Raw genomic sequence first — 115,343 nt, 5'->3', positions numbered from 1 at the left:
GCGGGCGTTCGTCCAGCTGCCCCTGCCCTCGCGGTGCATGCCGGCACGCAGCCGCGCGAACAGCGAGGCCACGTCCTGCGGCACGGCCCACGAGCGCGAGGTGCCGTCCTGCAACCGCAGTTCGGACTCCAACTCGAAGTAACGGCCGGTGGCCCGGTAGTGCGCGATGACGCTGCGCCAGTCTTCCGGGGCGGCCCGCATGAGAGTCAGGCCGATCTGCTTAACCAGAGCGTCCTGCTCTGTAGGGTTCAACGGCTTCGGCTCGGACACGCCAACATCTTCCCCCGCAACTCGCCGGATCGCACACGTCCCCCGCTACTGCGCCGAACGGTGGAGGCCCGACCATAACGCGGTGCACGGGCCTGGTTAAAGCTGATCAAGAACACCCCTGTCTCGGCTGGAGGAGCTTTTGTCACGGTCCGCGCAGGTGACCGGCGGTCTGCTGGCGGCGGTCGGAGGCGTGGCCATCGCGGTCCAGGCGCGCGTCAACGGAACGCTGGCACAGTCCTTGCACAACGGTCTGCTCGCGGCGTTGATCTCGTTCGGTGGCGGCTGGTTGGTGCTGATGGTGGTCGTCCTGTCGCGACAGTCCGGACGGGACGGGCTGGCGCGGTTGCGCGACGCGTTGAGGCAGCGGCGCATCCGGTGGTGGGAGTGCGTCGGCGGCATCAGCGGCGCGGTGCTGGTGGGCTCGCAGGGGCTCGCGGTCGCGACCATCGGTGTGGCGGTGTTCACGGTCTCGGTCGTGATCGGACAGGTCGTGAGCAGCATGGTCATCGACCGACTCGGGGTCGGGCCGGGCGAGCCGAAACCGTTCACATCCACTCGTGTCGCTGGAGCGGCCGTCGGTGTTATCGCGGTCACAGTCGCCGTGTCGCACCAGTTCACGTCGCCCGGCGCGTTGTGGCTCGCGGTGCTGCCGCTGATCGCGGGCCTGTTGATGGGCTGGCAGCAGGCGGTGAACGGGCTGGTGCGCGAGGCCGCGGCGAACTCCGTGGCGACGATCCTGGTCAACTTCACCGTGGGCACGGCCGCGTTGTCGCTGGTCAACCTGGTGGCGTGGGGCGGAGTGCCGGGCGCGTTCCCGTCGGGTTGGTGGCTCTACCTCGGCGGGTTGCTCGGCATCGTCGGGGTGGGCGGCGCGATCGTGTCCGTGCGGTTCATCGGCGTGCTGATGGTCGGGCTGTGCGGCGTGAGCGGGCAGCTCATCGGGGCTGTGCTGCTGGACGGGGTGAGCGGGCACCTGGCGTTGCCGACGGTGATCGGCGTCGTGCTGACGCTGGTGTCGGTGGGCATCGCGGCGCTGCCCAATGGGAGGATGAAGACGTGACTGCGACGCTGCTCAACGGCAAGGAAACCCGGGACGCGCTGTTCGAGGACCTGAAGGTGCGGGTCGCCGCGCTGCCGGTCCAGGTCGGTCTGGCCACCGTGCTGGTCGGCGACGACCCCGGCTCGCACTCGTACGTCAAGGGCAAGCACTCGGCGTGCGCGAAGGTCGGCATCAAGTCGATCCGCCGCGACCTGCCCGCGGAGACGACGCAGGAGGAGCTCGAGGCCGTCATCGACGAGCTGAACGCGAACCCCGAGGTCACCGCGTACATCGTCCAGCTGCCGCTGCCCAAGCACCTCGACGCGAACGCGATCCTGGAACGGATCGACCCGCGCAAGGACGGCGACGGCCTGCACCCGGTCAACCTGGGCAAGCTCGTGCTCGGCGAGGAGGCCGCGCTGCCCGCGACGCCGCGCGGCATCGTTGAGCTGCTGCGCCGCTACGACGTGCCGATCGCCGGCCAGAACGTCACCGTGGTCGGCCGCGGCGTCACCGTCGGCCGCCCGATCGGCCTGCTGCTGACCCGCCGCACCGAGAACGCCACCGTGACGCTGTGCCACACCGGCACCAAGGACCTCGCGGCCGAGGTGCGCCGGGCGGACATCGTGATCGCGGGCGCCGGCAGCGCGGGCCTGATCACCAAGGACATGGTCAAGCCGGGCGCCGCGGTGATCGACGTCGGCATCACCCGCACCGACGCGGGCCTGGTGGGCGACGTGGCCCCGGACGTCCGTGAGGTCGCTGGCTGGCTCGCCCCGATGCCCGGCGGTTCCGGCCCGATGACCGTCGCGATGCTGCTGACCAACACCGTCGAAGCCGCCGAGCGCGCCAATGCAGCGGTCTGACGCCGAGGCGCTCATGTCCGAACAGCGCTGGCGCTCCGGTCCCGGCAAGCACCTGCCGTTCGCGCTGGTGCTCGGGATCAGTGCGCTCGGGCTGGTGCGGATCTTCCAGTACCACTGGCGCCAGGGCGCGGTCCTGCTGGGCGTGTCGCTGCTGGTCGCGGCCGTGCTGCGGATCCTGGTGAGCGACGAGCAGGCGGGTCTGATCAAGATCCGCGGCCGTGGCATGGACGCGTTCCTCTACTCGACGCTGGGCATCGTGGTGATCGCCGTGGCGCTGACGATCACCGGCGGACCGCTGAGCCGTTAGTCCGGGCCGATAGCGCGGTTCACCAGGACCTCGATGAGTTCGTCGAGGTCCATCGGTGCCACGACGTCCGGCAGCGTGAGCCGTTCGTAGATCAACCCCGTCATCGCGAAGTACAGCGAGACGACGGTCATCCGGTCGCCGGGCAGCTTCGACTCCTCGTTGAACGCGACGTTGAAGTCGAGGTTGTCGGCGATCGTCTTCGTGAGCGCGGTGCGCAGGTCGGGCCGCCGGGTGGCCTCCAGCCGCAGCTCCATCATCGCCAGGTAGCAGGCCTTGTCGGCGTCGGCCCGCTTGATGATGTCGTGCATGAACTTGAGCGTGAGCTGCTTGTCCCTGGGCATGGCCAGTGACTCCGCGACCGACTCGTCGGACGGCATGAGCCGCTGGTGCACCCGTGTCGCCACCTCCGACATCAGGTCGTCGCGGTTCGCGAAGTAGTTCGACGCCGTGCCCGCGGGCACCCCCGCCTTCGCGTCGATCGCGCGGTAGGTCAGCCCTCGCGCGCCCTCCTCGGCCAGGACGTCGATCGCCGCGTCCAGCAGCTGCGCACGCCTAGCTTCGTTCTTCGCCACGCTTCCTCCTTGCAACCACTACAGCCATAGTACTACAGTTGTCGTGGTTGAACTGGTTCTGAGGGGATGATCTGCATGCGAAAGCTCGTTTACTACGTGGCCGTCACGCTGGACGGTTTCATCGCGGCGGAGGACGGGACCTTCGACGGGTTCATCTTCGAGGGCGACCACATGGCCGGCATCAACGCCCATTACCCGGAGACGCTGCCCACCCAGTTCCGCGACGCCCTCGGGTTCACGGACACGCCGAACACCAAGTTCGACACGGTGCTGATGGGCCGCCACACCTACCAGGTGCCGGGCGGGCTGGCCTCGCCCTACGCGCACCTCCGGCAGTTCGTGGTGTCGTCCTCGCTGACCGACACCCCGGACGACGTCGAGGTGATCCGCGAGGACGTGGCCGGCCGCGTGCGGGAGCTTAAGGAAGAGGACGGCCTCGACATCTGGCTGTGCGGCGGCGGCAAGCTGGCCGCCGAACTCCTGCCGCAGATCGACGCACTGCTGCTGAAGATCCACCCAGTGGTGTTCGGGCGCGGTATCCCGTTGTTCGACGGGAAAGCCGACATCACGACGTTCCAGCGCACCGATGCGCGGCTGTTCGAGAGCGGAGTTTCGTTCATGACTTACGAACGCCGTTGAATAATGATTGACGCCGAGCCAGGCCGCCCGTAATACTTGGACCACACCACGAGCCGAAGGGGAACGCCATGACGAGCCAGCCGCAGCGCCGACGCTTTAGCAGCGTCAGCTTCGCGCGACCGTCATCGCGACCGTTTTCGCAGGTGGGCTCCTTGTAGTGGCGTAGACGTCACACGCAGGGAGCCGCCCCTCGGGAAACCGAGCAGGGCGGCTCTCTCTATTCAGCGATTTTATTTTTACCCTTGTAGCTCAATGGAAAGAGTGCGGCGCTACGAACGCCGAGGTCCAGGTTCGACTCCTGGCAGGGGTGCTGACCGGTGCGAGGGAGACGGCAACCCACCTCATTTGGGATGAGGACACACCGCGTTCGACTCGCGGGCATCGGACGAAAGGCGCTTTCGGGCGCACTGATAACGCAGGACAAAGGAGGGCTGGCCGAGTGGTAAGGCACCGGATTGCTAATCCGTGGTCCGGGCAACACGCCCGGCGCGCGTTCGATCCGCGCGCCCTCCGCCGCACCCTCGTGGTCCAACGGACACGACACCGGCGTCCGAAGCCGGAGACGCAGGTTCGACTCCTGCCGGGGGTACTACGGTTGAACCGCGTCGAAGAGCTGCTTCGCCACATCGCGGGCACCTCGACGGCACTCCTCGCTGCGCGGGTCCTGCTTCTTGCCGGAGTTGTACCACGTGACCATCACCGCGTTCTCGTCGAGAAACTCCAGCCGGCAACTGGCGGCTACGCCGGCATCCGGCCAGCGGGCCTCAGACCCTGGGTGCACGCCGGTGTCCTTCACCCCGCCCGCCTGGGCGCCGTTGGTGAATGCCAGCTTCGCGCGCTCCGCGCCGGACGAGTTCTGCTGGTTCTCGTAGAGGATGACGTCCAAGGTGATCATCGGCGTGCCATCGTTCTTCGACGCGGTGAAGGTGCACGTCAGCCCGAACTCGCCTGAGCCGAGGGTCGGCTCGGCCTTCAGCGCGGGCGGCAGGCCGGGAACCTTCTGCTGGATTTCCGGACAACTCCGGAAACTCGCGGAGGCGTACTTGACCGGGCCTGGGGCCGGGGTGGTGGTCGACACCGGGGCAGTGCTGAAAGTGACAGTGGGCACCGGTGTGGCGGTGCAACCACCAGCGAGGGCCATGGTCGTGATCGTCACCCCGATGATCCGGCGTGGCCTCATCCTGTCACCGCCTGCGGCCAGGTCCCGTTCTTGAACTTGGAATCGGACATCTGGCTCATGAGGTCACGCACCTTGCTGAGCGCCTCCATGAACCGGTTGGCGATGGCCACCAGGGTCCCCAGGTACTTGCCGACGAGTTCTCCGATGGCGCCCGCCAGCGCGTCCACGGCGAACGGGATCTCGACGACGGTCGCCGCCTCGATCGCGGCTCCGACCAGCCCGCCCAGGAAGTCGGTCACCATCTGGGCCAGGTTGACCATGTACTCGACGTTGTACTTGGCGATGTCCATGAGCCACTTGCTGACCATGTCCGCCTTGGTCGCGACCGCGGTGATCGCGTCGTTCTGCACGGTGACCTTGTCCTGGTAGGCCTCGCTGGCCTCGCCCTCCCAGTCGTAGGCCAGGTGGGTCTTGGCGTGGACGAGGTTGTTCACCGGTTGCTGCACGTCGCTGAGCCAGTTGAAGGACTGCCGGATCAGCGAGATCACCGGCAGCTGGTGGTCCACGGCCGTCCTGATCAGCTTGAAGACCTTGTCCATGAACTCGCGGATCTTGTCGAGCGCGGGACGGATGACGAGCATCGCCGGGCCGAGCAGGTACCGCCAGTCGTTGATGTGGTGGACGGCCTTGTTGAAGCTGTCGGCGCAGCCACGAGCCTTGTCCTCGAGGCCGTCGAAGCACTTGTTCAGGTGTTCTTCCTGGACAGGGGCAGTCATGCGGGTGGTCAACTCCTACACGTGGTAAGTCTTGTCGAGATCGAGCTTGTTGACGCTCTCGGTCCGGTCGTACTCGTCCGCGATCTTGCGCAGGGTCGCGTCGATCTGGCCGAACTCGATACCCGCGCCCGTCAGCAGTTTTTCGATGTACGTGCGGAATTCGTTGTACTGCTTGGACTCCGCGTCGGCGTTGATCATCCCCACGCCGAGGGTCGCGAGATCGCCCACGAAGAACGCCGTCGACGCAAGCCACGCGTTCTGCACCGCTGACACGATCGGCCTGGTGTCGTCCACGCGCTTCTGCCAGATCTTGGCCTCGTCGCGGATCTTCTGAGTGACGACCTTGAAGTCATCGTTACCCATTCCAGTCCCTCGCCCTCAAGACGTTGAAATCCGAGAAGTACTCGTCGTCCGTGTCGCTGCCGCCACCACCACGGGGCTGCGCGGGAGGTCGTTCTCCCGGGTCGATCCCGAGGCCCGCCCGGACGAACATCTGCAGGGCGTCCTCGGACAGCACGGTGTCCGACGGGTTGTCCAGCGCCTGGGGGTCGCCGTGGATCGCGACCGGGCCCCCGGCGCGCACGTGCAGGGTGAGGTAGCCGAGCGGACTGCGGATGTCGGTGACCTCCAACAGCTTCGGTTGTTGCTGCTGGCGGCGGATCGCGTCGTACTGGTCGGCCATCGCGTTGATCCTGGCCGCGGTCCTGGCTTCCCACTCCTCCTGCGACAGGTCGGCGGGGTCCACGAAACCGGCGTCTGGAGCGGGTGCGGCCGGCTGGTCGGGTGGCCGGTGCGCGAACTCGACGGCGAACGCTCGCTGAACCGCGGTCACATAGGTGTTGTAGAGCGCGGCCGGAAAGTGCTCAGGCCGCAGGTGTTCGTACCAGCGCGCCCGAATTCGAACATTCGTCACCTTGCGGTCCTTGTTCACGGTGACGATGACGAATCCGCTCGGGTCCCGTGCCTCGTACGTGTCGGCGGGTTCCAGTTCACGGCCGCCGGGACGCGTGAGTTCGGCGAAATGCGCGCGCGTTCGCGGATCGTCGGGTACGTCGAGTTCGGCCAGCTCAACGTGCTCAAGCGGCACGATTCCCCCAGATGTGCTCGATGTCGCTCCTCATGGAACATAGCGGTGACCAATGGATCGCGCAGCGCAATCGAACAATCACCAAACGTTGCGGAGAGGAACTCAGCGGAAGTCGCGCGACTTCGACGGAATCCGCAGGTCGAGGTGCTGCAACCGGTCCGCCATCAGGCTGACCACGCCCTCCGCCGACTCCACCACGCCCCGCACCAGCATCGCCCCGCTGCTGCGTGCCACCCGCCGGTACCGCGCCCACAACCCCTGCGAGCACACGACGTTCACCATCCCGGTCTCGTCCTCGATGTTGAGGAACGTGACCCCGCCCGCGGTCGCCGGTCGTTGCCGATGGGTGACCGCGCCGCCGATGAGCACTCGGGTCCCGCGCTCCACCGACGAGAGCGCGGCGGCGGGCAGGGCACCCATGGCGTCCAGTTTGGACCGGACGAACTGGGTCGGGAAGCTGTCCGGCGACAGGCCAGTGGCCCACACGTCCGCCACCGCCAGTTCGACGTCGTCCATGCCCGGCAACGAAGGCGCGTCCACGCCGACCGTGGTGCCGGGCAGGCGGTCCGGCCTGATCGCGGCGACCGCACCCGCCGCCCACAGCGCCTCGCGGCGTTCGAGGCCGAAGCAGGAGAAGGCACCGGCGGTGGCGAGGGCTTCCACCTGGGCCGTGCTGAGCTGCACGCGCGAGCCGAAGTCCTCCATGCCGTGGAACGGTTGTGCCGCAACGATTCTCTCGGCGTCCGCGGCACCGATCCCGCGCACCGCCTCCAACCCGATGCGGACGGCGTTGCTGCCCTCGAACGGTTCCAGGCCCGCGTGCGGGAGCGACAGGTTCACGCACGGGCCGTGCACCGTCACGTCGTGGCGGCGGGCGTCGGCCACCAGGGACTGCGGGGAGTAGAAGCCCATCGGCTGGGCGCGGAGCAGGGCCGCGCAGAAGGCCGCTGGGTAGTAGAGCTTGAACCACGCGCTCACGAACACCAGGTGCGCGAACGACAGGGCGTGCGACTCCGGGAAGCCGAAGTTCGCGAACGCCAGCAGCTTCGCGTAGATGCGGCCGGCCAGTTCCTCGCCGATGCCGTTCGCGGAACAGCCTTCGTAGAAGCGGTCGCGCAGGCGTTCCATCCGGGCGGTCGAACGTTTGGCACCCATCGCGCGGCGCAGTTCGTCGGCCTCGGCGGCGGTGAAGCCGGCCACGTCGACCGCGATCTGCATGAGCTGTTCCTGGAACAGCGGCACGCCGTAGGTCTTGCGAAGAGCGTTCTCCAGCAACGGATGGTCGTAGTCCCACTTCTCGACCTCGTTGCGGCGCCTGATGTACGGGTGCACCGAGCCGCCCTGGATCGGGCCGGGCCGGATCAGCGCCACCTCGACCACCAGGTCGTAGAACGTGCGCGGCTTCAACCTGGGCAGCGTCGCCATCTGCGCACGGCTCTCCACCTGGAAGACCCCGACGGAATCGGCTTTCTGCAGCATCGCGTAGACGCGCTGGTCCGCCAGGTCGATCTTGCCCATGTCGACGTCGACGCCTTCGTGGTCGCGCACGAGGTCGATGGCGTAGTGCAACGCGGAGAGCATGCCGAGGCCGAGCAGGTCGAACTTCACCAGGCCGATGGACGCGCAGTCGTCCTTGTCCCACTGCAGAACCGTGCGCTTGTCCATGCGCGCCTTCTCCACCGGGCACACCTCGCTGACGGGGCGGTCGCAGATCACCATGCCGCCGGAGTGAATGCCGAGGTGGCGCGGGAAGTTCTCCAGCTGCGCGGACAGCTCCAGCACCGGGCGCGGGATGTCGCAGTCGTCGGTGGTGGTGTTGAGCGGGCCCCACCTGTCTATCTGCTTGCTCCACGCGTCCTGCTGGCCCGGCGAGTGACCGAGCGCGCGGGCCATGTCGCGCACCGCGGAACGGGCGCGGTAGGTGATGACGTTCGCGACCTGCGCGGCGTGCCGGCGGCCGTACTTCTCGTAGACGTGCTGGATGACCTCCTCGCGCCGGTCGGACTCGATGTCGACGTCGATGTCGGGCGGGCCGTCGCGGGCAGGAGCCAGAAACCGTTCGAAGAGCAGGTCGAACCGGACCGCGTCGACGTTGGTGATGCCGAGCGCGAAGCACGCCGCGGAGTTGGCGGCGCTGCCCCTGCCCTGGCAGAGGATGTCGTTCTCCATGCAGAAGTTCACGATGTCGTGCACGACGAGGAAGTAGCCGGGGAAGCCGAGCTGTTCGATGATCTTCAGCTCGTGCTCGATCTGCCGGAACGCCTTCTCCTCGTTGTCGGAGCCGGAGTACCGGCGGTGCGCGCCCTCGTAGGTGAGCTTGCGCAGCCAGCTGCTCTCGGTGTGGCCGGGCGGCACGTCGAACGGCGGCAGCTGCGGCGCGACCAGCCTCAGGTCGAACGCCAGCTGCATGCCGAGCAACGCCGCGTTGTGCACGGCGCCGGGGAAACGGCGGAACCGGTGGAACATCTCCTCACCACTGCGCAGGAACGCGGCGGGTGACGGCGGCAACCACCCGGCCATGTCGTCGAGACTGCTTCGCGCACGCACGGCGGCCATCGCGGCAGCGAGCCGGCCGCGGTTCGACGTCGCGTAGTGCACCGCATTCGTTGCCACGACGGGAAGTTTGAGCTGCTGCGCCATCGCGTAGAGGAGGTCGTTGCGCTTGCTGTCCTCCGGCAGGCCGTGGTCGGTCAGCTCGACGTGGACACGGCCTTTGCCGAACAGATCGGTGAGCCTGACGATCTCCTGGAACGCCGCCTCTGGACCTTCCCTGACCAGCGCCCTGCGGACGGTTCCCTTGCGGCAGCCCGTCAGCACCACGACCTCGCCCTTGGTGTCCGCCACGATCTGGTCGACGTCGTAGACGGGTTTGCCCTTCTCCGCGTCGTCCTCGAGGTGGCCGGTGGTGAGCGTCCGGCACAGCGCGTGGTAGCCCTTCTGCTGTCGTGCGAGAAGAAGCAGGTGATCGCCTTCGGGGTCCGGTTCGCCGTTGGCCGGCTTGCTGAGCCCGATGCTGAGTTCGGCACCGAACACCGTGTGCATCCCGAGTTCCTTGGCCGCCTCGGCGAACCGCACCACGCCGTACATGCCGTCGTGGTCGGTGATCGCGATGGCGTCAAGCTTGAGCCGTTGCGCCTCCTCGACGAGCTCCTCCGGATGGCTCGCGCCGTCGAGCCAGCTGAAGTTGGAGTGGCAGTGCAGCTCCGCGTACGGCACGCGCTTGCGGGTGACCGCCAGCTCGTCCACGCGCAGCTCGAAACCCGGCGGCGCGGTGTACCGGTCGCGGTGTCTTCCCCACCCCGGACCGTCGCCGCCGTCGGGCTTCTGTTCGTAGGGCTTGCCGGAAAGAGCCCGTTCCAGCTCCTTCCAGCGGACCGGCGGGTTATTCCAGCCCATTGGCTTCCTTGCGCGGCAACGGGATCAGGGTCTCCAGCAGATCCCAGTAGTCGTCTTGCATCAGTCGTACACCCCTTCCAGAAACCACCTCTGGTCCCTGCGGATCAGCAGGAACGCCTGGTCGTTCGTCTGCACCTGGATGCGCGCGGCCCGGTGCGGATCCGGCGCCCACCACCGTTCGTCGACCGGCCACGGACCGGCCCACGCGGTGATCTCCTGCGCTTTCCCCTTGACGGTCAGCTTCTTCGGCTGCGCGGTGAGTTCGAGGCGGCCGGTCACCCCGACCTCGTCGCCCTGCTCGTCCTTCAACTCGGCGGGGTCGTCGGCGAGCGTCGCCGGTGCCCTGGTGAGCCGGCCGGGCCACGGGTGGTCCGGGTTCTGAGTCGGGACGCGCTCGTCACCCCACGGCACGAGCCTGACCTGCTCTTTCGGGCCTCTGCCGCCGTCGAGCACCGGGGTGAGCACGCCGTCCGGCCCGAGCAGGCCCTGGACGTGCAGGAGAGCCCGCACCGCGCGTTCGTCGTCGTGGCCCCACAACCCGAGCTGCAGCGCGGTGCCGTTGACCACCTCGACGGGTTCGAGCGTGAGTGTCCTGATGCCGGACGTGAGGCGCTCGCGGGTGAGCCAGCCGTCGAGCTGCCAGCGCACGCGGTCCGCGATTCCCCGTGGTGTCAACGGTTCCGCGGCCCGCCAGACCCGCTGCAGTTCCTCGTCGTTCTCGGTGCGCGCGTGAATCCCGAGCCGCGTGCAGGCGAGACTTCTGGCGGCGAGGTTCTCGTGCAGCCGTTCCGAGAGGATCTTCGCGGCGAACGCGGCCGAGTCGATGCGGTCGACCGGTTCGTCGAAGGTCTCCGACACGGCGAGTTCCGGCGCGGGCCGGCGCTTGTCGAGCGGACGTTCCGGCAGCCCGCGCGCCAGCCGGTGCTGTTTCGTGGCCGGTCCGCCGAACCTCGACGCGACAGCGTTCTCCGGCACCGCCGCGAACGCGCCGAGCGTCTTCAAACCCAGTCTGCGCAACAGGTCGACCAGTTCGGGGGCGTCGAGTTCGTGCACGCCCAACGGTTCGAGGAACTTCGCGGTCTCGTTCGGCGGCACGATCACGCCGCGGTGCGCGGCTTTCGTGGCGGCGAAGAGACTGTCGGCCACGCCCACCTGGGCTTCCGTGTTCGTGCGCGCGGCGATGTGGTCGACGATGCGTTCGGCTGCCTGCTCAGCGGACTTGAAGTACCCGACCGGCCCCCGCGCCGGCACCGCGACCAGACCGGGCTGCACGACCTCGATACCGGGCGCGATCTCCTCCACGGCCTCCGCGACCGGCTCGAAGAACCTGGCATCGCGCTGCGGATCGTGGTCGAAGGTGATCAGCTCCGGGCACATCGACTCGGCCATCCGCTTGCGCATCGCCCGGCGAATCCCCTCGGCGCGCGCCACGGCCGAGGTGGACACGATCTCGTTGCCGTCGACGACCGCCACCGGCACGTGCTGACCGGTGCCGGTGGCGGTGCAGGCGGCGACGACGGGCCAGTCCGGGCACCAGACCACGAGAAGACGGGGATCCTTCACGCAGGACGCCCTCTGGGTGTAGCCCGCTTGGCGGCCAGCTCGTCGCCCCGGTCCGGACCGGCATCAGCCGGCTCGTCGGACCCGGGCGGTTCACCGGTCACCAGCGGGAGTTCGATCTCGTTCTCGCCGAACGTCAACAGCACCTGCCGCGGCTTGCCCGCCGAGCCGCGACCGTTGCTGCGCACGCTGATCTCCTGGCGCCGCAACGTTTCCGCGCCGTCGTCGAGCGGGTTCCAGCGCACGGACTCCGCGGTCAGCTCCACGTCGGGCGAGGGCCAGGAGCCGAAGGCGATGAGGACAGCGCGGCGCTGGCGGGCGCGAGCGGTCAGCCGGCGCGCCAGTGAGGGAGGTAGTGGGCAGGCGACGGCCACCAGGTCCAGGCCGTCCAGCAGGGCCGCGATCACCGGGCCTGGATCGGAGCCGGGGTGTGGGACGAGTGCCAGCCGCTGCACCGAGACCCCGAGTTCGGCCGCGGCCAGCACCCCCACCTGTGGCAGGCCGACCACGGCTGCCCAGCAGCCGTCCGCGGTCGCACCCGCCAGCAGAGCGAGCAGCAACGATGTCGATCCGCCCACCGACACCGTGCTGCCTCGCCGCAAGCCGCCCCACGGCAGCAGGCCCGCCAGTTCCCCGCGAACTGGCAGAACCCGCCCCGTGGTGTGGTCGGTGGTGGTGCTGGTCAGCTCGCTGGCCGGGTTCACCCCGAGCGCGGCCAACGACGCCGTTGCCGACCTGGTCACTCCACCCACCTCCCCGTCTCGGGCCGTGCGCACCCCTGTGCACGGCCGCCGCGGGAAGTTCGGCGACTTGCTTATTCGAACTCTTGTTCGAACGAACGAGATGATCGTAGCGCGCGTGCGCACCCCTGTGTCAATGCCAGAGCGTCACCCTTTTGGTGGACAAGCCCACACGGGTCCGGAGGGTCCTCTACGGTGGCCGGATCGCCATGAGGTCTGCAGGGAACCATCAGGTGAGCGCACCGGAAACAGCGCGCGGCACGGGCAGGGCGCCGATGTTGACGATCGTGGGAATCGTCCTCGTACCCGGCGGCATGACGGTCGGCGCCGTCCACCTGATGGCCCAACGCGACGACGTTGTGGCACAGCGCAACCGGACGTGCCCGGTCTCCAGGCGATGAGCCGCGCAATTCTCGACGAAGTACTGGGGAAGCCATGAACCAACCACCACCACACGGCTGGCACCAGCAGCCGCCCGCACCCGGATGGCCGCAGCAGCCGCCACCCCACCCGAACTGGCCGCAGCCGCCGAAGAAGAACAAGGCACCGCTCGTCGTCGGGATCATCGCCGGTGTGCTGGTGCTCGGCGCCGCTGTGACGTTCGGGTTCCTGTACCTGGGCGCGAACTCCGACGGCGGCAGCCCCAGACGTGGCGGCACGATGCCCGGCGTGTGCGCGGACGTGGACCAGGCGGCGCTGGCCAAGGCCCACACCACGAACGGCAATCCCGCGATGTCGCGGGAGCGGAAGCTCGCCGATCACACGCAGACGTCGTGCGCGTGGGACCAGACCAAGGGCGAGGACGGTTCCGGGCTGCGCAACACCGACGCCTACTTCGTCGTGGGCGACGCGGGCCGCGAGTACGAGCGGCGCGTGTCGCAGTCGAAGCAGAACAACCAGGGCACGATCAGCGAACGGCCACTCGAGGGGCTCGGTGACGAGGCCACGGCGGTGCTGGTGGACGGCAAGTCGGCCTTCCTGCAGGTCGACGTCATCGTGCGCAAGGGCGACACCGTGGTCGAGGTCGAGTACACCGGCTGGGACGCGGGGATGTTCGGCAACGAGCGGCCGGACGTCACGGAGTTCGAGGCCGCGGCACGAGGTGTCGCCGAGGCGTTGCTCGCGCAAGCATGAAGAGGCCGCTACCCCACTGACCTGGAGGGGTAGCGGCCTCTGCTTCTGATGAAATCAGTGAGCGAAGTGGCGCGTACCGGTCAGGTACAGCGTGATGCCCGCTTCCTCGGCCTTCGCGATCACCTCGGGGTCGCGCACCGAACCACCGGGCTGCACGACCGCGCGCACGCCGGCCTCCAGCAGCACCTCGAGGCCGTCCGGGAACGGGAAGAAGGCGTCCGACGCACCGACCGCGCCCTTGGCCCGCTCACCCGCGCGCTTCACCGCGAGGTGCGACGAGTCGACCCGGTTGACCTGGCCCATGCCGACGCCGACGGTCGCACCGTCGTTCGCCAGCAGGATCGCGTTCGACTTCACCGCACGGATGGCACGCCACGCGAACTCGAGGTCCGCCAGCGTCTTCTCGTCCGCGGGCTTGCCGGCCGCCAAAGTCCAGTTCGCCGGCGAGTCACCGGACGCGTCGATGGCGTCGCGCTGCTGCAACAGCAGGCCACCGGACACCGGACGCATCTCGGCGCCACCGCGAGCAGGCGGCTCGGCCACCAGGATGCGCACGTTCTTCTTGCGCTGCAACACCTCCACCGCACCGTCCGCATAGGACGGAGCGATGACGACCTCGGTGAAGATCTCCGAGACGAACTCGGCCATCTCGATGGTGACCTCGCGGTTCGCCGCGATGATGCCGCCGAACGCGCTGACCGGGTCGCACTCGTGCGCCTTGCGGTGCGCGTCCGCGATGCTCAGCTCGGACACCGCGATGCCGCACGGGTTCGCGTGCTTGATGATCGCGACGCAAGGCAGCTCGTGGTCCCACGCGGCACGCCACGCGGCATCGCCGTCGAGGTAGTTGTTGTACGACATCTCCTTGCCGTGCAACTGCTTCGCCGACGCCAGGCCCACACGGCCGTCGCCCTGCGTGTAGATCGCGGCGCTCTGGTGCGGGTTCTCGCCGTAGCGCAGCACGTTCGACCGGTTCCAGGTCGCGCCGACCCAGCCGGGGAAGCCGGAACCCTCGTCGTCCGGCGCCAGGGCGTTGCCCATCCACGAGGCCACAGCCACGTCGTAGGAAGCGGTGTGGCGGAACGCGTCCGCGGCCAGGCGCTGACGGTCGGCCAGGGTGAAGCCGCCCTCACGGACGTTCTCCAGCACCCACTCGTAACGCGACGGGTCGACGACGACCGCGACGTTCGCGTGGTTCTTCGCCGACGCGCGCACCATCGCGGGGCCGCCGATGTCGATCTGCTCGACGCACTCGTCGGCGTCGGCACCGGACGCGACGGTCTGCGTGAACGGGTACAGGTTCACGACCAGCAGGTCGAACGGCGCGATGTCCATCTCGCGCAGCTGCTGGACGTGCGAGTCCTTGCGCAGGTCAGCCAGAAGCCCCGCGTGCACGCGCGGGTGCAGCGTCTTGACGCGGCCGTCGAGGCACTCGGGGAACCCGGTCACCTGCTCGACCGGCGTCACCGGGACGCCCGCGTCGGCCAGCACCTTCGCGGTGCCGCCGGTGGACACGATCTCGACTCCGGCCGCGTGCAGGCCGGTGGCCAGTTCCAGCAGGCCGGCCTTGTCGGAGACCCCGATCAGGGCCCGGCGGACCGGTCGCCTCTCGGCAGGAGTGCTCACGGAATGCTCACCTTTCGTCCGTTCACGGTGCAGCCCTCACGGGCGAGCCGGCCGACTGTCTCGACGAGCAGCCGGCGTTCGACGACCTTGATGCGTTCGTGCAGGGTCTCTTCGGTGTCGTCGGGTTCGACGACAACGGCCTCCTGCGCGAGGATCGGCCCCGTGTCGACGCCCGCGTCGACCAGGTGCACCGTCGATCCGGTGACGTGCACGCCGTAGTCCAGCGCGTCACGCACCCCGTGCGCGCCGGCGAACGCGGGCAGCAGCGCGGGATGGGTGTTGATCATCCGGCCGCCGAAGCGCGCCAGGAACGCCGGACCGATGATCTTCATGAAGCCGGCGGACACCACGAGGTCGGGCTCGAACGACGCCACCGCCTCGGTCAGCGCGACGTCCCAGGCGGCTCGGTCCGCGTGGTCGCGCAGCTTCACGGCGAAGTGCGGCACTCCGGCGCGTTCGGCGCGCTTGAGGCCCTCGATGTTCTCGCGGTCGGCGCCGACGGCGACCACCTCGATCGGGAGGTCGGCGTCCAGCAACGCCTGCATGAGGGTTCCGGAACCGGACACGAGTACGACGACGCGCGCCGGGGTGGGAAGCCGAAGTTCGGTGCTCAGCGTCTACTCCTGGTCGTTGCAGCAGCTCAGGAGCAGCCTATGACGTCACCGTCCGGCCTTGCCGTCCAGGTCCTCCTCGGACTCCATGCCGAGCATCTCGTCGAACTCCGCGTCGAAGTCTTCCTCTTCTTCGCGGTCCTCTTCCCGGTCCGGCTTCGCGTCCTCTTCTTCTTCGTCCTCAACGTCTTCGTCGTCGAGGTTTTCCTCGTCGACAACGTCCTCGGGCTCTTCGGGGTCGTCCTCGTCGTACTCGTCTTCGTCGTAGTAGTCGTCGTCCTCGAGGTCTTCCTCGACCTGGAACTCGTCTTCGTCCACGACCTCGAGCTGCTCGAACTGGTCGGTGAGCTCGTCGTCCTCGAACACGACGTCGGGGTCGGCGACCTCCTCGTCGTAGTCCGGCTCGACGAACTCGGCGTCATCGGCCGCCACGGCCTTCGTGCGGGAGCCGGCGAGCCAGGCCACCAGCGCACCCGGCACCAGCACCCACAGCGCCACCATCAGCGCGAGCAGGCCGGCGGGCACCGTCACGGGGTCGAACGCGCCGGACGCCAGCCGTCCACCGGCCGTCGCGGCGAGCACCAGGCTGCCCACGGCCGCGGTGACCGCGGCGACCAGCACCGCGCGGATCCGCGAGGTGGGCCGTTCGGAGACCTTGCGGCAGGTCCAGCCGACGAACACGCCGATCAGCGCCGCGCCCACCAGCACCACCGGGCTCCACACGAACGAGTTCTCCGGCATCGCCGCCAGCAGCGGCACCGAGGGCACCGGACCTCCGACGAACCGCATCGGCGTGACCTCGACCCCGCCCAGCGAGAACCCGGCACCGACGACGTACGAGAACCCGGCGATGATCGCGTTCGGCAGGTAGCCGAGGCACAGCAGGAACACGCCGAGCCCGACGCCGACCGACGGACCGGCACCCGCGAACAGCTCGCTGGTCCTCGGCCACGAGGCCGCCAGCCCGGCCGCCAACGCCAGCGCACCCACGCTGACCAGCGCGAACAACGCCATGAACCCGGCGCGCAGACCGTGCAGCGCCACCGGATCGAGCTTGTCGAACACCACCTCGACCAGGCCGCAGCGGCGGGCGACGCCAATCGTGGCCGCAAGACCGGACACGGCGGCACAGCCGAAGAACGCGACGGCCGGTGTGGCACGCACGACGCCGTCGCCCATCACCAACGCGATCGCGCCGCCGACGACGGCGTGCGACCCCGCGATGCTCAGCACGACACCGCGCGCCTGAAGTGGTTCGTAGAGACCGAGCCGGTCAGCGGTACCCGCGGCGGTGCGGCCGACCAGCAGCATCAGCAACGCGGTGGGCAGCAGCGGCAGCACGCCGAGCTGGCCCGCGTCGAAGCGCAACGGCACGTGGTGCGCGGCCAGCCAGGCGGGCGCGGCCGCGCTGAGCACTCCGGACGTGGAGAAGTCGGCGTACGTGGCGGTCGCGGAGACCAGCGCGAGAACGGCGGCCACCGCCGCGTAGCTGACGACCACCGACCCGGCAGCGGCCGCGACGAGCACGCGCATCCGTTCCGAACGCGAGAACTCCGGCGGGCGCACGGTGGTGACCTCGCGGGTCACATCGCGTTGCAGCACGGGCACTTCTCCACTGTGTCAGGCCGGCTGAGCCATTCGGGTCAGGCACGCCGGGCTACACGACAGGGGTGGCGCCGGAGAACACCGGCACCACCCCTGAAGTCGAACGGTGTGCGGACTTACTGCTGCGGTCCGCCGAAGCCACCGGGCGGCGTGCCCGGCGAGCCGAACTGGCCGGGCTGCGGCATGAAGCTGGTCTGCTGCGGCGGCTGACCCGGCTGTGCGGGCTGCTGCGGCTGCTGACCGAACTGCTGCTGCTGACCGAATCCCGGCTGCTGCGGAGCCTGCTGCTGCTGGGGCGCGCCGTGCTGGCCGTGCTGCGGGTGCTGGCCCTGCTGCGGGAAGGCGCCGGACTGCGGGTTCCAGCCACCGGGCTGGCCCTGGGGCTGACCCGCGTACGGGTTCGCCGGCTTCGGCTCGAACTTCACGATGCCCTCGGCGAGCAGGAAGGCGAGCACGACCGCCGCCGTCTCCAGCAGCGCGACGATGAGCAGCACGATGTCGAGGCCCTGCACGGACGGCGACTTGATGATGCCCTGCAGCTGGAGCAGCGTCTGCACGGCAGCCAGGACCGCGGCGACTGGGACGAAGCCCTTCGGGATGCTCGGCAGCACGGAAAGACCGGCGAGCAGACCCGCGGCGAGCAGGTAGGTGACGTTGCCGCTGACGTCGTCGGCGAACGCCACGAGGTATGCGACGAAGCCGAGACCGGCCGCGACCAGCGGGAGGATGAGTCCCAGGTTGATGTTGTTGGCGCCGGGAGCGCCAGGGGCCTGAGGTGCCTGGTGCTGTGCCGGACCCGGCGGCTGCTGTTGGGGTGCGCCGTAAGGCACGGACATGTCTAGGTCTCCTCCAACCGAGTGATTCTCAAAACGCTAGCCGACTCACGCACTGAGACGATGACCGGATCAAGCCGGTTCCGCCATCCGAGCGAGGGCCGACCCCGAAACTACTCCGCTCAAGAACGCACGCGGGGACCTTTCGTACTCTCGAAAGGTACGAAAGGTCCCCGCGTGCGGTTCAGGCTCAGAGAGCCTTCATGATCTCGCGCATCAGGTCGGCCGTCTCGGACGGCGTCTTGCCGACCTTGACGCCGGCGGCCTCGAGGGCCTCCTTCTTCGCCTGCGCGGTGCCCGCCGAGCCGGAGACGATGGCACCGGCGTGGCCCATGGTCTTGCCCTCGGGAGCGGTGAAGCCCGCGACGTAGCCGACGACCGGCTTGGTCACGTTCTCCTTGATGTACGCGGCCGCGCGCTCCTCGGCGTCGCCGCCGATCTCACCGATCATCACGATCGCGACGGTCTCGTCGTCGGCCTGGAAGGCCTCGAGGGCGTCGATGTGCGTGGTGCCGATGATCGGGTCGCCACCGATGCCGATCGCGGTGGAGAAACCGAAGTCCCGCAGCTCGTGCATCATCTGGTAGGTCAGCGTGCCGGACTTCGACACCAGACCGATCTTGCCGCTGCCCGCGATGTTCGCGGGGATGATGCCGGCGTTCGACTTGCCGGGGCTGATGATGCCGGGGCAGTTCGGGCCGATGATGCGGGTCTTGTTGCCGGTCGCGACGGCGTGCGCCCAGAAGTAGGCGGTGTCGTGCACCGGGATGCCCTCGGTGATGACGACGGCCAGCTCGATCTCGGCGTCGATCGCCTCGACCACGGCGGCCTTCGAGAAGGCCGGCGGCACGAAGATCACGGTCACGTTCGCGCCGGTGGCCTCCATGGCCTCCTTGACGGTGCCGAAGACCGGGAGGACGGTGCCGTCGAAGTCGACCTTCTCGCCCGCCTTGCGCGGGTTCACGCCACCGACGATGTTCGTGCCGGACGCGAGCATGCGCTTGGTGTGCTTGGTGCCCTCGGCACCGGTCATGCCCTGGACGATGACCTTGCTGTTCTCGTTGAGGAAGATAGCCATCGTTCAGACCCCCGCAGCCGCGAGCTCGGCGGCCTTGGCGGCCGCGTTGTCCATCGTGTCGACAACGGTCACCAGCGGGTGGTTGGCCTCGGCGAGAATCGCGCGGCCCTCCTCCACGTTGTTGCCGTCGAGGCGGACGACGAGCGGCTTGGTGGCCGAGTCGCCGAGGATCTCCAGCGCCTTCACGATGCCGTTGGCGACCGCGTCACACGCGGTGATGCCACCGAAGACGTTGACGAACACCGAGCGGACGGCCTCGTCGCCGAGGATCACGTCCAGGCCGTTCGCCATCACCTCGGCGGACGCGCCGCCGCCGATGTCGAGGAAGTTCGCGGGCTTCACGCCGTACTGCTCACCGGCGTACGCCACGACGTCCAGAGTGGACATCACGAGACCGGCGCCGTTGCCGATGATGCCGACCTCGCCGTCGAGCTTGACGTAGTTGAGGCCCTTCTCCTTGGCCTTGGCCTCGAGAGGGTTCTCCGCGGCCTTGTCGACCAGCTCAGCGTGGGCGGGGTGGCGGAAGTCCGCGTTCTCGTCCAGCGTGACCTTGCCGTCGAGGGCGACGATCTTGCCCTGCGGGTCGCGGACCAGCGGGTTCACCTCGACCAGCGTGGCGTCCTCGGAGACGAAGGTCTCCCAGAGCTTCACGATGGTGTCGACGACCTGGTCCTTGACCTCGGCCGGGAAGTTCGCCGCGTCGGCGATCTCCGTGGCCTTGGCCACGTCGACACCCTTGATGGCGTCGATGGCGATCTTCGCGAGGGCCTCGGGCTTGGTCGCGGCGACCTCCTCGATGTCCATGCCGCCCTCAACGCTCGCCATGGCGAGGAAGGTGCGGTTGGCACGGTCGAGCAGGAAGGAGAAGTAGTACTCCTCCGCGATGTCGGAGGCGGGCGTCACCAGAACGCGGTGAACGATGTGCCCCTTGATGTCCAGGCCGAGGATGGCCTTGGCCTTCTCCTCGGTCTCCTCGGCGGTGGAAGCGAGCTTCACACCACCGGCCTTGCCGCGGCCGCCGGTCTTGACCTGGGCCTTGACGACAACGGCCTGGCCGAACTTCGCGGCGATGGCCTTGGCGTCTTCGGGGTTGGTAGCCACATCGCCCGGCAGTACCGGGACGCCGTGGGCGGCGAAGAGGTCCTTCGCCTGGTACTCGTACAGGTCCACTCGGGTCTCCTGCGACGTCGGTGTCGGAACACCGCGCCTGGGTGGTCCTCAAGGGGCCAAGCGAACCCACTTGACGCGGCTGGGCCCAGACACTATCGAGCTGCACGTACTGCTCGCACGCCACACCTGGTGAGGTCGGTCTCAACGGCGGTGAGGTCGATCACGCGTGCGCGCGTATAGAGGAGAACACGTGTGAAGTAACACTTTCACCGCGTTGCCCGAGCTCCCATCAATCCCGCCGCGACCAACAACGCCGCACATGCCGCCAGCGCGAGCCACGTGCCCGGCGCGGCGACGGCGCCCTCCACCTTGTCTCCCGTCAACGGCAGCTCCAGTGCGCGCACGCCGAGCAACAACACAGCGCCCGCGAGGATCCCGGCACCGCGAGCGGGGCGCGAGCGAAGTGCGACCACCAGGCCGATGATCAGGAAGAGCAGAGAGCTGAGCAACGCCCACGAGACCGCGGGATCAGCGTCCGGCAGCAGCGTCGGCGCCGTGTAGTTGTCACCGCGCACGGTCGGCAACGCGAAGGCGCCCGCCGCGAAGAGCCCGGCCAGCAGCACCGCACCCAGCTCGGCCATCGGCAGCTCCTGCTTCCTGCCGACGTCGGCGTTCTCCCGCTCGACGGCACCGGCGAGGCCCGCGCAGGTCAGCGCGAGCAGGCCGAGGGGGAACTCGACGATCATCAGCCAGAAGCCGGCACCCGGCTGCGCGATGCCGGCCTGGCTGGCGGCCAGGACCGGCTGGGTCGCGCCCGCCGCGGCGAGCTGCATCGCGAGGTAGCCGAACAACAGGGCGGGACGCACCGCCGTGGCGATGGACGGCACGAGCAACGCGAGCCCGAGCAGGCCGAACGCGATCCCGGCCGGCCAGAGGAGGTTCGCCGACGCCAGCTCCGGTGCCTCGCCACCGGTGGTGAGGACGAGCTGCGGAACGGCCGCGCCGACGAGCATGAAGACCGCGGCGAACACGCTGAGAAGACCTGCCGCCACGTGCATGCGGCGAATCGACGGCAACGCCAGGTCGTACGTCTCGTCGCGCTTGCCCAGCAGCAGCCGCACCAACCGGGCCTGCAGGGGCAAGGTGGGCAACGCGAGCGCGGCGAGCAACGCGAGGACCGGGCCCGCGGTGATGGTCAGCCCGGACACCACGGTGCCCGCCACCAGCGGCGGCAGCACCACGGCGAGCAGGGCGAGCGACACACCGAGCACCCCGCCCTGGCGGGTGTCCGGGTCGGGAGAGCTGGCCGCGAGCGCGGTGGCGAGCGGCGCGGCGAGCGCGACCAGCAGGCCTCCGGTCAGGCCGATCACCGGCAGGTCCCACGGACCGCGGTCGAGCTGGAACGGGTCCGCCGAGGTGAACGGCTTGCCCAGCAGCCCGATCGTCGCCCAGGCAGCGATGATCACGTGCAGGGCCACCAGGCCAGGGGGCTCCGACGCGTCCGCGGGCATGCCGGCGCGACCGGCGGCGAGCAGCCCGCCCGCGATCACCAGCACGTGCCCGACGAGCAGCAGCCACACACCCGCCGACGGGGTGACCGCGATGAGCGTGGCCGGCCGGAACAGCTCGGGCCGCGCCACCGCCATCGCGTCGACCACGATCTGGAAGTCGCTGAGCAGGCGGCCGAAGGCGAAGACGCCCACCGCGGCGATCAGTCCCGCCGCCACGAACGGCCTGCCGCGCATCAGCAGCACACCGGCGACGGCCGGCGGCAACAGCGCGAGGAGGGCGAGCAGCGGCCACGACGTGAAGGCGGGTTCCGCCCCGTCGACGACGCCGAGCAGCGGGCCTGCCGCGAGGAGGAGGGAGCCTGCGGCGGCGAGCGCCCACGAGGTGCGCAGCCGGGCGGCGGCCGGGGTCTGGTTCTCGAGCTCGGTTCGAGTCATCGCGGGCGAACCTAGCAAGTGAGAGGTGAGGTCCTGTTTCACGTCCTATGACCTAGTGAGACGAAATTCGTTCGCATGTGGAAAACATCCGCCGGGTACTCCTAGCCGGTGACTTCATCACTTACCGTCGCTCATATGAGCGACGACGGCCGGTCGTGGATGACGCGTCTGACTGACGCCGTTCTCGATCGCGCCGACTGGGGGGTGCACACCGCGCGAGATGTCGCCGAAGAGGTCAAGGTCGCGCTGCGCGCCATGGCCACGCCCGGCGGGATGCGCGGTGTCGCGATGGAAGCGGCCTGGCTGACGGCGCACGCGGTGCTTTACCCGTGGGGCGCGATCACCGAACAGCTGCGCCAGGACGGCCAGTTCCGGCACTACCGCACCGACGGCCTGCCGCCCCGCCAGCGCGGCCTGATGGTTTCGGCGATGGACGCGGCGGGCACCCCGATCGTGTTGGTGCATGGCATCGGGGACAACCGCTCCGCCTTCGCGGTGCTGTCGGGGGCGCTGCGAAGGCGGGGCTTCGGGGTGGTCCATGCCATCAACTACAGCGTGCTGACGGCGTTGACCGGTGACGTCCGCCGCTCGGCCGCCCTGCTCGGCGCCCACATCGAGCGGATCTGCGAACAGACCGGTGCGGATCAGGTGCATGTCGTCGGCCATTCACTCGGCGGGCTCATCGCCAGGTACTACGTACAACGACTGCACGGCGACTCACGCGTTCGCACACTCGTAACACTGGGAACGCCACATCGCGGCACGCTCGCCGCCTATCTGCTGCCGACCCCGCTGACCAAGCAGTTGCGCCCCGGCTCCGAGCTTCTCGAGGAGCTCGCCGAGCCCTGCCGGTCGTGCCGCACGCGCTTCGTCGTCGTCTGGTCGGAGATGGATCAGATCATCGTGCCGCAGCGCAACGCCCGACTGGAGCACTCGTCGTTGCTCGTCGAAGAACATCAGATACGTGATTCAGGTCACCTTTCCCTGCCGGTTGACACGAGGACTCTTCACGTAGTTGTGACTGCCATCACCCGATCGGATGACTCCTTGGGTCACCCCATCGCCCCTGGCGGCGAGGCGTGTCGGCCGCCCGAAGTGACCGACGGTCACAGTTGACAGTTGAAACCTGCTGGTTGCCGCCCGTTAGGACGACATAACGAACTGGGGTTTGCCCTCCGAGCCTTCCCGCCGTTACTGTCCCCCGGTCCGTTGTCACGGTCTGGTCACAGAAGGACACCGAGTCAGAACCCCGAAATCTGACTCACCGGGAATCCCCCGCCCGGCAGTCCACCCGGCCAGGCTCCCCGAAGGCGGAAGGGCAAGCTTTGAGTCACCACCGCTCCCCCGGCGGCCATGAACGCAGTGCTGCGCTTGAAGAGGCAGTCGACCGCGCCTCCGTGCGCACCGTCAGCTCCCACCGGCTCCCCCCGCCCCCGTCGGCGCTTCGCGGACGCATCGTCGTCGCCGCCGTCGCAGTCGGTGCTTTCGCCGCAGCAGGCGCAGGTCAGACCCTGCAGGCCGCGTCGGACGACAGCAACGACGTCAAGCTCACGAACCACGCAGGTGGCGCCGCCACGTTCGACGGCGTGGGTGGCGACACCGCCTCCGCACCGCAGATCCTCGCGGTCTCCAAGACCACGGCTGAAGGCTCCACCGAGGCCGCCAAACTCCTGCGCAGCCAGCAGCTCTCCACCCAGCGCGACGCTGTCGAGGCCGAGAAGAAGCGGCCCAAGTTCGTCCGCCCCGCTGCCGGTGACTTCACCTCCGGGTATGGCGGCCGCTGGGGCACCATGCACCTGGGTATCGACATCGCCGGCCCGATCGGTACACCGATCCTGTCCGCCGCCGACGGCCGCGTGATCGAGGCCGGTCCCGCTTCGGGCTTCGGTCTCTGGGTTCGCGTCGAGCACGCGGACGGGACCATCACCGTCTACGGCCACGTCGACACGTTCAACGTCCGCGAAGGCCAGGTCGTCAAGGCCGGCGAGCAGATCGCCCGCATGGGCAACCGCGGCTTCTCCACCGGACCACACCTGCACTTCGAGGTCTGGAACCCCGGCGGCCAGAAGATCAACCCGCTGACTTGGCTGAACGCTCGCGGTGTGACCGTCTGATTCGGTTCTTGTTGAACTACGGCTCAGTAGCTTTCTCGCGGGCTGGGGTCGTCTGACCCACCTTCCGGTGTGGGTACGGGCCCGTTGGGCGCCTCAGGGGCCTCACAAGCCTCTAACGGCACTTGTGTCGCGGGTATTCCGCGCTCAGACCGGACTCATGGCCCGCTCAAGCCGGGCTCGTCGCGGATGGCGTTGTGGTCGTCGCGGATGAGAGTTCGTTGCGGATGAAGTAGTGGGCCGCTACTCGCCAGACTGAGCACATGTGGCGGCGCCAGCGCGGGCCGCAGGCCTTGCAGGCCCCGCTCTCGGTCGGCTCGTGGAGGCCGAGGAGGGTGCGCCAGGCTTGGGCCAGCCTTGCCGTCTCTGGAGCGGCGGCTGGGGATTCCAGCTGGCTGAGGATTGCGAACACGCGTTCGTGCAGCACCTGGGCGAATACGTGATCCATCTCGAGCTCTCCCGCCGGGTTGATGACCTCATGCGGTTGATGATGCTCGGTGGGTCTGACAATTTTTGAGCGATCGCGTCTGACCTGGGCCGATCTGGGCCGATACCTGAGCCGGTACCTGGGCTGATCTGGGCCGATGGGTGCCGATCAGGGGGTTGTAGCGCGGCCGGACTGCTCTCCCGTTCAGTCCGGCCGCACCTTCACCGCGAAGTTCTGGCCCCCGCCGTCCCTTCGCTCCCCTTCGTCTGCAGGCTGCTCCCCTTTGCCTTGGACCGCCCCGAACGTTCCGCTGGCTGTGCTGCTTGCGACACCCACATAGACGTACGTGGTGGCGGGTCGTTGCGCTGGTTTTGGGAAGTTTTTTGAGGTTTTTTCGGAGACGGCAAAGGTGCTGGTCAGAGGGGGTTGGGGTGTCCGGTTCGTGTCGGGACGGGGTGGTTCCGTAAGTGGTTGCGTTGCTCAGGGTGGGTTGCGATTTAGGGATTTCGGGGCTCCGCCCCGGACCCCGCCAATCTGATCAAGGACCAGCCCCACGCCACACGCGGGTTGATGGCACGCCAGTTGCTTTGGGCGGCGGCGCGTTGCGTAGGTGGTGCGGTTCGGGTGGGTGGTCCCGTCACAAGCCGTACCCGAGCGCGCCACAACCAGGCAGGGATGTCAAACGGACGAAAAGCGTGTCCGTTTGACATCCCTGCCTGGTTGCAGCAAGAGCTGAGGCACGACTCGTGACGGGACCACCCACCGGAACCTCCCGTTTCAAGCGGAAGGAGCCTCGGCTTCGCCTTCGGGGCGCCTCGCCTGCGGCATCGGCGTGCGTGGGTCTGGGTTGGTCAGATCTTGGTCATGGGGACGCTGCCGATGAGCATCAGGCGGACTGTGCCGGAGCCGCCGAAGTCGATCGTTGCGGTTGCTCGTAGGCCCGCGCCGTCTACGGCTACTACGCGGCCCAGGCCGTACTTGTCGTGGGTTACTCGGTCGCCCACTTCCAGTTTCATGGCTGGGGCGTCTTTCCAGCCCGCTTTGCCTGGGGCTGGGCGGGAGAGGCCTCGGGAGGCTATGCCGCTGCCCGAGTTGGCTGAGCGGCCCCAGGTGGTGGCGGCGGCTGGGGCGGAGCGGGAGGGTTCTACCCGGCGCCAGTCCAGTAGGTCTGGGGGGATTTCGCCCAGGAAGCGGGAGGCCGGGTTGGCCGAGGGTTGGCCCCAGGCTGAGCGGACCAGGGCCCTGGAGAGGTAGAGGCGGCGTTGGGCCCTGGTGATGCCCACGTAGGCGAGGCGGCGTTCTTCTGCCAGTTCGGCTGGGTCGCCTAGCGCTCGCATGTGGGGGAAGACGCCGTCTTCCCAGCCTGTGCTGAAGACGACCGGGTATTCCAGGCCCTTGGCGGTGTGGATGGTCATGAGGGTGACCACGCAGTCGGACTCGGCGTCCGGGATGGAGTCGGCGTCGGCCACCAGGGAGACGCGTTCCAGGAAGGCTGGGAGGGACGGGACCGGGTCGGCGCCTTCTGGGAGTTCCAGTTCGGTGAACTCGCGGGCGACTGTCACCAGTTCGTTGAGGTTTTCGACCCTCGTGTGGTCTTGAGGGTCTTCGCTGGCTTCCAGTTCGGTGCGGTAGCCGGTTTGTTCGAGTACTGCTTCGAGGATGTCGGCCACGTCGTCTTCGCGCTCCACCATTTCGCCCAGCTGGTCCATCATTTCGACGAAGCCGGCGATCGCGTTGCGGGAGCGCGGGTTCAGCATGGGGACGCGGTCGTGCACGGCTTCGCGGAGGGCTGAGGCGAAGCTGATTCGTTCGCGTTCGGCGTAGGCCGAGACGCAGGCCTCCGCTCGGTCGCCGATTCCTCGTTTGGGGACGTTGAGGATTCGGCGGAGGGAGACGGTGTCTTCCGGGTTGGCCAGTGTGCGCAGGTAGGCGAGGGCGTCGCGGACTTCCCGGCGCTCGTAGAAGCGGACGCCGCCGACCACGCGGTAGGGGAGGCCGAGGCGGATGAAGATTTCTTCGAAGACGCGCGACTGGTTGTTGGTGCGGTAGAAGACGGCGATCTCGGAGTTGTTGACCTCGCCGCCGTCTACGAGACGGTCGATTTCGTTGGCGACGAAGGCGGCTTCGTCGTGTTCGTTGTCGGCGACGTAGCCGACGATCTTCTCGCCTTCGCCGAGGTCGCTCCAGAGCGTTTTGTCGCGGCGGTTGGGGTTGCGGGAGATCACCGCGTTGGCGGCGGTGAGGATGTTCTGGGTGGAGCGGTAGTTCTGCTCCAGCAGGATCGTGGTGGCGTCGGGGTAGTCGCGCTCGAATTCCACGATGTTGCGGATGGTGGCGCCGCGGAAGGCGTAGATGGACTGGTCCGCGTCGCCCACCACGCACAGTTCTGCCGGGGGGAGTTCGCCTCCGGCCTTGCCCACCAGTTCGCGCACGAGGGTGTATTGCGCGTGGTTGGTGTCCTGGTACTCGTCGACCAGTACGTGGCGGAAGCGGCGGCGGTAGTGCTCGGCCACGTCCGGGAAGGTCTGGAGGAGTTCGACGGTCTTCATGATGAGGTCGTCGAAGTCCAGCGAGTTGGACTCGCGCAGGCGCCGTTGGTAGACGGTGTAGACCTCGGCCACCCGGCGTTCCAGGTCGTTCGTGGCCTGGGCGGTGGCGGTCTCGGGGTCGATGAGCTCGTTCTTGAGGTTCGAGATGTGCACGGCGAGGGTGCGGGCCGCGTACTTCTTCGGGTCGAGATCGAGGTCGCGCGCCACGAGCGTGACCAGGCGGCGGGTGTCGTCGCTGTCGTAGATCGAGAAGTTCGACGACATGCCGAGGGTCTTGGCGTCGCGGCGCATCACGCGGACGCACATGGAGTGGAACGTCGACACCCACATGGAACGGGCGCGGGCGCCCACCATGTCGGCGACGCGCTCCTTCATCTCCGCGGCAGCCTTGTTCGTGAACGTGATGGCCATGATCTGGCCGGGGTGCACGTCACGTTCCGCGAGCAGGTACGCGATCCGCCTGGTGAGGACGCGCGTCTTGCCGGAGCCGGCGCCCGCCACCACGAGCAGCGGTGAACCGGCGTGCTCGACGGCACGGCGCTGCGCGGGGTTCAGGTCGTCGAGCAGGTGGCCCGCGCGGGAAACGGGGGGACTTGAGGGCAAGTCGAACAAGGCGCTCATCGTCCATCCACGGTACCGGGCGGCACCGACAAATTCGGAGCCACCCGACCATGTGTTCGACGGGCGTGTTCGATCGGGGTGTCCTGAACCGGACGTCCCACCTGGTGAGCCCGTTCGCCGTGCGGGCTTGGCGGGCGGCGGCGGTTCTGTGCAACACTGGATCCGTGCGCGCGACGTTCTTCGAGTTTTTCTACGGGATCCGGACTCCGGCTCCCGTGGTCGCATAGCGCTGAAAAGCCACCACGAAGCCCCGGAGTCCTCGGACCCCGGGGCTTTCGTTGCTTCCGGGCCAAGGACTCGAAGAGTCGAGAGGTCGTCAAAACGATGGACACCACCACTGAGCCGGACATCAACGAGCTGCGCGAGGAGATCGACCACCTCGACGCCGAGATACTGCGCCTCGTGCAACGGCGCGTAGAGGTATCCAAGATCATCGGCGCGGCCCGGATGGCGGCCGGCGGCACGAAGATCGTGCACAACCGCGAGATCGACGTGCTCAACCGCTACAAGCCGCTGGGCACCGAGGGCAAGGACCTCGCGATGATCCTGCTCAAGATGGGCCGCGGCCCGCTCGGCAGGTAGGCCACGAGCCAGGGCCCGGCGTCACAGCACGCCGGGCCAAAAAGGCTTCAGGGCCGCCAGAACGCGCTCGAAGTCCGCGTCGACGAGCTGGGTGTCGTCCGGCACGTAGGCCAGCGGGTCCTCGAGCAGCGGTTCCGGCAGCCGCAGCAGCCCCTCCACCAGCGCGTGCAGGCACAGCGCTGAGTATCCGCGCAGGTAGCCGCCCTCCTGGGTGAGCACGACGCGCGGTCCGAACGACGCCACCCGCCGGCCGATCTCGCGGTAGCCGGCAGCGGTGAGGTTGTGCCGTCCGTTGGGATCGAACGCCGATCCGTCGAACCCGGATGCGCACACCAGCAGGTCCGGCGCGAACTCACGCAGCAGTGGGAACGCGATCTCGTCGAGCGCGCGCAAGTACGCCGTGTCGCCCGCACCCAACGACAACTCGATGTTCACGTTCCGCCCGTTGGCGCCCACCTCCGAGGGTGCGCCCGTCTGCGGGTGGTTCGTGCCCCACGAGCCGTGCCTCATGTGCACCGAGATGGTCAGCACGTCCGGCCGGTCGTGGAACACCTCCTGCGTGCCGTTGCCGTGGTGCACGTCCCAGTCCAGAACCGCGACCCGCATCCCTTGGCGCCGCGCGGTTTCCGCGACCAGCGCCGCGTTGTTCACGAAGCAGTAGCCGTCCGCCATGTCCGGCTGCGCGTGGTGGCCGGGCGGCCGCACGAGCGCGTACGCCAGCGGCGCACCGGATTCCAGCGCTGCCAACGAAGTCCCCGCCGCCGCGCTCGCCGCACGCCACGTTTCCGGCCCCACGACCGTGTTCACTTCCAGCGCCACACGCGTCGACACACGCAACGAGTCCAAGTACCCCGCCGTGTGCACGCGCAGAAGCTCGTCAACGGACGCGTGCCGCCCTTCGTGCCACCTCAAGTGACCGGCCACAGGGCCGTGCGTCAGCGCGTGCCGGAACGTGCCCAACCGCGCGGCGTTCTCCGGGTGCGGTTCGGCGACGTCCAGCCACGGCCAGGAGCCCGGCAGCTCCCACAGGCCCTCGCCGGCGTCGTGCTCGAGGCAGTCGTCGTGCCAGAACATGTCCACCCGAATCGGATATCAGGGCGATCACGGATGGTCCAACGAAAATATCTGGAGGCACACTGGAGACATGGGCCTCATCGCCGCACTGATCGCCATCGCCGGCCTGCTCGCCGCCTTGGCGCACGACGCATACCTGGGCTTGCTCGGCTCGGCCGCGAACAAGAAGGGCCTCGCCGGAGCACCTGTCTCGCAGTTCGTCCGCAGCCGCTGGAAGATCGCCATCCTGACCACCGCGGGCGCGGCGATCGGTCTGCTGATCACCAACGGCGATTCCCTGGGCGCCGACGTGGTCGGCGCGCTGATCGCGGGTGGCAGCGGTCTGGCCGCCGTCAACGGCGTGCAGAAGACGCGCAAGCAGTTGAACAGCGGGCAAGCACAACTCCCGCCCCGCTGACCGACCCCTCGGACGGGTGAATCACGGCGCCCGGCCCCACGTCCTCACCTCAGCCAGGTGGGGTGCGGGGCCGGTGTCGTGAGGCGTCCTGCCGAGGAGTTGAAGCGGCGGTGAAGGCCGGTGGCCGCCGCGCACCTTTCACACAAACGAGTGTCACTCGTCCTGAACACCCCCTTTTGGTTGCTTCGGCACCTCCGGACGGCCCTACGCTGATTGCGTCGCAGAGGGGTGTCGGGATGGAAGAACAGCCGGGCAAACATCGCCTCGACGGCGGTCTGGCGCCAGAGCAGCCGCGCCCCGTCGTCGGTGGTGACCGCATCCCGCTGCCCCGCCGCCGCCCGATCGACCCGCTGCAGGACACCGACGGGCTGCGCAAGTTCAACATCGGCCTGGTGCCCGCCTCGGTCACACCGCCGCGCACCTGGAAGCGCGCCGCCTGGTTCGCCGTCGTCTCGTCGGTGCTCGTGCTGGTCGCGCTGAGCGTCGCCGCGGCCAAGCTGGTCGGCGGTGGCGGTGCCGTCGAGACGGTCGGCCTGCCCGGCTACCCGTCGGACGTGCCGATCATCTCCGCGCTGCCCACCGGCGGCACCAGCCCGTCGGCCACCGGCACCAAGCCCTCGGCCGCGAACACCGGCCGGGGCGCTCCGGTGCCCGGCACCAGCGCCACACCGGGCACGAGCGGCCAGCCCTCCGCCACGAGCGCCAAGCCGTCCGGGACCGCGCCGCCCGTCATCACGACGGTGCCGGTCACCCAGGCGCCGGTCGTCGACGGCTCCAAGATCGCCCAGCAGACCGAACACTTCTACAAGGCCATGGCGACGAACGCGGACACCGCGCTCGCCATGACCACGGACACAGTGCGCTCGAACGCCGGCGCGCTGCTGGAGGGCCGGGTCGCCGACATCTCGCTGATCGAGGTGAAGGAGATCGTGGTCGACCCGAGCAAGGGCCTCACCGTCAGCCTGCTGCAGGTGACGAAGAAGGACGGCTCGGTCAGCACGGAGAAGCGCGAGCTCAGCTTCACTATCGGCGACCTGCCGCTCATCAACGGTGAACGGTTGAAGCTCGGCGGCTGAAGCGGCTAAAGGTCACGGCCCGAGCTACCGACCGTAGTAAGTAGCACCTTCGAGCGAATCCACAGCACCGCTGAACGCCACGGACGGATGAAGTCCGTCAAGAAACTGGCGTTGTCGCGCGAGGCCACGGTACGTCTTCTGGTGACCACGGACAGTACGGAGGGCGAGACCAGTGCAGCGTCCCGCGACGACCGGCCGGAGACACACCCGCGCCGGCTCGATCAGCGTGGCTGAGCTGATCAAGCAGCAGCCGGTCCCGATCCGCATCCTGTCGAACGAGGAAGCCGCCACCGACGCTCTCGTCACGTCACTGCTCGGTCCGACCGAGAACATGACCGCCACGACCGCGGTGATCCCGGTCGTCCCCGGCCGCCGTCGCCGCACCAGGACGAACCGCGCCGCCAAGGTCGCGGGCCTGCTGACCGGCGCGGTCATCCTGGTCTCGTCCGTCGCGGGCGCGGCGGTCCTGGCGGGCAAGCGCCCGGCGAACACCGGCGTTCCTGCCTCCGAACGACCCATCGCGCTGTCCGGCGCGAGCGCGCTGCGCCCGGACGTCCTCTCGGCCCAGCTGCCGAACGAGAACCCGCCGCCCCCGCAGACCACCGCCGACATCCCCCAGCCGCAGCCGTCCGCACTGCTGCTGGAGGCGCCGGAACCGACCACCCCGGAGGTCTCGGTCGGCCCGCAGCCGCAGGTGGACGTGGTGAAGCGGTTCTACGAGCTGCTCATCACCAAGCCGAACTCGGCAGCCAAACTGCTGTCGCCCGACCTGGTCGGCGCGAACCCCAAGGAGTTCGTCAAGTCCTGGGGCATGATCAAGACGCTCAACGTCGACCAGACGTCGCTCCGGCCGGACGGATCGGTGCTCGCGGTGGTGTCGATGCAGGAGCGGAACGGCAGCTGGCTGCGCATCGAACAGCTCTTCTGGCTCACCGACACGACCCAGCCGCGGATCATCGGCACCGAGGTCCTTTCGGCGCAACGGAGTTAGGCCGCGCCCAACTGGGATCGCCGTTCGCAGTCGAACGGTGACCGCTCGTCGCGAAAACCTAGTTCTGATCGTGAAAATTCCCCCGAAGGGGTTACATCTCGGGTCACGATTCGGTATCCATGTTCCCGCCAGTGCGCACACGCGAACTTGGAAGGGTGAACGAGCGGTGTCGATTGAGGACCATCGTCGGCGGTTGAACGGATCGGCCGAGTCGACCGGCCAGCTGTCCGTCGCCGAGCTGATCGCCCGCCGCGAGGCGGAAACCGTGGAGATCCCGGTGATCACCGACGACATCACCCCCGAGGCGTTCGAGCCGACGATCAAGTTCAAGTCGGTGAAGGCACCAGGCAGCAAGCAGAAGAAGCAGCCCATGAAGGAGCTGCACATCACCGAGCTGCTGCGCCGTGAGGGCAGGGCCGACGACACGCAGAGCGGCGGGTTCACCGTCGGCAAGCTGGCCGTCGCCGCCAGCGGTGGCGTGATCCTCTGCGGTTCCGTGGCCTTCGCCGCCTCCTCGTGGCTGTCCTCGCCGGACGAGCGCCCCCTCGCCGAGGTGCGGTTCGACGAGCGTGCGCAGGCCCGTGGCGCGAGCGCCGGCACCGAAGGCGTCGTGAAGCTGCCGTCGAACAAGAGCCCGCAGGCCGACGCGACCGAGACCCAGCAGGCCGAGACGAAGCAGGCGGACCCGACGACCCGGGTCGCCCCGTACGTCCAGACCCAGCAGCCGCAGCGCCCGACGCAGCAGACGCAGACCCAGACGCAGACCCAGCCGCCGGCGCAGCAGCCCACCCAGACGCAGGCGCCGACCACGACGCCTCCGTCCACGTCGACGGAGACCAGTCAGCCGAGCACGCCGCCGTCGAGCCAGACGCCCGCGCCGCCGAGCTCGTCGACCGCGCCGCCGCCGAGCAGCAGCACCCCGCCCGCCTCGAACCCGCTGCCCACGCCGTCCAACCCGGTCGACGTGAGCATCGACCTCGGCATCCTCGACCCGGTGCTCAACACCGTGGGCGACACCGTCGGCGGCTTCGACTTCTTCGCCCCGGTGAACTGACGAGCGACGGGTAGCTCAACGGCGGCCTCCGACAGGTACCCTGTGCGGGCATTCCGGACGGACCGCTGACTACCGCACGAGGAGCACGAGCGTGGGACCTGCTGCCGCAGCCGCAGTCTCCCCATCGCCGCGCGACAGGGGATCACTGTCGCGCAACGCCGAGGTGGACTTGTGACGGCGTCCGACACCTCGGACGGCCGCCTGATCGCCGACCGCTACCGCTTCCTCGACCGCATCGGCTCCGGTGCGATGGGCATCGTCTGGCGCGCCCACGACGAACGCCTCGGCCGTGAGGTCGCCATCAAGCAGTTGCTGCTGGCGCCCGGCCTGGACGAGGCCGAGCAGGACGAGGCCATCCAGCGCGCCATGCGCGAGGGCCGCATCGCCGCCAAGCTGCACCACCCGAACGCCATCGCCGTGTACGACGTCGTCGAGGAAGACGGCGTCCCGTGCCTGGTCATGGAATACCTGCCGTCCTACAGCCTCGCGGACGCGCTCGCCGAGGGCGGGCCGATGGACCCGGTCGAGGTCGCCAGCATCGGCACCCAGTGCGCGGCGGCGCTGGCCGCGGCCCACGCGGCGGGGATCGTGCACCGCGACGTGAAGCCCGGCAACGTGCTGATCGCCGAGAACGGCGTCGTCAAGATCACCGACTTCGGCATCTCGCGGGCCTCCGACGACATCACGGTCACCAAGACCGGCCTGATCGCCGGCACCCCTGCGTACCTCGCGCCGGAGATCGCGCGGGGCCAGGACCCGACGCCGGCCTCCGACGTCTACTCGCTCGGTTCGACGCTGTTCGCCGCGATGGAGGGCGAACCGCCCTACGGAGTGAGCGAGAACACTCTCGGTGTTCTGCACGCCGTCGCGGCCGGGCGGATCAACCCGCCGACCGTCGACCACCCGCTCTCCGACACGCTGCTGTACCTGCTGAACTTCGAGCCGGACGACCGGCCGACGATGGCGCAGGCACGGGACATCCTCAATGCGGTCGCACACGGTCGTTCGCCGTCGTTCAGCGGACTGCCGATTCCTGTCGGACCCGATCCGACGGCTATCGTCGAGCCGGACCGGACCCGCGTGGTTCGTCCGGTGGCTCGCACTACCGCGCCGCCTCGCACCGCACCGCCGATGGCACCCGCGGGCAGGCAGCAGGACAACAGGCCACTGGTGATCGCTGCAGTGGTTCTGGCGTTGTTGCTGGTCATCGGTGGTTTGATGGTCGCGCTCGGGGTCTTCAACAAGCAGAACGAGAACCCGATCGTGCCGCCGGCGAGTTCTTCTTCGGTGGTGACACCGACGTCGTCGACTCCCGAGGTGACGACGACCACGCCCGAGGCAACGACAACGCGCGAAACGACGTCTAGCACTACGACGACTACAACTACGACCACCACAACGACGACTACGACAACCACCACAACGACAACGACTCCTCCAAAGCCGTCGTCGTCGGTTGTCGTGACCACTACGACAACGGTGCCGCCCGGGCAGTAGGGCTAAGCGTCAACACGTCGTAGAAATCTCGTAAGGTGGGTACCCGCACCGTTGGGTGATCTGAACCCGAAGGTGTGACGAGCCGTTGAACAGAGAGCAAGTGACCGCACAGCGGGGAGCAACTGTGACCGACGATGGCCGATTGGTCGCTGGTCGCTACCGATTGAGCCAGCGGATCGGCAGCGGCGCCATGGGCGTCGTCTGGACGGCACACGACGAACGCCTGCACCGCACCGTCGCGGTCAAGCAACTGCTCCTGCAGCCCGGACTCGCCGAAGCCGACACGGACGAGGCGAAGCGACGGGCCATGCGCGAGGGCCGCATCGCCGCGCGCCTCCAGCACCCGCACGCCGTGGCCGTCTACGACGTGGCCGAGGACGACAGCCAGCCGTGGCTGATCATGGAGTACCTGCCGTCCAAGAGCCTCTCGGCCGTCCTGTCCGAACGCGGCACGCTCCCGCCGCGCGACGTGGCGTCGATCGGCATGCAGGTCGCCTCCGCGCTGGCCGCCGCGCACAACGCCGGCATCGTGCACCGCGACATCAAGCCCGGCAACGTGCTGCTCGGCGACGACGGCACGGTCAAGATCACCGACTTCGGCATCTCCCGCGCGACCGGTGACGTCACGGTCACCGCGACGGGCATGCTCGCCGGTACCCCCGCCTACCTCGCACCCGAGGTGGCCAAGGGCTACGACCCGGGTTCGCCGTCCGACGTGTTCTCGCTGGGTTCCACGCTCTACGCCGCGATCGAGGGCGAACCGCCGTTCGGCCTGAGCGAGAACACCATCGCGCTGCTGCACAAGGTCGCGTCCGGCAAGGTCAACCCGCCGCGCAACGCCGGCCCGCTGACCGCGCTGCTGATGCGCCTGCTGCGCGCGGAGCCGGAAGACCGCCCGACCATGGCCGAGGCCCGCGACGCGCTCGCCGCGGTCGCGAACGGCCAGGCCGCTCCCGCCTTCACCCCCGCCGTGGTCGCCCCGACGCACCCGCCGTCGTGGCGCGGCGCGCCGATCCAGCAGCCGCAGCAGCAGGCCGCCACCAGAGCCCTGCCGCCCCAGCAGGCACCGCCGCCCAACGCGACGCGCGTGGACCTGTACACCCCGCCACGCGCCGTGGCCTCGCAGCACCAGCCGCCGTCGAACCACCGCCCGGCCGCCGCACCCCAGTACTCGCAGCGCCCGAAGCCGGCCTCGATGGCGTCGTCGTCCTCCTCGAAGAGCAAGAAGTCGACGATCTACACCGCGCTCGCCATCGTGGCGGCGGCGGTCATCGGCATCATGTTCGCGAGCATGATCTCGGACAAGAACGGCAACGGCGGCAACAACAACGCGGGCGCCAACACCTCGACCCCGCAGACCCAGAACTCCGGGCAGACGAAGCAGTCGACGCCGCCGAAGTCCGCGGGCAAGGCCGGTCAGTGGACGAGCCAGCCGACCCCGGACGACATGCGCGGATTCCTGAACGAATACTTCAGCACCGCGCCCACCGCGCCGGACGACGCCTGGAAGTTCGGCAACGCCAACTTCCAGGGCAGCTACCCAGGCGGCGTGAGCGGATTCCAGGGCTTCTGGTCAGGCATCAAGGAAGCCAAGGTTCTCGACGCGTCCGAAAAAGAGGGCTTCTACTGGGAAGTCGTCGTGGAGTACACGAAGAAGAACGGCGACAAGACCACCGAACGGCGCGGTATCTCGTTCGAGTGGAAGAGCCCGAACTTCCTGCTGCACAGCGACAAGTCACTCGGTCTGGCCTAGGCTGCCGCCCCTGGTCAGGAGGCCCGCGCGGCCTTCTCCAGGGCTTCGGCCAACGCCACCACGGCGGGATTCCACGCGGCATCCTCGCGATAAACGACGTGAATGTGCCGAACCGGCTCGGGATTGCGCACCTTGCGCAGGACAACGCCCGGATGCGCATATCCCAGCCCGAGCCGCGGAATGATCGTGACGCCCAGTCCGGCGGCCACGAATCCCTGCGCGGTCGCGTAGTCGTCGCTTTCCACCGCGACCTTCGGTGAGAATCCCGCGCCCGCGCACGCGTTCGACACGAGGTCCTTGCACGGCCCGGTGGCGCCGAAGTCCGCGAGAATCCACGGCTCGTCGGCGAGTTCGCCGAGGTCGATGACGCGCTTGCGGGACAACGCGTGGCCGCGAGGCAGGACGGCGAAGAACGGGTCGGCGAGCAGGTGCCGCGCGATCATGCCTTCCGGTGCGGGTTCGTCCGGCTCCAGCACGGTGATCGCGACGTCGGCGCGGCCAGCGGCGAGTTCTTCGAACGGGTCGGTGGGCTCGGTCAGCTTGAGGTCCAGTTCGACGCCGGCTCGTTCGGCACGGAACTGGGCCACGGCGGGCGGCACGAGGGCGGCTCCGGCCGTGGCGAAGTAGCGGACGCGCAGCCTGCCGGCGCAGCCGTTGCGCAACGCGGTGAGGGCGCTCTCGGCCTCGGCCAGTTGCTCGGCGAGGCGACCGGCGTGTTCAGTGAGGAGACGACCGGCCGCGGTGGGCCGGATACCCCTGCCGACGCGCTCCAGCAGCGGCAGGCCCGCCTGCTTCTCGAGGCCGGCGACCTGCTGCGAGATCGCGGACGGGGTGTAGCCGAGATTCGTGGCCGCCGCGGTGATGGAACCCGTGGTCACGACCGCTCTGAGCACCTGCATGCGCCGCATGTCCAGCATCACTCGACCTTACAGCAGAGCTTAAAGGTTATGCACAACAATTAAATTGTATTTACGGGTTCCAGGACCCATCGTTGACGTGTGAACCAACGCGGAACGTTGATCAGGATGGGCGTGCTCGCCCTGCTGTGGGGATCCAGCTTCCTGTGGATGAAGCTCGCGCTCGGGAGCCTCGCTCCCCTGCAGATCTCGCTCGTGCGGACGTTCTTCGGCGCGGCCGTGCTGTTCGTGGTGCTCGCCATGGCGAAGATGACGCTGCCCCGCGAGCGCAAGGTCTGGGGCCACATGCTGTTCGTCGCGTTGTTCGGCAGCGCCATCCCGTTCACGCTCTTCGCGTTCGGCGGCCAGACCGTCGACTCCGGCGTCTCCGGAGTGCTCAACTCCACGACGCCGCTGTTCGCCCTGACCATCGGCCTCGTGCTGGGCACCGAGAAGTTCGGCAACGTGGTCCGCATGCTGGGCCTCGGGCTCGGCTTCGCGGGCGTGCTGCTCATCTTCGCGCCGTGGCAGCAGGCCGACAGCATCGCCAGCTGGGGCGCGGTGCTCTGCCTCATCGGCGCCGCGAGCTACGCCGTCGGCTACACCTACGCCGGCCGCTACCTGGTCAACACCGGCGCGACCTCGACGCAGCTCGCCGCCATGCAGCTGACCACGGCCATGGGCCTGCTCGTGCTCGCCGTGCCGTTCGGGGGCCTGGAGCCGGTGCACCTGCACTGGGTCGGCGTGGTCGCCGTGATGATCCTGGGCGTCTTCGGCACCGGCGTGGCGTTCATCCTCAACTACCGCGTCATCGCGGACGAGGGCGCCACCACGGCAACTACGGTCGGTTACCTTCTGCCCGTTGTCTCGGTACTCCTTGGAGCGATCTTCCTCGGAGAGCAACTCAACGCAAGGGTCGTCGCCGGCATGCTGGTGGTGCTCCTGGGCGTCGCACTGACTCGGAAGTCGCCGGTCGCGGCTGGTCAGCCCGTCTCACCAAACGAGACACGCGACCTGGTCAAACGCTGAACGGTGAGACGCACGTCTCCCCCAATAGGATGGTTCCGAGACGAATCGCGTCCTTAACGAGCTGGTTGGCCGTCTCCTCTTTGTGAGCGGACATGGAGACCAGCCTGGGAAGGACATCGACATGAACAACGACAACCTGAAGGTCACCACCCGGACGACTTTTCAACTCCTCGCCCCCGGTGCGGCACCCGCGCCGGTCGAGGCGGAGCTCGTCTACGACCCGGAAGACCCCTACGCCGTCGCCGTCGTGTTCCACACGGGCACCGGCCGCGTCGAGTGGATGTTCGCCCGCGACCTGCTGGCCGACGGTCTGCTGACGCCGTCCGGCGAGGGCGACATCCTGGTCCGCCCCGCGTCCGACGACCCGGAGCGCGTCCTGGTCGAGCTGAACGCGCCGACCGGGTTCGCCATCCTCAGTGCCCTCGCCGAGGACGTGGCGGCGTTCCTGGACAGCTCCTACGACGTCGTGCAGCCGGGCGAGGAGGACCTGTGGATCGACTTCGACCGTGAACTGCAGAAGCTCGTCTCGACGATCGACTAGTACCGCGGTGCCCGAGGTGGTCTGACGGGCGCGGGACGAGGTGCCGGCACGCGGGGCAGCGTGGCCGACCAGCTCGTCACCGAAGACCACCGGGAACTGTGGTGTGCGACGTCGTGGGCAGCGACGACCGCACGTCTCACCAGGCCGGGCAGTCCCAGAACGCAGTCCCCACCGGTGACCGGCTCGGAGCGATTCACCCGCCCGCGGATCTCGGCGCTGTGCCGGGACGAACGCGGATCGTCAGCGATCTGCACCACCCTGTGAGCGGGAAGCGCGCGAACCGATGGCGAGGATTGATTAGTCTCGTGGATGTGACAACCACCATCGGGGGCCGCTACACGCTGCTCGAGCGCATCGGCAGCGGTGCGATGGGGGTCGTCTGGCGGGCACGGGACGAGGTGCTGGCACGCGAGGTCGCGGCCAAGCAGCTCCTCACCGGGGACCATCCACGGGCGATGCGGGAGGCGCGGAACGCCGCGCGGCTGCATCACCCGCACGCGATCGCGGTGTTCGACGTCATCAGTGACGACGAGGTGCCGTGGATCGTCATGGAGTACCTGCCGTCGCTCAGCCTGTCGGCGCTGATCACCGAGCGCGGGCCGCTCAAGCCGGCCCAGGCAGCGAGCATCGGCGCCAAGGTCGCCTCGGCGCTGGCCGCCGCGCACACCGCGGGCATGGCGCACCGCGACATCAAGCCCGGCAACGTCCTGATCGGCCACGACGGCACGGTCAAGATCACCGACTTCGGCATCTCCAAGGCCACCGGCGACGGCACGATGACCGACACCGGCATGATCTCGGGCACCCCCGCCTACCTCGCACCCGAGGTGGCGCGTGGCGAGCAGCCCGACTTCGCCTCCGACGTCTTCTCGCTCGGCGCGACGCTGTACACGGCGATCGAGGGCGAGTCCGTCTTCGGGCCGAGCGACAACAGCTTCGGCCTCATCTACCGGGCCGCGAGCGGGCAGCTGCGCGACCCGAAGAACGCGGGCGAGCTCACCCCGCTGCTCACCCGTCTGCTGGCGATCGACCCCAAGGACCGGCCTACCGCGCAGGAGGCCGCCGACGAGCTGGCCGCGGAACCGCAGCCCTCCCAGCCGTTGCCCATCCCCGTTCCCGTGCAGCGCAGGCTCAAGGCGCCGAACCGCCGGATCCTGGTGATCCTCTCCGTCATCGCGGTGCTCGCGATCGGTGGTGGCGCGGCCGCCGCGTACTGGAACGGCACCGGTGGTGGCTCCCCCACCAACCAGAGCAGCTTCCCCACCGAACAGGGCCAGAACGCCCGCTACTTCACCGCCGAGGAAGCCCTTGCGTTCGTCAAGGAGCACTACGCCCTGCTGCCGGGCAACTCAGAAGCGGCCTGGCTGAACTTCTGGGATCGGCAGCGGGAGCCGAAGGCCGACTTCGTGAACCGGTGGAAGGGCTACACCTCGGTCCAGTGCACCTCGACGGACCTCCAGGTGCACTCGAACGGCCCTCACTGGGTCGTGCCGGTGGACCTCACTGTGGTCACGGACCAGGGCGAGACGCGAAAGACCACCGTCGAGGTCACGGTCGGCGCGATCAACAACGAGATGAAGATCGTCTCGATCACGGACATAGGGAGGTGAGCAGCCAGAAGCTGCCGCCACCGACGACGATCCCCATCGCCGTCCCGCCCAGCACCTGCGCTGTCGTGTGATCGCCCAGCTCGACCCGCGACCACGTCACCAGCGCCGCGGGCAGCGCGAGCAGCAGCCACCACGGCCCGAAGACGATCGTCAGCGTCACCACGGCCGCCCACGCGACCCCGGCGTGCAGCGAGATCTTCCACTTCAGCCCGAACGTGATCGCCATGCTGACGATCAGCGAGGCGAACATGCTGCCCGCCAGCGCGAGCATGTTCAGCGGCGCGGCGCCCAGCACCATGATCACCGTGCCGGCCGCCAGCGACGCACCCGCCGTGACCAGCGGGACGAGCCTGCCCTCGCGGTTCGTGACGTGATGGCCGTCCCACTTGCCCCTGCGCGCGCCACGCACGATGACGGCCATCGGGATGACGGACGCCGTCACGGCGACCACGAATCCCCACAGCAGCGTCTTCCAAAGATTCTCCGTCGCTGCGGCCACAGCGAACGGCAACAAGATCACCCAGACCCACGGAGCCAGCACTTCGGTGGCACCGCGGGCGACCTTTTTGATCAAATCCCCCAGGAACCCTTCAGACCAGTCTGCGATCAGTGGCCCAGCGGGAGAGCTCGTACCGGTTGGAGAGCTGGGTCTTCCGCAGGACGCTCGACACGTGCGTCTCCACCGTCTTCACGCTGATGAACAGCTCGGACGCGATCTCCTTGTAAGCGTAACCACGGGCCAGCAGCCGCAGGACGTCACGTTCGCGCGGCGTCAGCAGGTCGAGCTCCGGATCGCTGATCGGCGCGGCGCCCGGCCGGTCGGCGAACGCGTCCAGCACGAACCCGGCGAGGCGCGGCGAGAACACCGCGTCGCCCTCGCTCACCCGCACGACGGCCTTGACCAGCTCCTGGCTGGAGATCGTCTTGGTGACGTAACCGCGGGCACCGGCGCGGATGACGTTGATGACGTCCTCGGCCGCGTCCGAGACGGACAGCGCGAGGAACGTGACCTCGGGGATCTTGGTGCGGATCTGCCGCAGCACCTCGGCGCCGCCGCCGTCGGGCATGTGCACGTCGAGCAGCACGACGTCCGGCTTGTGGTGGTTGATCCCCGCCACCGCCTCGCCGACGCTGCCCGCCTCGCCGACCACCTCGACGGCGTCGGTGATGGTGTCGAGCTCGGCCCGCACTCCCGCGCGGAACAACGCGTGGTCGTCCACCAGGAACACCCTGACGCTCATGTCCTGGCCTCCGTCTTCCTCGGCATCTCGAGCTGCACCTCGGTCCCCTCTCCCGGAGCCGTGCGCAGTCGCACCTCCCCGCCGTGCCGGTCCATCCTCCCCCGGATGCTGCCCGCAAGGCCATGCCGGTCGTCCGGCACCGCGTCCGGATCGAAACCCTTGCCCCGGTCGCGGACGAACACCGTCACCTTGTCGGGCTCGATCTCGGCGTAGACGCTGACCTCACCGACCCCGGCGTGCTTGGCCGCGTTGACCATCGCCTCCTTCGAGGCCTGGATCAACGCGAACATGCCGTCCTCCAGCTCGCAGTCGCCGACCACGACCTGGGACACGGCGATCGCGAACCCGTCCTCCACCTCCGCGCACGTCTGCGCGATGGCGACGCTCATGGTCGTCGGCTGCTCGCCCACCTCACGGCCGTAGAGCCAGCCGCGCAGCTCGCGTTCCTGACTGCGGGCCAGGCGCTTCACCTCACGTGGCGACTCGGACTGCTTCTGGATGAGCGCAAGCGTTTGCAGCACGGAGTCGTGCAGGTGGGCCGCGATCTCGGCGCGTTCCTCGGTGCGGATGCGCGCGCGCCGTTCCGTGTCCAGGTCACGCACCAACCGCATCCACAGCGGCACGGTCAGGACCGCGACACCGATCAGGGTGGCCAGCACGGAGAGCACGACGGTCGAGAGGTTCTTCACCGAGTCGTTGACGACGAGGAACGCGGCGACACCCGCCACGACCAGCGCGCCTCCCGCCACCGTTCGCACGATCCCCGTCTTCCCCTGCGCGAACGCCCCGTCCTTCCAGCGGCGCCGCTGTGCCTCGTCGGCCTCGCGCCACACGACCGCGGCGCCCACGAGTGCCACGGCGATCGGACCGGTGATCCAGCCGCTCCAGGTGCCGCCGATCAGGCCGGTGAAGACCGCGACACCGACGCCGAGCGCGGCCATCCCGACGGCCTGCTGCCACTCCTTGCGGTCCTTCTCGGTCTCCGGTTCCGCCATGGTCGACTGCGGCACGAACATCCACAGCAACGCGTAGGCGATGATTCCGACCCCGCTCAGGGCGGCGAACACGGCGAAAACCGCGCGCACCCAGAAGACGGGGGCACCGAGGTGGTCCGCCAGTCCGCTCGCGACGCCCGCGACCACCCGGCCGGTGCGTCGACGGCGCATCGGCTCAATGCGTGCACTCACCATCCGATCGTCACACGTCCTCTCCGGTTGTTCATCAGGGATGACCCCGGTTCCGTGAATCAGGGCTGGTCCCTGATGTGGTTCCAGGCGTGACAGCGCAACCTTGTCATCGTGAGCGGGACTGAGAAGGCAATGCAGGGCGTGGCGGACACGCTCAGAGAGTTCTGGGCCCACCGTCCGGTGCGGCCTCGTGCAGGGCGCAAGCTCGGCGGCGTCGCCACCGGGATCGCCATGCGCTTCCAGATCGATCCGGTGATCGTGCGGATCGCGTTCGTCGCTCTCGCCTTGTCGGGCGGTGTCGGAGTGCCGCTCTACCTGGCCGGCTGGCTGCTGCTGCCGGAAGAGGGCGACGAGGTTTCTCCGCTGGAGTCGCTGATCAGCAAGGGCCACAGCTCCATGAACCAGGGGCAGACCGTGCTCCTGGGGTTCCTGATGTTCCCCGCGCTCGCCTTCACGTTCGGCAGCGGCGGGTTTCAGGTCATCGTGACGCTGGCCGCGGCGGTCGCGTGCATCTACCTGCTGCAGAAGAACCGCGGGCACCTGCAGCCGGCCGTGACGCTCGCCGAGACGCCGATGATGACGCCACCGGTGCCGGGGGCACCTGCCTGGGACCCGCTCGGGGCCGCTCCGTTCGCGTGGGACCTGCCGGAACCGGCACCCAGGCCGCAGCCACCGGCACCCCGGCCGCGCAGGCCTCGCGTAGGACTGCTGACGCTGGGTGTGGCCACGATGGTGGTCGCAGGGTCCGCGATCGCCGGGATCTGGGCGCCGTGGTTCACGATTCCGCACGTCATCGGCCTGCTGGTCGCGGTGCTGGCGGCGGGTCTGCTGGTCGGGTCGTTCGTCGGAGCCGGGCGCGGCCTGATCTGGCTGCTGGTCCCGCTGTCCGTGGTCGGTTTCGGCATGACGACGATCAGCTTCGACGGCCCCAACGACTTCGGTGACCTCAAAGCGACGCCGAAGGCCGTCGCCGAGGTCAAGGACAGGTACGAGATCAGCGTCGGCAGCGTGATGCTCGACCTGAGGGAGCTGCCGGACTCCGGTTCGGTGAAGACCGCGCTGGAGGCGGATCTCGGCGAACTGGTCGTGCACGTGCCGAAGAACGCCGACGTGACGTTCAAGTGCGAGGCCTCGTCCATCGGCGAGCTGAACTGCCTCGACCGGAGGGCGGAGGGCAGCTCGGTGCAGGTCGAGGGCACGGACCTCGGCGACGACGGCGAGGGTGGCGTGAAGATCGAGCTGGACGTTCAGTCGAGCGTCGGAGAGGTGAAGGTGCTCCGTGGCTGAACACGAGCCGTCGGTCCGCAGGGGGATCGACGTGATCGGAATGGTCTTCGGGATCGGCGGCCTGCTGATGGCGGCCTACATCCTGAGCAACGGCCTCTTCTGGTTCGACTTCCGGTGGGCGCTCGGGGGAACGGCGATCCTGGTGGGTGTGGTCCTGCTGACCAACTCGCTGCGCCGGCGAGGGCGCTCCGAATGACGAAAGGCCCCGGTCAGCTGACCGGGGCCTTTCGCTTTGGCGTCGTTACTCCCACTCGATGGTGCCCGGCGGCTTGGACGTCACGTCCAGCACCACGCGGTTGACCTCGGCCACCTCGTTGGTGATCCGGGTCGAGATCCGCTCCAGCACCTCGTAGGGCAGGCGGGTCCAGTCCGCGGTCATCGCGTCCTCGGACGACACCGGGCGCAGCACGATCGGGTGCCCGTACGTCCGGCCGTCGCCCTGGACACCGACGCTGCGGACGTCCGCGAGCAGCACGACGGGGCACTGCCAGATCGTGCGGTCCAGCCCCGCCGCGGTCAGCTCCTCGCGGGCGATGGCGTCGGCCTGGCGCAGCGTGTCAAGCCGCTCCTGGTCGACCGCGCCGATGATCCGGATGCCGAGACCGGGGCCGGGGAACGGCTGACGCTGCACGATCGTCTCCGGCAGGCCCAGCTCGGTGCCGACGCGGCGCACCTCGTCCTTGAACAGCGCGCGCAGCGGCTCGACCAGCTCGAACTGCAGGTCGTCCGGCAGGCCGCCGACGTTGTGGTGCGACTTGATGTTCGCGGTGCCCGCGCCGCCGCCGGACTCGACGACGTCCGGGTAGAGCGTGCCCTGCACCAGGAAGCGGTAGTCGCCCTCGGCCTTCAGATCGCGCTCTGCCTGCTCGAACACGCGGATGAACTCGCGGCCGATGATCTTGCGCTTCTCCTCCGGGTCCGTGACACCGGCGAGAGCGTTGAGGAACCGCTCGCGGGCGTCGACGGTCACCAGGTTGATGCCCGTGGCGGCCACGTAGTCGCGCTCGACCTGGGCCCGCTCACCGGCGCGCAGCAGGCCGTGGTCGACGAAGACGCAGGTGAGGCGGTCACCGATGGCCCTCTGGACCAGCGCGGCGGCCACGGCGGAGTCGACGCCACCGGACAGGCCGCAGATCGCCTTGCCGTCACCGATCTGCGCGCGGATCCGGGTGACCTGCTCGTCCACGATGGACGACGTCGTCCACTGCGGACGGATGCCGGCGATGTCGTGCAGGAACCGGCGCAGCACCTCCTGGCCGTGCGGCGAGTGGTGCACCTCGGGGTGGTACTGCACGCCGGCGAAACGACGTTCGGTGTCCTCGAACGCGGCGACCGGAGCGCCCTCGCTGGTCGCGGTGACGGTGAAGCCCTCCGGCGCCTTCGTGACGGCGTCGCCGTGGCTCATCCACACCGGGTGGCTGCCGGGCAGCTCCTGGTGCAGCGCGCCACCCTCGGCCGGCACGCTCAGGTCCGTGCGGCCGTACTCGCGGGTGCCGGTCTGTTCAACCGCGCCGCCAAGTGCGCGTGCCATCGCCTGGAAGCCGTAGCAGATGCCGAAGACCGGGACGCCGGTCTCGAACAGCTTCGGGTCGACCTGCGGAGCGTTCTCCGCGTAGACGCTCGACGGGCCACCGGACAGAACGATGGCCAGCGGGTTCTTGTCGAGGATCTCGCTCACCGTCGCGGTGTGCGGGACCACCTCGGAGTAGACCTGGGCCTCACGCACGCGGCGGGCGATCAGCTGCGCGTACTGGGCGCCGAAGTCGACGACGAGAACAGGGCGGTTGCTGGTGTCGGACACGCCGCCAAGGATCTCATGCGTGGACGATGAACTGCTGACCGGTGGCGGGCTGAACCAGGTGTTCAGGGTGGGTGACGCGGTCCGGCGACCGGCGGGGTCGTGGGCGCCTCGGGTGCACGATTTGTTGCGGCACTTGGCACCGTTGGGAATCGCGCCGGTCCCGCTCGGGCTGGACGACGAGCACGAACTGCTCACGTACCTGCCCGGTGACGTTGGCCACGTGTTCCCGTCCGACGACGCGTCGCTGGTCGAGTCGGCGCTGATGCTGCGGAAGCTGCACGACGCGACGCTCGATCTGGTGGACGTGCGCGACGGGTGGCAGTTCGCCGCCAGGGAACCGGTCGAGGTGGTGTTGCACGGCGACTTCGCGCCGTACAACACGGTCTACCGCGACGGCCTGCCGGTGGGCGTGTTCGACTTCGACTCCGCTCATCCAGGTCCGCGCTGGTGGGACGTCAGCTGGGCCGTCATCCAGTTCGTGCTGGGGCTGCCGCATGACCGCGAACGCCGAGCTCGGCTGTTCTGCGAGGCCTACGGGTGTGCGTACAACGCCGAGCACCTGTTGGTCCGGCTGGAGGACATGATCCGCACGATTCGTGAGCATCCGGCGTTCGTGCTCCAACGGGCTGAACACCATGACGACTACTACTTGGGACTCGTCGGTTTGGTGTCCGAAACCGGCGAAGCCCGTTTCGGACACCAAACCGACTCCGTCTTCTAGGAGTGTGTCAGGTACGTGCAGGCCAATAGGGCTTAACGTGATCCCCATGGACGCGTTCACACCGCTACCCAGGCCGTGCTGGGTCGCCGGCCACCCCGAGCAGGGCGAGCAGGCGTTAGAGGTCCTCCACCCGTTCGACGGCACCGAGGTCGCCTCGGTGGCCGTGCCGGGCAGAGATCAGGTGGAACGCGCGGTGGCCGCGGCCGCCGCGGTGGCGAAGGAGTTCCGGCGAACACCCGCGCACGTGCGTGCCGAGGCGTTGGTGCAGGTGTCACGCACGCTGGCCGAACGCGCGGAAGAGATCGCCGAGACGATCACCGCCGAGAACGGCAAACCGCTCAAGTGGGCGGAGATCGAGGTCTCCCGCGCGGTCAACACCTTCCGGTTCGCCGCGGAGGAGGCCCGGCGGTTCACCGGTGGGCTGCAGCGGCTCGACACCGAGGCCGGTGGCGTGGGGCGGATGGCGATCGTCCGGCACGTCCCGCGCGGGCCGGTGCTGGCCGTGGCGCCGTTCAACTTCCCGCTGAACCTGGTGGCGCACAAGGTCGCCCCGGCGCTCGCGGTGGGTGCGCCGGTGATCGTGAAGCCCGCTTCCGCCACGCCGCTTTCAGCGTTGCTGCTGGGCGAGATCCTGGCCGAGACCGATCTGCCGGAGGGCGTGTTCTCGATCCTTCCGGTGCGCGGCAAGGACATGGACGCGCTGGTTCGCGACGAGCGGCTGCCGGTCATCTCGTTCACCGGATCGACGAAGGTCGGCTGGTCGCTGATGGAAGCCGCGCCGCGCAAGCACGTCGTGATGGAGCTGGGCTCCAACGCGGCCGCGATCATCTGTCCCGACTGGACGGACCTGGACCACGCGGCGCAGCGCATCGCGACGTTCGGCAACTACCAGGCAGGGCAGTCGTGCATCGCGGTGCAGCGGGTGATCGTGGACCGCTCGGTCGCCGACGAGTTCGTGCCGAAGCTGGTCGACGCCGTCGGCGCGTTGAAGACCGGCGACCCGCACGATCCCGAGGTCGAGGTCGGGCCGTTGATCGACGAGGACAACGCCCGGCGCGTCGAGGAGTGGGTCCAGATGGCCGCCGACGCGGGTGCGCGGGTGTTGCTCGGCGGCAAGCGGACCGGGACCACGGTCGAGCCGACCGTCGTGACCGACGTGCCGTCCGACGCCAAGTTGTGGACCGAGGAGATCTTCGGGCCGGTGCTCGTGGTGTCCGTCGCGGACGGCGTGCAGGACGCGTTCGCGCAGGCCAACGACACCAAGTACGGGTTGCAGGCCGGGGTGTTCACGCGGGACGTGCAGGTGGCGTTCGAGGCGGCCGCCGAGCTGGAGGTCGGTGGCGTGATCATCGGCGACGTGCCGTCGTACCGCGCGGACCAGATGCCCTACGGCGGTGTGAAGGGGTCGGGCACCGGGCGTGAGGGTGTGCGGTCGGCGATGGAGGACTTCACCGAGGAACGCGTGACCGTGCTGACCGGCATTCAGATCTAGGCCCGGGATTCAGCTGTGGCCCAGCGCCCTTCGGATGACCCGGTCGTCGTCGCTGTTCCCGGCGACGTGACCGTCCGGCCTGATCACGCGCCCGTCCGAGACCGTGAAACCCGGTCCGGCGGTGCGTGATCCGGCGATCAGCTCGCCGCCGTCGGTGGTCAGCGGCGAATCGGTGTAGACGAACGGCGTGAAGAGCTTGCCCGAGTCGATGCCCACGCCGGATTCGAGTGCTTTCCGCCGTGCGTTGCGCTCTTCTTCGTTGCCGGGCACGAGGAAACGCATGGTGTCGCCGGTGATGCGCAGGTTCTCGTCGGCGGCGGCACCGCGTTCGACGTCGTAGGAGGCCAGCAGGTGCGGGCCTGCCTCGCCGTTGCGATCCGCGGCGATCTTCCAGGCCGCGTTGTCGGCGTCGCAGATGCCGGAGTTCAGACCGCGGGCGCCGAACGGGCTCATCACGTGCGCCGCGTCGCCTGCCAGCAGGATCCGGCCTTTGCGCAGGGTCTTCGCTCGGCGCTGGTGGAAGCGGTAGGTGGACTGCCAGACGACCTCGTAGGGCTTGCCGCCGACGATCGCGCGGATGTGGTCGTCGGTGAGCTGGACGTCCTCGGCGACCTGCCAGTCGATCCGCCAGACGCCCTTCGGTTGCGGGTGCAGGAGAACCTGACGGCCGGGGTTCCACGGCGGATCGAAGTAGAAGCGGCGTTCGGGCGTCTCGAAGTCCAGGTCGACGCGGACGTCGGCGATGATGAACCTGTCGCCGAACGAGAAGCCCTCGAACGGGATGTCCAGGAGCTGCCTGACCGTCGAGTGCACGCCGTCAGCGGCGATGCAGTGGGTGGCCCGAACTCCGTCCTGTGTGGACACTCCCTCGTCGTCCTGGGTGAGGTTCACGAGGGCGTGGCCGTAGCGGAGTTCGATCAACGGCTCGGCGCGGACGCGTTGTTCCAGCAGCTGTTCCACGACGGTCTGCGGGGTGTTCACGAACGGCGGGAAACCCTTGGCCTCGGGGAAGGTCAGGGTCAGCACCTCGCGGTCGCGGTGGTAGGTGCGGCCGGTGTACCAGGTGACGCCGGCGTCGGCGACGGCCTGCCCGACGCCGACGCGTTCCAGGATCTCCAGCACGTCCCGCTGCACGCAGATCGAGCGGCTGCCCGCTCTCGCACGCTGTGCCTGGGCTTCCAGCACGATGCTCGGCACGCCGGCCCTCGCGAGGAACAGCGCGGCGGCGAGCCCGACCGGTCCCGCGCCGACGACGAGCACCGGGCTCATTGCAGGGCGTCCCAGACGGCGCGGTCGCGTTCGGCGGTCCAGATCTCCGGCCAGTCCTTGCCGTCGCACTCGTCCCAGTAGCGCTTCACGTCGAACGGCAGGCAGTGCTCGAAGATCGGCCAACGCCCGTAGCGGCCTTCAAGTGTCTTGTGCGCCAGCTCGAAGGCCTGCTTGAGCGTGCCGCCCTCGCCGTGCACGCCACCGACCGTGCGGCGCAGTTCGTTGAGGAAGTGCCTGCTCTGGTTGATGGCCGCCTCGACCTCGTAGCGGTCACGGGCGACTTTGCCGCGCCCACCGACGAGAACCTCGGCACCCAGGTCCTCGATCTCGTCCAAAGTGGACGTAGCCCACTCGTCGTGGAAGGCGTCACCGGTGTAGAGCGCGGCCTGCGACTCGACCAGGTCGCCGGCGAACAGGATGCGCTGCTGCGGCAGCCACGCCACGATGTCGCCGGCCGTGTGCCCGCGCCCGAGGTGCTGAAGGACGAGGTCGCCGCGTTCGTCACCGAGTGGGATCGTCATGCGGTCGGAGAACGTCAGCGTCGGCCAGGTGAGGCCGGGGATCTCCTCCGGCTGCTCGAAGAGCCGCGGCATGCGGCCGTACTCGCTCTCCCAGTCCTGCTGCCCGCGTTCGGCGATCAGCACACGCGTCATCTCGTGCGCGACGATCTCCTGAGCGTCGAACGCGCTGGCGCCGAGCGTCCGCACGGCGTGGTAGTGGCTGAGCACGAGGTACCGGACGGGCTTCTTGGTGTGCTTGCGCAGCTCCGCGAGCCATCGGCGCGCGGCCGCGGGTGTGGCGCGCGCTTCGAAGCAGATCAGGAAGTCCTCGGCCTCGATGGCCGCGACGTTGGGATCACCTTCGGCGGTCAGGGTGTAGACGCCATCGGCGAGCTCGACGAAGACCTCGTCCTTGGGGGCGAGGTCGGCGCTGGAGGCAAAAGGCTTTTTGGCCATGCCTACACCGTAGCCAGATGAAACCAGCTCAGGACGCCTTCACGATCGGCAACCGCAATGCGGCTGGAGCTCGGTCGGGCACCGCCGGGTTCTTCGGCTTCGTCGGGTTGATCCTCTTGTACGGCTGCCCCTGCTCCGGCCGCTGGTCCTGCTCACCCTTGTTCGGCCACAGCGAGAACGCGCGTTCGGCCTGCGCCGTGATCGTGAGACTCGGGTTCACGCCGAGGTTCGCACTGATCGCCGCACCGTCCACAACAGACAGGCCGGGGTAGTTGAAAACGCGGTGGTAGGGGTCGATCACGCCATCATCCTCGGTCGCCGCGATCGCGCAACCGCCGATGAAGTGCGCGGTCAGCGGGATGTTGAACAGCTCACCCCAGGTGCCGCCGGCCATGCCGTCGATGTGCTTGGCGGCCAACAGGTTCGCCTCGTGACCGGCCGGGATGAACGCCGGGTTCGGCTCGCCGTGCCCCTGCTTGCTGGTGAGCTTGCCGCGCTTGAGGTACGTGGTGATGGAGTTGTCCAGGCTCTGCATCACCAGCAGGATCACCGTCCGCTCGCTCCACCGGTGCACGCTGAGCAGCCTCAACAGCCGCAGCGGGTGCCGGATCGCCTGCTTGATGAACTGCAACCACCGCGGCGTGCTCGCCGCGCCGTCCGTGGCCAGGGTCTGCAGCATGCCCATGGCGTTGCTGCCCTTGCCGTACCGCACCGGCTCGATGTGCGTGATCTCGTCGGGGTGGATCGAACTCGTGATCGCCACACCCTGTGTGAAGTCGTTGTCCGGGTCGACCGTGTAGCGCGCGGCCCCGATGATCGACTCGGAGTTGGTGCGCGTCAGTTCGCCGAGCTTGCCCGAGATCTTCGGCAGGGTGGTGGCCTTCGCCTTGTGCAGCAACTGCTGGGTGCCCCACGTGCCGGCGGCGATGACGACCTGGTCGGCGGTGAAGGTCTTCGTGGCCTTGCCACCGGTCATCCGCGTCTCGATGGACCAGCTGCCGTTGTTGTCGTTGAGCTTGGTGACCGTGGTCAGCGGGAAGACCTGGGCGCCCAGCTTCTCCGCGAGGTACAGGTAGTTCTTGACCAGCGTGTTCTTGGCCCCGACCCGGCACCCGGACATGCAACTGCCGCACTCGGTGCACCCGGTGCGTTCCGGCCCGGCACCACCGAAGTAGGGGTCGGCGGCCTTCTTGCCCGGCTCACCGAAGAAGACGCCGACGGGCGTGGCGTGATAGCTGTCCTCGACGCCCATGTCCTTCGCGACCTTCTGCATGACGACATCGCTCGGCGTCGTGGTGGGGTTCGTGACCACACCCAGCATCCGGCTCGCCTGGTCGTAGAACGGCTCGAGCTCGTCCTGCCAATCGGTGATGTGCGCCCACTGCCGGTCTTCGTAGAACGGCTTGAGCGGCCGATACAGCGTGTTCGCGTACACGAGAGAACCGCCACCAACGCCCGCACCGGCGAGCACCATGACGTTGCGCAACGTGTGGATGCGCTGGATGCCGAAGCACTTGAGCTGCGGCGCCCACAGGTACTTGCGCAGGTCCCAGCTGGTCTTGGCGAACTCGTCGTCGGCGAACCTGCGCCCCGCCTCCAGCACCGCGACGCGGTAGCCCTTCTCGGTCAGGCGGAGCGCGGCCACGCTGCCACCGAACCCGGAGCCGACGATGACGACATCGAAGTTACCGGCGAGTTCACCCATGGATCGGAGAGTAGGCGTTACTTCCGGTAACGCCTAGTCCCCGATCGGTTCAGAGGACGAAGGAGAACTCATGAAGGAAGTCCAGAGGTCGTTCCGCTGCAGCGGAACGCCAGCGGTGTGCGGAGGTCGCCGCTGGCCAAGCCGGTATCGGCTCACGCGCCGAAGCTACGTCGGCGACCAGGCGCACGCGGACACACCGCGTTTCGCGGACCTCGACGGCTATGTCGATGAATGAACGTCAGCCGTCGAGCGCCTCGGGTGACGACCACCGGACAACCCTGCTCGGCGTCGGACACCAGGCCGGCGACGCCGCAAGAGCGAGGGTGCGCGGGCAGGCGCACCCGTCGCCTCAGAGGACCAGTCCCTCGATCACCCACACCATGAAGGCCACGACCAACGCCGTGATCACCAGGCCACCGCAGATGAACAGGGCAAGGGCCTTCCAGCCGATGCCGTCGTCCGCGGGCTCGTCCACGTGCTCGTCCGCGGGCTCTTCGAGTACTTCGTCGATCTCCGGTTCGTCGACCGTGTCCACACCGCTGTCGCCGCCACCGAACAAGGCATCCAATTCCACGCTCAAGAGGACGCGCGGGGTAGTCGTTCGGTTGCAAGATCAGCTCTGCGCCCAGGCCGCGATCGGCAGGCTCAGGTATACGCCCACTTCAGCGACGTTGGTGGAGTCGGCGACGGCCTTGCAGAGGTTGTCGACGCGGTGCTGGCGGTTCGCGGCGCGGCTTTCGAACCACTTCGAGCGGACCTCGACAACGATGTCCATGCCGCTCACGTCGAACGGGCCGCGCGGGCGGAAGCGCAGTTCCACGTCGCCGGGCTGGAGGTCGCCGTCGTAGGGCTCCTCGGGGCATTCGACGGCCACGGACACGGCGTGCGGAAGCATCGCGGCGAGTTCCTTCAGCACTGAGTGAGGGACGTGGGGTGCGTAGGTGATCTCGACGAGCGGCACGGTGCCAGCAAAGCAGAAGGGCGCGTCCCAGCTGGAACGCGCCCTTTTGGTTGATCAGGTTCAGCCGCGGATGGTCAGGCCGACCTTCTGGAACTCCTTGAGGTCGGAGTAGCCGGTCTTGGCCATGGCCCTCTTCAGGGCGCCGAACAGGTTCGTCACGCCGCGCGGGTCCGCGGACGGGCCGAACAGCAGCTTGCGCAGGTCGAGCTCCTGGTCCACGGCATCGGCGACCAGGCTGCGCGGCACCGACGGGTGCGCGGACGCGGCCGTCCAGTACAGACCCTGGCCCGGTGCCTCGGTCGCGGCGGCGAGAGGCTCGCCCAGCATCACGGCGTCGGCACCGCAGGCGATGGACTTCGCCACGTCGCCGGAGGTCGTGACGCCGCCGTCGGCGATGACGTGCACGTAGCGGCCGCCGGTCTCGTCGAGGTAGTCGCGGCGCGCGGCCGCGGCGTCGGCGATCGCGGTGGCCATCGGCACGCCGATGCCCAGCACGTTGTCGGTGGTGGTGACGCCGGGCGTGTAGCCGTAGCCGACGATCACGCCCGCCGCACCGGTGCGCATCAGGTGCATGGCGGTGCGGTAGTCGCCGACACCGCCGGCGATCACCGGGATGTCGAGGTCCGCGATGAACGACTTGAGGTTCAGCGGCTCGCCGTCGCGCGACACGTGCTCGGCCGAGATGATCGTGCCCTGCACGACCAGGATCTCGACGCCCGCGGCCAGCAGGTCCGGGGTCAGCTCGGCAGCGCGCTGCGGGCTGACGCGGACCGCCACGGTGACGCCCGACTCGCGGATCTGCTTGACCGCCTCGGCGATCAGGTCCATCCGCAGCGGGGCGGCGTGCAGCTCCTGCAGCACCTTCACTGCGGCCGCCGGGTCGTCGTTGTCCTCGGTGGCCTGGACCAGGCGGAACAGCGCCTCGTCCACGTCACCGTGCCGCGCCCAGAGACCCTCGGCGTTGAGCACGCCGAGACCGCCCAGCTCGCCGACCGCGACCGCCGTGCCCGGCGACACGATCGCGTCGGTCGGGTGGGTGATCAGCGGGATGTCGAAGCGGTAGGCATCGATCTGCCACGTCGTGGAGACGTCCTTGGACGACCTCGTGCGACGCGACGGGATGATCTCGATGTCGTCCAGCTCGTAGGCCCGCCTCGCGGTCCGGCCCATGCCGATCTCGACCAGATCGCGCACCTGTGGTTCCTCTCCCAAGCTCTTGAACAGCCCTTTGAACGGGCGCGCAGACTCTAACGGGTGGTGTAGTTCGGGGCCTCGACGGTCATCGTGATGTCGTGCGGGTGGCTCTCCTTGAGACCCGCAGCGGTGATCCGCACGAGCTGCTGGTTCTGCAGCTCGGCGATCGTGTGCGAGCCCGTGTAGCCCATGGCCGCGCGGAGGCCGCCGTTGAGCTGGTGCACGACCTGCGACAACGGGCCGCGGAACGGCGTGCGGCCCTCGATGCCCTCGGGGACGAGCTTGTCCTCGTTGAGCACGTCGTCCTGGAAGTAGCGGTCCTTCGAGAAGGACTTGTTCTCGCCACGCGACTGCATCGCGGCCAGCGAGCCCATGCCGCGATAGGTCTTGAACTGCTTGCCGTTGACCAGGATCAGGTCGCCGGGCGCCTCCTGGGTGCCCGCGAGCAGCGATCCGAGCATCACGGCGGACGCGCCGGCCGCGATGGCCTTGGCGATGTCGCCGGAGTACTGGATGCCACCGTCACCGATCACCGGCACGCCGGCCGGGCGGCAGGCGAGCGAGGCCTCGTAGATCGCGGAGATCTGCGGCACACCGACACCGGCGACGACGCGCGTGGTGCAGATCGAGCCGGGACCGACGCCGACCTTCACGCCGTCCGCACCCGCGTCCACCAGCGCCTGGGCACCGGCCCGCGTCGCGACGTTGCCGCCGACGACGTCCGCCGAGTCGCCGAGCTCCTTCTTGATGCGGGCGACCATCTCCAGCACGCCGCGCGAGTGGCCGTGCGCCGTGTCGACCATCAGCACGTCCACGCCCGCGTCGGCGAGCGTCATCGCGCGCACGAACGAGTCCTCGCCCACGCCCACGGCGGCGGCGCAGAGCAGGCGGCCGTCCGGGTCCTTGGTGGCCATCGGGTACTGCTCGGTCTTCACGAAGTCCTTGACCGTGATCAGGCCCTTGAGCTTGCCGTCGCCGTCGACGATCGGCAGCTTCTCGACCTTGTGCCGGCGCAGCAGCCCCAGCGCGGCCTCGGCCGACACCCCGACCTGCGCGGTGACCAGCGGGCCGTTGGTCATGACCTCGCTCACACGCTTGCTGTGGTCGAGCTCGAACCGCATGTCGCGGTTCGTGATGATGCCCACCAGCTTGTTGTTCGCGTCGGTCACCGGCACACCGGAGATGCGGTAGCGGGCGCACAGCGCGTCGACCTCGGCCAGCGTGGCGTCCGGCGAGCAGGTGACCGGGTCGGTGACCATGCCGGCCTCCGAACGCTTCACCGTCTCGGCCTGCCGGGCCTGGTCCTCGATGCTCAGGTTGCGGTGCAGCACGCCGATGCCGCCCTGACGCGCCATCGAGATCGCCATCCGGCCCTCGGTGACCGTGTCCATCGCGGCACTGGCCAGCGGAATCTTGAGGGTGATGTTGCGCGAGATCCTGGTGCTCGTGTCGACGCCACTGGGAACGACGTCGGACTCGGCAGGCAGCAGGAGCACGTCGTCGAAGGTCAGTCCCAGCATGGCGAACTTGCTCGGGACTCCGTCAGCGTTGAGCTCGCTGGTCATAGCGGGTGACTTGCCTTCCGTCGTGCGGGTCTGCGCTCCGCTTGCCCTGTTTGGAGTCCTGCGGGTCCAGTTTCCGCAGGCGGAGGCGGTGCTGCCCATGGTATCTGGACGGCCTTGGGGGTACGGCGGGTACCGTGCGGGGTCGTGCCGCACGACGCGTTGCCTCCAGACCCCTTCGAGGGGGACCCCGAGGACCCCGCGCTCACTCTCGGTGAGCCGGACCACGACCATCCCCCGATGGACGAAGACGAACGAGCGGAGCTGGTCAGCGACCTGAGCGACCTCGCCGTCTACCAAGCGCTGCTCGAACACCGCGGGGTGCGCGGCATCGTGGTGGACTGCGGCGAATGCCAGGAACCGCACTACCACGACTGGGCGCTGTTGCGAGCCTCACTCGAACAGCTGCTCGCCGACGGCCGGATGAGGCCGCACGAGCCCGCCTTCGACCCGGACCCCGGCTCGTACGTCAGCTGGGAGTACTGCCGGGGGTACGCGGACGGCGTGACGGCGACCGAATCGGCCCGCTGACCGCTCGGTCGCGGCGCTGGCCGGTGGCCGACGTCTCGAAGTGATTCGGCGCACCCGGCACGGAGGACGCGGCGGGTGGCTTGGCCGGACGGGCGTTCGGCACGTCGCGGGGCGGCCAGCGTGCGGGCGGAAGGTCGCGTTCCAGTGGCGTGCCCGCTCACCTCGCCGAAGTCATCACACCTGGTGCGGGTGATTGCGCCGGGCGTTGACGAACCAGCCACGCCGTCAGCCACCGCCAAGCGGGTCTCATGGACCACACCGGTCACATTCCACCTGACGTGTGAACGCCTGGGCATGTGAACGGCCCCTGACCTCGAAGGATCAGGGGCCGTTCACACTGCGTCTCAGTTGGAACGCTCAGCAGCGGCGTCAGTTGGACCCGGTCTGCTCGGTTCCCTGCGTCTCACCGACGACGGAGCCGTTCGACCCCGGCGTCACACCGGTGCCCGGATCAGCGGGCGGCGGTGGGGGCGGTTGCTCGCCGTTCGACGTCGGGTTCGGCGGCGGAGGGGTCTCCGACGGCGTCGTCGTCGAGGGCTGGGTGGTGGACGGCTCGCTCGACGGCGTCGAGGACGGCGTCGAGGAGGTCGACTCGCTCGGCTTCGTCACCGGCGGGGTCGTCGTTGCCGGAGGCGTGGCCGAGGTGTTGGTGTCGAGCTCCTTTTCGAGCTCCTTGTGCTTCTCCTCGAGCTGGGCCTTGCCGTCGGCCGTCGAGACGGACTCGAGGCTGGCACCGACCTTGTCGAGCTTCTCGCGGGCCTCGGTCACCTTGCCCTCGCGCAGGGCGAGGCGCGCGGAGTCGAGGTCGTGACGCACGATGGCGGCTGCCTCGATCGACTTCGCGTGCTCGGAGTAGAGCACTCGGGTCAGGCCCCAGAGCGCGTCGCCCGGCTGGGCGTCACGGGCGACCAGGCTCATGCCGGTGAAGGCGATGGCCAGTACCGCCGCGGCGCTTGCCAGGGGAATCAGGAAGCGATGCCTGCTGACCGGCTGCGGGCGGGCAGCCTGGATCGTGGCGATGGCGGTGTCGGTGTCGACCAGTTCGCCGAAGGGCTCGGTCTCCACCTCGTTGCGCCATGCGAGCAGCAACGCGTTCAGCTCGTCGTCGACCAGGGAGCCGGCCGCGCCCGGGGTCGCGGACCCCAGTGCGTCCAGCAGCCTGTCATCGGCCTGTACAGCCGAAAGATCGTCTGCAACGGGTTCGTGCGGGGCTCTATCGTCCTGTCCGCGCACTTGCTCGTCGTCCTTTCCGTGTTCGTCGGCCACTCAGACCACCTCCTCCGCTGCCAGCGACTTGCGGAGCCGAGCCAGCGCACGGTGTTGCGCCACCCGGACCGCACCCGGCGTCGAACCGACCGCCTCGGCAGTTTCCTCGGCGGAGAGCCCGACCACCACCCTCAACAGCAGGATCTCCCGCTGCTTCTCCGGCAGGACACGCAGTAGTACAGCCATCCGGTCGGAGAGTTCGCCCTGCATCGCCCGTTGCTCGGGACCAGCTTCGGTCTCCGGCGCGTCGGGAACTTCGGGAACGGGTTCGGACCGGTTCCTGGCGGCAGACCGATGTGCATCGGCAACCTTGTGCGCCGCGATCCCGTAGACGAACGCGAGGAAGGGCCGACCCTGGTCGCGGTAGCTGGGCAATGCCGTGAGCACCGCGAGACACACCTCCTGGGCAACATCGTCCGCCGAAGCGAAGCTTCGTTCCTGCCGTCCAACTCTGGCGCGGCAGTACCGCACCACAAGAGGACGAATGGAGGCCAGCAGGCGTTCGATCGCGGCACGGTCGCCGTCGACGGCCGCGCCCACTTCGGCGTCCAGTCCGTCCCCCAAGTTGGTCATCGCAGACAACAGCCCTGGTGTTACTTGTTGGCGTACCGACACAGAACAACACGAGTCACTCACGGCGACCCGAAACAGCAGCTCTCACCGTACCGGTCTCCAGGCCTTCTGTTCATCAGGGGGCTATGGACACCCCGCGTGACCAGCCGACACGCCGAACGGCCCAAGCCCGGCGACATCGTCACCGGGCTGGGCTAACTGTGCGATTCGAAGAACCACCCCGCGCAGAGCGGGTGAGCCGTCTCACGCCACCGGCCCCTCGTCCCCACATGCGGCATATGAGGACGAGGGGCCGGTGCGGCGAGAAGTGAACTACTGAACGAGGCCTCGCCGGAAGCCGTGCGCGACCGCCTGAGCGCGGTCACGAACACCGAGCTTGCGGAAGAGACGACGAGCGTGCGTCTTCACCGTGTCCTCCGACAGGTAGAGCTCGCGGCCGATCTGACCGTTGCTCTTGCCCTGGCTCATGCCGCGCAGCACCTGGAGCTCGCGCTCCGTGAGCTGCACGCCGGGGTCGGAGGGCTGACGAGGCGCCGGCACCGAGGTGCTGGCGAGCGTGTGCGCGAGGGCTGCCACAAGCTCGGGACGCGACGCGTCCCACCTCAGGTAGCCACGGGCACCGCCGGCGATCGCCGCGGCGATGCTCCCGGCGTCGTCGGGTGCGCCGAAGACGATGACGTTTGCCTGCGGGTTGGCGGAGACGAGCCGACGGGTAGCTTCAACCCCGGTCGGGACGGCGCGCTGGGTTCCCACCAGGACGACGTCGACCGGCTGCCTTGAAAAGCGAGCCAACAACTCGTCACCGTGCGCTACGCAGTCGATGCGGCTAACCCCGGGGACAGCCGACATCACGCGGGTGAGACCCTCCCGCACACTGCGCCGGTCGTCGCAAATAAGGACCGTGGTCACGGGGACTCCTTTCCTGCAGCCGAGTGACGTTCCATCTCCCCTATCGGACGCTGGTGGCCCAACCTTGACACGATCCGGTGCTTAATCCGTCAAGAAGTTCGTCTGAGGGTCTGCGTTCGGGGGTTCCCCGGAACGGAGCAGCCCACTCGGCACCCACGGGGAATCAAGGGCGACCTGACGGCTGACGGGATCAGCTCTCCGTAACACGCAGCTCAGGGCCTCCGTCGCCCGGTCGATGGCGACTGCGCCCATCGTGGGGGCATGGCCCGCCAGGACAAGAGCGCTCGGCCAGATCAACGGATGAAGCCGCTTCTCGGCGCTGTGATTTAGCTCACACTCGACTAGTTCAACCCCTCGGTTCAGGCCGTCGGGTGTCCCCCACACGACCAACGAGGTACCCAGAACGAGTGCCGACTTGAGCTCGTGGCGCAGAGCCTTTCTGCTCGTCGCTACGCCGTACGCATGCTCGGCGGGGGCCACCGCGGCGTGCGCCTGACCGGACGCGAGCTCAATCTCCGCGGTTACCCATCCCCGCCGCACTTCACTCCTCCACGAGTCCGTCTCAACTCGCGCGAGCAACCTGCGGGCCTCGTCCAGGCGTTGTGCACCCAGCGAATCGGCGGCGAGCCCCAGCAGGGCGTCCGTCCAGGCACCCCGTGCGTCGATCCCGTCCGGATCGCCGCCGGCCGCGGTCCGGACACGCGCGAGCGCCAGGCCGTCCAGCGCCCGCGCCGCCACGTGCCCGCCCAACTGGCGGTGGTGCGACGCGCGAGTGGAGAGAGAAAGGGAGGCGATCACCGAGTCGGGGTCGTGACGCAGCGCATCCAGCACGGTGGCCGCGGCGGCGTAGTGGCCCTGACCGCCCAGGACGACCGCGGCGAGCCAGCGCACCCGTGAACTGGAGGACGACAGCGCGCCCCAGACGTCGCGATCGGGCGAGTCACCGAAGGCTGCGCGGCGCAGCTCCTCTTCCACCGGGGAAGTCTGTCAGGTGACCGCGGCCTCGACGGCGGCCACGGCGTCGGCGAGGTCCTCGACCCGCTCGGCCGGCGCCGTCACCACGCCCCGCCGCCATCCCGGCCCGCCCACGAACAGCCGCACCTGCTGGCGCGTGCGGGGCAACGCGGAGATCACCCCCGGATCGGCGTACCGGGGCAGCTGCGCCCACAGCACCACCGCGGCGGGCGCGGTACGCCGCACGGCCGCGGCGAGGGCGTCCACGGGCAGGGCCGCACCGAGCTGCCGGGCGACCACGCCGCGCTGTGCCAGCTCGGCAGCCAAGGGATAGAGCGGAAGGTTGTGCCTCTCCTCCGGCATGCACGCCAGCAACACGGGCCGATGGTTTCGCCCATGAGTGACGAGCGGTGTCGCACGCACGAACGCGGCGAGCACACACTCGTTGAGCAGGTGCTCCACCTCCACCCCGGTGCCGGACAGCTGCCAGCGCGCGGCCACGGCCGTCAGCACCGGGCGCACGACCTCGTTCCAGGTGGCGATCACGCCGTCGGACGCCAGCGAGTCGGCGAGCATTCCCTGCACGGCGATCGAGTCCATCGCGACCGCCGCCCGGCCGAGTCCGCGCGCCAATCGAGACGCTCCCGGCAATTTCAGGCCACGACCACCCGATGGAGCGACGGGAACCACTCCGTGTGTCATCGACGATTTCGAGTCGAGCGCGAAACGGGCGGCTTCAGCGGACGACGCGCCACGGAGAAGAGCGCGCTGCATCAATTCGAGACGGGCCACGTCCGGTGGTCCGTATTTCCGGTGTCGGCCCACGGTGTGGCCGGTCGGGCCGAGTCCGTAGCGGCGATCCCAGGTGCGCAGGGTGGCAGGTGCCACGCCGAGTCGCCTCGCCACCGCGGCCACTGAGAGGAGGGGCTCACTCGTGTGACTACCGGGCGATCCGATCTCCGGCGGTGTCATCACGAGAGCCATGTTCCGTTCACCTCATCCGGGCGGCAACTCCGGGCGGTGAGTGATCGAACACGCGTGCCGTCACCCATCAGTTGATAAGGGTCTTCAGCCTCTTGAACAAGTTTTGAAGCGGTTCTACGGTGGATCATCGTTAAGCCGAATGGAGCAGTCGTCACGGAGGCGGTCTCGATGGCGGACACCCGAAGGCTCCCCGGTCCCAACGCAGATCTGTGGGACTGGCAGATGCGCGGTTCGTGCCGGGGCATGGACAGTGCGTTCTTCTTCCACCCCGACGGCGAACGGGGTCCGGCGAGATCTCGCCGGGAAGCTCGAGCCAAGGCAGTCTGCCTCGCCTGCCCGGTGCTGGAGATGTGTCGCAGGCATGCGCTGGCAGTGCAGGAACCGTACGGAATTTGGGGCGGGCTCTCGGAATCGGAGCGCGACCACATCATCAAGGCACGAAAACGACAATTGGCAATCGTGTAGACAAAAAGAAACCGGGACGGCACCAAACGAAAGGGTGCCGTCCCGGTTTCTTTTGAGTCAAAAAATCAGTGGCCGTGCCCGTGGCCGTGGCCGTGTCCGGCCGAAGCGGGCTCGTCCGCCTTCTTCTCGACGATGGCGCTCTCGGTCGTGAGCACCATGCGCGCGATGGAGGCGGCGTTCGCGACAGCGGAGCGGGTGACCTTGACCGGGTCGATGATGCCCTGCTCCAGCAGGTCGCCGAACTCCAGCTTGGCGGCGTTGATGCCGAAGCCCCACTCGCCCTCGCGGACCTTGTTCACCACGACGGCGCCCTCGAGGCCGGCGTTCGCGGCGATCCAGAACAGCGGCGCGGACAGGGCCTTCGCGACGAGCGCGACACCCGTGGCCTCGTCACCGGTCAGGCCCAGACCGCCGTCCAGCACCTTGGCGGCGTGGACGAGCGCGGAACCACCGCCGGGCACGATGCCCTCCTCGACCGCGGCCTTGGTAGCGGCGACCGCGTCCTCGATGCGGTGCTTGCGCTCCTTGAGCTCGGTCTCGGTGGCGGCGCCGACCTTGATCACGGCGATGCCGCCGGAGAGCTTCGCGAGGCGCTCCTGGAGCTTCTCGCGGTCCCAGTCGGAGTCCGTGCCCTCGATCTCGCGGCGCAGCTGCTCCGCGCGGCCGGCGATGTCGGCCTTGGTGCCGCCACCGTCGACGATCGTGGTGTCGTCCTTGGTCACGACGACGCGGCGGGCGGAGCCCAGCTGCTCGAGCGTGGTCTCGGACAGCTTCAGGCCGATCTCCGAGGAGATCACCTCGCCACCGGTGACGACCGCGAGGTCGTCCAGGAACGCCTTGCGGCGGTCACCGAAGAACGGCGCCTTCACGGCGACGACCTTCAGCGTCTTGCGGACGGCGTTGACCACCAGGGTGGACAGGGCCTCGCCCTCGACGTCCTCGGCGACGATCAGCAGCGGCTTGCCGGACTCCGCGACCTTCTCGAGGATCGGGAGGACGTCGGCCAGCGCCGAGATCTTCTCGCGGTGCAGCAGGATGCGGACGTCTTCGTAGACGGCTTCCTGCGCCTCGAGGTCGGTCGAGAAGTGCGTCGACACGTAGCCCTTGTCGAACTGCACGCCCTCGGTGATGACGAGCTCGGTGGCCAGCGTCGAGGACTCCTCGACGGTGATCACGCCGTCCTCGCCCACGCGCTCGATGGCCTCACCGAGCAGCGCGCCGATGGACTCGTCCCGCGAGGAGACGGTGCCGACCTGCGCGATGTTCTCGCGGCCCTTGACCGGGGTGGCCTTGGCCTTGAGCGCGTCCACGACGGCATCGGAGGCGGCCTGGATGCCACGGCCGAGCGCGGTCGGGTTCGCACCCGCGGCGATGTTGCGCAGGCCTTCCTTGACCAGCGCCTGCGCCAGCACGGTGGCGGTGGTGGTGCCGTCACCCGCGACGTCGTTGGTCTTGGTGGCGACCGACTTGGCGAGCTGCGCGCCGAGGTTCTCGAACGGGTCGTCGAGCTCGATCTCACGCGCGATGGTGACGCCGTCGTTGGTGACCGTCGGGCCACCGAACTTCTTGTCGAGGACGACGTGGCGCCCGCGCGGGCCAAGGGTGACCTTGACCGTGTCCGCGAGCTTGTTCACGCCGCGCTCGAGAGCCCGACGAGCGTCCTCGTCGAAGCTGATCTGCTTGGGCATTTACCTCAAAGCCTCTCTGGGTAGCGAAACGCCCCGGTAGCCCCGGGATGGGGCGCCGGGGCGTCAGGCATGTCAGCCGAGCGTCTTAGTTGACGACGGCCAGCACGTCGCGAGCGGAGAGGATCAAGTACTCCTCGCCGTTGTACTTGACCTCGGTGCCGCCGTACTTCGAGTAGATGACGACATCGCCGACAGCAACGTCCAGCGGGACGCGGTTGCCCTTGTCGTCGATGCGGCCGGGGCCGACCGCGAGGACCTTGCCCTCCTGGGGCTTCTCCTTCGCGGTGTCCGGAATCACGAGGCCGGAGGCAGTGGTCGTCTCAGCTTCGGAAGCCTGGACGACGATCTTGTCCTCGAGCGGCTTGATGTTCACGCTCACCGGGATGACCTCCACGGGTCGTTGGCAGAATCGTTTTTAACGGCTCCTGCCACCCCGCCGTCGCGGGGGTCGGGGCGGTGCTGGTGCCGTGCAGTTGGCACTCTACCCATGAGAGTGCCAACGCTTCAACGAGGGCCCCGAACCGTCTGCCATGTGAGAGCCGTATTCAAGGCATGTCCACCTTGACCCGCCGTACGCTGCTGCTCGCCGGCGTGGCGGGAGTCACAGCGTTCTCGGTCTCCGCGTCGGCCAGACCCAGCGACCCTTTCACACTCGGTGTGGCCTCGGGCGACCCGACACCCGACGGAGTGGTCCTGTGGACCCGGCTCGCCCCTGAACCGCTCGCGGAAGACGGCCTGGGCGGCATGCCCGGACGTGCGATCGAGGTGTTCTGGCAGGTCGCCGCGGACGATCGCTTCACCCGAATGGTCCAGCACGGCTCCACCCTCGCTCGACCGGAGGAGGCGCACAGCGTCCACGTGGAACTTTCCGGACTGGAGCCCGGCCACGAGTACTTCTACCGCTTCAAGGCGCTCAACCACCTCTCCCGGACCGGCCGCACGCGCACGACTCCTCAGCCGAACGCCCTACAGGTACCGCTGACGATGGCCTTCGCGTCGTGCGCCCAGTACGAGCACGGCTACTTCACGGCGTACCGCAGGCTGGCGGAGGACGAGCCCGACCTGGTCCTGCACCTCGGCGACTACACCTACGAGTACGAGAGCGGCATCCACGTCGCCCCGAGCGGCAACGTCCGGCAGGTCGAGGGCCCGACCACCGTGACGCTCGCCGGCTACCGGCGGCGGCAGGCGCAGTACAAGACCGACCCCGACCTCCAGGAAGCGCACGCCGTGGCGCCGTGGGCGGTGATCTGGGACGACCACGAGATCGACAACAGCTGGGCGGGCCTGCTGCCGGACAAGCCGCAGCCGAACTTCCTCGCGCGCCGGGCCGCGGCCATCCAGGCATACTACGAGAACATGCCTTTGCGCAGGTCATCAAGGCTGTACCGGCGGATCGGCTGGGGCTCGCTCGCGACGTTCCACCTGCTCGACACCCGCCAGTACCGGACCGACCAGGCCTGCGGCGACGGGCTCCAGCTCTGTCCCGAACGCCTGGAGCCGGAACGCACCATGCTCGGCGCCGCGCAGGAGGAGTGGCTGTTCGACGGCTTCCGCGGCTCGCAGGCGCGCTGGGACGTGCTCGGGCAGCAGGTGTTCTTCTCGCAGTACGACTACATCCCAGGCGAGGTCGACAAGTTCCTGCTCGACGCGTGGGACGGCTACGTGGCGGACCGGGACCGGGTGGTGGCGGGGTTTTCGGACGTCCGGAATCCGATCGTGCTCACCGGTGACGTGCACGCGGCATGGGGCGCGGAGGTCAAACAGCGGTGGGACGACCCGTCGTCGAAGACCTTGGCGACCGAGCTGGTCACCACGTCGATCACGGCCGGTGGCGACGGTTCGGAGGAGTACACCGAGACGTCGTCGTGGCTGCGGGAGAACCCGCACGTGAAGTACTTCAACAACCGGCGCGGGTACACGTTGACCAGGTTCACGCCCGATGAGCTGCGCACGGACTTCCGCGGGCTGGACTACGTGACGCGGCCGGGTTCGCCCGTCCGCACGAAAGGGTCGTTCGCCGTGGAGGATCGCGTCCCAGGGCTTCACAGGCTCTAGGGGAAGCGTTCACCTCACAGCCACCCTGGTGCGTGAAGGTCTCACCATGACTCGAGTGACGCGACGCGCACTCCTCATCGGGGGACTTGCGCTCACCACCGTCGGCGCCGGGTCGGATCGCCTTTCCGACCCGTTCACCTTGGGGGTCGCTTCCGGCGACCCGACCTGCGACAGCGTGGTCCTGTGGACCCGCCTGGCACCCACCCCGCTCGCGGAGGACGGCCTGGGCGGCATGCCGTCCCGCGCCGTCGAGGTGAAGTGGGAGATAGCCCTGGACGAGCGGTTCCGGCACGTCGTCCGCCGCGGCACCGCCCACGCGCGGCCGGAGTTCGGCCACAGCGTGCACGTGGACGTACGCGGACTGCTGCCTAGCCGCGAGTACTTCTACCGCTTCTCCGCGGAAGGACATCTGTCGCGCGTCGGCCGCACCCGGACGGCGTTGGCGCCGTGGGCGATGGGCAGCGGGCTCACGATGGCGTTCGCCTCCTGCTCGCAGTTCGAGCACGGCTACTTCACCGCGTACCGCAGGATGGCCGAGGACCAGCCGGACCTGGTGCTGCACCTGGGCGACTACCAGTACGAGTACACGAAGGGCACGTACGTGGCGCCGGGCGGCAACCCCCGTGACCACGAGGGCCCGGAGACCGAGACGCTGGCGAACTACCGGCAGCGGCACGCGCAGTACAAGACCGACCTCGATCTGCAGGAAGCGCACGCCGTGGCGCCGTGGGCAGTGGTCTGGGACGACCACGAGATCGACAACAACTGGGCGGACGAGGTCTACGAGAAGCCGCAGATCCCCCAGCCGAACTTCCTCGCGCGGCGGGCGGCGGCGTTCCAGGCCTACTACGAGAACATGCCGATCAGGAACCGGCCGCAGGGCATCGACCTGCAGCTCTACCGGCGCCTGCAGTGGGGCGGCCTCGCGAACTTCCACATGCTCGACACCCGGCAGTACCGCGACGACCAGGCGTGCGGTGACGGTCTGAAGGCCTGTCCCGAACGGCTTTCGCCGACGCGCACGATCACTGGGGCCGAGCAGGAGAAGTGGCTGCTCGACGGCTTGCGGCGCTCGCACGCGCGTTGGGACGTGTTGGGGCAGCAGGTGTTCTTCTCGCAGCTCGACTTCACGCCCGGTGCCGGTGAGACCAACAACATGGACGCGTGGGACGGCTACGCCGCGAACCGCGACCGTGTGGCCGCCGGGTTTGCTCGTACCCGCAACACGGTCGTGCTCACCGGTGACGTGCACGCGGCGTGGGCGGCCGAGGTCAAGGAACGCTGGAACGACCCGACTTCGCGCACGGTCGCGACAGAGCTGGTGTCGACGTCGATCACGTCCGGTGGCGACGGCTCGGAGACCCGTGCGGAGACTCCGGCGCTGCTGGCGGAGAACCCGCACGTGAAGTACTTCAACAACCGGCGCGGGTACGTGCGGACTCGCTTCACCTCACGTGAGGTGCGGGCGGACTTCCGCGGGCTCGACTACGTGTCGAAGCCCGGAGCTCCGGTGACCACAAAAGCAACCTTTGTGATCGAGGACCGGAACCCCGGCCTCAACCGCGTCTAGCCGATCGCACGCGGGGCGCTTTCGTACCGCATGACGGTACGAAAGCGCCCCGCGTGCGGTCAGCTCAGAGGATCTGGACCGTGCCGACCGGAAGGCCCGGCGTGGTCGAGATGTCCATCGGGGACGGCTTGGCGCCCGCCGCGACGAGGTGGGCGCCGAGCGCCGCGATCATCGCGCCGTTGTCGGTGCACAGTCGTGGCCTCGGCACGCGCAGTTCGATGCCTGCCTCGGCACAGCGTTCGGCGGCCAGACCGCTCAGCCGCGAGTTCGCCGCGACACCGCCGGAGATCACCAGCGTGTCGACGTTCAGGTCCTTCGCGGCCCTGATCGCCTTGGCGGTCAGCACGTCCGCGACGGCCTCCTGGAACGACGCGGCGACGTCGGCGAGCGGGATCTCCTCGCCGGCCCGTTCGGCGCGCTCGACCCAGCGGGCGACCGAGGTCTTCAGGCCGGAGAACGAGAAGTCGTACTTCGAGTCGCGCGGACCGGTGAGGCCGCGCGGGAACGCGATCGCGCAGCCGTTGCCCTGCTTGGCGAGCTTGTCGATGGGCGGGCCGCCGGGGTACGGCAGGTCGAGCAGCCGCGCGACCTTGTCGTACGCCTCGCCGGCCGCGTCGTCCACAGTGGACCCGATCTCGGTGATCGAGTTCGCCAGGCCGCCCTCGACGAGCAGCAGTTGCGAGTGGCCGCCGGACACCAGCAGCGCGAGGCAGCGCTGCGGCAACGGGCCGTGCTGCAACGTGTCCGCGGCGACGTGACCGGCCAGGTGGTTCACGCCGTAGAGCGGCTTGCCGAGCGCGGCCGCGTAGGCCTTCGCGGCGGACACGCCGACCAGCAGCGCACCGGCGAGACCCGGTCCGGCGGTGACGGCGATGGAGTGGATCTGCGAGAGCTCGACGCCCGAGACGTCCAGTGCCCGGCGCAGGGTCGGGACCAGCGCCTCGAGGTGGGCGCGGGAGGCGACCTCCGGCACGACGCCACCGAAGCGGGCGTGCTCTTCGACGCTGGAGGCGACCTCGTCGGCGAGCAGTTCGAGCGAGCCGTCGGAGCCGAGCCGGACGATGCCGAAGCCCGTCTCGTCGCACGAGCTCTCGATGCCGAGAATCAGGCGGTCAGACACTTTGCGCAGGCCTTCCCATCGTGTACGCGTCGGCACCCGACGGCTGGTAGTAGCGGCGGCGCAGGCCGAGGTGCTCGAACCCGTGCGCCAGGTACATGGCGATCGCCGGCTCGTTGTCCGTGCGGACCTCGAGGTAGACCGGCACGTTGATCTCGTCGACGCGGGCCAGCAGGTCCCGCAGGAGCGCCTTGCCGACGCCCTTGCCCTGCCAGTGCTTCATGACCGCGATCGTGTGCACGCTGGCCTCGTGCGGACTGGCGGCGAGCCCGGCGTAGCCGATGAGCTCGCCGTCCGCGTACGCGCCGATGTAGTAGTTGCCGTTGTCGAGTTCGCTGTGGAACGCGTTCTCGCTCCACGGGTCCTCGCCGGGGAACAGCGCGAGCTCGATCTCGTGGCACTTGGGCACGTCGGCGTGCTGCAGAGGTCCGAGCGTGACGGTGCCGATGGTCATGCCCTGGTCACCCGCTTGCGCCCGGTGGGCTCGACCGCGTCCGGGCGGCGCAGGTAGAGCGGGGTGAGCGCGGCCGGACGAGCCTTCGCGAGCACCTCGGCGGCCGCGGCGGCGACCAGGCCCTCCGGGCTCGGGTGCTTCGCTTGGAGCAGCTCCAAGCCGAGGATCTCGGCGTAGATCTCGGCGCCCTCGCCGGTGGCCTGGTGCACGCCCATGGCCGGCAGCTTCTCCGCCAGGTCCTGCGGACGTTCGACGTGCGGACCGTCGGTGCGGCGTCCGGCGGCGTCGTAGGCGGCCCAGTAGACCTCTTTGCGCCGGGCGTCGGTCGCGACGAGCAGCGGATGGCCGCTGGCCGCGTCCTTGGCGATCGCGTCGGTGGTGGCCACCGGGTAGACCGGGCGGTTGAGCGCCTGACCGAGCGCGGCGGCCGTGGCCAGGCCGACCCGCAGGCCGGTGAACGGGCCGGGGCCCGCGCCGACGACGATGGCGTCGAGGTCGGCGAACGTGTGGCCGGCCTCTTCGAGGGCGTCGCTGATGTGCGGGGTGAGCAGCTCGCCGTGCGCCTTGGCGTTGAGCGTCACCCGCTTCGCGAGCAGGCGCGGCGGGGAGTCGGGCACGAGTTCGACCACACCGGCGGTGACTGCGGGGGTGGCCGTGTCGACGGCGAGCACTAGCACAGTTGTCCAGAGTAACGCGGGGCGAACCGCACCTTCCGGGCGACCGCACCTGGCGCGACGCGGCCAGGTGAGCGTGGGCCTCCTCGCACTTCCGAAGCGCCCTCCAGCGGCCGCGCCCACCGCGACGGGCCAGGTGAGCGTGGGCGTTCCCACACTTCCGATGCGGGCTCCAGCGGCGCGTACCACCCTGGATCCCATGTTCGCTGAACCGAGTGACCGCGAAGCTCTCCGCTTCGGAGCCAAGTCGCTGACCTACGCCGAGCTGCACCAGGCCGCGGGCACTCTGGCGGAACGACTCAAGGGCAACACCCGCGTCGCCGTCTGGGCGACGTCCACGCTCGAAACCTGCGTGGCGGTGGTCGCGGGTCTGCTGGCGGGCGTCGCGATCGTGCCGCTCAACCCCAAGCTCGGCGAGCGCGAACTGGAGCACATCCTCTCCGACAGCCGGCCTGACCTGGTGCTGCGCGACGAACCGATCGTGTTCGGCCGGCCGGGGACGTTCGACGAGCCGGGGCAGGAGACGCCCGCGCTGGTCATCTACACCTCTGGCACGACCGGACCGCCCAAGGGCGTGGTGCTGCCCCGCCGCTCCCTCACCTCGAACATCGACGCGCTCGCCAAGGCCTGGCAGTGGACGAGCGACGACGTGCTGGTGCACGGGCTGCCGCTGTTCCACGTGCACGGCCTGGGCATCGGCGTCCTCGGCCCGCTGCGGCTCGGCGGCTCGGTGCGGCACGTGAAGTTCTCGCCGGAGGCCATCGGCCACGAGCTGGCGACCGGCGGCACGATGATGTTCGGCGTCCCGACGATGTACCACCGGATCGCGGAGGCGGTGGAGCAGGACGAGAAGCTCGCCGGCCGGTTCCGGGCGGCCCGGCTGCTGGTGTCGGGTTCGGCCGCACTCCCGGCCAGCGACCACGAGCGGATCGCCAAGGCCACCGGGCAGGGCATCGTCGAGCGGTACGGGATGAGCGAGACGCTGATGAACGTCAGCGTGCGGTTCGACGGCGATCGCCGGCCGGGCGCGGTCGGGCTGCCGGTGGACGGCGTCGACGTGCGGGTGGCCGACGAGCAGGGTGGCGACGTCGGTGTCGGCGCGATCGGTGAGATCGAGGTGCGCGGGCCGAACCTGTTCCTGGAGTACCTGAACCGGCCGGACGCCACGGAGGCGGCGTTCCGGGACGGGTGGTTCAAGACCGGGGACATGGCGGTGCGCGATCCCGACGGGTACATCCGCATCGTCGGGCGCAGGGCCACGGACCTGATCAAGAGCGGCGGCTACAAGATCGGCGCGGGCGAGATCGAGAACGCCCTGCTCGAACATCCGTCGGTGGCCGAGGTGGCGGTGACGGGCGAGCCGGACGACGACCTGGGCGAGCGGATCGTGGCCTGGGTGGTTCCAGCGGGCGAAGCGCCGGAACCATCAACCCTCAGCGATCACGTCGCGAAGCTGTTGTCGCCGCACAAGCGGCCACGGGTGGTGCGTTACCTGGAGTCCTTGCCGCGCAACGAGATGGGCAAGGTGCTCAAGCGCGAACTGTCCTGAACAGACAGATGCCGGGAATGGCCGAAGGGCTCGTTCGGCCATTCCCGGCGAGAAGTCCGGCTATCAGCCAGCCGAGTTGCCGTTGCAGGCGACGTAGGACGGCGAGTGGTCAACCGTGAAGATCTCCAGCGGGCCGTTCCACTGCCACGGCAGCAGGCAGGCGTTGTTGGCGACACTGATGTCCGAGCCACCAGCGGCGTGGTTGTCGTTGCACGCGGCGTAGCCGGGGGCGTGGCCCTCGTGCAGCAGCGAGAACGGGCCGTTCCACTGCCACGGCGCGGCGCAGAGGTTGTCGGCCACGCTGATGCCGCCGTGGTGGTCGTGCTCACCGGCGGAAGCGGGGGCCGCGGCAGCCAGCATGGCGCCACCGATGACAGCAGTCGCGAGAAGCGTCTTCTTGATCATGCGTTTCTCATCGGCCGGTCACGCTCTGTCCTTAATGGACATCACCCGATGCGTTGGACAACGTCACACAGGCAGGGCACGTGAGCGCCACTCGCCGTGCGGGATCAGCTGAGCTGTGCGAACGTCGTCGATTCCGCGCTCGAGGCGAATGAGGAGATGATCTTCGTTCAGGCGTTCCGCGACGCCCTCGCCCCATTCGACGGCCACCACGGCGTCGACCAGGTCCGTGTCCAGATCAAGATCGTCCAACTCGTCCAGGTGACCCCCGAGCCGGTACGCGTCGACGTGCACCAGCCGCACGCCCCGGCCGTCCTCCGCGGGCTCGTGGACACGGGCCACGACGAACGTCGGCGACGACACCCGGCCCTGCACACCGAGGCCGCGCGCCAGTCCGCGCACGAACGCGGTCTTCCCCGCGCCCAACGGCCCCGCGAGCAGCAGCAGGTCGCCGGCCCGCACGACTTCACCCAGCTTGCGGCCGAACTCCTCGGTGTCCTCCACCAGAGGCAGTTCGACGGTCTTCACGCTCGCCGCCACCACTTCTTCCGACTCTCTCCGCGATCGGCCGCGCACCGTTCGATCAGCGCGACCAGGTGGTCGTTGACCAGATCAGCCTGCTCCATCATCACCATGTGCCCGGCACCGGGGGCCCGGACGAGGGTGGCGTGCGGCATCTCCTCCGCCATCCGCTCGGCGTGCGAGAACGGCGTCAGCTTGTCCGCGTCACCGCTCAGGATCAGCACCTCGCAGTGCCGCAACCCGGCGAGCGCCTTGTAGCGGTCGTGCGTGCCGAGGGTCTCCAGGAACTCGGTGAGCACCTTCACCGTGGTCCCGTTGATCATCTTTTCCATCAGGTCCACAAGGGACGGTGCCACCTTGCGGTCACCGAACGCCAACGCGCGAATGCCGCTCCACGTCAGGGTTTTCGTGCCCTTGCGAACCCACTCGACGAGCCCCGGCTGGATGCCGGCCAGCCGGCCGATGCCGAGCGTCACCGGGTTGTACCGCGACAGCACGGACTTCGGCAGGCCCGCGCCACCCACGGCACCGGCGGCCGTGCCGATCAACGCGACGCCACGCACCCGTTCCTTGAAGAGCTCCGGCACCTGCTCGGCCAGCGCCATGATCGTCATGCCGCCCATGGAGTGGCCGACGAGGACCAGCGGCCCGTCCGGCACGACCGAGCGGATCACCGCGTCGAGGTCGTGCGCGAGCTGTTCGATGGTGCTGCCTTCCGGCGTCGACATACCGGACCGGCCGTGCCCGCGCTGGTCGTAGAGCACCTGGTGCACCCGCGGGTCGATCAGCTCTTCGAGGTCGCGGCGCTGGAAGTGAAAGCACCGGCGGTCGAGCGCGAACCCGTGCACCAGCACGACGGTGATGTCCGCTTCGCCGCCGTCACCGGGGTCGACCTCCTCGACGGAGATCGGCACGCCGTCGTCCGCCGCCACCGTCGACTCGCGGTCGGGCCGCAGCTGACCTAAGGGCTCGTCGGCGAGGCTGTCGGTCGCGGTCTTGCGCTCGTGCGACACCTTCGCGGTCTGCGCCACGGCGGCACCGGCGACGGCCGCACCCAGCGCGCCACCGACCCACCCGACGACCTTCCACACCGGCTTCACGTGTAGATCCTCCGCACCCGCGGCCGGTACATCCCGCAGACGATCTCGTAGTCGATCGTCCCGGTCAGCTCCGCCCACTCCGTCGCCGTCGGCTCCCCCCGGCGCCCGTCGCCGAACAGGACAACTTCCGCACCCTCGCGGACCTCGTCGTTCCCGCAGTCCACGACGATCTGGTCCATGCAGACACGCCCCACCACCGGGCGGCGTTTCCCGTCGAGGAGCACTTCCATCCGGCCGGAGAGTGCCCTCGGAACGCCGTCCGCATACCCGGCCGGCACCAGTGCCAGCGTCGTGTCCTTCTGCGCGGTCCATGTCATCCCGTAGGAGACCGACTCACCTGCGGGGATACGTTTCGTGAGCGCCACGTGCGACCGGTAGCTCATGACCGGCCTGAGGTCGTGATCCGTCGGCACCGGGTTCAGCCCGTAGATGGCGATGCCGGGCCGGACCATGTCGAAGTGCAGGTCGGGCCTGGTCAACAGGGCCGCCGAGTTGGCGATGTGCCGTTTCGGGCTCAGCCCGAAGCTCCTGGCCACCTCGTAGGCGTCGTCGAACCTCTTGGCCTGCAGGTCGATGGACGGGTCGCCGATCTCGTCCGCGGAGGCGAGGTGCGACCAGATGGCCACCACCTCGTGCTTCTTCGCCGCCTCGACCAGCTCTGGCCAGTCGTGCGGCTGACACCCGTTGCGGCTCAGGCCGGTGTCGATCTTCAGGTGGAGCCGCGGCCGCGCGTCGGCCTCCTCGGCGGCGGTCTCGACCCTGCGCAGGTCGGAGAGCGACGCCACGGACATGTCGACGTCGGCCGCGAGACCGGCGGCCAGGTCCTCGTCGGGGGCGTCGAGCCAGGCCAGGATCGGAGCCTGGATGCCCGCGACCCGCAGGGCCAGAGCTTCCTGTGTGGAACAGGAACCGAGCCAGGTCGCGCCGGCTTCGAGAGCCGCGCGGGCCACCTCGACCGCGCCGTGGCCGTAGCCGTCCGCCTTGACGACGGCCATCGTCTCGGAGGCAGGGGCGAGGCCGGCGAGCAGGGCGACGTTGTGCCGCAGCGCGCCTAGGTCGACGACAACTTCTGAACGGGCCATAACCTGTTCATCGTGCCATGAGTACGCAGCTCACCAGGTGTGAGCGAGCGCTCAGAGGCTCCTGATCGCTTTCGAAATCCCGCTCATCAACCCGGACGCGGGCACCGGAGCCCCGTCCGCGGCCAGTTCCGCCGCCAGAACGTGCACGTACGCGGCGTGTCCGGCGGCCAGGAACGGATCCACGCCGGCGGCCAGCAGCGCGCCGATGATGCCGGACAGGACATCCCCCGAACCGGCCGTCGCGGGCCAGGACGAGGTCGCCGAGTTGACCAGCGCCCGTCCGTCCGGCGCGGCCACCACGGTCCGATGGCCTTTGAGGAGCACCACGGCGTTGAAGCGCTGCGCGGCCTTTCGCGCTGCCGCAACGCGATCCGCGCCGACCGGGCCCGCCAGGCGTTCGAACTCGCGGTCGTGCGGCGTCAGCACCAGCGGGGCGTCCGGGTCGCGGGCGTCCCACAGGTCCGGGTGGCTGGCCAGCAACGTGATGGCGTCCGCGTCGGCGATCACCGGCACTCCGGCGTCCAGCACGAACCGCAGGATCTCCGCCGACGACGGGCCGGTGCCCATGCCGGGGCCGACGACCCAGGCCTGGACGCGACCGGCGTCGGTGATCGAGCCTGTGCAGATGGTCTCCGGCCAGCGTGCCCGGATGGCGTCGGCGGCGGGACCGGCGTAGCGGACCATGCCGGAGGTCGCCAGCACCGCGGCTCCGGTCGAAAGCACTGCGGCGCCTGGATAAGTCGTGCTGCCGGCCGCCACACCCGTGACGCCCTGGGTGTACTTGTCGTCGTTCGGACCCGGCACCGGCCAGGTGATGTCCGCCCGGTCGAGCAGCAGGAAGTCCGGATCTGCCGGCCGCAGGCCGATGTCGACCAGGTGCACGTCGCCGCAGTCAGCCAGCGCGTGCACGGGCTTGAGGCAGCCGAACGTGACGGTGGTGTGTGCGCGAACGTGCGGCCCGGCGATCTCACCGGTATCCGGGTCGATGCCGGAAGGCAGGTCCACAGCCAAAATCGGGGCACGGACCGTGGAGACCAGAGCAGCCGCGGCCGGCCGGAGCGGGCCGCGCGCGGACAGGCCGACGATGCCGTCGATCACCAGGTCCGGCGTGCCGACCTCGGAGACGATCCGCCCGCCCACGCGCCGGAACGCTGCCAGGCCTTCGACGTGCACCTTGTCGGGCGAGAGCAGCACGGCGGACACCGCGACACCGCGGCGGCGCAGGAAGTAGCCGGCCCACAGGGCGTCGCCGCCGTTGTTGCCCGCACCGACCAACAACGTGACGCGGCGACGTCCGGAAAGAAGCCCGAGGGCGTGGGTGGCCACACCGAACGCGGCCTTGCGCATCAGCGAGCCCGGCGGGACGACCGCCATGAGCTCCTCTTCAGCGGACTTGACGCGTTCGGTGTGCCAGACGCCTCTCACTCACTCGACGGTAACGGACTTCGCCAGGTTGCGAGGCTTGTCCACGTCGTAGCCGCGGGCGGACGCGATCTCGGCCGCGAGGATCTGCAGCGGCACCGTCGAGATGAGCGGCTGCAGCAGCGTCGGGACGGCCGGGATCTCGATCAGGTGGTCGGCGAACGGGCGCACGGTCTCGTCGCCCTCCTCGGCGATCACGATCGTGCGGGCGCCGCGGGCCTGGATCTCGCTGATGTTCGACACCAGCTTCGAGTGCAGGACGGCGCGACCCTTCGGCGACGGCATGACCACGACGACTGGGAGATCCTTCTCGATCAGTGCGATCGGGCCGTGCTTGAGCTCGCCGGCCGCGAAGCCCTCGGCGTGCATGTAGGCGAGCTCCTTGAGCTTGAGCGCGCCTTCCAGGGCCACCGGGTAGCCGACGTGGCGGCCGAGGAACAGCACCGCCTTCGAGTCGGCCAGCTCACGGCCGAGCGCGCGGACCTGCTCGGTCGTGCCGAGCACCCGCTGCACGGCCTCGGGCATGGCCTCCAGCTCGTGGAACTCGCGGGCGACCTCGTCCGGGTACTTGGTGCCGCGTGCCTGTGCCAGGGCCAGGCCCACCAGGTAGTTCGCGGCGATCTGGGCGAGGAACGCCTTCGTCGACGCGACACCGATCTCCGGACCGGCGTGCGTGTAGAGGACGGCGTCGGACTCGCGCGGGATCTGCGCGCCGTTCGTGTTGCAGACGGCCAGAACGCGGGCCTTCTGCGCACGGGCGTGCCGCACGGCCTCCAGCGTGTCCGCGGTCTCGCCGGACTGCGACACGGCGACGACGAGCGTGTCGCGGTCGAGCACCGGGTCGCGGTAGCGGAACTCGGAGGCGAGCTCGACCTCGACGGGCAGGCGGGTCCAGTGCTCGATCGCGTACTTCGCGACGAGACCGGAGTGGTAGGCCGAACCGCAGGCGATCACGAAGACCTTGTCGACGTCGCGCAGGTCCTGGTCGGAGAGGCGCTGCTCGTCGAGGACGATCCGGCCGTTCGCGAAGTGGCCGCGCAGCGTGTTCGCCAGCGCCTCCGGCTGCTCCTCGATCTCCTTGAGCATGAAGTACTCGTGGCCGCCCTTCTCGGCGGCGCTGAGGTCCCAGTTGACCGTGAACGGCTTGGCCTCCGCGGCCTCGCCGTCGAAGTCGGTGACCTCGTAGCCGGAGCGGGTCAGCACGACCATCTGGTCCTGGCCCAGCTCGACGGCTTCCTTGGTGTGCGCGATGAACGCGGCGACGTCGCTGGCGACGAAGTACTCGTTCTCGCCGACACCGACGACCAGCGGCGAGTTGCGGCGCGCGGCGACGACCTGGTCGGGCTCGTCGGCGTGCGTGAACACGAGCGTGAACGCGCCTTCGAGGCGGCGCACGACCTTGCGCACGCTGGCAGGCAGGTCGCCCTTCGTGTCGCCCTCGGCGTAGGCGAACGCCACGAGGTGCGCGACCGTCTCCGTGTCGGTGTCGGACGCCATCTCGACGCCGAGACCTTCGAGTTCGGCGCGCAGCGCGAGGAAGTTCTCGATGATGCCGTTGTGCACCACGGCGACGCGGTTCGTCGCGTCGCGGTGCGGGTGCGAGTTCTTGTCGATCGGCGCGCCGTGCGTCGCCCACCGCGTGTGGCCCATGCCGACGGTGCCCGCGAAGTTGTCGCGGCCCACCTCGTCGAGCCTCGTCTCCAGGTTCTGCAGACGACCTGCCTTGCGTTCGACGGCGAGTTCCTCGCCTGCGACCACCGCGACGCCTGCCGAGTCGTAACCCCGGTACTCGAGACGCCTCAGCCCGTCCAGCACGACGTCGAGCGCCGACTGGTGACCCACGTATCCCACGATTCCGCACACGGAAAACAGACTAGCTAGACCACGCCGCTAACCCTAATGAGTGAGGGCACCCCGTATCCGCTGGTCAGGGACACGTGTGGTGTAGACCAATCTCAGGTGTGGTGCGCACGACAGGATCGACTACGGTTCACCACATGGCTCGCCGCGTGATCACGCTGACCGCGAAACAGGCCCTTGAGCAGCTCAGCAGGCCCGGCCCGCACCCCGTGCTGCGCGGCGACCTCGCGCTCGTCGGCCTGCCGGGCGTGATCTTCACCCCGCAGTCCGGTCTCGGTCTGCCCGCTGTGGCGTTCGGACACGGCTGGATGCAGCCTGTTCGCCGCTACCACGGGCTTTTGCGGCACCTGGCGTCGTGGGGCGTGGTCGCCGCGGCACCGGCGGTGGAACGCGGCCCGCTGCTCTCGGCGCGCGTGCTGTCGGCGAACCTGCTGACCACTTTGGACGTCTGCACCGGCGTGCGCCTCGGATCCGGGGAGATCAGCGTCGACCCGGCCCGTCTCGCCCTGGCCGGGCACTCGATGGGCGGCGGCGCGGCGGTGCTCGCGGCAGCGGAGGCCGACCGCGTCCGGGCCGTTGTGACTTTGGCCGCAACGGAGACGCGTCCGTCCGCTCTGGACGCCGCCCGCGACGTCAAGGCGCCCGGCCTGCACCTCGCGGCCGGCGAGGATCGCATCGCGCCGCCGGTCGGGCACTCCGAGGCGATCGCCCAGGCCTGGGGCGGACCCGTCCAGTTCCGGTTGCTGCCCAAGGCTTCGCACCTCGGGTTCACCGAAGGCCGGCACTGGAGCGAGCTGATGCTGGACGGCAGCGCCGAACGGGGGTCGCACAAGCTCGGGCGCGCGTTCGTGACGGCGTTCCTGCTCAGGGTGCTGACCGGTGAGCGCACGTACGACGAGCTGCTGGACAGCGACCTGAAGTCCGCGAACCTCATCTTCCAGCGCGAAGCTCTGCGCAGCCGCTAGGTTGCTCGGCGTGATGCCGAATCAGGGCTGGCAGCAGCAACAGCCGCAACAGCAGTGGGGTCCGCCACCGCCTCCGCCGAGGGGCGGCAGCTTCGCGATGGCGATCGTCGTCGCCGTCGGCGCGTTCGGGGTCGCCATTTACTGGGCGATCCTCGGGGTCATGCGGCTATTCATCCCGCGCCCGCACGTGTCGGAACCCCTGCTCGTCGCGACTCTGCTGGCGGAGAAGGGCGGCAACGGCGACCTGCTGGCGCCGCTGAGCATCGCGGACACCGTGCTCAAGCTGCTCGCGGTGGCCGTGCTGTTGATCGGCGCGGTGCTGATCGTCCTGCGCAAGATGCCCGGTGCGTTCCTCGTCGCCGGCGCCGTCCTGCTGGGGATCCTCGCCGCCGGCTGCCACTTCTTCTACTACAAGCAGATCGGCTGGAGCGGCACCAGCGACACGTACATCGCGGCCGTGCTCACACTCGTCGTCGGGGTGGTGGCGATCTTGCCGCCGGTCACCAACGCGTTGAAGCCCGCCGCCCAGCCGCAGTTCGGCCACCCGCAGGCGGGACAGCCGCAAGCCGGTCATCCGCAGGCAGGGCAGCCCCAGTTCCCGCAGCAGGGGCCACCACCCGGCTACGGGCAACAGCAGCCGCCGCAGCCCGGTTACGGCCCGCCGCAGGGACCACCGCCGCCTGGCTACGGCCCCCCGCGCTGACCAACGAGAACGCCCCCAGGTCGTCGGACCCGGGGGCGTTCGTCGTCTCAGGACAACCAGCTCTGGTTGCTGAGGTCGTCGTCATCGTCGACGGGCGGACGTTGCCGCCGGGGCGGAGGGGGCTGGCGGACCGGCGGCGGAGGAGCCACCGGCTGCTGCACCACCGGAGGCTGGCGGACCTGGTGCTGCGGAGCCTCGTTCGGCCCGCGCATGAAGCCCTCCGACTGGGCGCGCAACTCGCGCGCCTGCCGTTCCTTCTCGATCTGCGCGAGCTCCTCGGCGAGGTCGTCGTGCGGACCCGCTGTCTCGTCCTCCAGGCCGAACGAGAGCTCCTTGTTGCGGTCCTTGCCCTCGCCGCGCTGGTTGCGGGCCATCTCGCGGAGCCGCGAGGTGAGCCGCTGCTTGCGGTCGGCGAACTTGTCGTGGCTCTCCTGCGTGGCCTTCGTCGACTCGTCGAACTTCTGCCTGGCCTCGGCCATGCGCGTGGAGTGCTCCGACTCGATGCCGGAGAGCTTCGCCTTGAAAGCAGCGAGGTCGAGCTCGCTCACCACTGACCACCCCGGTTGCCGTCGTCACCGCTGAGCACGCCCTGGGCGCTGCTGAGCGGGTTGTTGTTGTCCTCGTCGAACAGCGAACCGGTGGTGCGCCACTGGCTCGCGCCGCGCTCGGAGTCGCCGCCCTGCTGACCTCCGGCGCCGCCACCCGCCATGCCGCCGCCGCCCATCATCCCGCCGCCCATCATGCCGCCGGACTGGGCACCGGAGGTGGGCTGGCCGTGGGCGTCCTGCATGGACGGGAGGTTCGCGGAGCCCGCCTGACCGGCTTCGGAGGCGTTGGTGTTGAACGAGCCGCCGTTGTCGTTGCCCTGCGACGGAGTGCTCCACGCGCTGTCCGCCGGCGACGAACCGCCGAGCACGGACTCGCTGCCGTTGGCACCGCCGCCGGTGAACGAGACACCGGACGCCATGGTGCTGTCCGAGGACGCCGCGTGCGCGAACTGCGGGCCCTCGCTGGAGATCCTGGGCTCGCCGACGTTCGGCATGATGCCGTTGTCCTCGACGTAGCTGCGGCCCATCGACTCCTGGACGCGCTCGGCCACGTGCGGCGTCGCCTCGCCGGGCTGGGTCCAGACCTGCTCACCCTGGGCGGGCATGGTCTGGAACTCACCCTGGGCGGGTGCCGGCATCGTCTGGAACTCGCGCTCGACCGGCTGCGGGAAGTCCTGCTCCGGCAGGATCAGCGGCTCGTCGACGCGCAGATCCCCGGTCATGCCGCCCGCACCGGCCTTGTCGGTGCCGGAGCCGGAGTCGGCGCCCGCGGCGGGGTTCTCGTCCTCGCCGAAGCTCACGCCGATCTGGTCGGGAGTGCCGTCGCCGTTGTCCGCGGTCAGGTTGATCTCGCCGGTGTCGGCGTTGACCTCGGCGGTGAAGTTGACGCCGTCCTGCTCGATGTGGATCTTGCCGTCCGCGCCGACCTCGACGGGGATCGGGTTCGACTCCGAGCCGGGCGCGCCCATGCCGGTGCCGCCGGGGGTCGTCGGCGTGGTGCCGACGGGAGCGGGGGCGCCGGGGGCCTGCGAACCGGGGGTCGCCGTGCCGGTGAGCTGGTTGGCCATGGTCGTGATGGCCTGCGTGCCGTTCTGGCCCATCAGCGCCTTGGCGGCCTCGGGGTTCTTGCTGAAGTCCAGGTCGTAGGACTTCGGCTCGCCCTTCGGCGTGTCGATCGTCATCTTCACGTGCCCGTTCGAGTCGGGCTCCGTGACCTTGATCGTGTTGTCGCCGGCCTTGACCGTGACGGACTCGAGCTTCTCCTCGGGCTTGGGCTGCTGGTTGTCCGGCTTGCCGTCGCCGTCGAGGTCGTCCGGCTTGCCGTCGCCGTCGGTGTCACCCGGCACGTCCGGCTTGCCGTCACCGTTCTTGTCGAGCGGGTTCTCCGGCTTCGGGATCTCCGGCGTGCCACCGCCGGGGGGCGTGCCACCGCCACCGGGCGGGCCGCCGCCACCGGGGGGCGTGCCACCGCCGCCCTTGTCGTTACCGCCCTTGTCACCCGGCTTCTCGGCGGGCTTCTCCTCCTTGGCGGGCTCGAACGGCTTGGTGTTGATCTTGTCCATCTCGGCGCCGAGCGCGTTCCACGCGTCGTCGACCGACTTCTTGGTGTTCTTGCAGAGCTCTACGAAGTTCTTGTACTTCTCGCTGACGTCCTTGTGGAAGGTGGTCTGCAACCACTCGCGGCAGCCCTTGCGGACCTCACCCTTCCAGACGTCGTCGTCGCACGCGCCGTCGTCGATCTGGATGCCGACGTGCCCCGCGGCGCGCTTGAGGATGCCCTCGTCCTCGGTGTCCGCGGCCTGGATCACCTCGCGGATCTGCGGCGGCGTCTTACCGGCGATGTCGAACGGGCTGCCCACGCCGTTCAGCACGGCGTTCGCCTTGTCGTTCACCAGCTGCGAGACCGTGTGGCACGCCAGGCGGGTCGCGTCGGCGACGTGGTTGATGCCGTCCGCGACGGCAGCGCCCTTCTTGGAGAAGTCGGCGACGTAGGCGCGGGAGTTGTCCGCGGCGTTGCCGTCCCAGCTCGACCACAGCTTCGACATCGACTTCTCGGAGTCGGCCTGCTGGGTGCGCAGGTCGGTGGAGACCTGCCGCATCTCGACGATGTCCTCGTCGATCTTGTGGAAGTCGATGTCGCGCTGCTCTTCGTAGAGCTTCTTGACGTTGTTGTAGTCGGTGTTGACGTCCGAGCCGACGCCGATGACCGACTTCGCCTCCGCGTAGACCGGGAGGAAGTTCTCGAAGTACTTGAGGCCGGGCATACCCGCGTCGAGCAGGAAGTTGGAGTTGCCGACGCCGGCGCCACCATCGGCCGCGCGTTGCTCGGACTGGTCCAGCGTGCCCTGGCCGGCCTGCTTCGCGTTGTTGTGGTCGTCGATCTTCTTCTGACCGGCGTCGCCCGACTTCTTCGCGATGTCGTAGGCGTTGTTCAGCCGCTCTTCCGAGCTGTCCGACCAGGGCAACGAGTTCGACAACGACTGGCCGAAGCCGTCTCCGTAGGAGATGTCGTAGTTGTCGAGGTACTGCTCGAGCTCGTCGTTGTGCGTGCCCGTGACGTCCTGGTCCATCTCGGTCGTGTAGTACGCCTCGAGAAGGGCTTTCTTCTGGTCCGGCGGGACTTCGGGGTTGTCGCAGAGCTTCTTGACTTCTTCCCAGCTGGGCATCCGCGACTACCTTCCCTGCTTGTTCATCTTGGCGGCGTTGGCCTCTTCTTGCCACGCGTAGCCGTTGGCGGACTCGCGCAGCTTGTCGGAGAGGCCCTTCATCGCAGCCGAGTAGGCACCGATCGCCTCGGCTATCTTCGGCAGGCCGGCCTTGTACTTGGCGCCACCGGCGGTGTGCTCACGACCGAAGTCCTTCTCGGTCACCGCACTCGCGCTGATCTTGGCCTTGTAGTTCTCGATCTCGGTCGCGATGCCCTGGATGGTCGTCGCGGACGACATCATTTCGCCGGCGTTCGCCTGATAGCCAGACATGTGCTCCTGCCTCCCCTTGTCCCCGATCTGACGCAGTTCGGCTCAGCGGGGTTCCGCCATACAGTGCCAGCTCAGATCACACGCTGACCTGAGCTCTGTGATGTCGGTTGCCTTAGTAAACAGCGATTCGGCGGCGTTCGCCGGTGATCACCACTGATTGGGTGGCGGCTGCTGCTGACCAGGCGGTTGCTGGGGCCACTGCTGACCTTGCGGGGGACCCTGCGGCGGGTACGGCTGACCGGCGGGAGGGCCCTGCGGCGGGTACTGCTGCCCGGGAGGGGGTCCGTGCTGCGGCCACTGCTGGCCGGGAGGCAGGCCCTGCTGCGGGTACGGGCCCTGCGGATAGCCCTGCTGGGGCGGGTACTGCGGCTTCTTCCGCTTGGACAGCACGACCGCGAGGACGACGCCGCCGACCGCCAGCACGAACAGGATGAGCAGCAGCGCCATCGGGCCGATCTTCACGTCGTGTCCTCGTCTTCCAGTGGTGTCCACGAGGTGGAGCCGGGACGCACCAACGTCACCGGCCCCGTCCGTCGTCAGTGCACCGAGGAAACCACATCCGCTAGCCGCTGCGCCGCCGACTCGGCCTGTTCGTGGCTGGTGGCCTCGACCATCACCCGCACGAGCTGCTCGGTGCCGGACGGGCGCAGCAGCACGCGGCCGGTGTCGCCCAGCTCGCCCTCGACGGCGGCGACGGCCTCGCTGACCGACGACGCCTTGGCGACCGCGGCCTTGTCGGAGACCTTCACGTTGATCAGGACCTGCGGCAGGCGGTGCATCACCGAGGCGAGGTCGGCGATCGACTTGCCGGTCTCGGCCATGCGGGCCATCAGGCGCAGCGCGGTGAGCAGGCCGTCGCCGGTGGTGGCGTGCGCGGGCAGCACCACGTGGCCGGACTGCTCGCCGCCGAGCGAGTAGCCGCCGGCCTTGAGGTCCTGGAGCACGTAGCGGTCGCCGACGGCGGTGGTGCGGAGCTGGATCTTCTCCGCCTTCATGGCGATGTGCAGGCCGAGGTTGCTCATGACCGTGGCGACGAGCGTGTCCTCGTACAGCTCGCCCGCGTCGCGCATGGCGAGCGCGAGGACCGCGAGGATCTGGTCGCCGTCGATCAGGTTGCCCTCGGCGTCCACGGCGAGGCAGCGGTCGGCGTCACCGTCGTGCGCGATGCCGAGGTCGGCACCGTGCTCTCGGACGGCGGCGGCCACCACGTCGATGTGCGTCGAGCCACAGCCGGCGTTGATGTTGAGGCCGTCCGGGTTCGCGTTGATCGCGATCACCTCGGCCCCCGCGCGGCGGTAGGCGTCCGGTGCGGCCACCGACGCGGCACCGTTCGCGCAGTCCACCACGACCTTGAGACCGTCCAGGCGGTGCGGCGTGACCTTGAGCAGGTGCTCGACGTACTGGGTCTCGGCGTCCGGGACGTCGCGCACCCGGCCGATCGAGGCGCCGGTGGGACGGTCGAAACCGGTGCCCATGTGCTGTTCGATCTCGTCCTCGACCTGGTCGGGCAGCTTGTGACCGCCCGCGGCGAAGAGCTTGATCCCGTTGTCCGGCATCGCGTTGTGCGACGCGGAGATCATCACGCCGATGTCGGCGCCGAGCGCGGCCACCAGGTACGCGACAGCGGGCGTGGGCAGTGCTCCGACGCGCAGCACGTCCGCGCCGGCCGAGGTGAGGCCCGCGGTGACGGCGGCGTCGAGCATCTCGCTGCTCGCCCTCGGGTCGCGGCCGACGACGGCGACGGGGCGGTGGGAGCGGTCGTGCTCGGCGAGCACGCGTGCCGCCGCGGCGGCCACGGACATCGCGAGCTCAGGGGTGAGATCGGCGTTGGCGAGACCACGCACACCGTCGGTGCCGAACAGGCGGGCCATGAAACCTCCGAAAGGGACACTGCGAGGCAGCGGGGAAGACCCGGAAAACACTGCGGGAGCAGCAGTTCGAGGTGAACTGCTGCTCCCGCAGGTACAGCTGGGTGTCGCTTAGCGCTTGGAGTACTGAGGCGCCTTGCGGGCCTTCTTCAGACCGTACTTCTTGCGCTCCTTGACCCGCGGGTCACGAGTGAGGAAGCCGGCCTTCTTCAGGACCGGGCGGTCCTCGGCGTCAACGGCGATCAGCGCACGCGCGATGGCGAGACGCAGCGCACCGGCCTGGCCGGTGATGCCGCCGCCACGCAGGTTGGCGATGACGTCGAAGGTCTCGGGCTTCTCGGTGGTGACGAGCGGCTCCTTGATGAGCTGCTGGTGCACCTTGTTCGGGAAGTAGTCCTCGAGGGCCTTGCCGTTCAGCGTGAACTTGCCGGTGCCGGGCACGAGGCGGACGCGAACGACGGCCTCCTTGCGGCGGCCGACGGTCTGCGCGAGGTGCGCGGCGCCGTTCAGCGAGGGAGCGACGACCACCGGTGCGGAGGCTTCTTCCTCGACGACCTCAGCCTCAGTGGCCTCGGCCTCGGGAGCAGCCTCGACGACCTCGGCCTCGACAACCTCAGCCTCGACCTCAGGGGTCTCGACCTCAGGGGTCTCGTTCTCAGGGGTGGTCACAGGAACTTCCTCGGTGTTCTCGTCGCTCACTGGGCGATCTTCTTGATCTCGAAGGTCTGCGGCTGCTGCGCCTCGTGCGGGTGGTTCGGCCCGCTGTAGACCTTGAGCTTGTTCGCGATCTGGCGGCCGAGGCGGTTCTTGGGCAGCATGCCCTTGATCGCCTTCTCGACCAGCCGGTCCGAACGCGTGTCCAGCAGCTCACCGAAGGACTGCTTGCGCAGACCACCGGGGAAGCCGGAGTGGCGGTACTGGAACGCCTGGTCCCGCTTCGCGCCGGTCAGAGCCACCTTGTCAGCGTTGATGATGACAACGAAGTCACCAGTGTCAACGTGAGGGGCGTAAGTCGGCTTGTGCTTGCCGCGCAGCAGCGTCGCGGCCTGGGTGGCGAGCCGGCCGAGCACCACGTCCTGGGCGTCGATCACGTGCCAGGTGCGGGTCACCTCACCGGGCTTCGGGCTGTACGTGCGCACGGATCTACCTCGTCGTCACTTGCGTCTGGGGTCACTGCGGCGGTTGCCCCAGACCGATCTTGGACGAACCAAGCAGTGGTACCGAGACAGGCGCGGCACACATGGGCGCCAGCTACCGCACAACAACGTAAGAAGATACCGGATGGGTGGGGCGGGGACCAAAACGGCCCCTCTGCAAGGCTCCTACCTCCGGACATACGCGAGCCCCGGACCACGTGGTTCCGGGGCTCGCGAGAGTCTTGCGGACTGCGATGCTTACCAGCGGCGAGCGTTCGCGCCCTCAGCGGCCGCGTAGGCCTCGGAGGCGTCGCGCACGGCGATACCGATGGACGAGAGGACGGCCTGGAGGTCGGCCGCGCTGCGGTCCCACTTGCCCTGAGCCTCCTGGTAGGCCGCGGCGGCGTCACCGGTGTACTCCGCCATGACCTTCTGGACCTGCTGCTTGAGGTCGTCGAGCTGGCTCTGGATCTGCCCAGCGGCGCTCGTGATCGAACCGGAGGCGGCCTCGAGCTCGCCGAAGCTGACCTTGACCTTGTCACCCATTTTAATCTCCCCTAGCGAGTCTGTGGATTTTGCGAAAGAGAAAGCCGAAAGAGCCGAGCAGAATCAGAGACGGTTCGAGATGCTCTGGGAGAGCTGAGCCGCTTCCTCTTCCTGGCGGGCGTACGTCACGGAGCTGCTGTCGACCTGCTCGGCGATGGAGCGCAGGGCCTCCTGCAGCGTCCGGGTGTCCTCGTCGAAGCGCGTCATCAGCTGGGTGAAGGCCTGCGCGGCGGCACCGACCCACTGGCCCTGCAGGCCCTCGACGGTGTTGCGAACACCACGGAGCGTGGCCTGGGTGTCGTTGTCGACGTTCAGGATGTTCTTCGCCAGCGCGGCGAGCTCTTCGGCGGATGCGTTGTAACCAGCCATTGGGAGATTCCCCCTTCAGAGAACTTCAGGTCGCACTTCTTGGTTCGTACGCCTCTTACGACGGAGACCCTGCCACGCCGGTTCCACCCTGTCGCGACTTCGATCGAAGTAGTTGCTCTAGTAAACGGTCCCGGGTGAAACCAGGTGTCAGTAGAGGATTCGCGACTGCGAAAAGTCCTCGTCATCGTCACTCACACGGGGTCGCTGACCACTCGGACCGGCGACAGCGGTGGAACCGAGCGTGGCCACCGGCTCCGTCTCAACTGGCGCGGGAGCGGTCAGTTCGGCCGCGTCCGGCACCTGTTCGACCGGCAGCCCGCGGTGGTCGCGGAACCCCTTGGCGGCCTCACGCACGTCGGCAGAGGTGGCCTGAGCACCGGGTTCGACCCGGCGCTCGCGGGCCTGCCTGGCCAGGTCGCGGGTGCGTTCTCGCAGCTTGGCGTTGCGTTCCCCGATCTCACCCGACGCGCGACGGGAGCGCGTGACGGCTGCTCCGACCTCGGAGCGGAACCGGGCGAGGACCTCGGTGGCGGACATCGGTGACTCCCCTGACGTGACTACTGCGGCTTGATGGCCAGCGAGCGGACGACCTGCTCGCAGGCGGTGCGGACGCGGTCCTGGGCGGCCGGGGCGGCCTGGCAGCCGACGCTCACCTGGACCTTGCCCACGAACTGGATGTACCAGTCGACCCCGGTCGTCTCGACCACTTCGCGATAGTGAACAACAGACTTCCCCGCGAATGTGGTGTTGTCGGTGAAGTCGGCGACCTCGTCACCTTTGTCTTTGCGCCCCTGATACGTCTGCCGCAACTCCGTCAGCGCGCGAACCCGGTCCTGGTCGCTGTTGTAGGTGAGAGTTTGCTCCTGCACAGCAATGCGCGCGTCCGGCTGTTTGCCATTGGAATTCGCGCGGTCAATCGGTTGCAAAAGCACTTGCCGATCATTCGCAATGCCGCCCGTCTGCTCCCACCCGTCCGGCCGGGTGAAGCTGTAGTCGTAGACGGCGATCTGATTGGCCGGCGGATTCGGTTGCTGTGGCGTTTTCCCGGGGTTCAGCCAGAAGTAACCACCGACACCCGCGGCGGCGAGCACGACCACCACACCGATCGTGACGAACAGCGGCGCCTTGCTCTTCTTCTGCGGCTGAGGTGCCGCGGGGAACGCCGTCGGGAACTGCGCGACGGGCGGCGGCTGGATCCGGCGGGTGATCTTGCGGGTGGTGTCGTCGGTCACCCGGAGGTTGTGGGTCACATCACCCGGACCACCCCGCGGCGGCGTCTGGAGCGATCCCTGCGGGGCCACTCCACCGGTCCGCTCCGGGTCGAGGCTGACCGCCCGCAACGCGCCGCGGGCGACGACGGTCTCCGGCTGGTCGATGCTGATCGGCACCACGCGGGTGTGCTCGTGCACCAGCCGCGCGACGAGCGGGATCCGGCTCGACCCGCCGACCAGGAACACCCCGGCCAGCTGCTGGGGAGCGAGACCTGAATCACGGACGGTCGCACCGACCAGCGCGGCCGCCCGGCTGAGCGGCGCGGTGATCAGCTGCTCCAGGTCCGACCGGGTCACGTGCGCGTCGGGGAACGGCGGCGGCATCGGCACGTCGGTGTAGGCGTGCCGGGACAGCGTCTCCTTGGCACCCCGGACGTCCTGCCGCAGCACCCGCCGCTTGCGCCGGTCGGTCATCTCCCTGCCCTCGACGAGCTGCCGCCACGCCTCGGGGTCCTTGGCCGCGACCAGTCCGCCGACGTGCTCCAGCAACGCCTGGTCGACGTCCGCGCCGCCGAAGCTCGGGTCGCCCTTGGCGGACAGCACCCGGAAGCTCTTGCCGGTGCGCACCACCACGCTCGCGTCGACGGTTCCGCCGCCGAGGTCGAGCACGGCGAGCGCGGCACCGTCCGGAATGGAGTGGCTCGCGGAGTGGAAGACGGCGGCCGCGACGGGTTCGGGAACGAGCACCAGCTCGCGGCCGAGCCCACGCGCCGCTTGAAGCAGCACTCGGGTGCGGACCGTGCCCCAGTCCGCGGGATGTGTGAGGACGAGGAGATCGACCGGTGCCCCGCCACCAACGCGCCGTGCCTCACCGACAGCTCGTGTCAGCACCGCGCGCACAACGTCCACAACGGGCAGCACGGTGTTGCCGAGCAACAGCTCACCCTCGTCGACGCGGCGCTTCGGGTGCGGCTCGTAGCGGGCAGGGTCGACCGCGGCCTGACGTTCTGCCTCCTGACCGACGAACAACGTCCCGTCGGCGGCGGCGAACACGGCGGACGGCACCAGCGGCTGGCCGTCGAACACGACGACCTGCGGCTCCCGGCCGTGGGCCGAAACGGCGACGCAGGTGCTCGACGTGCCGAAGTCGACCGCGACGTGCAGGCTCATGCACCTTCCCCTCTTCCGGGCACATGCTTACCCGATGCGACCGGCCCGGACGACCGGGATGGCGAACTCGGTCGTTCCGGGCCCGGTCCGGGCACAGGGCGCGTGCGATGAGGGAGTCCGGCCGTGCGGCCGCGATCACGCCCTCCGGCGGACCTCCGCCAGCGCGACCCGCAGCCGATCTTCGGCATCGGCGTCGCCCGCGTCGGCGTGATTCTCCAGGGCGGCGGTGGCCACGTCGATCACCTTGCCGAACAGGCCGAGCGCCAGGGTCGGTGGCTCGCCGTCCCACAGCCGGTCGGCCAGCTCGGCGACGGACACGAACTGGTTGGGGCGCAACAACAGCGTGGCCGGCAACACCCGGCCGCGTCCTGCCGGGACGGTCACCGGTTCGCCGTCGAGCAGCACCTCCAACGGTCCCAGCACCCGGCACTCGGCGTTCGCGATCGGCAGGTCCGGCACTTCGGACAAGTGCGGCACGCTGGCACAACATCGTCATAGACTCCGCGTGTGGAGGGGGCTGCGGAGTTTCGCGTGCTCGGACCGTTGGACGTGCTCTTCAACGGCGAACCGGTCGTCTTGCCGGCCGGGAAGGGCCGCGTGCTGCTCGCGACGTTGTTGTTGCGGCCCAACCAGTTCGTGTCTGTCGACGAGCTGGTCGAACGCCTGTGGGAGGGCTCGCCGCCGTCGCTCGACCGGGCGGCGAAGACGTTGCAGACGACAGTGCTCCGGCTGAGGCAGTCGCTCGGCGCGGCGAGTTGCGTCACAACGGTGACGAACGGCTATGTCGCCGAAACACAGAACGTCGACCTCCTGCGGTTCCGCGCGCTGGCGAACGACCACCCGCACGCCGCGTTGGCGCTCTGGCGCGGACCAGCTCTCACGAACGTCTCGTCCGACACCCTGCACCACGAGGACGTGCCGAGGCTCGTCGAGGAACGGCTCGTCGTCCTGGAACGACGCATCGAACAGGACCTGAACGACGGTCACGCCACCGAACTGCTGCCCGAGCTCAGGAGCCTGACCACCGCGCACCCGTTGCGAGAACGGTTCTGGGCGCAGCTGATGGTCGCGCTGTACCGCTCGGACCAGCAGGCGGCGGCCCTGGACGTGTTCCACCGGGTCAGCGACCTGCTGGCGGAGGAACTGGGCATCGATCCCGGTGCGAGCCTGCGGAACCTGCACCAGTCGATCCTGCGGGGCGAACCGATGCCCGCGGCTCGGCGCGAGATCGTGGTCCCGCGGCAGCTCCCGCCCGACCTCGCGCGGTTCACCGGACGCGAGGAGGACATCGCTCAGCTCGACCACCTGCTGCCGACGGGCACCGCCGGCCAGGCCGTGGTGATCTCGGCGATCGCGGGCTCGGCCGGCGTCGGCAAGACGGCACTCGCCGTGCACTGGGCACATCGGGTGCGCAGCCGGTTTCCGGACGGGCAGCTCGCGGTGAACCTGCGCGGTTACGACCGCGACGAACCGCTGAGCCCGCACGACGCGCTCGGCCAGCTGCTGCGCGGACTCGGCCTCTCCTCAGGGGAGATCCCCGGCGACACCGAGCAACGCGTTGGCGTGTACAGATCTTTGCTCGCCGACCGGCGAGTGCTGGTGCTCCTGGACAACGCGCGCACCGCGAACCAGGTCAGGCCGTTGCTGCCCGCGGGTGGCCGGTCGGTCGTCGTGGTGACCAGTCGATCCGATCTGCGCGGTCTCGTCGCGCTGAACGACGCCAAGGTGCTCCGGCTGGGCACGTTGCCGCTGGACGACGCCGTGCAGCTGCTGGAAAGAGTGATCGGCGCGGATCGCACGCAGGCCGAGCCCGACGCCACGGTGCAACTCGCCCGGCTGTGCGCGTGCCTGCCGCTCGCCCTGCGCATCGCCGCATCGATGCTGGCGAGCGAGCCACATCGCCGCATCCAGGATCTCCTGGACCGGCTGACCGGCGAGAACCGGCTGGCGGAGCTGGAGATCGGCGACGACCGGGCGGCCGCCGTCCGTGCCGCCTTCGACCTCTCGTGCGAGCAGCTCGCCCCGGACGAGCTCCGGATGTTCCGCCTGCTCGGACTGGCGCCGAGGGCCGACTTCACACCACGTTCCGCGGGCGCTCTCCTTGGCGTGCCGAGCAGTCGTGCGTTGACGCTCCTGCGCGCGCTGGCACGTGCGCACCTCGTCGAGGAGTACGCACCGATGCGTTTCTCCTTGCACGACCTACTGCAGCTGCACGGCCGGGAGTGCGCGAAGAACGACGAGACCGCGGACGATCGGCGTGCCGCGGTTGTGCGGTTCCTCGACCACTACCTCCACTCGGTCGACCGCGCTGACCGCGCCATCCGCCAGAGCCGCACCGAGCTGCCGCTGACCGAGCGCGAACCGGTGGTCGAGGTGGTCGAGTTCGCCGGCAGGGACGAGGCGCTGGCGTGGTTCCGGCGGGAACACGACGTGCTCGTGGAGATCTGCGAGTTCGCGCTCGCGGAAGAACACCTGGAGCACGCCTGGCAGCTGCCGACCGACATGTGGGGATACCTGCACATCCACGGGTCGAGCGAGGACTTCATCCGCTTGAACACCATCGCGCTGGAAGCCGCCCGCCGCGTGGGCAACCGCTTCGCGGAGGCGGTCGCGTTGAGCACTCTGGGCAGCGCCCACAAGAACGTCTACCGCCACGACGAGTCGCTGCGCCTGCTGCACGAAGCACTGCGCATCCGGCAGGAGATCGGTCACGTGCACGGCATCGCCGTCACGACCGGTGAGCTGGCCGCCACCTACCTCTGGCTGGAACGTCACGACGAGTCGCTGCGCTACTCCCGCATGTCCGTCGAGCACCGGCGCATGGGCGGAGACGAGGCCGGCTGGGCGATGTCGATGAACAGCCTCGCCTGGGTGCTCTGCGTCAACCGGCACTTCGCGGAAGCGGTGGACACCGTGACCACGGCGATCGAGGTGATGGACCGGCTGGGCAGGCACCACCCGACCATGCTCGACACGCTGGCCCAGGCACACGCGGGGCTGGGCGACCTCGACGAAGCCGTGCGGATCTACCGGGACATCATCGCTTCCGGGGCACTCGCTCACGACGGCAACAGGGAGAAGGTCGAGATCTTGACCCACGCCGCCGAGATCTTCGGCCGGGCGGGCGATCGGGAAGCGGCGCTCTCCTGTGCCCGCGACGCTCTGATCCTCGCCGAGCGCAGCGGGCAGGCGCGGGTGGAGAAGGTCCGGCAGGTGCTGCGGGAGCTGGAGGGCTAGTCATCCGCGCGCCCTCCACTCACGTGCGCGTCGGCGAGGTTCGCCGGCGTCACCGCCTTCGCCAGGGCGGGCAAGTGGTCGACCGGTAGTTGTTCAACGCGGTAGCCAGGCCCGCGGGCGAATCCTGCTCGCGGCGCTCAAGGACCGCGAGTACGCGCGCACCAGGTCGTGGCACGAGTACCTGCCGGGAGTGCGTTCGGTGGCGAGATGCATGCGCACCAACGTTTGCAGCGACCTGTGCACGTCAGTGCGATGGCGGCCGTCGAGCGCGGCGGCGGCGTCCAGCGAGATGTCCGGGCCGGTCGTCCGTCCGAGCAACCGGAACAGCCGGGCCGTCTCCTCGTCGAGTCGATCGCAGGTCGTGGCGAAGACGGCCTCCACGCTGTCCAGCACCTCGCCCGCGGCGGCCAGTTCACCGACGAGCGAGCGCAGGGAGAGCGCAGGCTCCTCGGCCACCCTGGACGCGGCCACGGCGAGTGCGAGCGGCAGGCCACCGCAGAACGCCACGAGGTCGGCGACGGCGTCCGGTTCGGCTTTCACGCGTTCGGCGCCGAGGCGGGCGGTGAGGAGCGCGACGGCGTCCTCGTCGCCCAGCCGGTCCAGCGTCACCGGGACCGCGCCCTCCCGGACCACCAGGCCGGTGAAACGGTTGCGGCTGGTGATCACGGCCAGGCAGCCCCGGCCGGCCGGCAGCAGCGGACGGACCTGTTCGACGTCACGGGCGTTGTCGAGCAACACCAGCACGCGCCGTTCGGCGACGACACCGCGGTAGAGCGCCGCGCGTTCCGGCAGGTCCACCGGCACCTTGCCACGGGACACCCCGAACGCGCCGAGGAACCCCGCCAGCACGTCCGCCGGGTCGGCGGGGCCGGTGAACGGGTCGAACCCGCGCAGGTCTGCGTACAGCTGCCCGTCGGGGAAGCGCTCGGAGACCGTGTGCGCCCACCACCCGGCCAGTGCGGTCTTGCCGATGCCCGCGGTGCCGTCGACGGCGGTGATCACCACGGCCGTCCCACCTGTGACGGCCGTGCTCAGCCTGGCCAGCTCCGCGTCCCGGCCGGTGAAGTGCGCGGCCGCCACAGGCAGCTGCCGCGGTGCCGGATCGAGCAACCGTTCGCGCGACTCGCGCAACGGCTGACCGGGCTCCACACCCAGCTCGTCGGCGAGGTGCTCGCGAATCCGCTCGTACGCCGCCAGCGCCTCCTGCGGCCTGCCCGCCTGGTGCAGCGCCTGCACGAGCTGCGCCCAGAACCCTTCGCGCAGCGGGTGTTCCCGGGTCAGCTCCCGGAGTTCGCCGGCCAGCTCGGCCCCGCGCCCACGCGCCAGGTCGGCCTCGACGCGCCGCCCGTGCACGACGAGCCGTTCCTCGACGAGCGGCGGCACGTCCTCGCGGTGCAGGTGCGGTGAGCCGACGTTCGACGCCACCTCACCACGCCAGTGCGCCAGGGCAGCCGCGAACTCGCCCTCGGCGGCGAGCCGCCGGAACCGGGTCAGGTCCAGCCGTTCGGGGTCGACCTCGGCCAGGTAGCCACCGGTGGCCGTGCGCACGCAGTTGGCGTCGCCCAGCGCGATCCGCAGCCGCCGCACGACCATGTGCAGCGTCTTGTGAGCACGGTCGAGCGTGGGCGGTTCGCCGTCCCACAGCCGGTCGACGAGCTCGTCGACGGACACGAACTGGTTGGGCCGCAACAACAACGTCGCCAGCAGTACGCGTCCCTGACCGGCCGGCAGCGCGACGGGCACGCCGTCACGCAGCACCTCCAGCGGCCCCAGCACGCGGTACTCGACGTTCATGACTCCTTCTCGGACGTTGTGTGAGCGAAGTGTGAGCGGCGTTCGGCAAGCTGTGAAGCAGCCGAGGACAACAGCGACAAGGCTTCGCCTGGGGGGTCGCTGTGGTCCGGCGCCGTCGCGGTGCACACCTCTTCCGCGGCGGCGCCTCGGCTCTCACTCCAGCTCTGCCAGGCGTGCGGCCAGTTCCTGTGCTGTGGACCCGGTGAGTTCACGCTGGATGACGGCAGTCCGTCGCCATGCCGCTTCGGCGGCCGCACGCATGCCCAGTCCGTTGAGGGCGATGCCGAGACGCAGCGACACCCAGGCCTCCGCGACGACGCTGCCCAGCTTCTGCGCCCCGTCGAGCGCGATCTCCAGCTCGGGCTTCGCCTCCTCGAACCGGCCGAGCCCGACCAGCGCGATGCCCTTGGAATAGCGGTCGAGCACCTGCTGGTGTTCATCGCCCCGTTTCGCACCGACGGCGAGCGCCTGCTCGCTCGCGGCCAGAGACTCGTCGTAGCGCCCGAGCTGGAACAGGTCGACCGCGATGTTGCTGAGGGCGGCGTTCTCCCGGTACAGATCACCCAGTTCCCGCGCGAGCTCGGCGCCTCGGCGGCAGAGCTCCAGCGCCTCCTCATGACGCCCCTGGTTGCTGTAGAGCATCGACACGTTGATCAATGCGCTGACTTCGACCGGCTTCTCGTCCTCCGCGCTCGCGACACGGACAGCGTGTTCGAAACAGCTTCTCGCGTCGTCCACACGTCCGACCCGGTTGTACAAAGTGGCCAGCCGGAGCTGCAGCACCCCCCGCTGTTCGAGGCTGGTGTCCAGGCCCAGCACGGCCTCGAACATCTCGATGGCCTCGCTGCTGCGGAGCGGGTGCACCAGCAGATAGGCGCTGAGGTGCGCAGGGACGTACTGGGCGAGGCTGTTCCATCCGCGAGAGAGCGCCGCATGCATCACCGCGCCGAGGTTGTCCCACTCCTCACGGCACCAGGCCAGCGCGTCGAACCTGGAGGCGAATTCCTGGGGAGTCACGCCAGAGGTGACGTCGCCGGCGACCGCCATTTCCGGCGCGTCCTTGCGCAGCACTGCCTGCTGGAGGGTGTGGACGTACCACTCGGTCATCCGCAGCGCGGCCGCTTCATCGTCCCCGCACAACTCGGCCGCGTAGGCACCCAGCAGGTCGTGCAGGCAGTAGCGGCCGAGTCCCCTCGACTGCACCAGGGCGTCCGCGACCAGCCGTTCCAGCAGCCGCCGGGCCTGCGCCACCGACACACCTGCGATCGCGGCGGCGGCACTCACGTCGAAGTCCTGACCGGGATGGACGGACAGCAGCCGGAACATGCGCGCGGACTCGTCATCCAACGCCCGGTACGACCACGAGAACACCGCGCGGACGTCCACGTCGTAGAAGTCGCTGAACGCGTCGAGCCGCTCGTTGTGCAGTTCGGTGGCGAACTCGTGCAGCGGAATGTCCGGGAAGCGCGCGACGCGTTCGGCGAAGACCCGCAGCGCCAACGGCAGTCCGGCGCATCGTTCGACGATCTCGCGGGCGGCCTCCGGTTCGGCATCCAGCCGCGCCGAGCCGAGCACCGCGGCGAGCAACGACCGCGCGTCCTCGAACTCCAGCTGCCGCAAGCCGATCGCGGTCGCGTCGTGCTGGGAGACGAGGGCGCGGAGCTGGTTGCGACTGGTGATCACCACCCGCACGCCGGCCGCACCGGGCAGCAAGGGCAGGACCTGGCGTGGCGAAGCGGCGTTGTCGAGCACCAGCAGCAACCGCTGATCGACGAGGGTGGTCCGCAGCAACGCGAACCGCGCCTCGGCGGCGGCCGGAATCTCGTCCACGCCCAGTCCGACGAGCAGCATCTCGGCCGCGGCGGCGGGATCGACCGGCTGCCCTTCCGGGTCGAAGCCGCGCAGGTTCAGGTAGAGGTCGCCGTCCGGGAAGTCCTCGCGTGCCTCGCGGGCCCACCGCAGCACCAGCGCGGTCTTGCCGACGCCGCCGACGCCGTGCACGACCGTCACACCGGACGCCTTGTCGAGCAGGTCGAGTTCGGCGTCCCGGCCCACGTAGTTCCGGACGCCGGCCGGGAGCTGGCGCGGTACCTGCGGGCGCCTGCCGGGCGCGACCTCGGCACGCAGGATCTGCTGGTGCAGTTCTTGCAGCTCCGGCCCCGGATCGACGCCGAGTTCCTCGGCCAGACGGGTCCGGACGTCCTGGTACGCGGTCAACGCCTCTGCCTGCTGCCCCGACCGGTACAGCGCGAGCATCAGGTGCCGCCAGAACGGTTCCCGCAACGGGTGTTCAGCGACCAGCGACCGCAGCTCGGCCACCAGCTCGCCGGAGAGCCCCTGGGCCAGCTCCGCGTCGATGCGCCGCTCCAGCACCGCGAGCCGCTCGTTGACCAGCTGCGGCACCTCCTCGCGGTGCAGCCGCTCGGACGGCACGTTGGCGAGCACCGATCCACGCCACAACGCCGACGCCGCACCGAAGTCGCCGGAACCGGCCAGCGCGCGGAACCGCGCCAGGTCGAGCTGGTCCGGTTCGACCGCCGCCTGATAGCCGCCGGGTCTGGTGCGCACGCAGTCCGCGTCGCCCAGCGCGACCCGCAGCCGCCGCACGACCATCTGCAACGTCTTGTGCGCGCGATCAGCCGTGGGCGGTTCGCCGTCCCACACCCGGTCGATCAGCTCGTCGACCGGCAGGAACTGGTTGGCGCGCAACAGCAGCACCGCCAGCAGCACATGGCACCGACCAGCCGGGACAGCCACCGGCTCGCCGTCGAGCAACACCTCCAACGGCCCCAGCACGCGGTACTCGACGTTCATGGCCCCTTTACCGGTCCATCAAGCTCGGCCAATCGTGCTGCAAGGGCCTTCGCGCGTACATCCCGAACATCAAGCCAGATGTCGATCGCGCGTTGCCACGCGGCTGCAGCTTCTTCGCGCTGATCCAGCCCGGCGAACGCGACACCGAGGTCTTCCAACAGCTCCGCTTCGTTATATCGGTCACCGATCTTGCGCACTGCCTCCACCGTCATCTGGAGGCCAGGTACCGCCTCGGCATACCTGCCCACGCGAGCGAGCGTCGCGGCCAGCATGCCGCGCACTCGAGTCTTGAGGTACTCGTCACTGAGCCCTGTTGCCGCCTCAACAGCGAGTTCGGCGTGAGGCAGGGCCTCGGCGGAACGACCGATGGCGTGCAACGCTTCGGCGGCGTTGATGTGGCCGGCCGCCAGTAGGTAGTGATCGCCGAGTTCGACCGCGATGGCGAGTGCTGCCCGCACGAATCCCAGTTCTTCCTCGACCCGCCCGAGCCGCCGGTAGATCCCGGTTCGGTTCATCAGAGCCACCGCCTCGCCATATCGGTCGCCCTCGGCGCGCATGAGCGGACCCACTGCCTCGAAGCAGCGCTCCGAATCCTCCAAGCGATCCGAGTCTCCGTACAGAGAGGCCATCCTGAGCATCAGGAACGCCTCCTGACGCGACGTGCCGAGACCCTGCACCGCCTCGAACATCTCGACCCCGTCGTGCCAGTGAGAAGACTGGATGGCGATGTACCCGCCCAGGTACAGCGGAATCGGCACCGCGAGGTGTCCCCAGCCGCGGGCGATTGCCGCGTGCAGAACGGCCTTGAGGTTCTCCCATTCCTGGCGGCGCCATGTGAGGGCTTCAGTCCACGACGAGAACTGCTGCGGTTCCACACCGGACTCCACCGGACCGGTCCACACCCGCGTCTTGCCGTCATCGCGAGCCGTGGCGTTCTCCAGCGTGTGTACGTACCACTCGATCACCCGCAGAACGGCCGCTTCGTCATCCCCGCACAGTTCAGCCGAGTACACGCGCAGCAGGTCGTGCAGGTCGTAGCGGCCAGGAGAACGCGACTGCACGAGGTGATCAGCGACCAGCCGCTCCAGCAACCTGCGCGACTGAGCCACCGAAACGCCCGCCAGCGCGGCGGCGGCACTCACGTCGAAATCTGGACCGGGATGCCCAGACAACAGCCGGAACATGCGCGCGGACTCGTCGTCCAACGCCCGGTAGGACCACGAGAACACCGTGCGTACGTCGACGTCCTCGAAGTCGGTCAGCGCATCGAGCCGCGCGGCCGCCAGCTCGTCGACGAACTCCCGCAGAGACGTGCCTGGGAACCGCGACACCCGCTCAGCAAAGACCCGCAGGCCCAACGGCAGTCCAGCGCAGCGCTCGACGATCTCGCGTGCAGGCTCCGGTTCGGCATCAACGCGGTCGCTACCGAGCACGGCGGCCAGCAGCGACCGGGCCGCCTCGAAGTCCAACTGCCGCAGCTCGATGGCCGTCGCATCGTGCTGCGAGACGAGCGCGCGGAGCTGGTTGCGGCTGGTGATAACGACCCGCACGCACGCTGCTCCCGGCAACAGGGGCAGCACCTGGCGTGCCGAGGCGGCATTGTCGAGGACGAGCAACAATCGTCGGTCGACCAACGTGGTGCGCAGCAACGCGAACCGGGCATCCGCGTCGGTGGGGATCGCATCGGCGCCCAGTCCGATCAGGAGCATCTCGGCGGCAGCAGACGGATCGATCGGCTGAGCCTCCGGGTCGAACCCGCGCAGATTCACATAGAGGTCGCCGTCCGGGAAGCCCTCGCGCACCTCCCGCGCCCAGCGCAACACGAGGGCGGTCTTGCCGACACCTCCGACGCCGTGCACGACCGTGACGCCGGCGGTCTTGGCGAGCAGAGCGAGTTCGGGATCACGACCGACGAAGTTGCGCACGCCGGCCGGCAACTGACGCGGAACCTGACGTCGGCCGGGAGACACCTCAGCACGCAGGATTTGCTGGTGCAGGTCCTGAAGCGCCGGACCGGGGTCGATGCCGAGCTCGTCGACCAGCTTCTCCCGCACGTCCTGATATGCGGCAAGAGCCTCGGCCTGCTGACCCGACAGGTACAACGCCAGCATCAGGTGCCGCCAGAACGGTTCCCGCAGCGGATGCTCCGCACACAACGACCGCAGCTCGGCGACCAGTTCACCGGCGAGACCCCGGTCCAGATCGGCGTCGATGCGACGTTCCAGCACCGTCAGCCACTCAGTCACCAGATGTGGCACATTCTCGCGGTGCAGCCGCTCGGACGGCACGTTCGCGAGCACCGATCCACGCCACAACGCCGACGCCGCACCGAAGTCGCCGGAACCGACCAGCGCACGGAACCGCAGAAGGTCAAGCTGGTCCGGATCGACCGCCGCCTGATAGCCGCCGGGTCTGGTGCGCACGCAGTCCGCGTCGCCCAGCGCGACCCGCAACCGGCGCACCACCATCTGCAACGTCTTGTGCGCGCGATCAGCCGTGGGCGGTTCGCCGTCCCACACCCGGTCGATCAGCTCATCGACCGACAGGAACTGGTTGGCGCGCAACAGCAACACCGCCAGCAGCACATGGCACCGACCAGCCGGGACAGCCACCGGCTCGCCGTCGAGCAACACCTCCAACGGCCCCAGCACGCGGTACTCGGCTCGCACACGTCCCCCCAGGTCACAGGCAGTTTAGACGGTGTGTGAGCGAAGTGTGAGCAGTCCAGTGCAGAGTTCTCCTCAGCGGTGCTGGTGGCTGAGTTACCTGGGGGGGCCACCAGCACCGCTGATCACTTTTAGCGACATGTGACCGAAGTGTGAGCGCGCTCGGCGACGCTGTGCGTGGCCGGTCCAGTCGCAGTTACATCCCTCTTCACTGTGACGGGATCGGCCGCTCAGCCTGATCAGCCACGGGCCGCGTGCCGTTCACCGCGTTCGTACTCCATGTCGGCGCCGAGTTGGTCGGCCAGTACGACCACGGTGTCGCGGCGCGTTGAGTGCGGGTGCGCCGACTCGGTGTGACCGAAGTGTGAGCGCCGCCGGGCACAGTGGTGATCAGCCGGACGACGAGAGTGACAACGAGTTCCTGGGGGGGTGTCACGATCGTCGAACTCCGACCGGGCCGAGCCTCCCCAGTGGATCGGCCAGGACGGAACCCGGTCTTGGGGGGAAGGAAACCGGACGGTCCCCTGCCGTTCGGTAGGGCCCGCGGCTTCGGCTGCGGGCCCATTTACTTTTTTGCCGACAGCAGACGTCATCGAGGCGTGAGCGCCGCGAGAGGGGCGTGCGGCAAAGTTCGCATTGCCGCGGTCCTCCCCGGCCTGCCCTCCCCAGTGGGCCGGCCAGGGCGGGCCCGGTTTTGGGGGGAAAGAAACCGGACGGTCCCCTGCCGTTCGGTAGGGCCCGCGGCTTCGGCCGCGGGCCTTTCTCGCTGTCGTGCCGGTGACAGCGGGTGTCATCGAGGCGTGAGCGCTACGTGAGCGGCGTACGGCAAAGTCTCACTCAACCGGTTCGACGGAGGCAGGCAGGACCTGGGGGAACCTCCGAAGAATCCCGGCCGGTGCGGTCTCCTCCCTCTTGACCGCACCGGATCCGGGTCCGGTGAATGGGGGGAGCAGGTAGAACCCCTGCTACCTGGGTGGGCCCGCAGCTTCGGCTGCGGGCCTTTTCAGTTGGTGCGGGAACTTCCCGGAAACGACTCGTGGGTGGCCCCGCCGAACGGCGAGACCACCCACGAAGACGCTGTACCGGCTCTAGTCCGGCTGGATCCAGGAGAACTGCATGCGCTGCTGACCGTGCTTGCGGGTCACCAGCGTGCCCCGGCCGGGAGGCTGCGGCGACGGCTTCAGGTTGCCGATGATGCTGCCCTCCTCCTTCGAACCGGAACCGATGAACATCGGCGCCGCGATCTCCTTCAGCTTGCCGATGATCGGGTCGTACAGCGCGCGGGACGCACCACCCATGCGGCGGGCGACGACGACGTGCAGACCGACGTCCTTCGCCTGCGGGATGAACTCGGCCAGCGGCTGCATCGGGTTCACGCCACCCTGCGGGGCGACCAGGTCGTAGTCGTCGACGATGATGAACACCTCGGGACCCGTCCACCAGGACCGGTTCTTGAGCTGTTCCTGCGTGACGTCGGGGCCGGGCATGCGCTTGGCGAGCGAGCCGCGGACCTCCTGGATGTTCTGCGTGAACTGGGTGGCCGACACCGCGTAGCTGAGCAGGTGGTCGGTGTCGATGAAGCCGAGCATCGTGCGGCGGTAGTCCGCGAGCAGGATCAACGCCTCGGTCGAGGTGTAGCTCTGCATGATGCCGCGGACGATCGTGCGCAGGATGTTCGTCTTGCCGGACTCGCCGTCCGCCAGTGCCACGAAGTGCGGGTCCGCGTCGAAGTCCATGTAGACCGGCGCGAGCTCGTCCTCGTTGACACCGACCGGGACCAGGTGGCCGCGGTTCGGGTTGATCTGCGCGACCTGCGCCATGAACTGCGCGTGGTCGAGCAGGTCGGGCAGCATCCGGACCTGCGGGGCACGCGGACCCTGCCACGCCTGGTTGAGCTTGGCGCTGAGGTCCTGGACACCCGCCGAGATCGTGGTCGGGTCCTGCGAGGTGTCGACGCGCGGCAGGCCGGTGAGGAAGTGCAGCTTGTCACCGGTCAGACCGCGGCCGGGACGACCGGGCGGCACGTTGACCGCGACCTTGCGGTCGATCTCCGACTCGCTCGGGTCACCGAGGCGCAGCTCGAACCGGGTGCCGAGGAGGTCCTTCATCGCGGGCCGGATCTCCGCCCACCGGTTGGCGGCGACGATCACGTGCACGCCGTAGGACAGACCCTGCGCGGCGAGCGCCTGGACCTGCGGCTCGACCATCTCGAACTCCTGGCGGAAGTTCATCCAGCCGTCCACGATCAGGAACGCGTCGCCGAAGGCGTCGTCCTTGATCTCACCGCGGCGCTTGCGGGCGCGGAACTCGGTCATCGAGTCGATCCGCTGGTCGCGCCAGCGGAGTTCGCGTTCGGTGATCAGGGTCTGCAGCTCGGCCACCATGCGGCGGACCTTGTCGACGTCGAGACGGCCGGCGAAGCCACCGACGTGCGGCATGTCCTCCATCGCGGCGAGCGTGCCACCACCGAGGTCGATGCAGTAGAACTGCGCCTCCGCCGGGGTGTGCGTCAGCGACATCGACGCGATGATCGTCCTGAGCAGCGTCGACTTGCCCGACTGCGGACCACCGACGACCGCGCCGTGACCGGCGGCACCGGAGAAGTCCGCCCACAGCAGGTCGCGGCGCTGCTCGAACGGCTTGTCGACCACGCCGACCGGGATCTGCAGCACGCCGTTCGCCCCGTAGCCGGGCGAGGTGAGTCCGCGATCCGGCGTCACGTCGAGCGGCGGCAGGATCGTGTCCATCGTCGGCGGCTCGTTCAGCGGCGGCAGCCACACCTCGTGCGCGGGCGGGCCCTGGCCGACGAGGCGTTCGACGATCAGCTCGAGCTGGGTCGGCTCGTTGCCCTCTTCCTTCTTCGGGGCCTCGACCTTGACCTGCTCGACCGGCCGCTCCGGCTCCTTCGGGATCTCGATGAAGTCCGGCACGAAGAATCGCGGGCGCTTGTCGCTGCGGACCGCCACCGACTCACCGGCGGACTGCATGCCCGACGGCCGGTAGGTGCCCGAGACGTAGAGCGCCTTGAACCTGGTCAGCGGCATGCCCTGCACGCTCAGGTAACCCGAACCCGGGATCGGCGGCAGCTCGTAGGCGTCCGGCACACCGATCGCCGCACGGGACTCGGCCGCGTTGAACGTCTTCAGACCGATCCGGTACGAGAGGAACGTGTCCAGACCGCGCAGCTTGCCTTCCTCGAGTCGCTGCGACGCGAGGAGCATGTGCATCTGCAGCGACCGGCCGACACGACCGATCTGGAGGAAGATGTCGATGAAGTCCGGCTTCGCCGTCAGCATCTCGGAGAACTCGTCGATGCAGATGAACAGCGCGGGCAGCGGGTCGAGCTGGGCGCCGTTCTCACGGGCCTTCTCGTAGTCCCAGACGTTCTTGTAGTTGCCCTTCGCCAGCACCTCCTGGCGACGCGACACCTCACCGGCGATGGCGTCCTTCATGCGGTCGACCAGGGTGAGGTCGCCGGCCAGGTTGGTGATCGTCGCGGCGACGTGCGGTGCCTTGTCCAGACCGAGGAACGTCGCACCACCCTTGAAGTCGACGAGGATCATGTTGAGCGCCGTCGACGAGTGCGAGGCCAGCAGACCCAGCACCAGGGTGCGGAGGAACTCCGACTTGCCGGAACCGGTCGCGCCGATGCACAGGCCGTGCGGGCCCATGCCGTCCTCGGCCGCTTCCTTGATGTCGAGCTCGACCGCCTGACCGTGCTCACCGATGCCGAACGGGATCCGGTAGCGGTCGCGCTTGGGCCGCGGCCGCCACGCCTGCTGCACGTCGAACGTGATCGGGTCGCCGGGAATCCCCATGAACTCGAGGATCGGCGGGTTGTTGGTCATCGCCAACGGGTCCTCGCCCGAGTCGCCACCGGCTTCACCGGCCGCGCCCATGCGGTACGGCGAGAGCCTGCGGGCGAGCGCCTCGGACTCCACGATCGACAGCCGGTCGGGAGCACCGAACCATTCGACGCCGGTCGCGGAACGGGCGCCGAGCTGGTTGTTCTCGACGACCAGCCGCAGACCGCGGCGGGCGGTCAGGTTGCCGAGGCACTCGGACAGGTCCAGCAGCGTGACGCCGACCAGACCCTCCTCGAGGATGATCATCTCTTCACGGCTGATGTCGCCGTCGTCGATGACGATCACGATGTGCGGCTGGTCGGGCGGCGGCGGGGCGTTGCGGGTGAACCGCTGCCGGTCGCGCAGGTTCTCGTCCAGCATCGCCTCGATCTCGGCGAGCGAGTTCGCCATCATGCGGCGCTGGCCGATGCCGTCGATGTCGGTGGGGTGCTGCGCGTGCGGCAGCCACTTCACCCACTCCCACAGCTGCTTCGTGCGGCCCGCGCTGACGACCGCGATCAGCAGGTCGTCCGGGGCGTGGAAGGTGACGAGCTGGGCAAGCAGCGCTCGCGCGACGTCGCGGCGGTCCTCGATCTCACCGAGCAGGCCGACCGCGGCGAAACCGCGCAGTGCGATGGAGATCGGCAGGTCGGGCACGAGCGAGTGGGCGCGCACGAACCGGCGCAGGGCCAGCGTCGCGATCGGCTCGAGCTCCTCGACCGGACCGGTCTGCGGCGGCACCAGGCGGGTGGCGAGGCGCTGCGAGCCCCGTCCGGCGCGCAGGTGGCAGAAGTCCGGGTCGTTCTGGCGGCGTTCCCACATGCGGCGGGTGGTGGCGAGCGACCACAGCATCTGCGGGTCCGGGTGGACCCACTCGCGTTCGGCGCGCTGTTCGTCAGCGGCCTCGCGGGCGCGGTCGCGCATCTGACCGAGATACCGCAGGTAGTCCTTGCGGTCCTCGTTCATCTCGGCTTTCTTCTGGCCCTTGCCGGAGCCCATGCCGCTCGCCATCATGCCGATGGTCGAGATCATCATCATGCCCGGCATGATCATCGCCGCGGGCTGCCGCGGCGCGAACACGAACATCATGCCCATCATGCCGACGGACGCGACGATCATGACGACGGGCATCGCCTTCATCATGATGTTGCCGGGGATGATCCGGGGGACCTCGGGTGGCGGCTCGAGGTGGACCTCACCGCCCGGAGGCCGGGGAGCAGCAAGGCGTGCCGTTCGCTTGAACTGCAGCGTGCTCAACTGACAGGCACCTCTTCGACTCTTGTTACGCCACCAGTAGCAACCGACACTATTGCGCATCCGCGCGCGTCACGAAGGTGGGTCGGGAAAAAACCCAGTCGAACGTGTTCTGCGAACCACACGTGCAGAAGGCGTCGGTGCGGCCATACTAGGGCCGCCCGGCGAGCGTCCGAGTGGACCAATAGGGTCGGGCCGTTGATTTGTAAGTGCTGATCTGACTTAGGGGGCCCTGGTGGCGACCGGTACGACGGTGTTCAGCCGTGTCACGGTGGTGGCACCTCGAACGCGTATCGACGTTGCGCTGCCTGCCGACGTGGCGGTGGCCGATCTCCTGCCGATGCTGCTGGACATGGCCAGAGAGGCCACTCCGGACGGTGGTGTCCGGCACGGCGGCTGGTGCCTCGCGAAGCTCGGCGACAGCCCGCTCGACCCCGCGCGCACGCTGGCGTCGCTCGGCGTCGTCGACGGTGAGCTGCTGCAGTTGCGGCGCCGCAACGAGAATCCGCCGCCGCCGTTGTACGACGACGTCGTCGACGCGATCGCGGAGTCCGATCCGGACTCGTTCCGGCCGTGGACCAAGGAGACGGCGCAGAAGTTCGGCCATCTCGCCGGCGCGCTCGCGCTGATCGCCGCCGCGGTGGCGCTGTTCCTGTCCGGCCCGGTTTCGCAGGGCGGTTCCGGCAGCGGGCTCGCCGCCGCGATCGCCGGTGGTGTAGTCGCCGTCGCCGCACTGGCGGCGGGCGCGACCATCTCGCGGGCCTACGCGTCGGCGTCGACGGGTGTGCTGATCGCCGCGTGCGGTTCGCTGCCGATGGCGTTCGTCGCGGGCTTCCACGCGGTGCCCGGTGTCGGGTTCAACCCGAAGATGCTGCTCGCCTCGGCCCTGATGATGATCTTCGCGTGGGGCGGCATCCTGCTGATCGGGCAGGGCATCACGGTGTTCATCGCCGCGGCGACCGGCGGCACGTTCGTGGCGCTCGCGTTCCTCGTCGCGACGTTCGTCGAGCACCCGCTGGCCGGTGTGGCCGCGGCGACCGGCGCGGTGGCGCTCGGCGCGCTGTCGTTGCTGCCCAGGCTGACGTTGCAACTGGCCAAGATCCCGCCGCCCGTCGTGCCGACGAACGCCGAGGACCTCAAGGAGGACAGCGGCTTCCCGGAGTACGCGGTGATCGAGCGCCGCACCGCCGTGGCGCACGAGTACCTCACCGGCATGATCGTCGGCACCGGCATCGTCGCCGCGCTGGCCGCCATCGTGGCCGCGTCCGCCGACACGGTCTGGGGCCCGATCTACGGCGTCGTCGTCGCGATCGTGCTGATGATGCGCGGCCGTGCGTACGCGAACGGCGCGCAGGCGGTGGCACTGCTGTCCACCGGCATGTTCGCCAGCGCGGGCATCCTGCTGGGCTGGCTGATCTCCTCGACGTCGTTCAACCGCATCGCGTTCGTGTTCGGCACGCTGCTGATCCTCGGCGCCGCCGCACTGGTGCTCGGTGTCATCTTCCCCGGCCAGAAGTTCTCGCCGCCGTTGCGCCGCACCGTCGACATCATCGAGGCGATCCTCATCGCCGCCGTGGTGCCGCTGGCGCTCGCGGTGATGGACATGTACTCGGTGTTCCGAGGTCTGATCACGCTATGAGGTCCGGCATCAGGCGCACCACGGCGGCCGCGACCGCCGGACTGCTGCTGCTGACGGGGGCGCTTCCGCAGGCCTCCGCGCAGCCGTCGTCGTCCACCCCCGCGACGGCCCGCCCGAACTCGGTACCGCCGGACCTGCCGCCCGGCACCCAGCCCCCGAACGACGACGGCAAGCCCGACGTGAAGTACGAGCGCACCAACAAGGGGTGCGTCGAGTCCGACACGAAGAGCGAACTGATCGAGACCAAGCCCTGGGGCCAGGTTCAGCTGAACCTCGACCAGGCGCACAGGTTCGCGACCGGCAAGGGCATCAAGATCGCGGTCATCGACACCGGTGTCGACCCGCGCAACCCGCGCTTCGCGGGCCGGGTCGAGGCCGGCGGCGAGTACGTCGACAACTCCAAGAACGCGAACGGCACCGACGACTGCGACGGTCACGGCACCGAGGTTGCGGGCGTCGCCGCGGCGGCCAGGACCGAGGGCGACTTCGTCGGCGCCGCACCGGGAGCGACGATCCTCGCGATCCGGCAGACGAGCGACCGCTACGAGTTCAAGGGCGACGCCGCGAACCCGGACAAGCGCTCCTCCGCCGGCAAGGTGGGCACCCTGGCGATGGCCATCGTCCGCGCGGCGAACAAGGACGCCAAGGTCATCAACATCTCGCTGACGAACTGCGGCCCTCCCAAGGGGTTCAGCGCGGACGACCAGAAGCTGCAGGCCGCGATCAAGTACGCGGTGGACGTCAAGAACGTGGTGATCGTCACCGCCGCCGGCAACCTGAGCGAACAGGGCACCGGGTGCGCCAAGCAGAACGACAACCTGGACCCGACCAACGTCAACTCGGTCTCGTCGCCCGCGTGGTTCGCCAACGACGTGCTGTCCGTGGGATCGATCGCACAGTCGGGCGCGGTGTCCTCGTTCAGCGTGTGGGGCCCGTGGGTCAGCATCGCCGCGCCGGGTGAGGAGATCATCTCCGTCGACCCCAAGGGCACCGGCCTTACCAACGCGAACGTCACCGCGCAGGGCGTGCAGGACATCAAGGGCACCAGCTTCGCGTCCCCTTACGTCGCAGGCATTGTGGCGCTGGTGCGCGAGCGGTTCCCGGAACTCACCGCGCGCCAGGTGATGGAGCGCGTCAAGGCCACGGCCCTGCACCCCGGCAACGTGTCCGGAAGGGACAACAAGACCGGCGCCGGCATGATCAACCCGGTGGCCGCGCTGACCGCCGTGCTGCCCGCTGAGGCGAAGGGGTTCAAGGCGCCGCAGCCGAAGGAGCTCAACACGGCCGTCACCCCGCCGCAGGGGCTGGACTGGCCGCCGATCATCGTGGCGCTGAGCGGCATCGGCATCGGCGGTGCGCTGCTCATGCTGACGCTGCTCGTCCGCAACTCGCTCAACCGCAAGCGAGGCAAGCCGGCCTAGCCGCTTTCCTCCTGCTCATCACGAGAACGGCCCCGCTGACCAGTTCAGCGGGGCCGTTCTCGTGGTCAGGTCAGGCGTGGAACCAGGATCCGCAGTGCAGCTTGCCCTTGTTCCCCTCGAAGCAGGTGCGCCACCAGTAGTCGCCGTGCGGCACGCGCGCGGTCCAGATCGAGTTCTTCGCGGCACCGATCCACCCGTCCCAGCGCGTGGGGTTGCTGCTGGTCGCGCGATCCATCCAGATCTGCGGAACCTGCGAGCTGTTGCTGCCGAAGGCGTTGCCCTGCTCGAAGTACAGGAAACTCCAGTAGCCGCCGACGTATTCGCGGTGCTCGGCCGCGCTCGCCGGTGCCGCTCCCACGAGCAGCCCGGCGACCGCGATCGCGGCGATGAACGATTTGCGCATGGCGAAACCCCCAGAAACGAAGACCAACCGTTACGCCGTTCAGCGTAATGTCGATCTTGTTCGCCCGCCAACGGAGGCCGCTAGTCGTCGTCGCCGATCGTCTTCGGCGCGGCCTTCTTGGGCTTGCCGAGCAGGTCGTCGATCGAGCCGGTGAGCCGTTGTTTCGGCTTGTGCTCCTTGTCGCCACCCTGCTGACCGCCGGCGCCCATCGGCATGCCACCCATCATCCCGCCGGCCATGCCACCGGGAGCGGCTCCAGAACGGCCACTAGCGGCCGCGGCGGCCGAAGCGGCCCCAGCACCCTTGTCCGCGCCCGGAAGTTGCTCAGCGACGCCTGTGGAGCCGCCGAACTGCATCGGCTGCTGGGTCGCGGCGGCCGGCGCACCCACCGAGCCGACACCACCACCCACTCCGCCGCCAACGCCGCCACCGACACCACCGCCGCCGCCACCGGACGAAGCGGTACCCGCGGCGGCCGTGGCGGAAGCCTTCGGTGGTTCCGGCGTCTTCGTCTCGGGCTTGGCGGGCGCCGTGTAGGTCCAGTCCTTGTCCGGGTACTTGTGCTCCATCCGCACGGCGTCGAAGCCGTCGGCCTCACCGGAAACCCCGTCGCACAGCTTGAGGAACGCCTCCAGCACCTGCCGCGCGGACTCGTGCAGCTCGCGGACCGGTGCCTTGAGCTCCTCGATGTGCTTGATCGCGCGCTGGTCTCCCTCCAGGGGCAACGCCGCCGTGCCGGACACCGAGTCGGCGGCGTCGGCGAGCACGTGCGCCATGTCCTGCACGATGTCGCGAACGCCGTCCGCGGTCTCCTCCAGCGCGTCCGCCATCGCGTTCATCGCGTCGGACATGTCGCCGCCCGCGAGTCCCACCTTGCGCATGTGGTCGAGGAACGCGTCGGCGTCCTTGCCCTCCCACCGCGCGTCGACGCCACCCAGCGGTGCCGCGACGTGCTTGTTGACCGCCTCGGACACCTTCGCGGCCTTGCGCCAGCGTTCGGCTTCCTCGCGCAGGTCGTTCCAGTCGCCCACCAACGGGTCGAAGAAGTCGTGCACGAGGTCCACGACACCGAGCTTCTGACTCACCCGCGAGAGGTAGTCGAGCTCGGGACCGACCTCGGCCGCGATCTGCCTGCCGTCCTTGGTCACCACAGCTCCCCCTACCGCCGGTCGGCCTTCTTGATGAGCCGCAGCGCGTCGTCCTCGCCCTGCCCGTGCTCCTTCGCCACGGCGTGCAGGCCCTTGGCGGCGGCGTCGAGCGTGTCGCAGGCACGGGCGAGCTGCGAGTTGAGCAACTCGGCCGCACGCGCGTAGGCCTGGGCGGTGCCCACCGTTCTGCCGATCTCGCCGAACGACTGCGCGCGCAGCGGCGACACCTTCATGGCGTCCCGCACCCGCCTCAGATCGTCCGTCGTGCCGTCGATCCGGTCGGCGTACTGCTCCAGCCACGCTGGATCAACGGAAATGCGACCGACCACAACTGTCCCCTAACGACACACTCCGGGTGCTTTGTCTCATTCGACGGTGATGCACCCGGAGTGGTTCCGCTACTTCTGCGCTGCCTGCTGCGGATCCTTGATCTTGCCGCCCGGCGCCGTGATCGAGTCGTAGCTGCGGTTCGCCTCGTTCTTGTTGAGCTGCGGCCCCATCGGCAACAGGCTCAGGATCTGGTTCGGTGCCGGCGGGAAGTTCCCCTGCAGACCCAGCGCTCCAGCGGTGCCGGCGTCCGGGACGCCGTAGCGGACACCGCGGCCCGTGACGATCTGCACCGGACCCGTGCCGTAGTCGTTGACGCCCTGGCTGGCCCGCACCACCGCCTGCTTGCCCGGCAGCATCAGGAACTCGTCGACGATCTCGCCGCCCGCACCCGGCGCGTTCAGCTCGACCGGGCCCATCTCCGTCGGTCCCGGCAGCCTGGAGCCGACCGTGACCGAGATGTGCTCGGCCTTGTTGTCCGCGGTGTAGTTCTCGGCCTTCCAGCCCAGGCACAACACCGTGTTGTTCGGGTTCGCCTCGAGCGTGGTGGGGATCTTGGTCGGGTAGGAGGTCAGGTCGAGCGGGTTCTTCGGGTCCTTGTGGTCCGCGATCGCGTTCGGCGAGAGCGGAATGGCTTTCTGGTTGTTCGAGTACGCGTAGCGCAGCAGGTCACCGACGGTCTCGTCGACGGTCTGGAAGCCGTCCTCCAGCGCCACCATGAACTCCGCCGTGCTGGTCCGCTCGACCGTGACGACCTCGCCGATGAGGACCTTCGTCTCGGTGACGTAGGTCGCCTGCTTGCCCTGGTTGGGGATGACCGGCGCCCGCAGCTCCGCGACCTCGGGAATGGCGGTGAGCAGACCGGAGCTGATCGCGCGCGGCTGCTTGCCCTTCAGCTTCAGGGCGTTCATCACCTTGTCGTTCTTCAGGTCCACCTCGGCGCGGACCGTCGACGACGAGATGTCCTTCAGCTGCTGGGGCCTCTTGTAGATCAGGAAGGCCTTCTTGTCGCCGGTGCGCTGCTGCACCAGCATCGCCTCGTCGCCCAGCTCCGAGTTGCCGCCGCTCACGCCCGCGATCACGGAGGTCTTGATCTGGTTCTCCACCGCCTGGTTCTCGCGGAACTTGTCCAGCCGGAGGGTGTCGCAGACGGACCACTGCGCGTCGATGCGCATGTTCTCGGCCGGCAGCACGTCCGGCGCGTCCGGCAGACCGGTGAGCCTGCCGCGCGGCAGGCTCGCGAGTGCCTTCTCGCTCACCAGCTTCGGCGTGCCTCCGGCCGCCTCCTGCTGCGCGCCGTTCGCCGTCCCGCCCGGTGCGTCGCCGCCGCCGGCCTGCTGGTCGGGGTTGTTGCGCGAGAACCAGAGCAGCCGGGCCGACGCCAGGTTCGTCATCGGGATGAGCCGCCGCGGCGACGCGTCGACCACGTAGACCTGGCCGGTCTCCTTGCTGATGGCGATCTGCGTCTCGCTGTCGAGCTTCGGTGCCGGGCTGAAAAGGCCGTACACCAGGAAGCCGATCAGACCGACGACGCCGAGGACCACGCCGACCGATGTCGCGCGCGAGTGATTGCGCATGGGGTCATGCAGCATCACCGCGTCTCTGCGGACCAGAGCGGACTGCATCCGCCGCAGGACGAATTGGTAGGCCTGGACCTGTGACTTGGTGGTGGGTGTTGATGCCATTCTCGGCTCGCTGCTCTCCCAGTCGCGGTACGGTTCGGCAGGATAGCCGGACGCAGGTTGCTCCGTGGGCCGGTTCGCCAAGCCCACCGACCATCGAGGGGAAAGAGACCACAACGGATGTCCGTGACCACTCCACATCCGCCCCGGCCGAACCCAGGGATGGCACGGCCGCAGGGACCTGCAGGTCCTGGCCCTCAAGCACCCGTGCCTCCGCGTCCTGTCGGGCGTGTCCGGCGCAGAGGTGCCGGAGTAAGCCTCGGCTCTTTGCCCGTCTCGAACGTAGTCACGATCGAGATCGGTCTCGCCATCGCACTGCTCGTGCTGACCCTCATGGGCGTGAAAGAGCCGAACGGCGCGCTGAACGTCGTCTCCGTCTCGATCGCCGGCGGTGTGCTCCTCATCGCACTGATCCTGGCGTTCACCCGATCGCGTGGTCGTTGGCTGACCCAGTGGATCGGTGTCCGGCTGCGCTACAACTTCCGGTCGCACAGCCGCACGGCGAACCGCGCGCAGCCGCAGGAGTCCAAGCCCGGTGACGACGAGATGCAGGTGCTCGGCCCGGAGGACCCGCGCGTCGCGTTGCTGCGCCTCGCGATCCCGGACCTGGTGATCGCGAAGGGCGTCGACCACGAACGCCGCCCGCTCGCGCTGTCGTGGCACGACGGCGTGTGGACCGCGGTGCTGCTGGTCGACCCGACCCCGCCGCTGATCTCCGCGGTCGGCTCGGCACCGTCGCTGCCGCTCGGCGCGCTGGCGCCGTGCCTGGAGGACCGCGGTGTCGTCCTGGACGCGATCACCGTGATCTGGCACTGCTACCCCGGCAGCGCGGCGCTCCCGCCGAACTCGCCCGCGGTCAGCTCGTACATGGAGGTGCTCGGACCGCTGCCCGCGGCGGCCCGGCGCACCACGTGGATCACGGTCCGGCTCGACCCGCGCCGCTGTGGCGAGGCGATCAGGGAGCGTGGCGGCGGCGTGGTCGGTGCGCACCGCGCGTTGATCGGCGCGTTGTCCCGCGTCCGCAACGCCCTGGAGTCCGCCGGCGTCACGATCCGCCCGCTCGACTCGGACGAACTGCTGCGCGCGGCGATCTCGTCGGCCGAACTGACCGCCGCCGTCGGCAACACGAACCCCGTGTCGCTGCGCGAGAAGTGGTCGGGCGTCACCGCGGGTGGCGTTGGTCACGCGAGCTACGCGATCACCGGCTGGCCGTCGAAGGGCCTCAAGGGCAACCTGAACTCGCTGACCGGTGTGCGCGCTCTCTCGTCGACGCTCGCGATGTCGATCTCACCGTCCCGCGAGGACGGTCAGGTCTCGCTGCGCGGCCTGGTGCGGGTGAGCGCCCGCACGCCGAGCGAGCTGGACCGCGCGGAGGACCAGTTGTCGAAGCTGAGCGACAAGCTCGACATCACGCTGACCCCGTTGCGGGGCATGCAGCTCGCCGGCCTGGCCGCGACGCTGCCGCTGGGAGGTGTGGCATGAGCTCGTCCCGTCTGCTCGACTCGCGCGGCCGCGGCGCGGTGGCACCGGAGTTCCTGGTGTCGCCGAACATGCTCGACGTGGTCAGCCCGAGTGGCGACCGCGGCGGCATGATGCTCGGCCAGGGCACCAAGGGCGAACCGCTCGCGGTGTCCGTGCTGCGCCCCACGCCGACCCGCATGGTGGTCGTGGGCGGCCTGTACCTGGCCCGCCAGATCGCGTTGCGCGCCATGGCGACCGGCGCGTGGATCATCATCGCCACCGGCCGCCCTCAGGCCTGGCAACCGGTCGTGCGCGCCGCGGGCCAGGGCCCGGACGGCCGCCCGTCTCAGTTGGTGCAGCTGCGCCGCCTGTCCCCGGCCGACCTCCCCCGGCCGACCGAGGACATGCCGCTGCTGGTGATCCACGACGGCGGCCACGTCCCGCAGGAACTGTTCCCGCCGCGCGCCCCGTGGCAGACCACGATGTACGTGCTGCCGTACCTGCACCCGCAGGCCTCGTCGACGGCGAACAACGCGGACCTCGTGCTGCTGCAGCGCCTCCCGATGGGCCAGGCGCAGCTCGCCGGGCAGATGTGGCGCCTGCGCCCGCAGATGTTCCAGCAGCTGACCCAGCTCAAGGACGACCAGGTCATCGCCATGGGCCAGGACATGTGGGCGCACCTGCGCCTGTACACGACCCCGGCCGAACAGCAGATCCTCGGAGCAGTCCGCCGAGGCGATTGAGGCAGTGCTCGACTGCCGCCGCTCCGCAGACGGCGGCGAGTTCGTCTTCAAGTCGGTCGTCCGGCCACCGCTTCGGCCCGAATCGCCTAGGGCGGTTGACCCGAAGAGGCAACCGGACGACCGACACGAACTCGCGCGATTCATACGGCTCAACTTGCGCCCCGAACGGTTCATCGTTCGGGGCGCAATTGTTTTGTCCATAGATCAGCGGCACCAATTACTTCACAGGGCAGATCAAAACTGTTGATTCGCCATTCGAAGGTTGTTTCGTGGACCTTCTTGTGCGAAATCCGTCAACGCCACTAAGAAGGCTCTCACCTGCACGACCCTGCGACGAGGGAGCACGCTGCTATGGGTGAATCGTGGCTCAGACGAGCGGCTGGAATCGGACTGGTAGCGGGCACGACGCTCGCACTGACGTCCGTCTCCGCCACCGCTGCGCCCGAGGGGGAGATTCGGAACCTCGGTGCGTCCAACACAGTCAAGGACAACTACATCGTCGTGCTGAAGGACATGAGCACGACCAGTGTGGAGAACCTCAGCGCTAAGTACAGCGCGCAGGTGAAGCACTCGTACAAGTCCGCTTTGCGCGGTTTCTCGGCACAGATGTCCGAGACCCAGGCCAAGCGCCTCGCCGCCGACCCGGCAGTCGCCTACGTGGAGCAGGACGGCGAAGTCCACCTCTCCGACACGCAGACGCCGACCCCGTCCTGGGGCCTCGACCGCATCGACCAGCGCGCGCTCCCGCTGGACAACAGCTACACCTACCCGAACCGCGGCGCAGGCGTCACCGCGTACATCATCGACACCGGCATCCGCCTCACCCACGCCGACTTCGGCGGCCGCGCCGTCTCCGGCCGTGACACCGTGGACAACGACAACGATGCCACCGACTGCAACGGCCACGGCACCCACGTCGCAGGCACCGTCGGCGGCACCAAGTACGGCGTCGCCAAGGACGTGAAACTGGTGGCCGTCCGAGTCCTCAACTGCGCGGGCTCCGGCACCTTCGCGGGCGTCATCGCCGGCATCGACTGGGTGACCGAACAGGTCAACGCCAGCCCGGCCAACAAGCCCGCGGTGGCCAACATGTCCCTCGGCGGCGGCGCCAACCAAACCGTCGACGACGCCGTGAAGCGCTCCATCGCCGCAGGCGTCACCTACGGCCTGGCCGCAGGCAACGACAACGGCGGCAACGCCTGCAACACCTCCCCGGCCCGCACCCCGGAAGCCATCACCGTCGGCTCAACCGACCGAACCGACGCCCGCTCGTCGTTCTCCAACCTGGGCACCTGCCTGGACATCTTCGCCCCAGGCCGCGACATCACCAGCGCCTGGCTGACCGACGACAACGCCACCAACACCATCAGCGGCACCTCAATGGCCACGCCCCACGTAGTAGGCGCAGCAGCCGTCTACCTGGGCTCGTCCCCCACGGCCACGCCACAACAGGTCCGCGACGCCCTCGTCGAAAACGCCACCAGCGACAGCGTCAGCAACCCAGGAGCAGGCTCCCCGAACAAGCTCCTGCACATCACCGGCACGGCCCCCGGCAACCCGCCCGGCCAATGCCCAGCAGCCACCAACGACACCGACACCGCCATCCCTGACGCCTCAGCAGTCACCTCATCCATCACCGTCGCCGACTGCAACGGCAAAGCCAGCGCAACCGGCTCCGTCAAGGTGGCCATCAAGCACACCTACCGAGGCGACCTGGAACTGGCCCTGATCGCCCCCTCAGGCGCCGTGAAGCTCCTGAAGGTCTCCAGCGGCAGCGACAGCGCAGACGACATCAACGCCACCTACGCCGTGAACGCCGCCGCTGAAGACGCCAACGGCACCTGGCAACTGCGAGTCCGCGACCTCTACCGCCAGGACACGGGCCACATCGACTCGTGGACGCTCGACATCTGAGCCAGCCGCACCACCCTCGGAGCCCCCGGTCCCCCCGCCGGGGGCTCCTCCCTTTCCCGTCGAGGGAGGGAGCGCGCACCACCACGCGAGAAGGCTCCAGCAGGCCGGGCCAGGGCCAGCAGCGGCGGGGCGAGGGGCGAGGGGCGAGGGGCGAGGGGCGAGGCAACGGCAGCACGCCAGGCAGGCTGACGCAGGGGTCGCCTGCGCTACAGGATCCCCCGCGACCCAACGTACTCAGCAGGTCTGACACTCCACGCAATCTCAACGGCAGGGCGGGGCGGGCTCGTGCGCGATGGCGAAGCCGAGCCGTCCATCCCACGCGAAGCCGAAGGCGAGCCGACCCGATGGCGAAGCCGAGGCGTCTTTAACGCTTGAAACGGGAGGTTCCGGTGGGTGGTCCCGTCACGAGTCGTGCCTCAGCA

102 protein-coding genes, 3 tRNA genes and 1 pseudogene (1 of these 106 running past the window's edge) are annotated in these 115,343 nt (G+C 69.0%); 39 read left to right on the top strand and 67 right to left on the bottom strand.

Annotated elements, in window-relative coordinates; all coding sequences use genetic code 11:
- Window positions 1-270, bottom strand: the beginning of a protein-coding gene (locus SK803_RS19645) for a TNT domain-containing protein (protein WP_319967472.1). Its footprint begins 2,511 nt before the window's first position; 270 of the gene's 2,781 nt are visible here — the first part of the coding sequence; it begins with the start codon at window positions 268-270; the stop codon falls past the left edge of the window.
- A gap of 157 nt (window positions 271-427) precedes the next feature.
- On the opposite strand from SK803_RS19645, the gene SK803_RS19640 reads away from it, so the two are divergent.
- Genes SK803_RS19640 through SK803_RS19630 form a run of 3 tightly spaced genes read left to right on the top strand, consistent with a single transcriptional unit; the run spans window position 428 to window position 2,482 of the window.
- Complete coding sequence (locus SK803_RS19640) at window positions 428-1,330, top strand: DMT family transporter (RefSeq protein ID WP_319967471.1); 903 nt, start codon at window positions 428-430, stop codon at window positions 1,328-1,330.
- A complete protein-coding gene (locus SK803_RS19635; RefSeq protein WP_319967470.1) occupies window positions 1,327-2,175 on the top strand; it encodes a bifunctional methylenetetrahydrofolate dehydrogenase/methenyltetrahydrofolate cyclohydrolase in 849 nt (282 codons plus the stop codon). Before SK803_RS19640 ends, SK803_RS19635 begins: the two co-directional genes overlap by 4 nt.
- A 13-nt stretch (window positions 2,176-2,188) precedes the next feature.
- Window positions 2,189-2,482 carry a DUF3017 domain-containing protein gene (locus tag SK803_RS19630; protein WP_319967594.1) on the top strand — a complete coding sequence of 98 codons (294 nt, stop codon included), beginning with the start codon at window positions 2,189-2,191 and terminating at the stop codon, window positions 2,480-2,482.
- Here the strand turns inward: SK803_RS19630 and SK803_RS19625 are convergent.
- The gene (locus SK803_RS19625) at window positions 2,479-3,054 is read right to left on the bottom strand and encodes a TetR/AcrR family transcriptional regulator (RefSeq protein ID WP_319967469.1); all 576 of its coding nucleotides are present in this window, start codon (window positions 3,052-3,054) and stop codon (window positions 2,479-2,481) included. The two genes, SK803_RS19630 and SK803_RS19625, sit on opposite strands and share 4 nt — an antisense overlap.
- 75 nt (window positions 3,055-3,129) lie before the next feature.
- Between SK803_RS19625 and SK803_RS19620 the strand changes: the two genes are divergently transcribed.
- The 4 genes from SK803_RS19620 (at window position 3,130) to SK803_RS19605 (ending at window position 4,282) form a co-directional block, all read left to right on the top strand.
- A complete protein-coding gene (locus SK803_RS19620) occupies window positions 3,130-3,693 on the top strand; it encodes a dihydrofolate reductase family protein (RefSeq protein WP_319967468.1) in 564 nt (187 codons plus the stop codon).
- A 238-nt stretch (window positions 3,694-3,931) separates the two neighbouring features.
- Window positions 3,932-4,003, top strand: a tRNA-Arg gene (locus SK803_RS19615).
- 115 nt (window positions 4,004-4,118) lie between these two features.
- Window positions 4,119-4,206 (top strand) — tRNA-Ser (locus tag SK803_RS19610).
- Between the two features lie 4 nt (window positions 4,207-4,210).
- Window positions 4,211-4,282 (top strand) — tRNA-Arg (locus SK803_RS19605).
- Here SK803_RS19605 and SK803_RS19600 read toward each other — a convergent pair.
- From SK803_RS19600 to SK803_RS19570, 7 genes are all read right to left on the bottom strand, one after another.
- A complete protein-coding gene (locus SK803_RS19600) occupies window positions 4,283-4,873 on the bottom strand; it encodes a DUF3558 domain-containing protein (RefSeq protein ID WP_319967467.1) in 591 nt (196 codons plus the stop codon).
- Window positions 4,870-5,589 carry a hypothetical protein gene (locus SK803_RS19595; protein ID WP_319967466.1) on the bottom strand — a complete coding sequence of 240 codons (720 nt, stop codon included), beginning with the start codon at window positions 5,587-5,589 and terminating at the stop codon, window positions 4,870-4,872. Before SK803_RS19595 ends, SK803_RS19600 begins: the two co-directional genes overlap by 4 nt.
- 15 nt (window positions 5,590-5,604) lie before the next feature.
- The gene (locus SK803_RS19590) at window positions 5,605-5,952 is read right to left on the bottom strand and encodes a hypothetical protein (RefSeq protein WP_319967465.1); all 348 of its coding nucleotides are present in this window, start codon (window positions 5,950-5,952) and stop codon (window positions 5,605-5,607) included.
- Window positions 5,945-6,676: a hypothetical protein gene (locus tag SK803_RS19585; RefSeq protein WP_319967464.1), complete on the bottom strand. Its 732-nt coding sequence runs from the start codon at window positions 6,674-6,676 to the stop codon at window positions 5,945-5,947. The genes SK803_RS19590 and SK803_RS19585 overlap by 8 nt, the downstream gene beginning before the upstream one ends.
- A gap of 102 nt (window positions 6,677-6,778) precedes the next feature.
- Window positions 6,779-10,072, bottom strand: a complete 3,294-nt coding sequence (locus SK803_RS19580) for an error-prone DNA polymerase (RefSeq protein WP_319967463.1) — start codon at window positions 10,070-10,072, stop codon at window positions 6,779-6,781.
- Window positions 10,073-10,132: 60 nt separating this feature from the next.
- Window positions 10,133-11,635, bottom strand: coding sequence for a DNA polymerase Y family protein (locus SK803_RS19575; protein WP_319967462.1), 1,503 nt, complete (start codon window positions 11,633-11,635; stop codon window positions 10,133-10,135).
- On the bottom strand, window positions 11,632-12,375 hold the full coding sequence (locus SK803_RS19570; RefSeq protein ID WP_319967461.1) for a hypothetical protein: 744 nt from the start codon (window positions 12,373-12,375) through the stop codon (window positions 11,632-11,634). Before SK803_RS19570 ends, SK803_RS19575 begins: the two co-directional genes overlap by 4 nt.
- Window positions 12,376-12,605: 230 nt before the next feature.
- Here SK803_RS19570 and SK803_RS19565 point away from each other — a divergent pair, with 230 nt between their 5' ends.
- Window positions 12,606-12,773, top strand: coding sequence for a hypothetical protein (locus SK803_RS19565; RefSeq protein WP_319967460.1), 168 nt, complete (start codon window positions 12,606-12,608; stop codon window positions 12,771-12,773).
- 34 nt (window positions 12,774-12,807) lie between these two features.
- Window positions 12,808-13,506 carry a hypothetical protein gene (locus SK803_RS19560; RefSeq protein ID WP_319967459.1) on the top strand — a complete coding sequence of 233 codons (699 nt, stop codon included), beginning with the start codon at window positions 12,808-12,810 and terminating at the stop codon, window positions 13,504-13,506.
- Window positions 13,507-13,560: 54 nt separating this feature from the next.
- On the opposite strand, the gene purH is transcribed toward SK803_RS19560, so the two are convergent.
- The 7 genes from purH to SK803_RS19525 form a co-directional block, all read right to left on the bottom strand.
- Window positions 13,561-15,132, bottom strand: a complete 1,572-nt coding sequence (gene purH / locus SK803_RS19555) for a bifunctional phosphoribosylaminoimidazolecarboxamide formyltransferase/IMP cyclohydrolase (protein WP_319967458.1) — start codon at window positions 15,130-15,132, stop codon at window positions 13,561-13,563.
- Complete coding sequence (gene purN, locus SK803_RS19550) at window positions 15,129-15,746, bottom strand: phosphoribosylglycinamide formyltransferase (RefSeq protein ID WP_319967593.1); 618 nt, start codon at window positions 15,744-15,746, stop codon at window positions 15,129-15,131. Before purN ends, purH begins: the two co-directional genes overlap by 4 nt.
- Window positions 15,747-15,791: 45 nt before the next feature.
- On the bottom strand, window positions 15,792-17,351 hold the full coding sequence (locus SK803_RS19545) for a cell division protein PerM (protein WP_319967457.1): 1,560 nt from the start codon (window positions 17,349-17,351) through the stop codon (window positions 15,792-15,794).
- Between the two features lie 113 nt (window positions 17,352-17,464).
- Complete coding sequence (locus tag SK803_RS19540) at window positions 17,465-18,184, bottom strand: DUF5336 domain-containing protein (RefSeq protein WP_319967456.1); 720 nt, start codon at window positions 18,182-18,184, stop codon at window positions 17,465-17,467.
- Between the two features lie 187 nt (window positions 18,185-18,371).
- The gene (gene sucD, locus SK803_RS19535) at window positions 18,372-19,259 is read right to left on the bottom strand and encodes a succinate--CoA ligase subunit alpha (protein ID WP_319967455.1); all 888 of its coding nucleotides are present in this window, start codon (window positions 19,257-19,259) and stop codon (window positions 18,372-18,374) included.
- A 3-nt stretch (window positions 19,260-19,262) separates the two neighbouring features.
- Window positions 19,263-20,429 (bottom strand): ADP-forming succinate--CoA ligase subunit beta, encoded by a 1,167-nt coding sequence (gene sucC, locus SK803_RS19530; RefSeq protein WP_319967454.1) that lies wholly within the window; start codon window positions 20,427-20,429, stop codon window positions 19,263-19,265.
- 206 nt (window positions 20,430-20,635) lie between these two features.
- Complete coding sequence (locus SK803_RS19525; protein WP_319967453.1) at window positions 20,636-22,315, bottom strand: hypothetical protein; 1,680 nt, start codon at window positions 22,313-22,315, stop codon at window positions 20,636-20,638.
- A 135-nt stretch (window positions 22,316-22,450) separates the two neighbouring features.
- Here SK803_RS19525 and SK803_RS19520 point away from each other — a divergent pair, with 135 nt between their 5' ends.
- The 3 genes from SK803_RS19520 (at window position 22,451) to SK803_RS19510 (ending at window position 24,943) form a co-directional block, all read left to right on the top strand.
- Window positions 22,451-23,431 (top strand): esterase/lipase family protein, encoded by a 981-nt coding sequence (locus tag SK803_RS19520; protein WP_319967452.1) that lies wholly within the window; start codon window positions 22,451-22,453, stop codon window positions 23,429-23,431.
- Window positions 23,432-23,712: 281 nt separating this feature from the next.
- Window positions 23,713-24,429, top strand: coding sequence for a M23 family metallopeptidase (locus SK803_RS19515; protein WP_319967451.1), 717 nt, complete (start codon window positions 23,713-23,715; stop codon window positions 24,427-24,429).
- A 316-nt stretch (window positions 24,430-24,745) separates the two neighbouring features.
- Window positions 24,746-24,943, top strand: a complete 198-nt coding sequence (locus SK803_RS19510; RefSeq protein WP_319967450.1) for a hypothetical protein — start codon at window positions 24,746-24,748, stop codon at window positions 24,941-24,943.
- 761 nt (window positions 24,944-25,704) lie between these two features.
- On the opposite strand, the gene pcrA is transcribed toward SK803_RS19510, so the two are convergent.
- Window positions 25,705-28,023, bottom strand: coding sequence for a DNA helicase PcrA (pcrA, locus tag SK803_RS19505; RefSeq protein WP_319967449.1), 2,319 nt, complete (start codon window positions 28,021-28,023; stop codon window positions 25,705-25,707).
- Between the two features lie 156 nt (window positions 28,024-28,179).
- On the opposite strand from pcrA, the gene SK803_RS19500 reads away from it, so the two are divergent.
- Entirely contained in the window at window positions 28,180-28,605 is a 426-nt protein-coding gene (locus tag SK803_RS19500) for a chorismate mutase (protein ID WP_319967592.1), read from the top strand.
- Between the two features lie 21 nt (window positions 28,606-28,626).
- Here the strand turns inward: SK803_RS19500 and SK803_RS19495 are convergent, their stop codons facing one another.
- Window positions 28,627-29,679 (bottom strand): arginase family protein, encoded by a 1,053-nt coding sequence (locus SK803_RS19495; RefSeq protein WP_319967591.1) that lies wholly within the window; start codon window positions 29,677-29,679, stop codon window positions 28,627-28,629.
- Between the two features lie 70 nt (window positions 29,680-29,749).
- Between SK803_RS19495 and SK803_RS19490 the strand changes: the two genes are divergently transcribed.
- The 6 genes from SK803_RS19490 to SK803_RS19465 all read left to right on the top strand — a co-directional run bounded on the left by SK803_RS19490 (window position 29,750) and on the right by SK803_RS19465 (window position 36,447).
- Window positions 29,750-30,076, top strand: a complete 327-nt coding sequence (locus tag SK803_RS19490; RefSeq protein WP_319967448.1) for a hypothetical protein — start codon at window positions 29,750-29,752, stop codon at window positions 30,074-30,076.
- A 236-nt stretch (window positions 30,077-30,312) separates the two neighbouring features.
- A complete protein-coding gene (locus SK803_RS19485; protein WP_319967447.1) occupies window positions 30,313-31,152 on the top strand; it encodes a hypothetical protein in 840 nt (279 codons plus the stop codon).
- Window positions 31,153-31,324: 172 nt separating this feature from the next.
- Entirely contained in the window at window positions 31,325-32,143 is an 819-nt protein-coding gene (locus tag SK803_RS19480; RefSeq protein ID WP_319967446.1) for a superantigen-like protein SSL4, read from the top strand.
- Window positions 32,144-32,336: 193 nt separating this feature from the next.
- Window positions 32,337-33,197, top strand: coding sequence for a hypothetical protein (locus SK803_RS19475; protein WP_319967445.1), 861 nt, complete (start codon window positions 32,337-32,339; stop codon window positions 33,195-33,197).
- A gap of 171 nt (window positions 33,198-33,368) precedes the next feature.
- Window positions 33,369-34,694, top strand: a complete 1,326-nt coding sequence (locus SK803_RS19470) for a serine/threonine-protein kinase (protein ID WP_319967444.1) — start codon at window positions 33,369-33,371, stop codon at window positions 34,692-34,694.
- A gap of 124 nt (window positions 34,695-34,818) precedes the next feature.
- On the top strand, window positions 34,819-36,447 hold the full coding sequence (locus tag SK803_RS19465; RefSeq protein WP_319967443.1) for a serine/threonine-protein kinase: 1,629 nt from the start codon (window positions 34,819-34,821) through the stop codon (window positions 36,445-36,447).
- A gap of 14 nt (window positions 36,448-36,461) precedes the next feature.
- Here SK803_RS19465 and SK803_RS19460 read toward each other — a convergent pair whose 3' ends face one another.
- The gene (locus tag SK803_RS19460; RefSeq protein WP_319967442.1) at window positions 36,462-37,364 is read right to left on the bottom strand and encodes a LysR family transcriptional regulator; all 903 of its coding nucleotides are present in this window, start codon (window positions 37,362-37,364) and stop codon (window positions 36,462-36,464) included.
- Between the two features lie 81 nt (window positions 37,365-37,445).
- Here SK803_RS19460 and SK803_RS19455 point away from each other — a divergent pair, with 81 nt between their 5' ends.
- The 3 genes from SK803_RS19455 (at window position 37,446) to SK803_RS19445 (ending at window position 40,523) form a co-directional block, all read left to right on the top strand.
- Complete coding sequence (locus SK803_RS19455) at window positions 37,446-38,372, top strand: DMT family transporter (RefSeq protein ID WP_319967441.1); 927 nt, start codon at window positions 37,446-37,448, stop codon at window positions 38,370-38,372.
- 121 nt (window positions 38,373-38,493) lie between these two features.
- On the top strand, window positions 38,494-38,913 hold the full coding sequence (locus SK803_RS19450; RefSeq protein WP_319967440.1) for an SsgA family sporulation/cell division regulator: 420 nt from the start codon (window positions 38,494-38,496) through the stop codon (window positions 38,911-38,913).
- A gap of 311 nt (window positions 38,914-39,224) precedes the next feature.
- Window positions 39,225-40,523: a serine/threonine-protein kinase gene (locus tag SK803_RS19445; RefSeq protein WP_319967439.1), complete on the top strand. Its 1,299-nt coding sequence runs from the start codon at window positions 39,225-39,227 to the stop codon at window positions 40,521-40,523.
- Here SK803_RS19445 and SK803_RS19440 read toward each other — a convergent pair.
- Genes SK803_RS19440 through SK803_RS19430 form a run of 3 tightly spaced genes read right to left on the bottom strand, consistent with a single transcriptional unit; the run spans window position 40,504 to window position 42,954 of the window.
- Window positions 40,504-41,097, bottom strand: a complete 594-nt coding sequence (locus SK803_RS19440) for a hypothetical protein (protein WP_319967438.1) — start codon at window positions 41,095-41,097, stop codon at window positions 40,504-40,506. The genes SK803_RS19445 and SK803_RS19440 overlap by 20 nt on opposite strands.
- Window positions 41,098-41,113: 16 nt before the next feature.
- A complete protein-coding gene (locus SK803_RS19435) occupies window positions 41,114-41,764 on the bottom strand; it encodes a response regulator transcription factor (RefSeq protein WP_319967437.1) in 651 nt (216 codons plus the stop codon).
- Entirely contained in the window at window positions 41,761-42,954 is a 1,194-nt protein-coding gene (locus tag SK803_RS19430; protein WP_319967436.1) for an ATP-binding protein, read from the bottom strand. Before SK803_RS19430 ends, SK803_RS19435 begins: the two co-directional genes overlap by 4 nt.
- A gap of 108 nt (window positions 42,955-43,062) precedes the next feature.
- Here SK803_RS19430 and SK803_RS19425 point away from each other — a divergent pair, with 108 nt between their 5' ends.
- A complete protein-coding gene (locus SK803_RS19425) occupies window positions 43,063-44,238 on the top strand; it encodes a PspC domain-containing protein (RefSeq protein WP_319967435.1) in 1,176 nt (391 codons plus the stop codon).
- Window positions 44,231-44,434 carry a hypothetical protein gene (locus SK803_RS19420; protein ID WP_319967434.1) on the top strand — a complete coding sequence of 68 codons (204 nt, stop codon included), beginning with the start codon at window positions 44,231-44,233 and terminating at the stop codon, window positions 44,432-44,434. Before SK803_RS19425 ends, SK803_RS19420 begins: the two co-directional genes overlap by 8 nt.
- Before the next feature lie 45 nt (window positions 44,435-44,479).
- On the opposite strand, the gene guaA is transcribed toward SK803_RS19420, so the two are convergent.
- On the bottom strand, window positions 44,480-46,039 hold the full coding sequence (guaA, locus tag SK803_RS19415) for a glutamine-hydrolyzing GMP synthase (protein ID WP_319967433.1): 1,560 nt from the start codon (window positions 46,037-46,039) through the stop codon (window positions 44,480-44,482).
- Between the two features lie 19 nt (window positions 46,040-46,058).
- Between guaA and SK803_RS19410 the strand changes: the two genes are divergently transcribed.
- Together SK803_RS19410 and SK803_RS19405 are read left to right on the top strand one after the other, a co-directional pair.
- Window positions 46,059-46,760 (top strand): aminoglycoside phosphotransferase family protein, encoded by a 702-nt coding sequence (locus SK803_RS19410; RefSeq protein ID WP_319967432.1) that lies wholly within the window; start codon window positions 46,059-46,061, stop codon window positions 46,758-46,760.
- 46 nt (window positions 46,761-46,806) lie between these two features.
- Window positions 46,807-48,252, top strand: a complete 1,446-nt coding sequence (locus tag SK803_RS19405) for an aldehyde dehydrogenase family protein (protein WP_319967431.1) — start codon at window positions 46,807-46,809, stop codon at window positions 48,250-48,252.
- 9 nt (window positions 48,253-48,261) lie between these two features.
- Here the strand turns inward: SK803_RS19405 and SK803_RS19400 are convergent, their stop codons facing one another.
- From SK803_RS19400 to guaB, 7 genes are all read right to left on the bottom strand, one after another.
- Complete coding sequence (locus tag SK803_RS19400; RefSeq protein WP_319967430.1) at window positions 48,262-49,521, bottom strand: FAD-dependent monooxygenase; 1,260 nt, start codon at window positions 49,519-49,521, stop codon at window positions 48,262-48,264.
- Entirely contained in the window at window positions 49,518-50,477 is a 960-nt protein-coding gene (locus SK803_RS19395) for an MBL fold metallo-hydrolase (RefSeq protein ID WP_319967429.1), read from the bottom strand. Before SK803_RS19395 ends, SK803_RS19400 begins: the two co-directional genes overlap by 4 nt.
- 28 nt (window positions 50,478-50,505) lie before the next feature.
- Window positions 50,506-52,182 (bottom strand): GMC family oxidoreductase, encoded by a 1,677-nt coding sequence (locus SK803_RS19390; RefSeq protein ID WP_319967428.1) that lies wholly within the window; start codon window positions 52,180-52,182, stop codon window positions 50,506-50,508.
- A gap of 349 nt (window positions 52,183-52,531) precedes the next feature.
- A complete protein-coding gene (locus SK803_RS19385) occupies window positions 52,532-52,756 on the bottom strand; it encodes a hypothetical protein (protein WP_319967427.1) in 225 nt (74 codons plus the stop codon).
- A gap of 39 nt (window positions 52,757-52,795) precedes the next feature.
- Complete coding sequence (locus SK803_RS19380) at window positions 52,796-53,143, bottom strand: hypothetical protein (RefSeq protein WP_319967426.1); 348 nt, start codon at window positions 53,141-53,143, stop codon at window positions 52,796-52,798.
- Window positions 53,144-53,203: 60 nt separating this feature from the next.
- Window positions 53,204-54,337 carry a GuaB3 family IMP dehydrogenase-related protein gene (locus SK803_RS19375; protein ID WP_319967425.1) on the bottom strand — a complete coding sequence of 378 codons (1,134 nt, stop codon included), beginning with the start codon at window positions 54,335-54,337 and terminating at the stop codon, window positions 53,204-53,206.
- Between the two features lie 53 nt (window positions 54,338-54,390).
- Window positions 54,391-55,902 carry an IMP dehydrogenase gene (gene guaB / locus SK803_RS19370; RefSeq protein ID WP_319967424.1) on the bottom strand — a complete coding sequence of 504 codons (1,512 nt, stop codon included), beginning with the start codon at window positions 55,900-55,902 and terminating at the stop codon, window positions 54,391-54,393.
- Window positions 55,903-56,046: 144 nt separating this feature from the next.
- On the opposite strand from guaB, the gene SK803_RS19365 reads away from it, so the two are divergent.
- Window positions 56,047-56,430 carry a DUF5319 domain-containing protein gene (locus SK803_RS19365; protein ID WP_319967423.1) on the top strand — a complete coding sequence of 128 codons (384 nt, stop codon included), beginning with the start codon at window positions 56,047-56,049 and terminating at the stop codon, window positions 56,428-56,430.
- A 369-nt stretch (window positions 56,431-56,799) separates the two neighbouring features.
- Here SK803_RS19365 and SK803_RS19360 read toward each other — a convergent pair whose 3' ends face one another.
- The 6 genes and pseudogenes from SK803_RS19360 to SK803_RS19335 all read right to left on the bottom strand — a co-directional run.
- The gene (locus SK803_RS19360) at window positions 56,800-57,696 is read right to left on the bottom strand and encodes an anti-sigma-D factor RsdA (RefSeq protein ID WP_319967422.1); all 897 of its coding nucleotides are present in this window, start codon (window positions 57,694-57,696) and stop codon (window positions 56,800-56,802) included.
- On the bottom strand, window positions 57,697-58,269 hold the full coding sequence (locus tag SK803_RS19355) for a sigma-70 family RNA polymerase sigma factor (RefSeq protein ID WP_319967421.1): 573 nt from the start codon (window positions 58,267-58,269) through the stop codon (window positions 57,697-57,699).
- Between the two features lie 312 nt (window positions 58,270-58,581).
- Complete coding sequence (locus SK803_RS19350) at window positions 58,582-59,178, bottom strand: response regulator transcription factor (RefSeq protein WP_030471988.1); 597 nt, start codon at window positions 59,176-59,178, stop codon at window positions 58,582-58,584.
- An 81-nt stretch (window positions 59,179-59,259) separates the two neighbouring features.
- Window positions 59,260-60,153 carry a hypothetical protein gene (locus tag SK803_RS19345; RefSeq protein ID WP_319967420.1) on the bottom strand — a complete coding sequence of 298 codons (894 nt, stop codon included), beginning with the start codon at window positions 60,151-60,153 and terminating at the stop codon, window positions 59,260-59,262.
- A 12-nt stretch (window positions 60,154-60,165) separates the two neighbouring features.
- On the bottom strand, window positions 60,166-60,765 hold the full coding sequence (locus SK803_RS19340) for a hypothetical protein (RefSeq protein WP_319967599.1): 600 nt from the start codon (window positions 60,763-60,765) through the stop codon (window positions 60,166-60,168).
- 105 nt (window positions 60,766-60,870) lie between these two features.
- Window positions 60,871-61,104 (bottom strand): annotated as a pseudogene (locus SK803_RS19335) (MerR family transcriptional regulator); the annotation flags it as partial.
- 180 nt (window positions 61,105-61,284) lie between these two features.
- Between SK803_RS19335 and SK803_RS19330 the strand changes: the two are divergent.
- Entirely contained in the window at window positions 61,285-61,581 is a 297-nt protein-coding gene (locus tag SK803_RS19330) for a WhiB family transcriptional regulator (protein WP_086663892.1), read from the top strand.
- Between the two features lie 65 nt (window positions 61,582-61,646).
- On the opposite strand, the gene groL is transcribed toward SK803_RS19330, so the two are convergent.
- Complete coding sequence (gene groL / locus SK803_RS19325) at window positions 61,647-63,269, bottom strand: chaperonin GroEL (protein WP_319967419.1); 1,623 nt, start codon at window positions 63,267-63,269, stop codon at window positions 61,647-61,649.
- Between the two features lie 85 nt (window positions 63,270-63,354).
- Window positions 63,355-63,648 carry a co-chaperone GroES gene (groES, locus tag SK803_RS19320; protein WP_030478362.1) on the bottom strand — a complete coding sequence of 98 codons (294 nt, stop codon included), beginning with the start codon at window positions 63,646-63,648 and terminating at the stop codon, window positions 63,355-63,357.
- 173 nt (window positions 63,649-63,821) lie between these two features.
- On the opposite strand from groES, the gene SK803_RS19315 reads away from it, so the two are divergent.
- Both SK803_RS19315 and SK803_RS19310 read left to right on the top strand, forming a co-directional pair.
- Complete coding sequence (locus tag SK803_RS19315) at window positions 63,822-65,327, top strand: alkaline phosphatase D family protein (RefSeq protein ID WP_319967418.1); 1,506 nt, start codon at window positions 63,822-63,824, stop codon at window positions 65,325-65,327.
- A 46-nt stretch (window positions 65,328-65,373) separates the two neighbouring features.
- On the top strand, window positions 65,374-66,897 hold the full coding sequence (locus tag SK803_RS19310) for an alkaline phosphatase D family protein (protein WP_319967417.1): 1,524 nt from the start codon (window positions 65,374-65,376) through the stop codon (window positions 66,895-66,897).
- A gap of 64 nt (window positions 66,898-66,961) precedes the next feature.
- On the opposite strand, the gene tsaD is transcribed toward SK803_RS19310, so the two are convergent.
- From tsaD to tsaB, 3 genes are read right to left on the bottom strand one after another with little or no spacing between them, the layout of a single operon-like run.
- Window positions 66,962-68,017, bottom strand: a complete 1,056-nt coding sequence (tsaD, locus tag SK803_RS19305) for a tRNA (adenosine(37)-N6)-threonylcarbamoyltransferase complex transferase subunit TsaD (RefSeq protein ID WP_319967416.1) — start codon at window positions 68,015-68,017, stop codon at window positions 66,962-66,964.
- Window positions 68,010-68,468 (bottom strand): ribosomal protein S18-alanine N-acetyltransferase, encoded by a 459-nt coding sequence (rimI, locus tag SK803_RS19300; RefSeq protein WP_319967415.1) that lies wholly within the window; start codon window positions 68,466-68,468, stop codon window positions 68,010-68,012. Before rimI ends, tsaD begins: the two co-directional genes overlap by 8 nt.
- Window positions 68,465-69,145, bottom strand: a complete 681-nt coding sequence (gene tsaB / locus SK803_RS19295; RefSeq protein WP_319967414.1) for a tRNA (adenosine(37)-N6)-threonylcarbamoyltransferase complex dimerization subunit type 1 TsaB — start codon at window positions 69,143-69,145, stop codon at window positions 68,465-68,467. The genes rimI and tsaB overlap by 4 nt, the downstream gene beginning before the upstream one ends.
- A gap of 196 nt (window positions 69,146-69,341) precedes the next feature.
- Here tsaB and SK803_RS19290 point away from each other — a divergent pair, with 196 nt between their 5' ends.
- Window positions 69,342-70,691 carry an acyl-CoA synthetase gene (locus SK803_RS19290; RefSeq protein WP_319967413.1) on the top strand — a complete coding sequence of 450 codons (1,350 nt, stop codon included), beginning with the start codon at window positions 69,342-69,344 and terminating at the stop codon, window positions 70,689-70,691.
- Window positions 70,692-70,754: 63 nt separating this feature from the next.
- On the opposite strand, the gene SK803_RS19285 is transcribed toward SK803_RS19290, so the two are convergent.
- From SK803_RS19285 to glmS, 6 genes are all read right to left on the bottom strand, one after another.
- Window positions 70,755-71,096, bottom strand: coding sequence for a hypothetical protein (locus tag SK803_RS19285; RefSeq protein ID WP_319967412.1), 342 nt, complete (start codon window positions 71,094-71,096; stop codon window positions 70,755-70,757).
- A gap of 63 nt (window positions 71,097-71,159) precedes the next feature.
- On the bottom strand, window positions 71,160-71,621 hold the full coding sequence (gene tsaE / locus SK803_RS19280) for a tRNA (adenosine(37)-N6)-threonylcarbamoyltransferase complex ATPase subunit type 1 TsaE (protein WP_245848330.1): 462 nt from the start codon (window positions 71,619-71,621) through the stop codon (window positions 71,160-71,162).
- Entirely contained in the window at window positions 71,618-72,715 is a 1,098-nt protein-coding gene (locus SK803_RS19275) for an alpha/beta fold hydrolase (RefSeq protein ID WP_319967411.1), read from the bottom strand. Before SK803_RS19275 ends, tsaE begins: the two co-directional genes overlap by 4 nt.
- Window positions 72,712-73,797, bottom strand: coding sequence for an alanine racemase (gene alr, locus SK803_RS19270; RefSeq protein WP_319967410.1), 1,086 nt, complete (start codon window positions 73,795-73,797; stop codon window positions 72,712-72,714). The genes SK803_RS19275 and alr overlap by 4 nt, the downstream gene beginning before the upstream one ends.
- Before the next feature lie 51 nt (window positions 73,798-73,848).
- The gene (locus tag SK803_RS19265; protein WP_319967409.1) at window positions 73,849-75,222 is read right to left on the bottom strand and encodes an NAD(P)H-hydrate dehydratase; all 1,374 of its coding nucleotides are present in this window, start codon (window positions 75,220-75,222) and stop codon (window positions 73,849-73,851) included.
- Window positions 75,223-77,082 carry a glutamine--fructose-6-phosphate transaminase (isomerizing) gene (gene glmS, locus SK803_RS19260; RefSeq protein WP_319967408.1) on the bottom strand — a complete coding sequence of 620 codons (1,860 nt, stop codon included), beginning with the start codon at window positions 77,080-77,082 and terminating at the stop codon, window positions 75,223-75,225.
- Window positions 77,083-77,216: 134 nt separating this feature from the next.
- Here glmS and SK803_RS19255 point away from each other — a divergent pair, with 134 nt between their 5' ends.
- Both SK803_RS19255 and SK803_RS19250 read left to right on the top strand, forming a co-directional pair.
- The gene (locus tag SK803_RS19255) at window positions 77,217-78,044 is read left to right on the top strand and encodes a dienelactone hydrolase family protein (RefSeq protein ID WP_319967407.1); all 828 of its coding nucleotides are present in this window, start codon (window positions 77,217-77,219) and stop codon (window positions 78,042-78,044) included.
- 10 nt (window positions 78,045-78,054) lie between these two features.
- Entirely contained in the window at window positions 78,055-78,747 is a 693-nt protein-coding gene (locus SK803_RS19250) for a hypothetical protein (RefSeq protein WP_319967406.1), read from the top strand.
- Window positions 78,748-78,794: 47 nt separating this feature from the next.
- Here the strand turns inward: SK803_RS19250 and SK803_RS19245 are convergent, their stop codons facing one another.
- From SK803_RS19245 to SK803_RS19190, 12 genes are all read right to left on the bottom strand, one after another.
- Window positions 78,795-79,295: a hypothetical protein gene (locus SK803_RS19245; RefSeq protein ID WP_319967405.1), complete on the bottom strand. Its 501-nt coding sequence runs from the start codon at window positions 79,293-79,295 to the stop codon at window positions 78,795-78,797.
- Window positions 79,292-81,961, bottom strand: a complete 2,670-nt coding sequence (locus SK803_RS19240; protein ID WP_319967404.1) for a hypothetical protein — start codon at window positions 81,959-81,961, stop codon at window positions 79,292-79,294. Before SK803_RS19240 ends, SK803_RS19245 begins: the two co-directional genes overlap by 4 nt.
- A 6-nt stretch (window positions 81,962-81,967) precedes the next feature.
- Window positions 81,968-82,273 (bottom strand): type VII secretion target, encoded by a 306-nt coding sequence (locus SK803_RS19235; RefSeq protein ID WP_086663910.1) that lies wholly within the window; start codon window positions 82,271-82,273, stop codon window positions 81,968-81,970.
- 147 nt (window positions 82,274-82,420) lie between these two features.
- Window positions 82,421-82,735 (bottom strand): hypothetical protein, encoded by a 315-nt coding sequence (locus tag SK803_RS19230; RefSeq protein ID WP_319967403.1) that lies wholly within the window; start codon window positions 82,733-82,735, stop codon window positions 82,421-82,423.
- Window positions 82,736-82,809: 74 nt separating this feature from the next.
- A complete protein-coding gene (glmM, locus tag SK803_RS19225; RefSeq protein WP_319967402.1) occupies window positions 82,810-84,144 on the bottom strand; it encodes a phosphoglucosamine mutase in 1,335 nt (444 codons plus the stop codon).
- 108 nt (window positions 84,145-84,252) lie between these two features.
- On the bottom strand, window positions 84,253-84,810 hold the full coding sequence (gene rpsI, locus SK803_RS19220) for a 30S ribosomal protein S9 (protein ID WP_319967401.1): 558 nt from the start codon (window positions 84,808-84,810) through the stop codon (window positions 84,253-84,255).
- A gap of 26 nt (window positions 84,811-84,836) precedes the next feature.
- Window positions 84,837-85,280: a 50S ribosomal protein L13 gene (gene rplM / locus SK803_RS19215; RefSeq protein ID WP_319967400.1), complete on the bottom strand. Its 444-nt coding sequence runs from the start codon at window positions 85,278-85,280 to the stop codon at window positions 84,837-84,839.
- Between the two features lie 255 nt (window positions 85,281-85,535).
- Window positions 85,536-85,823, bottom strand: a complete 288-nt coding sequence (locus tag SK803_RS19210; protein ID WP_319967399.1) for a WXG100 family type VII secretion target — start codon at window positions 85,821-85,823, stop codon at window positions 85,536-85,538.
- Between the two features lie 63 nt (window positions 85,824-85,886).
- Window positions 85,887-86,192 carry a WXG100 family type VII secretion target gene (locus SK803_RS19205; RefSeq protein ID WP_319967398.1) on the bottom strand — a complete coding sequence of 102 codons (306 nt, stop codon included), beginning with the start codon at window positions 86,190-86,192 and terminating at the stop codon, window positions 85,887-85,889.
- Window positions 86,193-86,339: 147 nt separating this feature from the next.
- Window positions 86,340-86,729: a hypothetical protein gene (locus SK803_RS19200; RefSeq protein WP_319967397.1), complete on the bottom strand. Its 390-nt coding sequence runs from the start codon at window positions 86,727-86,729 to the stop codon at window positions 86,340-86,342.
- A 20-nt stretch (window positions 86,730-86,749) separates the two neighbouring features.
- The gene (locus tag SK803_RS19195; protein WP_319967396.1) at window positions 86,750-88,573 is read right to left on the bottom strand and encodes a type VII secretion-associated protein; all 1,824 of its coding nucleotides are present in this window, start codon (window positions 88,571-88,573) and stop codon (window positions 86,750-86,752) included.
- Between the two features lie 135 nt (window positions 88,574-88,708).
- Window positions 88,709-89,041, bottom strand: a complete 333-nt coding sequence (locus SK803_RS19190; RefSeq protein WP_319967395.1) for an AfsR/SARP family transcriptional regulator — start codon at window positions 89,039-89,041, stop codon at window positions 88,709-88,711.
- A 63-nt stretch (window positions 89,042-89,104) separates the two neighbouring features.
- Between SK803_RS19190 and SK803_RS19185 the strand changes: the two genes are divergently transcribed.
- Window positions 89,105-91,810, top strand: a complete 2,706-nt coding sequence (locus SK803_RS19185; protein WP_319967394.1) for an AfsR/SARP family transcriptional regulator — start codon at window positions 89,105-89,107, stop codon at window positions 91,808-91,810.
- A 93-nt stretch (window positions 91,811-91,903) separates the two neighbouring features.
- Here SK803_RS19185 and SK803_RS19180 read toward each other — a convergent pair whose 3' ends face one another.
- The 4 genes from SK803_RS19180 to eccCa all read right to left on the bottom strand — a co-directional run bounded on the left by SK803_RS19180 (window position 91,904) and on the right by eccCa (window position 104,186).
- The gene (locus SK803_RS19180; protein WP_319967393.1) at window positions 91,904-93,604 is read right to left on the bottom strand and encodes an AfsR/SARP family transcriptional regulator; all 1,701 of its coding nucleotides are present in this window, start codon (window positions 93,602-93,604) and stop codon (window positions 91,904-91,906) included.
- 153 nt (window positions 93,605-93,757) lie between these two features.
- Window positions 93,758-96,418: an AfsR/SARP family transcriptional regulator gene (locus SK803_RS19175; protein WP_319967392.1), complete on the bottom strand. Its 2,661-nt coding sequence runs from the start codon at window positions 96,416-96,418 to the stop codon at window positions 93,758-93,760.
- The gene (locus SK803_RS19170; protein ID WP_319967391.1) at window positions 96,415-99,087 is read right to left on the bottom strand and encodes an AfsR/SARP family transcriptional regulator; all 2,673 of its coding nucleotides are present in this window, start codon (window positions 99,085-99,087) and stop codon (window positions 96,415-96,417) included. The genes SK803_RS19175 and SK803_RS19170 overlap by 4 nt, the downstream gene beginning before the upstream one ends.
- A 1,085-nt stretch (window positions 99,088-100,172) precedes the next feature.
- Complete coding sequence (gene eccCa / locus SK803_RS19165; RefSeq protein WP_319967390.1) at window positions 100,173-104,186, bottom strand: type VII secretion protein EccCa; 4,014 nt, start codon at window positions 104,184-104,186, stop codon at window positions 100,173-100,175.
- Between the two features lie 232 nt (window positions 104,187-104,418).
- Between eccCa and eccD the strand changes: the two genes are divergently transcribed.
- Window positions 104,419-105,822 (top strand): type VII secretion integral membrane protein EccD, encoded by a 1,404-nt coding sequence (gene eccD, locus SK803_RS19160; protein ID WP_319967389.1) that lies wholly within the window; start codon window positions 104,419-104,421, stop codon window positions 105,820-105,822.
- Entirely contained in the window at window positions 105,819-107,243 is a 1,425-nt protein-coding gene (gene mycP / locus SK803_RS19155) for a type VII secretion-associated serine protease mycosin (RefSeq protein ID WP_319967388.1), read from the top strand. The genes eccD and mycP overlap by 4 nt, the downstream gene beginning before the upstream one ends.
- Before the next feature lie 70 nt (window positions 107,244-107,313).
- Here the strand turns inward: mycP and SK803_RS19150 are convergent, their stop codons facing one another.
- From SK803_RS19150 to eccB, 4 genes are all read right to left on the bottom strand, one after another.
- Window positions 107,314-107,646: a hypothetical protein gene (locus SK803_RS19150; RefSeq protein WP_319967387.1), complete on the bottom strand. Its 333-nt coding sequence runs from the start codon at window positions 107,644-107,646 to the stop codon at window positions 107,314-107,316.
- 80 nt (window positions 107,647-107,726) lie between these two features.
- Entirely contained in the window at window positions 107,727-108,794 is a 1,068-nt protein-coding gene (locus SK803_RS19145; protein ID WP_319967386.1) for a WXG100 family type VII secretion target, read from the bottom strand.
- Between the two features lie 11 nt (window positions 108,795-108,805).
- Complete coding sequence (locus SK803_RS19140; RefSeq protein ID WP_319967385.1) at window positions 108,806-109,123, bottom strand: type VII secretion target; 318 nt, start codon at window positions 109,121-109,123, stop codon at window positions 108,806-108,808.
- 69 nt (window positions 109,124-109,192) lie between these two features.
- On the bottom strand, window positions 109,193-110,806 hold the full coding sequence (eccB, locus tag SK803_RS19135) for a type VII secretion protein EccB (RefSeq protein ID WP_319967384.1): 1,614 nt from the start codon (window positions 110,804-110,806) through the stop codon (window positions 109,193-109,195).
- A gap of 330 nt (window positions 110,807-111,136) precedes the next feature.
- On the opposite strand from eccB, the gene eccE reads away from it, so the two are divergent.
- From eccE to SK803_RS19120, 3 genes are all read left to right on the top strand, one after another.
- Entirely contained in the window at window positions 111,137-112,285 is a 1,149-nt protein-coding gene (eccE, locus tag SK803_RS19130) for a type VII secretion protein EccE (protein WP_455032246.1), read from the top strand.
- On the top strand, window positions 112,282-113,007 hold the full coding sequence (locus tag SK803_RS19125) for a hypothetical protein (protein ID WP_086663925.1): 726 nt from the start codon (window positions 112,282-112,284) through the stop codon (window positions 113,005-113,007). The genes eccE and SK803_RS19125 overlap by 4 nt, the downstream gene beginning before the upstream one ends.
- A gap of 351 nt (window positions 113,008-113,358) precedes the next feature.
- Window positions 113,359-114,921 carry a S8 family peptidase gene (locus SK803_RS19120; protein ID WP_319967382.1) on the top strand — a complete coding sequence of 521 codons (1,563 nt, stop codon included), beginning with the start codon at window positions 113,359-113,361 and terminating at the stop codon, window positions 114,919-114,921.
- The last annotated feature ends 422 nt before the right edge of the window (window positions 114,922-115,343 follow it).

It is taken from the genome of Lentzea miocenica (assembly GCF_033949945.1).
Lineage (GTDB): Bacteria > Actinomycetota > Actinomycetes > Mycobacteriales > Pseudonocardiaceae > Lentzea > Lentzea miocenica.
This window is presented reverse-complemented; position numbering and strand designations above follow the sequence as displayed.

Coding starts and splice junctions, on each gene's coding strand:
- SK803_RS19485 (WP_319967447.1), top strand. CDS start 30,313: ATGGAAGAACAGCCGGGCAAACATCGCCTCGACGGCGGTCTGGCGCCA.
- SK803_RS19495 (WP_319967591.1), bottom strand. CDS start 29,679: ATGTTCTGGCACGACGACTGCCTCGAGCACGACGCCGGCGAGGGCCTG.
- guaB (WP_319967424.1), bottom strand. CDS start 55,902: ATGACCAGCGAGCTCAACGCTGACGGAGTCCCGAGCAAGTTCGCCATG.
- SK803_RS19400 (WP_319967430.1), bottom strand. CDS start 49,521: ATGAGCCCGGTGCTCGTCGTCGGCGCGGGACCGGTCGGGCTCGCCGCC.
- SK803_RS19430 (WP_319967436.1), bottom strand. CDS start 42,954: ATGGTGAGTGCACGCATTGAGCCGATGCGCCGTCGACGCACCGGCCGG.
- groL (WP_319967419.1), bottom strand. CDS start 63,269: ATGCCCAAGCAGATCAGCTTCGACGAGGACGCTCGTCGGGCTCTCGAG.
- SK803_RS19600 (WP_319967467.1), bottom strand. CDS start 4,873: ATGAGGCCACGCCGGATCATCGGGGTGACGATCACGACCATGGCCCTC.
- pcrA (WP_319967449.1), bottom strand. CDS start 28,023: ATGAGCGCCTTGTTCGACTTGCCCTCAAGTCCCCCCGTTTCCCGCGCG.
- SK803_RS19395 (WP_319967429.1), bottom strand. CDS start 50,477: ATGGCCAAAAAGCCTTTTGCCTCCAGCGCCGACCTCGCCCCCAAGGAC.
- SK803_RS19125 (WP_086663925.1), top strand. CDS start 112,282: ATGAGCTCGTCCCGTCTGCTCGACTCGCGCGGCCGCGGCGCGGTGGCA.
- SK803_RS19355 (WP_319967421.1), bottom strand. CDS start 58,269: ATGACCAACTTGGGGGACGGACTGGACGCCGAAGTGGGCGCGGCCGTC.
- alr (WP_319967410.1), bottom strand. CDS start 73,797: ATGGCCCGTTCAGAAGTTGTCGTCGACCTAGGCGCGCTGCGGCACAAC.
- SK803_RS19520 (WP_319967452.1), top strand. CDS start 22,451: ATGAGCGACGACGGCCGGTCGTGGATGACGCGTCTGACTGACGCCGTT.
- SK803_RS19560 (WP_319967459.1), top strand. CDS start 12,808: ATGAACCAACCACCACCACACGGCTGGCACCAGCAGCCGCCCGCACCC.
- SK803_RS19200 (WP_319967397.1), bottom strand. CDS start 86,729: ATGTCCGCCACCGAGGTCCTCGCCCGGTTCCGCTCCGAGGTCGGAGCA.
- sucD (WP_319967455.1), bottom strand. CDS start 19,259: ATGGCTATCTTCCTCAACGAGAACAGCAAGGTCATCGTCCAGGGCATG.
- SK803_RS19290 (WP_319967413.1), top strand. CDS start 69,342: ATGTTCGCTGAACCGAGTGACCGCGAAGCTCTCCGCTTCGGAGCCAAG.
- SK803_RS19330 (WP_086663892.1), top strand. CDS start 61,285: ATGGCGGACACCCGAAGGCTCCCCGGTCCCAACGCAGATCTGTGGGAC.
- SK803_RS19205 (WP_319967398.1), bottom strand. CDS start 86,192: ATGGCTGGTTACAACGCATCCGCCGAAGAGCTCGCCGCGCTGGCGAAG.
- eccE (WP_455032246.1), top strand. CDS start 111,137: ATGGGCGTGAAAGAGCCGAACGGCGCGCTGAACGTCGTCTCCGTCTCG.
- mycP (WP_319967388.1), top strand. CDS start 105,819: ATGAGGTCCGGCATCAGGCGCACCACGGCGGCCGCGACCGCCGGACTG.
- SK803_RS19490 (WP_319967448.1), top strand. CDS start 29,750: ATGGGCCTCATCGCCGCACTGATCGCCATCGCCGGCCTGCTCGCCGCC.
- glmM (WP_319967402.1), bottom strand. CDS start 84,144: ATGGCCCGCCTGTTCGGCACCGACGGTGTGCGTGGTCTCGCCAACGCC.
- SK803_RS19460 (WP_319967442.1), bottom strand. CDS start 37,364: ATGCTGGACATGCGGCGCATGCAGGTGCTCAGAGCGGTCGTGACCACG.
- SK803_RS19195 (WP_319967396.1), bottom strand. CDS start 88,573: ATGAGCCTGCACGTCGCGGTCGACTTCGGCACGTCGAGCACCTGCGTC.
- rimI (WP_319967415.1), bottom strand. CDS start 68,468: ATGACCATCGGCACCGTCACGCTCGGACCTCTGCAGCACGCCGACGTG.
- SK803_RS19630 (WP_319967594.1), top strand. CDS start 2,189: ATGTCCGAACAGCGCTGGCGCTCCGGTCCCGGCAAGCACCTGCCGTTC.
- SK803_RS19150 (WP_319967387.1), bottom strand. CDS start 107,646: ATGCGCAAATCGTTCATCGCCGCGATCGCGGTCGCCGGGCTGCTCGTG.
- SK803_RS19390 (WP_319967428.1), bottom strand. CDS start 52,182: ATGGGTGAACTCGCCGGTAACTTCGATGTCGTCATCGTCGGCTCCGGG.
- SK803_RS19285 (WP_319967412.1), bottom strand. CDS start 71,096: ATGATCAAGAAGACGCTTCTCGCGACTGCTGTCATCGGTGGCGCCATG.
- SK803_RS19405 (WP_319967431.1), top strand. CDS start 46,807: ATGGACGCGTTCACACCGCTACCCAGGCCGTGCTGGGTCGCCGGCCAC.
- SK803_RS19595 (WP_319967466.1), bottom strand. CDS start 5,589: ATGACTGCCCCTGTCCAGGAAGAACACCTGAACAAGTGCTTCGACGGC.
- SK803_RS19240 (WP_319967404.1), bottom strand. CDS start 81,961: ATGCCCAGCTGGGAAGAAGTCAAGAAGCTCTGCGACAACCCCGAAGTC.
- SK803_RS19450 (WP_319967440.1), top strand. CDS start 38,494: ATGAACAACGACAACCTGAAGGTCACCACCCGGACGACTTTTCAACTC.
- SK803_RS19540 (WP_319967456.1), bottom strand. CDS start 18,184: ATGTCCGTGCCTTACGGCGCACCCCAACAGCAGCCGCCGGGTCCGGCA.
- SK803_RS19210 (WP_319967399.1), bottom strand. CDS start 85,823: ATGGGTGACAAGGTCAAGGTCAGCTTCGGCGAGCTCGAGGCCGCCTCC.
- SK803_RS19255 (WP_319967407.1), top strand. CDS start 77,217: ATGGCTCGCCGCGTGATCACGCTGACCGCGAAACAGGCCCTTGAGCAG.
- SK803_RS19590 (WP_319967465.1), bottom strand. CDS start 5,952: ATGGGTAACGATGACTTCAAGGTCGTCACTCAGAAGATCCGCGACGAG.
- SK803_RS19525 (WP_319967453.1), bottom strand. CDS start 22,315: ATGACTCGAACCGAGCTCGAGAACCAGACCCCGGCCGCCGCCCGGCTG.
- SK803_RS19180 (WP_319967393.1), bottom strand. CDS start 93,604: ATGAACGTCGAGTACCGCGTGCTGGGGCCGCTGGAGGTGCTGCGTGAC.
- SK803_RS19235 (WP_086663910.1), bottom strand. CDS start 82,273: ATGTCTGGCTATCAGGCGAACGCCGGCGAAATGATGTCGTCCGCGACG.
- eccB (WP_319967384.1), bottom strand. CDS start 110,806: ATGGCATCAACACCCACCACCAAGTCACAGGTCCAGGCCTACCAATTC.
- SK803_RS19120 (WP_319967382.1), top strand. CDS start 113,359: ATGGGTGAATCGTGGCTCAGACGAGCGGCTGGAATCGGACTGGTAGCG.
- SK803_RS19315 (WP_319967418.1), top strand. CDS start 63,822: ATGTCCACCTTGACCCGCCGTACGCTGCTGCTCGCCGGCGTGGCGGGA.
- SK803_RS19620 (WP_319967468.1), top strand. CDS start 3,130: ATGCGAAAGCTCGTTTACTACGTGGCCGTCACGCTGGACGGTTTCATC.
- SK803_RS19175 (WP_319967392.1), bottom strand. CDS start 96,418: ATGAACGTCGAGTACCGCGTGCTGGGGCCGTTGGAGGTGTTGCTCGAC.
- SK803_RS19580 (WP_319967463.1), bottom strand. CDS start 10,072: ATGGGCTGGAATAACCCGCCGGTCCGCTGGAAGGAGCTGGAACGGGCT.
- SK803_RS19310 (WP_319967417.1), top strand. CDS start 65,374: ATGACTCGAGTGACGCGACGCGCACTCCTCATCGGGGGACTTGCGCTC.
- SK803_RS19435 (WP_319967437.1), bottom strand. CDS start 41,764: ATGAGCGTCAGGGTGTTCCTGGTGGACGACCACGCGTTGTTCCGCGCG.